A 112,034-nucleotide genomic window follows, 5' to 3' on the forward strand; every position below is an offset into this window, starting at 1 on the left:
GGCGCGGACGGAAGGATTCTCGATTTTGGTTGCGGAAGCGGACAGTTCACAAGAGTCCTTGGTGAAATGGTTGGTGGTGCGTCGGAAGTCATTGGTGCCGACATGCACGCCGAACCTCCGGTCGAGCTGGGTGAAAGGTCATATCTCGGTCCTTCGGAACTCAACTCCTGCAGGGAAAGCTTTGACATCGTCATGGCATTGCACGTCTTGGAACATGATGATGATGCCGCTGGATTGCTCACGACCATATCCGGGTACGCGCGCCAAGGCGGCAAGGTCGTGATCGAGGTTCCGAACATCGATTGTGTGTGGGCTACGGCGTTCGGAAAGTTTTGGGATGCTTGGTACCTGCCGTACCACAGGCACCATTTTACCCGGGGCTCACTAGTTAGATTGATGCAGCGCAACGGCCTTAAAGTTGAGTCCGTGCATGGGGTGACCGTTCCGACAATGGGGAGATCATTCGCCAACATTTTCGGAGGAACTAACAATCTGTTCTGGCTGCTGCTGGGTATCTTGGCGCACCCATTGCAAGTCCTAGGGGAAGTCCTGGCACGCAATCCGACAGCAATTAGGGTGATTGCCACCAAGGCATAACCAGCAAACACCGGCTCGCCGTTTAAGGAAATCGGAATGGCGAGGATTGCAGCGATCTTGATCGCACGTCCTAATCGCCAGATCAGGGCGTCGATTCAGAAGCCGCTCGATACGCGACCGTCACCGCCGCCGCAGATAGAGCCGTGGCAGGATGGCCCAGTGCGCAGCTGCAAAATTCCAGGCAAATAGAGCGACAGTGGCGATCGGTGTCGCAATCGCAACACTAAGACCCAGGCCGGAACAGAGGACGATCATCATGGCCACCGAGACTGGATAGGCCGTGGCCACGCCTCCTACGAAACGCGTGAATGCCTTCAGGCGAAGAGGCTCGGCAAAGGTGAAGCGGCTGTGCAGTGCGTATCCGATAGGCGTCACAGCCAAGAATGAAATCACGGTGCCAAGCAGGTAATGCACCCCCACTTGATCGACAGCAATCATGATGGCGTTGTGCGCAATGGCGCACACCAACCCCACCAGCGTGTATCGCCACCCTCGTTCCAAAAGTGGTCTTTCACGCTTCTCCCCCACCTGCTCACCGGAATCCATAGCAGGCCTGGGCATTGGCTCAAAAAGCTCCTGTCAGTTTCGCGCGAAGTCGGCTCGCGGTGCGCTCACGCAACCGCGAGTCGCGTAAATAGCGCCTCATTCCGATCGGCCCGAGCGACAGCACAACACCGGTCGCGCGAACCAAGGCCCTCAAGTTGCCGCCCGACGCAGCAGCCAGCAACACATTGACGCTGATCGACGCACGGGCGGCAGGCTCTACCCGAAGGCGACTGCTCGCCGGAAGTCGGTGCAAATGGCGTTCCAGGACAATCTGCATTTGTGACCGGAACTCGCTCGCGTCGCGGGATCCGGTAACAGTCAGCGAGCTGCCGTGAACCCGAAAAGCCGTCGTGATCTCGTCGTGATAGGTCACCGGTCCCGTACTGGCGAGCTTCGCCCATATGTCCCAATCCGCCGTATACCAGAGTCCCTCATCCAAGCCCCCGCACGCCAGCCATGCGCTTCGTCGGAATACCGGCGCGGGCACCGAGACAAAATTTTGCACGAGCAGCCGTTCTAGCAGGAATTCAGCTCCGAGCACCTGGTCAGCCGGCAAAGGACAGTTCCACCGCCCCATTCGCCGGCCGTAGCGGTCGACGATAGCGGTCGGGGCCAAATGAAGCACGGCTTCGGATGCGTCTGCAAGCCAGCGGCGAGCAGCCTCAACGCGCCCGGGCAGCCACAGGTCGTCTTGGTGAAGCATGCAGACGTGATCAGCGGCCGCTAGCTCGACGCCCAGGTTGGTCTTCGTCTGCCACGGCCCGAGATCCCTTCGCTGAACCAGCCGAAGTGGCAATCGGTGGACAAATTGCTCAACAATGGCAGCGGTGGTGCTCGTCGGGCTGCTGTCGATAACGATTATCTCCAGGCCGTCGGTCGGCTCAGCAGCCAGCGAGTCAAGTGTCGCGCCAATCCATACCGCTCCTTCGTGGACCGGCATGACGACGCTCAGAAATGGCTTTTCGATCACGCAGCTACCTGCTCGAGTTTCCGCTCGGAAGGCAGTCGGATGATTGGAACGCATGCCTGTCATCCAAATTATCAAGCAGCAGCTTGAGCACGAAACCGGACAACACCATGGACATGCCTGCCACGCAGGCGGTGGTGATCACAAAGGTCAGGTGCACCGACTGCTCCATTGGCCCACCAACAAAAATCCAACGTAGCGCCAGCAATACGTCCGCGACAAAGCCAGCCACGGCAAGCACGCCACCTGAGAAGAGCAGCCATTCCAACGGGCGACCGCGCATCAGCCTGGGCACAAGTCTACCTCCGTGGACTGGTTGGTAGATAGCGATCGCCACCTTGGCCAGCATCCCGAACAGGATCGCTGAAAGGCCAATCAGAGTCGCCATGGCGGAGAGCGCGACGAAGTGAATTCCGAAATACCACCCACCGATGCGAACAGGCCCAGCAGCAAGGATTGCAAGGCCAACAATGCCAGGCACCAGCAAGGTCACGCCCGGTATGAGATACATGGTATCGGGCGCATGGGCTACGATCAGCCGCAGGTGTCGCCAACCGTCGCGGAATGAGCGCAGATGAGGTGGGCGGTCACGCTTGTCCCGATGGAGTTTGATCGGCACTTCGCGGATCACCAGGCCTGCGCGATGCGCGTTGATGACCATCTCCGAGGCGAATTCCATGCCGGGCGAGCGCGCGCCTATCCTGCGGAACGCATCGCGGGTGAAACCCCGCATGCCGCAATGGAAATCGTGTACCGAAGAGTGGTGAAGCCAGCGGGCAATCATTGAAAGCACCGGATTGCCGAGATATCGGTGCAGCGGAGGCATGGCGCCAGGCTCGATACCGCCCGCAAAGCGATTGCCCATGACCAGGTCGGCACCATCCTCCAACGCGTCGATGAAGTGGCCGAGTTCGCTCCAGTCGTAGGAATCGTCTGCATCTGCCATGATCAGGTACTTGCCTCGCGCAGATTCAGCCGCCGCACTGATCGCCGCGCCGTATCCTTTGACCCGCTGGTGCACGACACGCGCGCCGAGGGCCTCGGCAATCTCAACCGATCGATCGCTTGACCCGTTGTCCCCAACCACCACCTCACCCGTGATGCCACGCTTGGCGAAGACATCAAGGGCCTTGCGAATGCAGATGCCGAGCGTGCGCTCTTCGTTCAGGCAAGGGATAATCGCCGATACAACAGGAGCCCCCGCTTCATCGGCGCGCGGACTGCCCAGATCGGTCTGGACCGCCGCAAAATCTGACTTTTCAGCCATCGTGCCACCCGCTGCAACCCAGGCGTCAGCTATACCGACAACCTCGGACATGCACCCCACGCATTCTTGCTACCCCACCTGCGATATAACAAGAACAAGTTAATGATATACAAGAGCTTTGCACTGTCGATCCAGTTGGGTGCTATCTGGTATTCTTGGTGAGGTTTCAGCTCTCATAGCGGGCTGTCGCTGAACAGCCTAGCGGAACAGATACTTTGACACCTCCGGGTTGCCGCGACGCCACATCACGTTGTCCAGGAAGTAATGATGCACGTTGATGAATATCAGCACGATGAAGAAGAAAAGCGATGACCCAAGCACCTGCTTATCGTACGGGATCAAAGCCGTCAGCACGAACGGGATCAGCCAGAAACCGAGATATCCAAGTGCGGCACCACCGACGATGAATCCCAAGACCCGCAGCCTGTAGAGCGGGCCAAGAAAGGCCAGGAGCTTCAGCGGCGGATCTCCGACGGCGCCGGGATCGTCGCGCTCGACATTGGTCTGATACCGCCAGACCACCGCCAGGTACTGGAGCGAGTGGAGCGCGGGCACCACAAGCAGCCAGAGCGGGTTTATCCTCGCAATCAGAATCCAAAGGTAAAGCGATGCGACGTAGGCCACGACGCCGTTATACGGCAGGTTGCCGCCGTTTAATCGCCAGCGATTGACCAGCATCAGAACCGTGGCCGCCGTGGAAGCAATGGCCGTCAGCACGGCTATGTTGGTGATCCACGACGGGGCCGCAAACGTGTAATATTCCAGGCCATAATATTTCCCCTGGGTGACGGCCGTATTCGTCTGAAGCCATGCCAGGATCCACACGGCATAGCTGTTGACCAGCAGCACCTTCTTGTCTCGATCGTCGAAGAATTTGCGCTTCAGGACGGCATCCACCATCAGCATGCCATAGCCTTGCTTGACGTAATGCCAACCGACAAAAAAGAACATCGCATTGGTTGCATATCCCAGCAGGCGTGCGTTCGCCGCCGCCGCGCCATACGCAAAGAACGCGCCCATGATGACGGGAACGACGATGCCGGCGAAAATGTAGCGAAGCTGGAGGCCCCTGTCGTATCCGTCCCCGCTCACCTTGCGGCCAAAGTTGCGGTAGAAAAGCTGGTATGAGTGGGCGAAGTGGGGATAGTTTATCAGGTAGGCTACAAAGACCATCGTTGCGGCCACAGCGCCTTCGTACTCGAGCGGCACCAAAAACAGAAACGGCAGGATCAGAAATGCGCTGCCACCGAGCATGAGGAAGTCGGCAACCGGGCCGAAGAGATATTTTTGAGGTGCCGCCGCTCTGGGAGCTACAGTTTCCGCCGAAAGGTGAAGTGCCATGTGCGAGCCCTCCCTTGGGAAGGCTGAGTTTAGTCATCGACCTGTGTGGCGACAAGGTTGGGGCTGCCGAGTGTTCCCGACGGAGCGGCCAATCGATCACAGGCAAAGCAGATTACAGATTAGCCCGCCCCACGGTTGTCGAGGCCGACGAGCACGGGTGCATTCGTGCGCCGCAACACGCGCGGGCGAGGTCCCCTCGCTGGCTTTACGCGGTCCGAAACCGTTCGATGGAACCTGCGCCTGACGTTGCAATCAAACGCGCAGCGGCTAATGCGGCCAGGACTATGAAAACCGCTGTGATGTTAAGGAAGATCGTCGACGCAAGAACGATCCCGCTGTGGTCATAGCAACTTGCGAATTCCATGGCGCTTTACCCCTTCAAACGCACCTAATCCCGATCCAGTGGCCCCACACCGTCTGGCTCAGCATGATCTTGATTTAGGGGAAATACAAGTGATTGCTAATGTAGAGAGGGGGTCTGTAGCCGTTCCGCGTCTGCCAGAAAGCGCTCCAAATTGCCTGTGAGATCAGCTTTGGGTCTTTGTGTCCGGCGACCTCCGTTTGAGAAATCGCCCGGGGGGCTTCAGGTACCCGGACCGGCAATGCCGTCAAAGACATCGTGAACTTGCGCAGCCAGCATGTCCGTGGCGGGCTGACGCCGCTCCTTGCAGGCCGAACCCGTGCAGCCGCTGCGCGGCCTCCGGTGACTGAGCTTAACCGCTATTCGGTCTCCGGTGGAACTTCTTTCTTGATCGTCTGAGTATCCGCGGTCGTTGCTGTGTCGGCGGGCGTGACACTCGCAGTCTTCGTCTGTTTGTCGACCGATGCCAGTACCTTCGAATGCCCGGGGCACTCTGCGGATGCGGCGGATATGGAGAGGCCGAGTGCGGCGGCTATTGCCAGCAACGTTTTCATCGTCTTTCCCCTTTCGTTCCAACGTAACGTAACCTGCCTGGCGCTGAGGACATAATCACTTTTGCTCCCGCGCGCTTGCGAGAGAAGCGCGCCAATCGCCAGGACGATCAGGATAGCCAGGCCGGCGACTGCTTTCATCGCCTTGCCTTTCGCCAGCCGGCCGCATCGTCATGCTGCAGAACCATCGCTCGCCGTCCTTCAACAGGTTAATCAGGATGCGTTGTCGGGAGTCGTCGCTGATGTTGCAGTCCACGAGCGCGGGATAGATCTGAAAGGCTAGGAAGCCAACAATCACCGCGATGCCGGCAATAATCTTTGCCCAGTAAAACAAACCACCGGAACGATAGCTCTTGCCATGCCTTCGGCGGTTGTACCGATTGTCTTGAGAACGGCGGACTTTGCCCACGGTATTCGCAGCCATTCTCTCAGCTACTTCTCGGGCAGGCCTATCGTGTTTGGGGATGTAAACCGGAACTTTCGCGGTAGCGCGCATCGGATTGAGCTCGTCGCGATTCCTGGCGCGAAAATCCGCCAGTGCTTTTTCTGTGTCGTTTTTTGACTTGCCGGCAATGATTTCAAATGGCGGTTCGGGCGCCGTAAGGATAGCGCCGCTGTCAGATATTATCAGAAAGAGCTCGGACTGATCTTCTAGTCGAAACAGAAAGCAATAACCGTCAGGTTCCTTGAGTTCCATACTCGGGTGTGTGAACCTTGCGTGAAAGTAAATCGGTTTTGGCTTCGACATGTCTCGAAGCATCTCGGTTCCAACGGTGGCGGCGTACTCTGCGTATCCAATATGCTCCATACTACGCTCCCACTCGAGTGGAATGCATACATGGGCAGTCTTCAGGAACGCCTGTCCACCTTTTTTTGTGGATATGTCGATGTCTTCGAATGGTGTAAGGACCATACCCTCAGACGTCCTAGTTGCTCGCAACCGACCAATCGCGGTTTCAAGGCAATAGCTCTTCACTTTCTTGCCTCGTGGATCGAGTAAAGGTTCAGCTTCCTGAGTTTTCGTGATTAGGGGTCGTTGTGGCAGTGCATTGCAGAAGCTCTGTAAGAATGGTGTCGGATCGACAGGATCGCTGATCTTAAAGATCGTGGAAAGCAGCCACTCATCATCCCTTCGAATCGCTTCCTCTTTGTTGAAGGGGCTCATGTCTGCGTTCTCTCCATGGTTCGTCTGACAAGCAAACAAACCATCGAATGCATAGCGAGTCGAGTTCAGCAAATGGCGAAGTTCCAATCTGATCGACACAAAGATGACCGAGAGCAGATGCCGAGGCTTTCGCTTTTTGGCTCAGCATTTCAGCAACAGCTAACAGGACGGAAACGACGTGCGATATTGAATCAAATTCGATGTTGCGGGGCGTTCCATGCGTAAGCGTGCCGGTGGGGCCCCGGTTGGAGTTCATCGAGCCGCTGCTGCCGACCTTGTTGGAGAAGCCGCCGGAGGGCGACGGGTGGCTGCATGAAGTGAAATTCGACGGCTACCGTTCCCAGATCGTCAGGGATGCCGAGGGCGTGCGGATATTCACCCGTCGCGGTCCCGATTGGACGGCCAAGTATCGCGAAGGAGATCGGCGACAAGGTGCAAATCGGAAGAGATCACGCCTAAGCCGGATGAAGCCTCACGGCTAGCGAAACACGACGTAGGCGCCCATGCAGGCCATCAGCAGGCAGGCGGCCATGCCGACCATGTCGCGCTGCCGGTAGCGCCAGAGATGCGCCTCTGCGCAGTCGATCTTCATACGTCCTAGTCATGACGAAGCCGGACAGGATGAAAAACAGGTCGACAGCGATCGCGGGGTTTGGTGGCAGGGCCGGAAGATGATAGGTGCGCGCCAGATGATGGACGGCGACCGCTATCGCCGCAACCCCGCGCAGAGCGTCCAGTCCGTAGAGCCGTCCCCCCATCCTGCAACTACTACTGAACAATTCGAAAATCAGATTCTGCGATCACGGCATACGCTAACGCGTTTCGTGCGGATCGAGGAGATTATGCCGAAGCCGAAGAGGCGCTAGGAGCCAGCCCTATGCTTCCTTACCACTTTCGCTGAGCCGGCTCTCCTCTGCATCGCAATTAACCTTGACCAAATGAGGCAGTGATCTCGCGTCGGCCTTTACTTGCGTAGTTGCTAAAATAATGAAAGGCTCCTCCCGTTGGGGAATGGGGTGATGGAAGAAAGCCCAGGTAGATTTAGTTGCCTTCTCGAGCCGACTGGTGCTTGGACGGTATGGGATGACGTTGCCGGCGAGCCCGCGACCTTGGGCGGAAAAATACTGATGGGCTGCACACGGGAGCGCGCCGAGTCTGCTCGCGACGTGCTCGTGCGGATTTACAAAAATGGGCTGGACGCTCGACCGACTGGCCGTTCTAGCGCTTGAGTCGACGGCCCGCACCACCTGTGTCACCCCGGCAGCGGGCTGTCGCGCGCAAAGCCTAACGCAGTAGCACGTATAGCCCAAGGCCATCAGAGGTAGGCGCACATGCCGATCATAGTCGCGCTGCATATAGCGCCAGACGGCGCCGGCGAAGCATGCGAACGAAGGACGCGGGGCAAGCCAAGGAGGTCGGCGACAAGGTGCAGATCGAGGAGATCTCACGCCGAAGCCAAGAGGAAAAGCGCTAGACGGGTTCAATACGGTGGATGACACCACCAGAAAGCCTCGGCTTCCTCTTCGGGCGTCATCGAACGGAACTCCCATGAGTCAGTTCCCGCGATGTAGCGTTTCCAAACGGGGGTGCCCGCCGCGTTGACACCTTCGTGCCAGTCGGTAAACCCCATCAGTGGCAACAGCACTTGTCGGATCGATCGAAGCCGCAGTGCTGCTGCCGTGCGCATCGGGAAGCCCCTCCCTCCAGGGTGCTCAAATTCCGGCATATCTGTCAGCGCTCCGCCACCCAATTCTTGCGCAGCTTCACTGTGGACTCATGGCGGCCCGGGACGACAAGCGTTGCTGGCCTCGCCCCAGAGTTTTCGCTTCAGGGAAAAGAGGAGCCCCCGCCTTTCCGCTCGGCAGTCGGCTTCGATCGCCGGCGCACCTGCAGCACTGTGGCGGTCAGGCCATCTTTGCCAAGATCTTGGCCATATCTGCCGTGTCGAACGCCCTCAACGTCTGGGTTCTGATGTTGCCTAGCGATGCGATTGACAGGCCTAGAGCGGTCGCGGCAATCTCGTCTTCGGCTTCTGCAATCGCCACGACGTCATACTGACCAAGCGTCCACAACAGCGTGTGAACCTTGACGCCGCTCTTGCTGGCCATCGCCTTGAAAGCCTCGGCACGCTTCTGCGTGTCCTTGATGCTCTTGATACCTTGATCTGTGAAATTCGACAGCAATACGTAATAAGCCATTGATTCCTCCCAAATAGGGAGCGGGCGGGCACTCACGGCGCGTCCGCCGTCTCCCGAACTACGACAACACGAGAGTGGTCGGCACGGTGGCAACCTTTTGCGGTGCAAGGCCGCACCACCACTGCGGTGGGGCTTGGTTCGTCCCGCGTCAATCAGACTATGCTTATGTTAGCAATCACGCAATTAAGCCAATTGACGTTAATTCACCGGTCCTGTCCCGTTCCATTTGATAAACGGTGCATGGCGTACGAAAAGCGTCGAAAAATCTAGCTAAGTTATTGTTTTTTGGTGAGCGCGATGGGATTCGAACCCATGACCTACTGATTAAAAGACCGTAACAAAGCCACCATTTGCGCTGTTTATAACCGATATGCGCCATTTGTGCGCCATCGAAAGCCGGGCAACCCTCGTTAACCGGTGTCAAATGGCGAAAAGCGCCTTGGCAATTTTGTCCATTGCGGCGGCATGTGTTTCGCTTGGGAAAAGATGTCCGTACCGGTTCATGGTGATTGCGTAGGTTGCATGTCCGGCGAGCGTCTGCACGGCCTTCGGCTGCAGCCCGGCTTCAATCCATGTCGAAACGGCAAAATGGCGCAACGCATGCCAACCGATATTTTTCGCCTTGGCCGCCTCGATTAAGGGATTCCAATGGCGCCGCAAGAAGTTTGTGTGACGCGTGAAGCCGCCCTCTGAATCCGGAAAGATGAAAGCGTCAGCACCGCTGTGCTTGGAGGCCGCTTTCCATTTCAGAAGGTCTGAAACAATCGTCCTGCCGAGCGGCACAGTGCGCTTGCCGCTTTCAGTCTTGGTTGTGTCGAATTGCCCAAACGCGTCAACGCGGCTGTCAACCGTTACAGTTCGCGCCTTCAGATCGATATGCCGCCAACGCAACGCCCACTGCTCAGAAGCTCGCAAGCCGGTCGCCGCGGCAAACTGGATCCTGCGCTTCATATCCGCGTCGGCCTTTTCGAGAATGCCGGAAAGTGCCTTTTTCGACGGGGGTACAACCTTCTCACTCCCCTGCCCGCGCTTGCCGATTACGCGAACGCCCTTAGCCGCATTCGTAGCGACCCAATCTTGGCTGACGGCATACTGCAGCGCACGCGACAGACTGCCGATGACGCGTCGCACAGTCACCAGACCAACTTCCGCATCCCGCAGCTTTTCGACCAGATCGTTGACAGCGCGCGCCGTCAGTTCCGAAAGTTTGGTGTCTCCAAGTTCGGGCTGGGCATGTGTAACCAGTTGGCCTTTTGTATTGCGGAGGTACATCGTGGTCACCTGCTCGCCTTTGCCGTGTCGCTTTTCGAGATGCTTCACATAGGCGTCGATCGCGTCTTTGACGGTCTTGGTTGCCGCCTCGGCGCGGAATACCCCCTTGCTAATCTGGCCTTCGATCTCGATACGCCTCGCGTTCGCCGCGGTCTTCTTGGAGTACTGCTCTTTGTGTCGGTCGCCTTTCTTGTCGGTATATGCAAGAACCCAGGCCTCACGCTTTTCTCCCTTGCCGGTAGTCCATGCGCGCTTGGTGACGGTTGCCATTGTTGACCTCCTGATTCTATGGCGCAAGATCGCTCCCAGCTTCCTGAAATTCCATGCCCCGCTGGTGCGGCCCGCAAGGGATCGGTATGGCGCAACGATGACTGGCCCGACCGGAACGACCGTCAGCGACCACGGTAGAGTTATCTACCCGGTGATCTAGCCGGCCAATGCCAGCCCAATGGCAATTCCCAGCCCGATGGCAAGGCCGCCTGTACACTGCTCCTGTCGTTGGCCTTGAGTCTTGACGCCCAAATATGTCAAAATGTCCTCGGCAGAACGCAACGAGGGGAATCAGCATGGACACAAAGCTTCGCACTCTCATTCTGTGCGCCATCATCACGACGCTCGCAGCCTGTACGTCCTACACGAACCCGACGCCCGAGCAGTCGGCTGAGGCAGCAAAGATCGCCTCGGAGAATCAGTCGACGGCCGACGACGGGGGGATGCAATGAAGTAGGTTGCGGCCCTTGAATAATTCAACCTCAATCATACAGTACAGCCATCACGCGGACGGCGGGGCGCCTGTTCCTACGGGGCTGGAGAGGTCGTCAAACACCGTATCCATGAGCCGTGTTTGTAGGACAGCGGCCAGCGAGAACGCGCGCTGGCGGGTACTAGCGGCCCAGCGGCCTGGCTGGGTGTGGGGGTCGGCCACCGGGCCTATAACCGGCAAACGGACTAGGTTCGCCGGCTGGCGAATTATAGGCCGGTCATGCGTCAATGCAACCTTGGCAAAACGGCGGCCTGCGTACACGTCAATGACATCGTATGAAAAGGCCGGTGCAGCGCCCTAGCCAAGCCCCAACTGCACCGGCCCTGCGAGACTAGCAACCTCGCTCTGGACGCATTTTATAGCAGATTAGCAATCTCTAAAATGAGGCCGAAGGCTTAAGGTCGCTAGGCACAAAGACGTAAGGCGAGCCAGCGCTGCCCCGTAAGGATTGCGCCACGTACAACGGCCCGACGGTTGGGGGGCTGGGGCGCTTGGGCTTGACCGCCGGGCCTAACCGGCAGGCTCGCCGGCTGGCGAGGTTATAGGCCCGTCAATCATCGCGGATACTTGGCAAAACGGCGGTGTTTGGTTCCTCCATCCTCAAATCGGATGAGGCATGTGAGTCGAATTCGGCCAACTCTGGCGACGCCCGTCGCGCTATATCGGCTCATGGGTAAGGGCTGGACGTTCCAATCGCTGATCGACGCGAAGACGACGGTGACGGCGTATTGCCATTACGCGCCCTGCAACAACAGCAAACCGCTGGATTTGGTGAAGCTTCGCGATCGATTCGGACCGGACGCGCCGGCAATGGCCGAAGACCTCGTTCGAAAGCTGAAATGCGGCAGATGTGGCGGCAGGACAGTCGGGCTGATCTATACCCCCGACACCAGCCCGACCGGCTACCGGAAGGCGACGCAATGACCGACAAGCCGGTGACAACCTACATCGTGAGCGTTTTCGAGAAGCCGTCCTGGCGCACGGTGCTGACCACCAGAGACAAGGCCAAGGCGGAAGCGATGGCGAAGGAGATCGGCGACAAGGTTCGGATCGAGGAGATCACGCCGAAGAAGCGCTAAATCTATGCGCTAGCGTTTCCGTCGCTTGTTTCTGATAGGGGCTCTCGGCAGCCATGTACTCTTGTTCCCAAGCCAGTTTGCCGAAATCCGGTTTGTATTTTTTGTCCCGGTAAAGCTGTTCCGAGATCACCTTCCGATTCGCCCCGCTGTTGAGTGCGACCGTGTTGGGATTTCCCTTGGTGCGAAACACGCCGATAGCCATAGAGCCTCCTATGCTTAGCGACAATAGGGGCTCAACTGTAACGAGATAATGACGTTCAAGGTGAGTGACCGCAACACTTAGAGAGGTGGCAGCCTGTCATGTCTTCTTGAGCCTCACCCCGGCGCCACCACCGTTCTCAGGGATGAACTCGACGCCGGACGCCTCGAGCGCGGTGCGGATTGCCGTTAGATTGTTTGCGATTGGCAGGGAGCGGCCGGCCTCAAAGTTCCTCACGGTAGACAGACCGACGCTAGCCGCCTTAGCTAGATCCTCTTGAGATAGTTCAACGAGCGCTCTTGCCGCCCTGCACTGTGCCGGAGTCATGTTTGTCTTTTCCCCAACTATTTTCATCGTCTATAACGATTTTCGTTTGACATGAAAAGGGGTAACGATTAGCGTTGTTGTTAACGTTAACCGTTACGTAATGGGGAGATTCGAAGTGAACCTGGGTAAACACGTCATAGCGCTCGATACCGGACTCCGCGGCCTGGTGGTCGGCACGCTTCAAATTCTTGGTGAGGCGACCCGCCTGCTGGTGCGGTTCATTACGGGCGAGGAGGAATGGTTTTCGGCGGTGGATCTGGAGTTCTTGTAAGTCGCTAACGCCACCGCAACCTCAAGAACCCCGCTTCGGCGGGGTTTTTCGTGTGCTTGGCCCGACCGGGCGGGCCGAAGCCCGCCACCATGTCGTCAGATGAACATGGCCGCAAATGTTGCGACGGCCACAATGAAGCGGGCATCAACCCGTAGGCGGAATCCCTTCCGATAAAGAAAGGTGAATTCCATTTTGGCGATCCTTTCGGAAGGCCGGGCGCGCACCGGCAATAAACCGGAAACGCAGATCGATCTGCAGTGAATTAGGTTTAAGCCGATAACGGTCGGTGCCGGATTGGTGGAAGAGGCTTGGTGCCGAATCGCACTGCGTTCCACTTCGCAAGCAAAATACCATGTCACCACAGCACAATCGCAAATAAGGAGACGATGCGGGTTACCGTGCGCCATTCATGCGCCAACGAATCCCGGCTAATGCTCGGAAAAGCCCGGAAAACTGGGCAATTCCGGTAAACGCCGATGGCGCATGAAATGTTGCCGGATTTAGTGCTAAGTGCTTGATTTTTTTGGTGAGCGCGATGGGATTCGAACCCATGACCTACTGATTAAAAGTCAGTTGCTCTACCGGCTGAGCTACGCGCTCCCGCGGGCGCGAAAGGGCTGCCCTCGAAATTGCGCGGAACATAGGGAGAGTGCACCGGCCGGTCAACCGGAAAAAGCGGGGCATGGAAGGCGGATTTTCCCGGGGCTCGGCATGGTGCCACCGGGCTTCGGGCGCCTAGTAGACCACCGGCCATAGCGGAGCTGGAAGCGGCTGTTTTTCGCCTATGTCTCCAGCGAAGAACACACGCAAAAACAATCGCTTGCAATCCTGGCGGGAACAATTGCCCGGCCTGCCCGTTTCCTTGCCACAAGGGACGTCAACGCCCTCTTTCAAGGAGAAGACCATGAACAGGATCTTATCGGGTCTGCTGGCGACAACCCTGTCCGCTTCGTTCGTTGCGGCCGAGATCGTCCCGGTCAACGCCCAGCCGAGCTATGTGCCGCTGGGACAAGGCCTCTCCTCGGACGTCCAGGCCGTGCAGTACCAGGAGTGGCGGAGACACCGCAACTTCAACCGCAATCGCACCTTTTCCCGCAATGACGGCATGTATTGGAACGGTCATCGCGGCTACCGCGAATACCGTCGCGGCTATCGCCGTCACGGCGACTTCTGGTTCCCGCTGGCTGCCTTCGCGACTGGCGCATTGATCACCGGCGCCATCATCAACAACCAGAACCGGGTCTATCGCGGCGGCGACGCGCATGTGCAGTGGTGCTACGACCGCTACAGATCCTACCGCGCCTGGGACAACACCTTCCAGCCTTATGACGGCCCGCGCCAGCAGTGCTATTCGCCTTACTAGGGGTCCCGGGCGGATCGAACACGGGAGGCTGATGGAAGCCCGTGCCGGTGACGGTGCGGGCTTTCATTTTGCCGGGAGAACTACTGCGTGCTCAAGGTTCTGCGCACTGCGTCGCGCCAGCCGGCAAGCTTGGCCGAGCGGACCGCGGCCCCCATGTCCGGCTTGAAGCGCCGCTCGAGCGCCCAGCTCCTGGCGAATTCCTTAGCCTTTGGCCACACCCCCGCCTTCGAGCCCGCAAGCCAGGCAGCGCCGAGCGCGGTGGTCTCCAGGATGGTCGGGCGGTCGACCGGTGCATCGAGGATGTCGGCCAGCCGCTGCATGGTCCAGTCGGACGCCACCATGCCGCCATCGACCCGAAGCACCGTCTTGGCCGAAGCGCCCTTCCAGTCCTTGCGCATGGCGTCGAGCAGGTCGCGGGTCTGGTAGGCGACGGATTCCAGCGCCGCACGGGCGAATTCGGCCGGGCCGGAGTTGCGGGTCAGGCCGAAGATGGCGCCGCGCGCCTCGGCGTCCCAATGCGGTGCGCCGAGGCCGACGAAGGCCGGCACCAGATAGACGTCCTGAGTGGGATCAGCCTCGGCCGCCAATGTGCCGCTATGCTCGGCCTTGCCGATCACCTTGATGCCGTCGCGCAGCCATTGCACGGCAGCACCGGCAATGAAGATCGAGCCTTCCAGCGCATAGGTGGTCTTGCCGTTCAGCCGGTAGGCGATGGTGGTCAACAGCCGGTTCTTCGAGCGCACCAGGTCGGCGCCGGTGTTGAGCAGCGCGAAGCAGCCGGTGCCGTAGGTGGATTTCATCATGCCGGGCTCGAAACAGGCCTGGCCGATGGTCGCGGCATGCTGGTCGCCGGCCACACCAAGGATTCTTATCTCGGCGCCAAACAGATTTTTCTCTGTGACTCCATAGTCATCGGCGCAATCCTTCACTTCCGGCAGCATGGCGACCGGGATGCGCAGGATGGAAAGCAACTCATCGTCCCAGGCATTCTTCTCGATGTTGTAGACCAGCGTGCGCGAGGCGTTGGTTGCATCGGTGGCATGGACCTTGCCGCCCGTGAGCCGCCAGATCAGGAAACTGTCGATGGTGCCGGCGAGCAAGTCGCCCTTCTCGGCGCGTTTGCGGGCGCCCTTCACCTTGTCCAGCATCCAGGCGATCTTGGTGCCGGAGAAATAGGGATCGAGCAGCAGGCCGGTCTTGCGGGTGAACTTCTTCTCCAGCCCCTGCTTCTTCAATTTGTGGCATAGCGGCGCGGTGCGCCGGTCCTGCCAGACGATCGCGTTGTGGATCGGCTTGCCGGTCGCCTTGTCCCAGATGACGACGGTCTCGCGCTGGTTGGTGATGCCGATGGCGGCCACCTCCGAAGCTGCGCTGCCGGCATTCTTCAGCGCAGCCTTCACCGTGGCGACGACGCTTCCCCAGATATCCTCCGGGTCGTGCTCGACCCAGCCGGAGGCCGGATAATGCTGGGTGAATTCCTGCTGGCCTGTGCCTGCAACCTTCATCTTGTCGTCGAACAGGATCGCCCTGGTCGAAGTCGTGCCCTGGTCGATGGCCAGCACAAAGCCGCTCATTTCCGCTCCTCCGCTATTCATGCAACAGGGGAGACGGCCAAAAGCCGCCTCCCCCGCAGGTTCCGTGCGGGCGCGTTGGCGCCCGCATCAGGTAGTCTTACTTCTGCCAGCTCTTCACCAGTTCGTCGTAGTTGATGGTGATCGGCTTTTCCTTCTCGTTCTCGATCTTAAGCTGAGGCGCGAGATGGCCGTTCTTGACCGCGTCAGCGTTCCAGTAGGCCAGGTCATGCTCTTCAGCCATCTTCGGGCCGATATCGCCCTGGATGCCTGCCTTTTCCAGGCGTTCCATGACCTTTTCCTGCTCGGCGCAAAGCGAGTCCATCGCCTCCTGCGCGGTCTTGGCACCCGACGAAGCATCGCCGACCGCCTGCCACCAGAGCTGTGCCAGCTTCGGATAGTCCGGCACGTTCGTGCCGGTCGGCGACCACTGGACGCGGGCCGGCGAGCGGTAGAACTCGATCAAGCCGCCGAGCTTCGGAGCGCGTTCCGTGAAGCTCTTGTCCTGGATCGTCGACTCGCGGATGAGCGTCAAGCCGACATGGCTCTTCTTCACGTCGACCGTCTTCGACACGACGAACTGCGCATAGAGCCAGGCGGCCTTGGCGCGATCGTCGGGCGTCGACTTCAGCAAGGTCCAGGAACCCACGTCCTGGTAGCCAAGCTTCATGCCATCCTTCCAGTACACGCCATGCGGCGACGGAGCAAAGCGCCATTTCGGGGTGCCGTCCGCGTTCACGACCGGCAGCCCGTCCTTGACGAAGGAGGCGGTGAAGGCAGTGTAGGTGAACATCTGCTGCGCGACCGTGCCCTGCGACGGGACGGGGCCGGATTCGCCGAACGTCATGCCCTGGGCTTCCGGCGGCGTATAGGCCTTCAACCAATCCAGGTACTTCTGGATCGAATACACGGCAGCCGGGCCGTTGGTGTCGCCGCCGCGCGCGACGCACGAGCCGACAGGCTGCGACTTCTCGTTGACTTTGATGCCCCATTCGTCGACCGGAAGACCGTTGGGCAGGCCCTTGTCGCCGTTACCGGCCATCGACAGCCATGCGTCGGTGAACCGCCAGCCGAGCGACGGGTCCTTCTTGCCGTAGTCCATGTGGCCATAGACCTTCTTGCCGTCGATCTCGCGGCCGGTGAAGAATTCGGCGATGTCCTCATAGGCCGACCAGTTGACGGGAACGCCAAGGTCGTAGCCGTACTTGGCCTTGAAATCGGCCTTGTTCTTCTCGTCGTTGAACCAGTCGTAGCGGAACCAGTAGAGGTTCGCGAACTGCTGGTCGGGCAGCTGGTAGAGGTCGCCGTCCGGAGCGGTCGTGAACTTGGTGCCGATGAAGTCGGCGAGGTCGAGGTTGGGGTTGGTGACATCCTTGCCCTCATTCGCCATCCACTTGGTCAGGCTGCGCGCCTGCTGGTAGCGCCAGTGGGTGCCGATCAGGTCGGAGTCGTTGACATAGGCGTCATAGATGTTCTCGCCCGACTGCATCTGGGTCTGCAGCTTTTCAATGACATCACCCTCGCCGATCTCATCATGTGTGATCTTGATGCCGGTGATGGCCGTGAAGGCCGGGGCCAGTACCTTCGCTTCGTAGTCGTGAGTTGCAATCGGTTCGGAGACCACCTTGATGTCCATGCCGACGAAAGGCTTCGCGGCATCGATGAACCATTGCATCTCGGCTTCCTGGGCGCCGCGATCGAGCGTCGACAAGTCCTTGATTTCGGTATCGAGGAAGGTTTTGGCTTCATCCATTCCGGCGAACGCCTGGCCTGCTCCCCAGAGCAGGACAAGCGCAGTCGTTGATGTTAAAAATTGCCTTCGCATTTCGTTTCCTCCACTTTTCAGGTTTCAAGTGCGATCTGGAGCGGCCGTCGGCACGCGGTCGCTCCAACAGTTTCCCCCTCTATACGTAGCGGAACACGCCGACGGCGTAGACTACGGAGAGAGCGAGAGCCCACCACAGGTTGGGTCCGACAAGACCCAGCCAAGCGAGATGGATAAAGGCGCTGCCAAGCAGCGAAACAAAGAGGCGGTCGCCGCGCGTCGTCTCGAAGCGCAGGACGCCGACCCGGGGATTGCCGCCCGGCGAGGCGTATTCCCAGACCGCCATGCCGCAGAGCAGCACCAGGATCGTGATGAAAAACAGCGCCGTTGGCAGCGTCCATGCCATCCAGGTGAGGTTCATGGTCATACCCTCCCCAGGGCAAAGCCCTTGGCGATGTAGTTGCGGACGAACCAGATCACGAGCGCGCCTGGAAGGATGGTGAGCACGCCGGCGGCGGCGAGCACGCCCCAGTCGAGGCCCGAGGCCGAGACCGTGCGCGTCATGATCGCCGCGATCGGCTTGGCGGCGGTCGTGGTCAAGGTACGCGCGATCAGCAGCTCGACCCATGAGAACATGAAGCAGAAGAAGCAGGCCACGCCGATGCCGCTCGCGATCAGCGGCATGAATATCTTCAGGAAGAAGCGCGGGAAGGAATAGCCATCGATATAGGCCGTCTCGTCGATCTCCTTCGGCACGCCGGACATGAAACCTTCGAGGATCCACACCGCCAGCGGCACGTTGAACAGGCAGTGCGCCAGCGCCACCGCGATGTGCGTGTCGATCAGGCCGAAGGCCGAATAGAGCTGGAAGAACGGCAGCGCGAACACCGCCGGCGGCGCCATGCGGTTGGTCAGGAGCCAGAAGAAGAGGTGCTTGTCGCCGAGGAACCGGTAGCGCGAGAAGGCGTAGGCGGCAGGCAGCGCCACCGAAACCGAGATCACCATGTTCATGACGACATAGATGATCGAATTGATGTAGCCCTTGTACCAGGACGGGTCGGTGAAGATCACCATGTAGTTGGCGATCGTCGGGTTCTTCGGCCACAGCGAAAAGGCGCCCAGGATCTCCTGATTGGTCTTGAAGCTCATGTTGACCAGCCAGTAAATCGGCAGCATCAGAACGATGATGTAGATCGTCGGCACCAGCCACCAGAACCGGGATTCTTCGCCGCGCCGCCGCATCAGCCGCGCGATCTGGTCCTGCGACAGGGTGCTGGCGAGCCCGTCCGAAACCGTCGTCTCACTCACTCGGTCTTGCCTCGTCGTTCTTTCGTTGGCGCCGCTCATCTCAGCCCTCCGCATCGACGGTGGTCATGACGGTGTAGAACACCCATGACAGCAGCAGGACGATCAGGAAGTAGATGATCGACATGGCGGCTGCCGGCCCGAGGTCGAACTGGCCGACGGCAATCTTGACCAGGTCAATCGACATGAATGTCGTCGAATTGCCGGGACCACCGCCGGTGACGACGAAGGGCTCGGTGTAGATCATGAAACTGTCCATGAAGCGCAGCAGAACGGCGATCAGAAGCACGCGGTTCATCTTCGGCAGCTGGATGTAGCGGAAGATCGCCCAGCGCGACGCGCCATCGATCTTGGCGGCTTGATAATAGGCATCCGGTATGGAGACGAGGCCGGCGTAGCAGAGCAGAACGACAAGGCTCGTCCAGTGCCATACGTCCATCAGGATGACCGTCACCCAGGCGTCGGTCGGGTCGTTGACATAGTTGTAGTCGATGCCGAGCGCCGACAGCGTGTAGCCAAGCAGGCCGATGTCGATGCGGCCGAACACCTGCCAGATCGTGCCGACGACGTTCCACGGGATGAGCAGCGGCAGCGCCATCAGCACCAGGCAGACCGGCACGCCCCAGTCTTTCTTGGGCATGTTGAGAGCGATGAAGATGCCGAGCGGAATCTCGATGACGAGGATGATCGCGGAGAAGATCAGGTTGCGGACCATAGACAGCCAGAAACGATCCGACCCCAGGATTTCGGTGTACCAGTCCGAGCCATTCCAGAAGAAGACGTTGTTTCCAAACGTGTCCTGTACCGAATAGTTGACCACCGTCATCAGGGGGATCACCGCCGAGAACGCCACCAGCAGAAGCACCGGCAGCACCATGAACCAGGCCTTGTTGTTCCAGGTCTTTTCCATCTATGCCCCCATCTCGACGCGCCAGGAATCGGCATAGATGTTGATGCCGACCGGGTCGAACCGCACTTTCGGATCGGCAGGAACAGTCTCGTCCTCGCCGATGACCGCGGCGATCTCGCGGCCTTCGAGATTTGCCCGCACCACCTTGTGGCGGCCGACATCCTCGACCTTGCTGATCTTGACGGCCATGCCATCGCGGCCGAGCCTGACATATTCGGGACGGATGCCGAGCTCGATGGCGCCCGCGCCCGCCTTGGGCACGCCGGGCAGTTCGATGCGCTGGCTGCCGATCGTCGCCGTCTTGCCCTCGATGGCCACCGGCATGACGTTCATGCCGGGCGAGCCGATAAAATAACCGACGAAGGTGTGGCGCGGCCGCTCGAACAGCTCGGCCGGCGTGCCGATCTGGACGATCTCGCCGTCATACATGACCACGACCCTGTCGGCGAAGGTCAGCGCCTCGGTCTGGTCGTGGGTGACATAGACCATGGTGTAGCCGAAGCGGCGGTGGAGCTGCTTCAACTGCGAGCGCAGCACCCACTTCATATGCGGGTCGATGACGGTCAGCGGTTCGTCGAACAGGATGGCGTTGACATCCGAGCGCACCAGCCCGCGGCCGAGCGAGATCTTCTGCTTCTGGTCGGCGGTCAGCCCGCGCGCCTTCTTCTTCGCCAGTTCCGCAAGGTCGATCATGTCGAGCGTCTCGCGCACCTTGCGATCGACGTCGGCCTCCGGCACGCCGCGGTTGCGCAGCGGGAAGGCCAGATTGTCGTAGACGGTCATGGTGTCGTAGATGACCGGGAACTGGAACACCTGGGCGATGTTGCGCTCCTGCGTCGACAGCCGGGTCACGTCCTTGCCGTTGAACAGCAGCTGGCCGTGCGAGGGGTGCAGCAGCCCAGAGATGATGTTGAGCAGCGTGGTCTTGCCGCAGCCCGACGGACCGAGCAGCGCATAAGCACCGCCATCCTCGAAAGTGTGGTGCACTTCCTTCAGGGCGAAATCGGCATCCTTCTGCGGGTTCGGCAGATAGGAGTGCCTGATATGGTTGACGTCGATGCGCGCCATCGCTTGCCTCCCTATGCCGCCAGCTTCGGCGCGGCCACGGCGCGGCCGTGCTCGTCGAAGACCATGATGTGGCGCGGATCGATGAACACCTCGACCTCTGCGTCGGGTTCGAAATCGCGGATGCCGTGGGTCAGCATGACCCAGCGCGCGTCGGCGAAATCGAGATGGATGAAGCTCTCCGAGCCGGTGATCTCGGTAATGGTGACCTTTGCCCGCACCGGCACGGCGGCGGCGTTTGGCCGCTCGAGCGACAGGTGGTGCGGCTGGAAGCCGATCGTATAGTTGGCATCGGCAATGCCGGCGAGATCGGCCGGCACCGGCAATTTGACGCCACCCTCGAGCAGGAAATCCGGACCCTTCTTGGCCAGCACGATGGTGTTGAGCGGCGGGTCGGCAAAGGTCTTTGCCGTCACCAGGTCGACCGGCTTGCGGAACACGTCGATGGTCGGCCCGAACTGGGTAATGCGGCCCTGCGAAAGCGTCGCCGTGTTGCCGCCGAGCAGCAGCGCTTCATGCGGCTCGGTCGTGGCGTAGACGAAGATGGTGCCGGCGGCGGCGAAGATCTTCGGCAGCTCGGCGCGCAATTCCTCGCGCAGCTTGTAGTCGAGATTGGCGAGCGGCTCGTCGAGCAGCACCAGACTGGCGTTCTTGACGATGGCGCGGGCAAGAGCCGTGCGCTGCTGCTGGCCGCCGGACAGGCTGAGCGGCGTGCGGTCGAGATAGGGCGTCAGCTTCAGGAGCGCCGCGGCATTGCGCACTTCCTTGTCGATCTTTGCCTGGTCGGTGCCGGCCACGCGCAGCGGCGAGGCGATGTTCTCGTAGACGGTCATCGCCGGGTAGTTGATGAACTGCTGGTAGACCATGGCGACGTTGCGCTTCTGCACCGGCATTCCGGTGACGTCCTTGCCGTCGAACCAGACCGAGCCGGAGGTCGGCACGTCAAGCCCGGCCATCAGCCGCATTAGGCTGGTCTTGCCCGACAGCGTCGGCCCGAGCAGGACGTTGAGCGAGCCATGCTGAAGCGTCAGCGACACGTCACGGATATGCTCCGCGGCGCCGACCGTCTTGGTGACGTTTCTCAGTTCCAGCATGATGCCTCCTCCCAGGCTTTCTGCATCAGCCAGCCATCCTTATTCTGCCGCCGCGACATGGCGCCGGCTTATTCCGCGCATGAATTCGTCCAGTGCGCCCGCCTGCTCGCGGCTCAACTGCAGGCCGCGCTTGGTCCGGCGCCACAATACATCTTCCGCCGTCATCGCCCACTCGTTTTGAACGAGATAGCGCACCTCGGCCTCGTAGAGATCAGCGCCGAAATTCCGGCCGAGATCGGCATTCGACCTGGCGAGCCCCAGCAGCGTGCGAGCGCGGGTGCCGTAAAGGCGGGTCAGGCGGCGGGCCAGGCGCGCATCGAGAAACGGATAGGCGGTCTTCAGCTTCGCCACTTCGACGTCGAAACCGGTGGCCGGGAAATCGCCGCCGGGCAAAGGAGCGTTGGCGGTCCACGGCTTGCCGCGCTTGCCGAGGAAAGCTTCGATCTTTTCCAGCATCGATTCCGACAGCCGGCGATAGGTGGTGATCTTGCCGCCGAAGGCGTTGACGATCGGGGCCGCGCCCTCGCCGCCGTCGGCCTTGAGCACATAGTCGCGGGTCGCTTCCTGTGCCTTCGAGGCGCCATCGTCATAGAGCGGGCGCACGGCGGAATAGGTCCAGACGATGTCCGAACGCTTGACGCCTTGAGCGAAATATTCGCTTGCCGCCGCGCACAGATAGTCGATCTCGGTGTCGCTGATCTTCACCTCGTGCGGATCGCCCGGATAGTCCCGGTCGGTGGTGCCGATCAGCGTGAACTCTTCCTCATAAGGGATCGCGAAAATGATGCGGCCATCCTTGTTCTGGAAGAAATAGGCGCGCGGATCGTCGAACTTCTTGTTGATGACGATGTGGCTGCCCTGCACCAGGCGGACATTGTGCACGTCGTTCAGGCCGACCGTCGCCGACAGCACCTGGTCGACCCAAGGGCCGGCGGCATTCACCAGAAGCCGCGCCTTGACCTCTTCGGCCTGCCCGGTGTGGACGTCTTCCAATCTTATCGCCCAGAGATCACCCTCGCGGCGCGCGCTGACCACCTTCGTTCGGGTTCGGATGGTTGCGCCGCGGTCGGCGGCGTCGCGCGCGTTGAGCGCCACCAGCCTGGCATCGTTGACCCAGCCGTCGGAATACTCGAAAGCCTTGCGAAACAGCGGTTTCAGCGGCTTGCCGGCCGGGTCCTTCGCCATGTCCAGCGTCTTCGTCGCCGGCAGCAATTTGCGCCCGCCAATATGGTCGTAGAGGAACAGGCCGAGCCGGATCAGCCAGGCCGGACGCAGGCCCTTGGCGTAAGGCAGCACGAAGCGCATCGGCCAGATGATGTGCGGCGCGTTCTTCCAGAGCACCTCACGCTCCATCAGCGCTTCGCGCACCAGGCGGAATTCATAGAATTCGAGATAGCGCAGGCCGCCATGGATCAGCTTGGTCGACCCGGACGACGTTCCGCTCGCCAGATCGTTCATCTCGGCCAGAAAAACCGAAAAGCCACGCCCAGCGGCGTCGCGGGCGATGCCGCAGCCATTGATGCCGCCGCCGATGACGAAAATGTCATGGATCGGAGATGCGTCCAAGAAGTCCTCCAGCGATTTCGCATTGCAGCATTTTTGGTCTTTTGCGAAACCGTTGCGGGATTATTTCGAAATAGGAACGAATGTCAAACGAAATATCACGGACATGTGAGAGGGCTGTGATGCGACCCCAAAAACCGCCTAGCCGAGCGCCGTCTCGATCAACTGAACCTCCGCCTCCTGGCAGATATTGCGTACCGAAGGGATGTCGCAACGGTCGGTGATGAAGGTGTTGACCTGCGACAGATGACCGATGCGAACGGGTGCGGTGCGTTCGAACTTGGTCTGGTCGGAAACCAGGATGACGTGCCTGGCATTGGCGATGATGGCTTGCGCTACTTTCACTTCGCGAAAGTCGAAATCGAGCAGCGCGCCGTCATGGTCGATGGCCGAAGCGCCGATGACCGCGTAGTCGACCTTGAACTGGCGGATGAAATCGACCGCCGCCTCGCCGACCACGCCGCCGTCGGAGCCGCGAACGACACCGCCGGCAATCACCACCTCGATCGAAGGGTACACGCGCATCCTGTTGGCAACATTAATGTTATTGGTGATGACCATAAGGCCGTTATGGTCCAGAAGCGCCTTGCTGACCGACTCCGTCGTGGTGCCGATGTTGATGAACAGCGACGCATTGTCGGGGATCAGCCTGGCTGCCGCACGGCCAATCGCCTCCTTCTCGTCAGCGGCGATCTTGCGCCGCGCCTCATACTCCATGTTCTCGATGCCGGACGGAAAAAGCGCGCCGCCATGGATGCGCGAAAGCAGCCGCTGGTCGCAGAGATCGTTGAGGTCCTTGCGGATGGTCTGCGGCGTCACGTTGAAATACGTTGCCAGATCGTCGACCAGGACGCGGCCCTGATCCTTGGCCATCTGGATGATTTCGGCGTGGCGCGGCGACAGATACATCAGAAAGCCTCCCGTTTTCGTTTTTCTTGTCTATACCTGAAAACGAAAGCGATGAAAAGGCATAAGCCGGCTAATGAAAATCATCCGATTGCGAAGACAAACCCGCGCGGCTGCCGGGGTCGTTTCAAGCAAGCCCGCGTGCGATTTCCGTCACGACATCGAATGCCGCATCGACATCGGCCGCCGTCGCCTCGAACTGGCCGGCCTGGAAGCGGATCGCGACGCGTCCATCAACGCGTGTCTGGGTGAGATAGATGCGGCCATCATCGTTGATGGCGTTGACCAGGCGAAGGTTGTGCTCGTCGGGATCGGCGCCCGCCCCGGCCCGATGCCGGAACGAAAACAGCGACAGCATCGGTTCGGTGACGATCTCGAAACCCGCCTCTTTTGCCAGCCTTGCGGCGAGGCCTTCGCTCCAAGTGACATGGTTGCGGATCATGGCGCGCAGGCCTTCCAGGCCATGGGCGCGCAACAGGAACCAGAGTTTCAGGGCACGGAACCGGCGGCCGAGCGGCACCGACCATTCGGAATAGTTGATGATGCCGTCATGGCCGTGGGTCTTCAGATAATCCGGCTTGATGGCCAGCGTGCGAACGAGGTCTTCCGGCTGCCGGATGAACTGGATCGAGCAATCGAACTGCGCGCCCAGCCATTTGTGCGGATTGAAGACAACGGAATCGGCCTGTTCGACGCCGGTCCAGAAATGCCGGTACTCCGGGCAGATCATCGCCGATCCGGCCCAGGCGGCATCGACATGCAGATAGAGCCCATGCTGTTTGGCTACCGCGGCGACAGCGGCAATGTCGTCGGAGCCGCCGGTGCTGGTGCCGCCGACGCAAGCGATGATGCCCGCCGGCAGCATGCCGGCCTCACGGTCAGAGATGATCGCCGCTTCAAGTGCTGCCGTATCCATGGCGCGAAAACGGCCGGCAACCGGGATGCGGACGAGATTTTCCTCGCCGATGCCGGCGACCCAGATCGCGCGGTCGATCGAGGTATGCACCTGGTCGGAGGAATAGACGCGCACCCTCGCCTGCCCTGCCAGCCCTTTTTTGTTGCCCTGCCAGTCGAGCGCGCGCTCGCGCATGGTCAGCACGGCCGCCAGCGTTGCCGATGAGGCCGAGTCCTGGATGACGCCGGAGAACCCGTCGGGCAGGCCGAGCGCCTGGCGCATCCAGTCGACGGTGCGCGTCTCGAGTTCGGTCGCTGCCGGCGACGTCTGCCACAGCATGCATTGCGCGGCCATCGCCGAGACCAGATATTCGGCAACCACCGAGACAGGGGCCGCATTGGCCGGGAAATAGGCAAAGAAGCGCGGATGCTGCCAATGCGTCATACCGGGCACGATCTTCTGTTCGAAATCGGCAAAGATCCGGTCCATCAATTCGGCCGCCTCAGGCGGCGAGGCTTCGATGCTGCGGAAGATTGCTCCTGGCGAAAGCGCCGGCCGAACCGGCCTTTCCCGCAACGTGTCGCGATAGTCCGCACCCCAGTCGGCGGCGCGCCTCGACCATGCGCGAAACTCGTCGTTGTTCATCGCATCCTCCCGAAACGCATGGTGGCCGGCTCCCAGCCAGCATCTTCTGCCATTGTGATTAACACGTTAAATATAATGCAGCAACAGCCGCGAAACCGAAAACGCCCTACCCGGGAAAGTCAGGCAGGCTGGCAAAGGCAGCCTTCAGCGCACTCGACCAGCCATCCGAGATGGTCCGGTAATATTGATCGTCCTGGCCGATCCGCTTCTTCAGGCTGATCTTGAAGGCGTCCTTCTCGTAGAACAGCAGGTCGAGCGGCAGGCCGACCGACAGGTTCGACTTCAGCGTCGAATCGAACGACACCAGCAGCAGCTTCACCGTCTCGGCCAGGCTCATCGTCTTTTCATAGGCGCGGATGATGATCGGCTTGCCGTATTTGGTCTCGCCGATCTGGAAGAACGGCGTGTCGTCGGTCGATTCGATGAAATTGCCTTCTGGATAGATCATGAACAGGCGTGGTGCGCTGCCCCTGATCTGTCCGCCGAGGATGAAGGAGGCATTGAAATAGGAATCCGCCTTCTCGCCCGCCGGCGACGAATGGGCGATGACTTCCTTGACCGTGTCGCCGACCAACCGCACCGTCTGGTACATGGAAGGCGTCTCAAGCAGGGTTGCGTGGCGGTCGGCGACCGCCTTGGTGCGCTCGTCGAGCAGGCTGACGACGGCCTGCGTCGTCGCCAGGTTGCCGGCCGACATCAGCACGATGACGCGCTCGCCCGGCTCCTCCCAGACATGCATCTTCTTGAAAGTCGAGATCGAATCCATGCCGGCATTGGTGCGCGTGTCCGACATGAACACGAGTCCGCGATCGATCTTCAAGCCGACGCAATAGGTCATCGATTCTCTTTTAGCAGCGATTCCGCTGGAATTACTGCTCTACCGTGACGGTGACCGCAAGCTGTTCTTGCGCTTGTCCCAGCCTGATCCCCGAAACCGGCGAGGCGTCGCGATAATCTCGGCCGGTTGCCACTCTCACATAGCGCTCGTCGGGTGAAATACCGTTGGCGGCATCGAAGGCGACCCAGCCCAGCCCCGAAACATGCGCTTCGGCCCAAGCATGGCTCGCCGCCTGCTCGACCGTCGCGTCCATCATCAGATAGCCGCTGATATAGCGGGCCGGAAAACCCATCGCACGCGCGGCAGCGGTGAAGATATGGCTGTGGTCCTGGCAGACACCGGTCTTGAGCGCCAGCGCCTCCTCGGCCGGCGTCATCACATTGGTGGCGCCGGGCTTGTAGGCGACGCGCTCGCCGATGACGGCCATCAACCGGTGCAGCCGCTCGATGTCGGTGCCCTTGCCCACCGAGGCGGCAAGTTCGCGAATGCCTTCGCCAACAGCAGTCAACGTCGTTTCCTGGCCAAACAGCCAGAGCGGCGCAAAACCCTGATGCGGCCCCGAAACGCCCGTGGTGTCGCGCGTCACCACTTCGCCCGATGCTTCGATGGCGATGGTATGCTGCTCGCCCTCGACGCTCAGCAGCCGCGTGTCATTGCCGAAATGGTCGGTGAAGCGCACTTCCTCGCGCGCGCCTTCGATCTTCAGTTCCCAGGACAGCACGGTCTGCGTGTGCCCGCTGAGCGGAAGCAACCGCAGGCGCTGCAGCAGATACTGAACCGGCGCATCGTAGCGGTATTCGGTTCGGTGGGTGATCTTGAGCCGCATGGGCGTCATTTTCCATTTGCGAGCATGATCTTGCGGGATCGTACTCAGTAGAATTTGTAGTCCTGCGCGATCTCGTCGCCGAGCCGGGTGTTGTCGCGAATGAAATTGGCAAGGAACTCGTGCAGGCCGGTGTCGAATATGTCCTTGATCGAGCCCGCCCTCAGCATGGCCTGCGTCTTGTCGGCGGTCGCATGGCAGGCATGGCGTTCGCCATAGTCGTCGCCGAGGAATTTCAGATGTTCGGCGAGGAAGCGGTAGCAGAAAGTCAGCGAGCGCGGCATGCGGACATTGAGGATCAGATAGTCGGCGATGTTGGTCGGCTTGTAGTCGGCTTCGTAGACCCAGCGATAGGAGCGGTGCGCCGAGACCGAACGCAGGATCGATTCCCATTGATAGTTGTCTAGCGTGGAACCGACCCAGGAGATCGAGGGCAACAGCACGTAATATTTCACGTCGAGAATGCGCGCCGTGTTGTCGGCGCGTTCGACATAGGTGCCGAGTTGCGAGAAATCGAAGATCTCGTTGCGCAGCATGGTGCCGTAGAAAGAGCCGCGGATCAGCGCCGTCTCGCGCTTGATGGCATCGAGCACGTTCGGCAGATCGCGTTCGTCGATGGGTCTCGCCAGCATCCGCTTCAGCGACATCCAGGCTTCATTGATGCTTTCCCAGGTTTCGCGCGTCAGCGCCGTGCGCACCATGCGGGCATTGTTGCGGGCCGTCTCGATCGCCGACATCGTGCTCGACGGGTTCGACGTGTCGCGCAAAAGGAAATCGGCGACATTGGCTGCCGTGTAGTCCTGGTATTTCTGCGTGAAGGTAACGTCGGAGCCGGCACTGAGCAGCACCGAATTCCACTCTTCCGAGGCGTTCTGCGTTCGCGTCAGCGCCATGCGCAGGCCGGCATCGACCAGGCGGGCCATGTTTTCCGCCCGCTCGATGTAGCGGTTCATCCAGTAGAGCCCGTTGGCGGTGCGGCCGAGAAGCATGGGAAGCGGCCCTTCGGGCTAGTGAGCAGTGAATGGTGAGTGGTGAATAGTGAATGTTTGCATCTCGATCGAATCCGGCATTGCCCTGTCCCCTCTACTACTCACTACTGACTACTCCCCTGCTCAGTCGTCCAGCACCCAAGTATCCTTCGTCCCGCCGCCTTGCGAGGAATTGACGACCAGCGAACCTTCCTTCAGCGCCACGCGGGTCAAGCCGCCAGGCACGATCTGGATGCGGTCGGAAACCAGCACATAGGGCCTGAGGTCGACATGGCGCGGCGACAGGCCCTTTTCGGTCAGGATCGGGCAGGTCGACAGCGCCAGCGTTGGCTGGGCGATGTAGTTCGAAGGCTTTGTCTGGAGTTTCTTGGCGAAATCCTGGCATTCCTTCTTGGTCGCCGCTGGCCCGACCAGCATGCCGTAGCCGCCGGAGCCATGCACTTCCTTGATCACCAGTTCGTGGATGTGCTCGAGCACATATTTCAAACTGTCCGGCTCGGAACAGCGCCAGGTCGGGATGTTGCCGAGGATCGCCTTGCGGCCGGTATAGAATTCGACGATCTCTGGCATGTAGGAATAGATCGCCTTGTCGTCGGCTATGCCGGTTCCCGGCGCATTGGCGATGGTGATGTTGCCGGCGCGGTAGACGTCCATGATTCCCGGCACGCCAAGGGCCGAGTCCGGACGGAAGGTCAGCGGGTCGAGGAAAGAATCGTCCACCCTGCGGTAGAGCACGTCGATCTGCTTGTAGCCCTCGGTCGTGCGCATGGCGACATGGCCGTCGATGACGCGCAGATCCTGCCCCTCGACAAGCTGCACGCCCATCTGGTCGGCCAGGAAGGCGTGTTCGAAATAGGCTGAATTGAAGCTGCCCGGCGTCAGCACGGCGATGGTCGGCGTGCCCTTGGTGCTCTGCGGCCTGACCGCCGCCAGCGACTGGCGCAGCAGCTGCGGATAGTTCTCCACCGGCCGCACCTTGATTTGCTGGAACAGCTCCGGGAAGAGCTGCATCATCGTCTCGCGGTTCTCCAGCATATAGGAGACGCCGGACGGCGTGCGGGCATTGTCCTCCAGCACGTAGAATTCGTTCTCTGAGATGCGCACGATGTCGACGCCGATAATGTGGGTGTAGACGCCGGCCGGCGGCCTGACCCCGATCATTTCCGGCAGGAAGGCCTCGTTCTTGGCGACCAGTTCCCTGGGAACGCGGCCGGCACGCAGGATTTCCTGGCGGTGGTAGATGTCGTCGAGGAAGGCGTTGAGCGCCTGGACGCGCTGCTCGATGCCTTGCGTTAGCCGGCGCCACTCATTGCCCGAGATGATGCGGGGAACGATGTCGAAGGGGATCAGACGCTCGGAGGCTTCCTGTTCGCCGTAGACGGCGAAGGTGATACCGGTCTTGCGGAAGACGCGCTCGGCGTCCTGCATTTTCTCGGTAAGCCTGGCCGGGTCTTGCTCCTTCAGCCAGCGGTCGTAAGCCGAATACGGTTTTCTCAATCCGGAAACTTCCGGAAGCATTTCGTCGAACGCTGCCAATCGCATACTCCCCTGTGACGCCATTTCACTGGCGTCGCCGGAGAAAATCAAGCGCAATCGGTGATTTGGGGCATGGCGGCGGTCAGTATGTCACAACTGCCTAAGATTGAGGCAGCGCCGACAGGGTCGGGTCAGGCTCTGCCTCGCGCCCGGGCAAGCCTCGATTCGGTCAGAAGGCCCGGAAGGTGACGACAGTGAACGTCTCCTTGATGCCGGGCAGAATCTGCACCTTCTCGTTGACGAAGTGGCCGATGTCTTCTTCGTCCTCGACATAGAATTTGGCGAGCAGGTCGTAATTTCCGGCGGTCGAGTAGATTTCCGAGGCGATCTCGGCGTCGGCGAGCGCGCTGGCAACATCATAGGCCTTGCCCAGGTCGCACTTTATCTGCACGAAAAACGCCTTCATTGCCCGGTCCTGCCTAGTCTCTGCGCGAATAAGCGGCCCTTGTGGCAGACTGCCGCCCGGCTTTCAAGCATTTGGGCGCTCAGGTAGCCGCCGCTGCGGGTATCGTCGCGATTGTTCCGCCCGTGTTGAAACCGCGAAGCACCGCAATGCGTATGGTATAGTGTCGACCTCGAACAGCGATTTCCCTGGGGACACCGGAGGCAGGCCATGCGCCGCACCTTACTGGCATTCGCAGTCGTTCCGTTCATTCTCGCGTCTTCGGCGTTTGCCGGCGATGCCGAAATCAAGGCAGCGCAGACGGTCATCGACAGTCAGTTGAAAGCCTTCATCGCCAATGACGGCGCCACCGCCTACAGCTACGCGGCGCCGAATGTGAAACGCATCTTCCCGACCGTCGACACCTTCATGAACATGGTCACCAACGGCTACGCGCCGGTGCGCCAGCCGCAGAACTATTCATTCGGCAAGGTGCAGCAGACCGGTCCGACCTCGATCGTCCAGCAGGTGCTGATCGTCGGGCCGGACGGCAAGGACTACGAGGCTGTCTATACGCTGGAGCAGCAGCCGGACGGCAGCTTCCAGATCACCGGCTGCAGCCTGCGCGCGTCGACCTCGGTCAGCACCTGAGGCAAAGTCGATATCAGTACCGGGCCCTGCCGCCAGACATGTCAAACACGGCCCCGGTGTTGAAGCTGCTGGCATCCGAACACAGCCAGAGTACCAACGCCGCAACCTCATCGACGGACCCAAGCCGTTTCAGCGGACTGGCGCCGATCATGTCGCTGACGACCTTGTTTCCAAGACGCCTGATAAGATCGGTATCGATTGGGCCGGGCGCGACGCAATTGACGCGGATGTCGGTATCGCAAACCTCTCGCGACAGGGCTTTGGTGAAAGCAATGACGCCCGCGCTCGCCGCGGAATAGGCTGCAAGGCTCGGCAATCCTTCCTTGCCCGCGAGAGACCCCATGTTGACGATGCGGCCGCTGCCAGTCTTTCGCATGACCGGCAAAACCTGGTGCGTGACCTCAAACACGCCGATGAGATTCACACCGATGATGCGCTGCCAATCGACCGGGTCGAAGGCCTCGAAGTCGCGGTACGGGCCAAGATAGCCCGCATTGTTGACCAGAATGTCGATCCGGCCGGCCTTGGCGACAACCTCTGTCAGGGCGTTCTTTATGTCGCTCGCCTTGGTTACGTCGACCGTCTGGCTGTGGGTTCCGTCGGCCGGCACGACATCGGCATCCCATATCCAGACGTCAGCGCCCGACCGCGCCAATTGTTGGGCGACGGTCCTGCCGATGCCTCTTGCGCCGCCAGTTACGATGGCGGTCTTGCCGCCAAAGTCATATGTCACGGTCATGACACGTCCCTCAGCGGGACTCTGCGCGCCGGCAACCGGCCCGTCAATCACACGATTCTGGTAAGGCGCCGCTCAGAGGGCGGGGACATCACCTCGCGCCCAGCCTTCGGAAATCTCCGCCACCCGCGCTTCGAAGGCTTGAGCCTCGATTGCGGTTCGAATGTCCTGCATCAGCTTCTGGTAATAGGAAAGGTTGTTCCAGGTCAGCAGCATCGCGCCCAGCGCCTCCTGCGAGCGCACCAGATGGTGCAGATAGGCGCGCGAATAGTCGCGCGCTGCCGGGCAGTCGCTCTCCTCGTCCAATGGGCGCGGATCGCCGGCATGGCGGGCGTTGCGCAGATTGACCTTGCCGCGCCTGGTATAGGCGAGGCCGTGGCGGCCGGCCCGGGTCGGCATCACGCAATCGAACATGTCGATGCCGCGCGCCACCGACTTGATGATGTCGTCCGGGGTGCCGACGCCCATCAGATAGCGCGGTTTGTCTTCAGGCAATTCGGCGCAAGTGATGTCGAGCATATCGAGCATCACCGCTTGCGGCTCGCCCACAGCCAGGCCGCCGACGGCATAGCCCTTCAGCTCCATCGCCTTCAGCGCTTGTGCCGAGCGCACCCTGAGCGACGGCACGTCGCCGCCCTGGACGATGCCGAACATCGCCTTGCCCGGCTGGTCGCCGAACGCCGTGTTGCAGCGCTCGGCCCAGCGCAGCGACAGTTCCATCGCGCGCTCGATTTCCTTCTCCTTGGCCGGCAGCGCCGTGCATTCGTCGAGCTGCATCTGGATGTCGGAATCAAGCAGCCCCTGGATCTCGATCGAACGCTCGGGCGACATCTCATAGGCGGCGCCGTCGATATGCGAGCGGAAGGTGACGCCTTTTTCGGTCAGCTTCCTGAGCTTCGACAGCGACATCACCTGGAAACCGCCGCTGTCGGTCAGGATCGGATGCGGCCAGCGGGCAAATTCATGCAGGCCGCCGAGCCGCGCCACGCGCTCGGCGCCGGGCCTAAGCATCAGATGGTATGTGTTGCCCAGGATGATATCGGCGCCGAGGTTGCGCACCTGATCCATATACATGGTCTTGACGGTGCCGCCGGTGCCAACCGGCATGAAGGCGGGCGTGCGGATTTCGCCGCGCGGCATGTCGATAACGCCACGCCGCGCCTTGCCGTCCGTTGCCAGCACCTTGAAGGAGAAAGCCTCAGCCATTGAATTCCTTGTCGTGCACCGGCGCGCCCGGAGCCTGTTTGTCCAGCGACTGCCGGTAGCGGATGCAGCCGCGCATGAATTTTGGCCAGGGCGGCACGGCGATCGCCGGCTCGGTTTTCTCCGGTAAGAGCGACCACAAGTCGGGATGATGCCAGCACAGATCATGGCCGGTGGCATCGCGATGGGTGCGAATGCCGGCACGCAGCTTCTTTACTTCGGCGATCAGGGCGTCGCGGTCCAGGCTAACGAGGTCATCGTCCATCGCTCGTCTCCGCTCGGTAAAGCAGGCTTGCATCTCCGTAGGAGTAGAATCTGTAGCTGTTGTCGATGGCATGCGCATAGGCCGCGCGCATCGTATCGAGGCCGCAGAAGGCCGAAACCAGCATGAACAGTGTCGAGCGCGGCAGATGGAAATTGGTCATCAGCATGTCGGCCGTCCCGAAGCGGTAGCCGGGCGTGATGAAGATGTCGGTCGGCCCCGACCATGCGGCGAGCGTGCCGTCCTCGCGCGCAGCACTCTCCAGCAGGCGCAGCGAGGTCGTGCCGACAGCGATGATGCGTCCGCCCCTCGCCTTCGCAGCGTTCAGCGCCTCTGCGGTCTCCAGGCTGACCGAGCCGGTCTCGGCATGCATCTTGTGGTCGGCGGTGTCGTCTGCCTTGACCGGCAGGAAGGTGCCGGCGCCAACATGCAAGGTGACGAAACGGCGCTCGATGCCTTTGGCGTCGAGTGCTGCAAACAGCTCCGGCGTGAAATGCAGGCCGGCGGTGGGTGCGGCGACCGCGCCCTCCTCTTTGGCGTAGATGGTCTGGTAGTCGCTGCGGTCGCGCTCGTCATCGTCGCGCTTGGAGGCGATGTAGGGCGGCAGCGGGATATGGCCGACGGCGTGCAGTGCCTCGTCGAGGAATGCGCCGGAGAGATCGAAGCCGAGCAAGACCTCGCCGGCCTCGCCCTTCTCGATCACCGTGGCGTCGAGCTGGCCGAGGAAGCAGGAGTTGCCGTCATGGCCGAAATGGATGCAGTCGCCAGCAGCGATGCGTTTGCCCGGCCGCACGAAGGCCTGCCAGCGGTCCGGCGCCACGCGCATATGCAGCGTGGCCTCGACCTGCGCCTGCGCATCGCCGCGCCGCCTGATGCCTTTCAGCTGCGCCGGAATGACCTTGGTGTCGTTGAAGACCAACACGTCGCCGGCTTCGAGAAACGATGGCAGGTCGCGCACCGTCCGGTCGTCGAGCCCCTGGCCGGGCTTGACCACCAGCATGCGCGCGCTGTCGCGCGGTTCGGCCGGACGCAGCGCGATGCGCTCCTCCGGCAAGTCAAAATCGAAGAGATCGACGCGCATCAGTAGAGCCGGATAAGCAGCGCTCCGGCCAGCAGCAGAACCGCACCGGCGACACGGCCGAGCGAAATCTCGCGCACGGCGACGCCAAGGAAGCCGGCGCGGTCGATGAGCATGCCGGCCAGCAACTGCCCGGCAACCAGGAACGCCATCAGGGCGGCGGCGCCGATGCGTGGCGTCAGGATGGTCGAAAGCGTGACATAGAAGCCGCCGAGCATGCCGCCGGCGACGAACAGCCAGGGCGCCGGCGCCTTCCAGTCGAGCGAGATGCCCTGCAGCTTCACCACCGCGACGGCGATGATGCCGAGCACGATGGCGCCCGACAGGAACGAGAACGCAGCCGCGGCGACCGGGAGACCCAAGCCGCGCGCCAGCTGCGAATTGATGGGCGCCTGTACGGCGATGAAGGCGCCGGACAGTATGCCTAGCAGGGACCAGACAGCGCCCATCATCGTCGTTTCGCCTTACTTGACGTCGGCCGCGACCTTCAGCGACACGATCTTGTCGGGATCCTGCACCGGCTCGCCGCGCTTGATCTTGTCGACATTGTCCATGCCTTCGATGACCTGGCCCCAGACCGTGTATTGGCGATTGAGGAAGGCGGCATCGTCGAAGCAGATGAAGAACTGCGAGTTGGCCGAATTCGGGTTCTGCGCCCGGGCCATCGAGCAGGTGCCGCGGGCATGGTTGGCGTTGGAGAACTCGGCCTTCAAATCGGGCTTGTCTGAGCCGCCCATGCCGGCGCGCGACGGCGCAAAAGTCGGCTTCGAGGAATTGCCGAACTTGACGTCGCCGGTCTGCGCCATGAAGCCGTCGATGACGCGGTGGAAGACCACGCCGTCATAGGCGCCTTCGCGTGTCAGTTCCTTGATGCGGGCGACGTGTCCGGGCGCCAGATCGGGCAAAAGTTCGATGACGACCTGGCCTTTGGTCGTTTCCATGATGAGCGCGTTCTCGCGGTCCTTGATCTCAGCCATGTCAGGTATCCTTTTGAAAAAACAGATTATTTGTCTGCGGCGATGCGCACTTTGATCATCCGATCGGGGTCGGTGACCGTGCCGTTGTCGGCCTCGTCGCCCTTCTTGATGTGGTCGACCAGTTCCATGCCGCTGACGACATTGCCGACGATGGTGTATTGGCCATCGAGCGGCGGCGCCGGCGCGAACATGATGAAGAACTGCGAGTTGGCCGAGTTCGGATCCTGCGAGCGGGCCATGCCGACCACGCCGCGCTTGTAGTGTTCGCTCTGCGAGAACTCGGCCGGCAAGTCAGGAAGATCGGAGCCGCCAGTGCCGACAGCCTGGGAGTTAAAGCCCTTCTTCATGTTGCCGAACTTGACGTCGCCGGTCTGCGCCATGAAGCCGTCGATGACACGGTGGAAGGCGACATTGTCATAGGCACCTTCGCGCACCAGCTTCTTGATCTGCGCGACATGTTTGGGTGCCAGATCGGGCCGCAGCGCGACGGTGACGTCGCCGTCCTTCAGCGTGATGATCATGGTGTTTTCTGCATCGGCGGCAAAGGCCGAAACGGATGCGGTCACGAGACCGGCAAGCACAACGAGGAACGAGGCGAGCTTTTTCAGCTGCATGGTCTTCTCCGAGAAACCTATTTTGCGAATTTGGCGGTGAGCGCACCGGCAACCGCCGCCGGCACGAAGGGGCGGATGTCTCCTCCCATCGAAGCTATCTGACGGACAAGTGTGGCGGTAATGGTTCTGACCGAGGGGCTGGCGGGCAGAAAAACCGTCTGCAGTCCCGGCGCCATGGTCTCGTTCATGCCAGCCATCTGCATCTCATAGTCGAGATCGGTGCCGTCGCGCAGGCCGCGGATCATGATCGAGGCGCCCTCTCTCCTGGCCGCATCGATCACCAGCCCGTCGAAGGCGACGACCCTGATGCGGGCGCCGTTACTGCCGAATTCCGCCTTTGTTGCGGTCTCGATCAGCTTCACCCGTTCCTCGAAGGAAAACAGCGGCTTCTTGCCGGGATGTATGCCGATCGCCGCATAGACGATGTCGGCGACGGCCAGCGAGGCCTTCAGCACGTCGAGATGGCCGTTGGTCAGCGGGTCGAAGGAGCCGGCATAGAGGGCGATGCGTTCGGTCATGGCTGGTGCTTCTAGCGGGCGCGCGGGCGGAAGGCAAATCCGATCGAGATCATGTCCGTGAACCTTTTCGCAGACATGAACGACAGATGAATGCGTTGATCACGAAGGCTTCACGCAGCGTTCACTAGGTTGCCACTTCAGATGATGAAACCAAATCCCCATCTAACCGTTATTAGGCGCAGGAGAACACGCACATGCTGATCTACATGCTAGCCACCGCAATGACCGTCGCCATGCTGATCGCCACTGTATTCGGGCTGCATCAGGAAGCTGGGCGCGTTCGCGCCAGGGTCACCACGAAGCGCTTCGAAGGTTTTGGCCCCCGCAAGCCGCACCGCCACTACTGAATTCACCGGCATCTTGCCTGATAGTATCGACTGCGCCGGCCCATCGGGCCGGCGTCGCTGTTTCCAGGCCTATTCGGCGTTGTCCGCACCGGCGTCGCCGCCTGCGGTATCCGCCTCGCCCTCGACGATCTCTTCCTCGTCCGACTGCGGTTCCGAGATCCGCTCGACAGACACCACTTTCTCGTCTTCGGCGGTGTTGAATATGGTCACGCCTTTGGTGGCGCGGCTGGCGAAACGGATGCCCTCGACCGGCACGCGAATGACCGTGCCGCCGTCCGAGACCAGCATGATCTGATCGTCATTGCCGACCGGGAAAGTCGCAACCAGCCGGCCGATCTCGGCCACTTTCGAGACGTCGGTGGCCCGGATGCCCTTGCCGCCGCGCCCGGTCAGGCGGAAATCGTAGGACGATGAGCGCTTGCCGTAGCCATATTCGGTCACCGTCAGCACGTACTGCTCATGCGTCTTCAGGAATTCGTAGCGTTCGTCGGAAAGTTCCGTCTCTTCGCCGATCTCCTCATTGGTCAGCGCGATCTCTTCCTCTTCACCAGCGGCAATGCCTGCGGCGAGCCGCCGTTCGGCCGCCGCTCGCTTGAGATAGGCGGCGCGCTCGGCCGGCGGAGCATCGACATTCTCGATGACCGCCATGGAAATCACCCTGTCGGCATCGGCCATGGCGATACCGCGCACGCCGACCGAGTTGCGGCTCTGGAAGACGCGCACGTCGCCGACCGAAAAGCGGATGCACTGGCCGGAGCTTGCGGTCAAAAGCACGTCGTCATTGTCGGTGCAGGTCTCGACGCCGAGGATCTCGTCGCCTTCCTCCTCCAGCTTCATGGCGATCTTGCCGTTGCGGTTGACCTGGACGAAGTCGGACAGCTTGTTGCGGCGCACGGTGCCGCGAGTGGTGGCGAACATCACGTCGAGCTCGCCCCAGCTGGTCTCGTCCTCCGGCAGCGGCATGATCGTGGTGATGCGCTCGCCCTGCTCCAGCGGCAGCATGTTGATCAGCGCCTTGCCGCGCGACTGCGGGTTGCCGATCGGCAGGCGCCACACCTTTTCCTTGTAGACGATGCCGCGTGAGGAGAAGAACAGCACCGGCGTGTGCGTGTTGGCGACGAACAGCCGGGTGACGAAATCCTCTTCCTTGGTCGACATGCCGGAGCGGCCCTTGCCGCCGCGGCGCTGCGCCCGGTAGAGCGACAGCGGCACGCGCTTGATGTAGCCGGAATGGCTGACCGTGACGACCATGTCCTCGCGCTGGATGAGGTCTTCGTCTTCCATATCCGCCCCGCCCTCGGAGAGCTCGGTGCGGCGCGGCGTGCCGAACTCGTCGCGCACGGCGGCAAGCTCGTCCTTGACGATCTGTTGGACACGGACGCGAGACGACAGGATGTCGAGATAGTCGATGATTTCGGCGCCGATCGTGTTCAATTCGTCGGCGATCTCGTCGCGGCCGAGCGCGGTCAGGCGCTGCAGACGCAGCTCGAGGATGGCGCGCGCCTGCTCCTCGGACAGATTGTAGGTGCCGTCCTCGTTGATGCGGTGGCGCGGATCGTCGATCAGAAGGATCAGCGATTCGACGTCGCCGGACGGCCAGCGCCGCTTCATCAACTGTTCGCGCGCGGTCTGCGGGTCCGGCGCGCTGCGGATCAGCTTTATGACTTCGTCGATGTTGGCGACGGCGATGGCCAGACCGACCAGCACATGGGCGCGATCGCGCGCCTTGCGCAGCAGGAATTTGGTGCGCCGGGTGATCACCTCCTCGCGGAAAGCCACAAAGGCCTTCAGCATGTCGGTCAGCGTCAGCAGTTCCGGCTTGCCGCCATTCAGCGCCACCATGTTGGCGCCGAAAGAGGTCTGCAGCGGTGTGAAGCGATAGAGCTGGTTGAGGATGACGTCGGCGACGGCGTCGCGCTTCAACTCGATGACGACGCGGTAGCCCTGCCGGTCGCTCTCGTCGCGAATGTCGGAAATGCCCTCGATACGCTTGTCGCGGACCAGTTCGGCCATCTTCTCGATCATCGACGACTTGTTCACCTGGTAGGGAACCTCGGTGATGATGATCGACTCACGGTCGTTGCCGCGCTGTTCGATGTTGACCTTGCCGCGCATGACGATCGAGCCGCGGCCGGTCGAATAGGCGCTGTAGATGCCGGAACGGCCGAGCACGATGCCGCCGGTCGGGAAATCCGGCCCGGGGATGATCTCCATCAGCGCCGGCAGGTCGATCGCCGGATTGTCGATGAGGGCGATGGCGCCGTTGCAGACTTCGCCGAGATTGTGCGGCGGGATGTTGGTGGCCATGCCGACGGCGATGCCGCCGGAGCCGTTGACCAAAAGGTTGGGGAATCGCGCCGGCAGCACCTTCGGCTCGCTGCCCGACGCGTCGTAAGTGTCCTGGAAATCGACGGTTTCCTTGTCGATATCCTCGAGCAATTCATGCGCGACCTTGGTCAGGCGCGACTCGGTGTAGCGCATCGCCGCCGGCGGATCGCCGTCGATCGAGCCGAAATTACCCTGCCCGTCGATCAGCGGCACGCGCAGCGACCAGTCCTGCGCCATGCGCACCAGGGCGTCATAGATCGAGGCGTCACCATGCGGATGGTATTTACCCATCACGTCGGCGACCGGGCGGGCCGATTTCACATATTTGCGGTTCCAGTGGTAGCCGCTCTCATGCGAAGCATAGAGGATGCGGCGATGCACGGGCTTCAGGCCGTCGCGCACGTCGGGCAGCGCACGGCTGACGATCACGCTCATGGCGTAATCGAGATAGGAGCGCTGCATCTCCTCGATGATGGATATCGGCTCGATGCCGGTCGGGCCGCCGTCGGCGCCGCGCGGTGTCTTCTGGTCGGTCAAATCAGGTCACAATCCAGTCAGGAATCACTGGCTGCTTATATAGGAAGAGCGGCCGAAACTCCAATGTCGGCGACGGCTTTTCCAAAGACAATTTCGGCGGCAATTTCAAAAGGATACCGTCAATTGCGACGATATGGCCAAGGCGCTTTTCGCCGCCGCCGGGCAAAGCGGGTGAACGCTAGGCGATCTGCCGACGGGCGCGATAGGCGCCGGGCGCCTGCCCCATTTCACGCCGGAAGCGGCGGTTGAAGGTCGACAGGTCGTTGAAGCCGGCCTCGAAGGCGATCGTCGAGATCGCCTCGTCCGACGTGCGCAGCCGCACCGCGGCCCGGTGCAGCCTGGTTTTCAGCAGGAACTGGTAAGGCGTCATTCCGGCGACATGCCGGAAGGTGCGCAGGAAATGGTAGGGACTGGTCGCCGTGCAGTTGGCAAGTTCTGCGAGCGAGATTGGCCGATCGGCATCGAGCTCGATCCGCCGCACCGCTTCTGCGACGCGTTTCTGGTCGCGGCGGCTCGGCGCGCGGCCAACATGCGCGGCGTCGGCGGCAACGGCCACCACCGCTCCGGCAATGCGCAGACCGAGTTCCTCCAACGCATCGCCGTCGGCCGTCTCGCGCGCGGCCTCCGCCTCCGCCAGCAGCGGCGCCAGCGCCGGCAAGGGCGGCAAGCGAGGCACCCCAAAGCCCAGCCGCCTTGCTCCAGGCACCTCAGCGACGATGCCTTCCATATAGGCCGGGGTAAAATGGAAGGAGAGGCAGCGGTCGCCGGCGCCATGCTCGTGGCCGCATTCATAGCAGGCGCCGGGATTGCCGAGCAGGATGGCGCCTGGCGCCAGCATCGCCGTGCCCTGGCGCGTGCGGTAGCGGAAGGTGCCTTGAGTCACAGCGGCAACACAAAAGGTCCGGTGCTCTTCCTCGAACGAGCTGTCGCCGGCGCCGGCCGTGCACACCACGTCCGCCACGTGCCAGCCCTGCCCCGATGCAAGGTTTTGCTCGCTCGTCGTCATGGCCGAAAGATAGCAATTTTTCCCAAGCGCAGAACCCTGCCATGCCCCTATTGGTCGCGGTCTCCTGACAAACGAGGCAGCAACCATGACCGATCCCTTTACCGAAGCCCTGCATAGCGACGGACCCTACCCCGACCTGGCCGAAAAGCTGGACCTTTACGGCCGCTTCGTCGGCGCCTGGACTTTCGATGCCACACGCCACCTCGAAGACGGCACGGTTCTTACCGGGCGCGGCGAGGTGCATTTCGGCTGGGTCCTGGAAGGCAAGGCAATCCAGGACGTATGGATCCTGCCCGCGCGCGATGCCGATCCCTTGCCGTCGCTCGGCACGTGGACGTTCTATGGCACGACATTGCGCGTCTACGATCCCGGCGTCGATGCCTGGCACATTTTCTGGAGCGATCCGCGCAACCAGTATTTCAGCCGCCAGCTCGGCCGTGCCGAAGGCGACACGATCGTCCAGCAAGGTGTCGACGCCCGCGGCTCCTCCGTACGCTGGAGCTTTTTCCGGATCACCGAAAACTCGTTCCGATGGCTGGGCGAGTGTTCGCATGACGGCAGCGAGGACTGGCGCCTCGAGGTCGAGTTCCTGGCGCGCCGCGTTACTCCAGCCTGATCAACCAACCATTTGCAAACATGGAGGAAACTATGCTTGACCACGTCTCGATCGGCGTCCGCGACGCCAATGCCGCGAAACATTTTTATGACGCCGCGCTGAAACCGCTCGGCTACACATGCCTCAGCCAGTCACCCGGCTCGCTTGGCTATGGCGGGAAGACAGTGGCGCTATGGGTGAACGAAGCGCCGCGGCCGGTGAAGGCGGACGCGAAGTCCGGCTTGCATTTCTGCTTCGCCGCGCCGACGCGCGCCAGTGTCGATGCGTTCCACGCGGCAGCGCTCAGCGAAGGCGGCCGCGACAATGGCGCGCCCGGCCTGCGCGCCGACTATGGCGAAAACTACTATGCTGCCTTCGTCATCGACCCGGATGGCTACCGCATCGAAGCCTATTGCAGCGCTGCCGGCTAGCCGGCTCAAATCCTCCTCCCGCGCTGTTTCCAGCGCCCCTGCTTTGCTCTACCAATTGAGGGGTACGGGCCTTGCCCGGCGGGAGGGGTGAAAGATGCCGAGCTTCGACAGCCTATTCAACGCCTTCGTCACCATCCTGGTGACCATCGATCCGCCCGGGCTGGCGCCGCTGTTTCTCGCCGTGACACGCGGCATGAACCGCGAGGAGCGCCAGCAGGTTTCGGTGCGCGCTTCGACCATCGGCTTCCTGGTGATGGCGCTGTTCGCGGTTGCCGGCGCATCGATCCTGTCGGTGTTCGGCATCACGCTGCCGGCCTTCCGCGTCGCTGGCGGTCTTCTGCTCTTCTTCATCGCCTTCGAAATGGTGTTCGAGCGGCGGCAGGACCGCAAGGAAAAGATCGGCGACGTCGCCATCACCAAGGACATGATCCACAACATCGCGGCCTTTCCGCTGGCGATCCCGCTGATCGCCGGCCCCGGCGCGATTTCGGCGACGGTGCTGCTTTCCGGCTCGTTTCAGGGTTTTGGCGCGCAGGCGGCACTGGTCGGCATCATTTTCCTCTGCCTCGCCATCACCTATCTGGTGTTCGTGCTGGCCGAGCGCATCGACCGGATCCTCGGCCAGACCGGCCGCTCGATCCTGACCCGGCTGCTCGGCGTCATCCTGGCGGCCCTGGCCGTGCAGTTCGTGGCGGACGGCATCAAGGCGCTGATGGCGGGGTAACCCAAACCCCGGCGCGGCCGATCCAGTTCAACAGCCGAAGCCGAGGGCGCATCGGAAATGCCCCGCTACAACCCTCCATTTGTAACGGGTCCGGCGTGCTGAGAGAGTACGACTGCTTCGGTCCGGTTCGTCGCATGCAGTTTGCGCATGATGTGCGATATGTGCGACTTGACCGTATTCTGCGACAGATTCAGTTCGCTGGCGATGACCTTGTTCGACAGGCCACGTAGCAGGGATGCCATAACCTGTCGCTCGCGTTCCGTGAATATGGCGCAGGCCGTGTTGGCGATGGCAGGCGCCATTCCAATTATGGTCGCGGCCGGTTGCAGGGCGACGATGTTGTCAGGTGAGACCGGCGTCCAGTCGGAGCAGTCCATGATCACCGATCGTGGAAAATAGACCCCGCCTGCCATCACAAGCCGAAACGCCGCGAGCGCGATCTCGACGGAGGCGGAAGCTGCAATGTAGCCTCTTACGCCATATCTGCTGAGTTCGGAGATCATCGCATCGGTTATCGTCAACTCGTCGATCTCCGTGAGGAGCACGAGATATCCCTCGCGCAGAGATCGACGAAGGTAGGCGAGGTTCTCCAGCACTCGCTCGTCCGTGACGATCAAGCTCCCTGTGTTGAGAGCGACGAGTCTGATGTCTTTGCCGATGATGGAATCCCAGTGGTGCGCGGTCTCGATTTCCAGGACGGCGAACTCCTGGAACTCGGCGCTAAGAATCCGGGCCAGGCAACTTCGCCATAGCGGATGGTGGTCGATAACGACAATGGAAGGGCGGTCATGCGCTAAGCCGTTCTGTTCGGCCGAAAACGAGAGAGTCAATTGCTTCCCCGTCATTGCCGCCCCAAGGGCATCTAATCGTGTTAGTCCGCGCTAATCTACCGATAGTTCGGGATATGGTTAAGAAAGAGCGCATTTGATTCAAATTCGTTTGAATCGCGGGGCAGTGGTCACCGACCCTCGGACCCCGAACTGGTCGCGACGAGCTCGATGAACGTCGGGTGGGCTAGATCAACACAAGATCGGCCTGCACGATGGTTTGCTGCTCGACGGTCGCCGCTTGGATGGCGTCCAGATCCAAGTCGATCTCCCCATTCCAATCCTCGATGTCCACAATAGCATCTTGATCGGCGTCGATCGTCTGCGTGACCAGGACATCCACATCGACGACATAGCGTTCTTCCAGCTCGTCCTCGATGTCGACGTCTATGTCCACGTCTTGATCCATCTCGATGCTTTGGTTCACGTCGACCGTGCCGCCAGAAGCTCCGTCGGTGATGCGCACGTCGATAGCCGTGTCTTGTTCAATCTCGATCGTGCCGCGCAGGAAAATATCCACATAGAGCACACCGTCGACGTCAAACATGTCGACGTCGATCTGGAGATCCTGATCGATGCGCATGTCCTGGTCAAGCAGAACGACGAAATGTCCGTCGCCATCGATTGTGACCGAAAGGTCCGCGTCCTGATCCATCATCAGGTCTTGGTCTATCAGCAGACGCGTGACCACGGCGCCCGCATAGCCGTTGACGATGATGCTGGCGTCCTGCTCAACCAGCGCGACTTGCGTGACGTCGATGCTGTCGACGTCGCCGAATTCGGAAGCCACGCCATCGGTGTCGTGCGGCCGGCAGGCGTCATCGCTTTCAAACTCGGGCCGCTCATCCTGCCCTTCCTCTTCGGGGTGGGCAGATTCGCTGGCCACGTCCCGAAGGGCGATCGCGGGGGGCTTTGGCGGAGCGAAGCTCTCGGCCACCATAATTGGCATAAAATGGGGCCACTCGACGCCTCCCCCAGGTGCCTGCGCGCCATGGGAGACGGTGGACGACGCCGGCGCCTTTATCGGCATCGGTGAGACTTCCCAATCGGTGTCCTGCTCGACAGGCGGCAACTCGACTGCCGGTTGGGTCGCCGATATCGCGGCTGGGGGCGGCAACGCGGGAGCGTGGGCGAAGCTGCCAGCAAACGCCATCTCCGGTCCGAAGATTTCATCCGGATCAGATACGATGGCGGGCGGGAGATGCCGAGTGCCCGGGTCGACGCGATACATCGTCAATCCTCCCGAAAGGCACGATCGAAGGCGTCGAGAACCGGGCGCAGTGTGTAATGGGCTACCGTGAATTGTCCTGTCTTGATCAGCACTTCGACAGGCATTCCCGGCATGATATCGACCTCCGGCAATGCGCGCAGGGAAGCCTCGCTGATCCGGACACGGGCGGTATAGTAGGGCCGTCTCGTTTCACTATCGATCAAACGGTCTGCAGAGACATAGGTGAGGACGCCCTCCACGGGCGGCACGCGGCGATGCTTGTAGGACAGCAGCCGGACGCGGGCTGGGAGACCTGGACGAACCAGGTCGATATCTTCCGGCTTGACCTGGACCAGCACGATGAGGCGGTCATCACTCGGCACGAGGTCTATCAACGGCTCGCCGGGGGCTATGACCCCTCCGGTCGTATGGATGCGCAGATCGGTGATGGTGCCAGCCTCCGGCGCGCGAACCATCGTTCGGGCGAGCACGTCCCTTGCCGCCTGAATGCGTTCAATAAACTGCAGGATCTGGGCCTGGGTATCGCGCAGGTTCTGCGCGACCTCGCTCTGATGGTCGCTCTCGAGCTTGAAGATCATCGCCTGCGATTCTCCGACCGCCTGCTCCGCACGTGATATCTGGGACGTTGCCTCGCCGATCCGTCCATCGATCTCCGCCTGTTCACGTTCCAGCTGCCGCAAACGCGAGCGGGTCAGAAGACGCTTGGCGACCAGGGGGGCGACGTCGGCAATCTCTCCCTTGATAATCGTCGCACGCGACGTGGCCGCATTGGCCTGAAAACGCAGCCCGGCGATTTCCTGCTCGGTCTGGGCTATGCGCCGCTGGATCATGTCGATCCGCGATGAATTGAGCCTGCGGCGGGTGTCGAAAATCCGGGTCTGCCCGGCGACAATTCCCGCCGCGGCAGGATACTGCCGGGCCGCCGCCACTATGTCCTGCGGAAACTGGATGCGCTCCCGGTCGTCGCGCTCCGCCACCAGGCGTGCCTCCAGCGCCTGCGCGTCCCAGAGCTGCATCTGGAGCATCTGGACGGTGGCGCGAGCCTTGGTGTCGTCAAGGCCGATGAGGGGTTGGCCGGCGACCACCTCATCGCCGTCCTTCACCAGAATGCGTCCGACTATGCCGCCCTCCAGATGCTGGATGGTCTTGCGGCTCGACTCGGCTTCGACGGCACCCGCCGCGATTGCAGCACTTTCCAACGGGGCATAGGCCGCCCAGACGCTGAAGCCGATTATGAACACGCCGACGACCGCAAAGGCGCTCGCGAAAAGCAGACGCAGGCGATGGAACGGTGTCGCCGGCAGCGTCGGGATAGAAGCAAGCACCTTCGTGACGGTGCGGTTCCAACCGATCGTGGCGCGCTCCTCCCTGAACCCTTTGCTGAAGCGCGTCCTTTCGCCGTGCCGGGCATTGGCTCTTCCAAGGAATCCTCGGAGCCTGGTCGTCACCACGCCGAATGTCGTCCAGCCTGCGCGCAACCGGTCACCGACCGGTATGATTGAAGGAATATTCGCGGTAGTCCCATCCAAGGCGGTTCTTGCTGATGACACCCTTCGTTTGATGGACTGCCTCGTCGCTTCCGACCATCGAAAGAAGGCGGCGCCGAAGCCGGCCACGAAAACGCCGACGACCTCAAAGGCCTTTGCGCCGAATTTGCGCGCACGGCGCATCGTCCCCGACCACTGCGAGAGGATGGCCGCAAGATAGAGCGCGACTATGTGCTTTGAGTGTTTCACAACACGCCGGATCGCTCCCCTGGAACGGGCCTCTTCTCTGCCTTGTGCCTTGCAGGTTCCGGGACGCCCTCACGGCCCAGTTGCCTGACACTACTGCGGGCAGTGATGATCTGTTGCCCGGTCGCAACGGTGGCGCGCACGGTCTTGATCTTGCCGGCGACTTCCCGACGGTTCCCGAAGGCGTTCATCATGCCATTGTCGAGCACCAGAACCTTGTCGGACATGTTCAGGACGCGAAGGCGTTGGGCGATGATGATGATCGTCGATCCCCGTCGGCGCATCTCCTGGATCGCCTGCCGCAAGGCCTCTTCGCCTTCGAAATCGAGGCTGGCGTTCGGCTCGTCCAGCACGATGACGCGGGGATGTCCGAAGAATGCCCTGGCAAGGCCAAGCCTCTGCCGTTGCCCGCCGGACAGCCTCATGCCGCCTTCGCCGATATCGGTCTCATAGCCCAGCGGAAGCCGCATGATCGTGTCGTGAAACCCCACCATGGCGGCGGCTGCGATCACCTCATCGGCCGACGCATCCTGCAGGCGGGCTATGTTTTCCCGAACAGTGCCGCCGAAGATTTCTATGTCCTGCGGAAGGTATCCGAAGTGTCGGTGACCGCCGGCGGCCAGCCAGATCCCCATGTCCGCGCTGTCAAGGCGCACATGCCCCGCAGTTGGAGCGATCGTGCCGGAGATAAGGCGTCCAAGGGTCGACTTTCCCGCTCCGGACGGACCAATCACTCCCAGGATCTCCCCCGGGTTGACCACAAAGCTCAGCCGGCGCAACGCCGCCGTGTTCGCGCCTGGCGGCAGGAAGGTTACCTGTTCAACGGACAACTGCCCATTGGGGCGTGGCAGTTCCATGGCTTTTCGAGGCTGTGGCGCCGCCGCCATGATCTTCCTGAGACGGACGTAGCCCAGGCGCACGCTCGAAACCGCCTTCCAGGTGCCGATGGCGGCCTCAACCGGCGCCAGGGACCGCCCGAGCAGGATCGACGTCGCAAAGATCGCCGCCGGGCTGACATCCTGCAGGATCACTAGCCAAGCGGCACAGGCCATGACGATGACTTGAGCGAGTAGCCGCACGAAGCGAGCAAGGGACTGGATGACGTTGGCGCGTGCGGCGGCCGAGAGCTGAGCCTCTTTCGCCTGTGACTGATCGTCGTTCAGCAGGCGGGCCACCCCTGGCAGCATTCCCATGGCGCTGATGACCTCGACATTGCGCAGGAGCGCCTCGAACCGGTGCTGGCTCTCTGCCCAGGCGGCACTGGAGCGGGCGAATGGCTTGCGAGTCGCTACTTCGTTGAGCATCGCCAGCCCGAACAGGACAACTGACGCGACAAGGCCGATCAGGCCGAGAAGTGGATGCAATATGATCATTGCCAGAATGAAGATGGGCGTCCAGGGCAGATCGAACAGAGAAGTGCAGGCGCTGCCGCCGAAGAAGGAGCGCAGGCCACCGATATCACGCCAGGCCTGCGCCGCCGCGGCCGGATCGCTACGCAACGCCGACTGGACAGCCGCGACAAGAACGGAGGTCTGAAGCCGGTCGTCGAGCCAGACGCCGATCCGGGCGAGTATCGCGCGACGCAGGGCTTCGAGTGTTGCGTGCACCGCCAGCGCCACGATCACGATCACGGTCAGCATTACCAGCGTGTCGAGACTGTGGCTCGACAGGACATGATCATAGACATGCAGGAGATAGAGAGGGACTGTCAGAGCGAGCAGGTTGACGAAGAAGCTGAGCACGAAGACCAGGAGCAGCGAGACCCTGCAATGATGGAATGCGCGCTCGACTTCGGTCGTTGCAAAGGCCTTGGGGAAACTCATGGCTGACATGTCTCCGCGGCGGCGTCAGAGTAGCGGCCTGGCGCCGGCAGGAAGGGCAAGCCCGCGAGGCCGCACTCACCGCCGTGCGCTCGCTACAGGCCGCCCCGGGGAAGCGCCCAGACAAGATCTGGGCGCCCCTTTTCGAACAAGACTTATCAGGCGAAGTCGAAGTCGAAGTTCACGTCTATGTCGGCGTCCTGTTCAGCGTATTGATCCTGGGTGACATCAACGTCGACGTCCTGCTTCTGGTCGACATCCACGTCATTGTCGTTGTCTTGGTCGACCTTGATGTCGGTGTCGTTGTCGTTGTCGGCGTCTCCGTCGGCGTCAGCGTCGGCGTCTGCATCGCTTTTGTCGTCGGCGTCGGCGCGGGCCTTGGCGTCGTTGTCGGTGTCTGCGTCCTGGTCGGTCTTGTTGTCGATGTCAGCATAATTTTCGTTGTCGATATCGACGTCGGAGTCCTGGTCGGTATCGACGTCTACGTCCTGATCCTGGTCCTGATCGAGCTTCTGATCGATGTCGGCATCGACGTCGATGTTGAATTGGGTCGGATCAAATTTGCCGTAAGCTTTCTTAGACAAGGGTTCACCCTCCCTGTTCGAGGACAGCCGCCCTGGCGAGCGCTTGCTTGCGGAGCGGACCGACGGTTACGATCCAAGCGGATCCTGAGACAGCCCGCCGATGCAGCAAGCATCTCTGTTTCACGCTGTGGAAAATAGTTACCAATGAGCATTCGGCCCAAACGGCAATTGCCAATGCAAGTTGGCTCGTCCTTATGGATGATGCACGACCCGAACAGGTGGACCACTCCGGGTAACCCAAAGTCGAAGCGCTGCCGCCGCGCGAGCCGAAGCACGAAAAAGCCGGGGCGAACCCCGGCTTGCTCCCCCCAGAGCGGTTCAGCTATTGATGGCAGCCGACCCGCTCTAAGTCTTTGTTCTTACGCAATTCCGGACAGAAAACCGCTACGCACTTTTCCTGCTCAGGCCATGAAAGTTCAGGCGTCGATGTCGCTCAAGTCGACGATGATCCCGACATCTCCATCGACGGCGGCTTTCTCGTAAAGGTCGACATCGATGGAGGCCGCGTCATCGTTCTCTGCGACATCGACGGCGCCCAGCAAAGCGGTCTTGATGAGGGCGGCGATGTCTACATCGACCTCGGCATCGAGGTCATCGCGGACTTCCACATCGACATCGAGGTTTCCGTCAGTCTCGGTCTCCTGATTAATCTCGGCATCGAGGCTGTCTTCGTCGTCATCGTCGACGTCGACATCGAGATCGCTCTCGATTTCGACATCGTCTTCCACCTCGGCGTCGATTTCGACGATGATAATCCCGTCGTCTTCGCTGACTTCGACATCGACTTCTATCCTCTGATCGACCTCGGGCCTCTGATCGGCCGCGACTTCGATGTCCCGGCCTCCGGAAACGCCCGTTTCGCTCGCGATCTCCGCGTCCTGATCTATCTCGCCGTCCTGGTCGACCTCCGCGTCGAGTTTCACGGTGGGAGGCTGCGAACCGATGATCGACACCCCCATACCGACGTCGTCGCCAGTCTCCGAGTCCTGGTTCACGCCGATGTCGAGGTCACCAGGATCCGCGACACCATGTTCGGAGATGTCGTGCTCGTCGTGGTCGAGTGCGGCGACTTCGGCGGCCCCGTTCTCTTTCGAGTGGTCACCCACCGTGGCGTCGTTCTTGGCCTTCTCATCAGGCTCCATCGTGCGCCTCCATGGTTCATGTCGACGTCAGCGACCCAGCATCCCATCTTCCAAAACGCAGTGATAGACGCCAAGTCGGGTGATGCCGCGATGCAGGAAGCAACGAAGGAATCCCTGGAGCACTAGCCCGCAGGCACTGAGACCAACGCTGCTTCTTGGCGGTATCACTCGTTGAGACTAATCCGTACGGGCAATTCCGGATGTTCGACGAGTCGAGAGTCCCCCGACGCGGTTTCAACTCACGCGGCAAACCGCCAGCGCTACTTCGCCGAGGTATCGACAACCTCGAAATCGTGGGTGACAGCCGCGGTCTTGGCCATCATCGCAGTCGCCGAGCAATATTTTTCGATCGACAGATCAATCGCCCGCTTCACCTTGTCGTGTGACAGCGCGCGGCCCTTGACGATGAAATGCATGTGGATGCGGGTGAAGACCCGGGGCTCGGTCTCGGCCCGGTCAGCGTCGAGCTCGACGACGCAGTCCTCGACCGCCTCGCGGCCCTTTTCGAGGATATGGACCACGTCATAGGCCGAGCAGCCACCGGTGCCGATCAGCACCAGTTCCATCGGGCTCGGACCCGGCGTCCTGCCTTCAGGGCCGAAAGCGGTGCCCAGCACGACCTTATGACCGCTGCCGGACTCGCCGACAAAGGTACGTTCCTCGACCCATTTCACGCGTGCTTTCACTGGATTCTTCCCTACAAGTGCATCGCGCTGATTACCGGCCGAACACGACCGCGTGCATGATGCGGCCCGGCATCAGCGTGAACACGCCGGCGCCGATCAGAGCGAAAACATAGGTCGCAATCATGACGCGGCGATGCCTTTCGACGCGATGGGCGTGCGCGTGCCAGACCGCCAACGGTACCGTGACCAGCACCAGGATCGACAGCAGATGGATCGGGCTGAAGCGGCCGAAGACGCGGATCTGCTGGATCCAGAAACTCGAGATGGCGATGACCAGCATCAGCGCGGCCCAGACATAGCCCATCGCACGGTGGCGCAGCGTGCCTTTCGGCAGCGCCAACTGCGCTCCGCCTACAGCCAGCGCGGCAAAGGCCGCGAACGCATGCCATGGAATGGGAGGGGGCGCGGATAGAAGCGGTCCGAGCGACATCTCGCCCTCTCCTCAAATGCTGACGGGATCTCGATCGTCAGAACGGGATTTCGTCGTCCAGCTCGCGCGACGAACCACCGCCGCCACCGCCCTTGGCGCCACCGCCGCCGCGGCTAAAACCTTCGTTCGGGCCAGACTGGCCGAAATCGGAACCGCGGCTGCTGTTGCCACCGCCGGCATAGTTGCCGACCTGGCCGCCGCCCTCGCCGCGCGCGTCGAGCATCTGCAATTCACCGCGGAATTTCTGCAGCACGATTTCGGTCGTATAGCGGTCATTGCCGGTCTGGTCCTGCCATTTGCGCGTCTGCAACTGGCCCTCGACATAGACCTTCATGCCCTTCTTCAGATACTGCTCGGCGACCTTGGCGATCTGGTCGTTGAAGATGACGACGTTGTGCCACTCGGTCTTTTCCTTGCGCTCGCCGGAATTCTTGTCGCGCCAGCTTTCCGACGTGGCGATGCGGATGTTGACGACCGGCTCACCCGAGTTCAGGCGGCGGATTTCAGGGTCCGCCCCGAGATTGCCCACCAGAATGACCTTGTTGATGCTACCCGCCATCATACTTCTCCGCGCTCATCCGAAACAATTTTTTGCCGACCGCACCTTACAGGCTACGGACAATCCCCGCCTGCTGTGGCTGCCTTTTCCCACAAGGTTTTTGTTCTTTTTTTGTTCTATTCTTGTCACTCCCGGCTGTCAAGGAATGTCAGCAAGAGGTAGGGTGCCCGTTTGAAATTGCGAATATGTCGGGATCGAAAGGCGGCGGCTGCGAATGAGAGTCATCGCACACATGGATCATCCGCGAGAGCCGTGGCGGGCAGGCGTGGAAACCCGGATGCAGGTTTCCGCCGGCAACGGTGCCAGCCAGCTCTGCCTATTTGAACAATGGGTTCAGCCGGGTGTCGGGGCTCCGACACATTGGCACTCGGTCGAGGAGGTGCTTACCGTCATCAGCGGAACCGCCGAAATGTGGATCGACGACGACCGCATGACGCTGACGGCGGGACAGTCGCTTCTCGTGCCCGCGAAGAGGAAGCACGGTTTTCGAAACGTCGGCACCGAGACGCTTCACATCCATGCCGTGCTGGCATCACCGATCTTCGAGGCAATTTTTGACGGATCTGCCGAGCCGGTGAGACGCTGGCTTCCGGCGGCGCCTTAAAACAGCACTTGCCAAATCGATAAGTATCCACTTATGCTTTGACCATGATCGAAGCAGAGATTTTTCGCGCCCTTGCCGACCCGACGCGCCGCGCCGTCTACGAGCGGCTTGCCGCCAGCGAGATGACGGTGTCGGAGCTGCGCACCGGCCTGACGGTATCGCAGCCGGCGGTCTCGCAGCATCTGGCGGTGCTGCGCGGCGCCGGCCTGGTCACCGAGCGGCGGGCCGGCCGCAACGCTTACTACCGTGCCGATCCGCAAGGGCTCGACCCGCTGCTCGGCTGGATCGAGCGCTACCGTGCGTTCTGGCCGGAGCGCATCGAAAGGCTGAAGGCTGTCTTGAAGGACATGGACCAATGACACTGAAAGAACATGCTAAAAGTGTTGCGGACTCGCTCGAATTCGAATGCGAATTGCCGGAGCCGCCGGAGAAAGTGTGGCGCGCGCTGACCGAGCCGAAGCTGCTCGCGGCCTGGATGATGCCAAACGACATCAAGCCCGAGATCGGCCGCCGCTTTGCCTTTGCCGGGCCGGACGCGCCGATCGACTGCGAAATCCTCGATGCCGAGCCCGGACGGCTGCTGCGCTATTCCTGGCGCGAGCGGCCGGAGCCGGACGATGCCAGCCAAGCGCTCGACAGCATCGTCACGTTTACCCTCGACCGTACGGCTTCGGGCGGCACGCATCTGCGTATTGTCCATGACGGGTTCGCCCGGGCAGCAACGCCTGTGGTCGCCATGGCAGGCGCCGGCTGCCGGCTTTCGCTCGACGCGCGCAGGTCGATGCTACCTAGCGCCGCGAATGTGCATCGCCTGCTGCGCGCGGCCTGACCAACGAGATCGGAGAAAGACAATGAGCGGCCTTGCCAATCTGGTGCCGATGGTGATCGAGCAATCGAGCCGTGGCGAACGCGCCTTCGACATATTTTCGCGGCTGCTGCGCGAGCGCATCGTCTTCATCAACGGAGAGATCAATGACGGCGTGTCGGCGCTGGTCTGCGCCCAGCTTCTGTCGCTGGAATCCGACAATCCCGAGAAGGAGATCTCGCTCTACATCAACTCGCCAGGCGGCGTGGTGACCAGCGGCTTCGCCATCTACGACACGATGCAGTACATCTCCTGCCCGGTATCGACCGTCTGCATGGGCTTTGCCGCCTCGATGGCGTCTTTCCTGCTGATGGCCGGCACACCAGGGCGGCGCATCGCGCTGCCCAACACCAGCATCGTGCTGCACCAGCCGCTGGGCGGCTTCCAGGGCCAGGCTTCCGACATCCAGCGCCATGCCGAGGGCATATTGCGCACCAAGCGGCGCATGACCGAGCTTTACGCGCATCATTGCGGGCGTACTTACGAAGAAGTCGAACGCACGCTGGACCGCGATTATTTCATGACCGCCGAGGAGGCGAAGGCCTGGGGTCTCGTCGACCATGTGTTCGACACCCGCAAGAAGGCGGCTTGAGGAGGCTGCTCACGCTCGGCAATTTGATTGCTGCCGGTCTGGCACCGCCTGCGGCGCGACCCTATAGTTCGGCAATGAGTGACATCCGCTTGTCCAGACTTTTCTGCACCGTCACTGCCGCCCTCGCGAGCGCCAGCATGCTGGCTGGAGCTGCCTTTGCCGATGACAGTTCGACCCAGAAAGGCGCCCTGCCGGGCGTGACCAGCGACTATCGCATCGCCAAGCCGGCTCCTCAGCCCGAGCCCGACGACGCGCTGCCTGCCAGCGGCAACGGCCAGTTCAAGATCGGCGACACCGATGTCAGGATTTCCGGCAGCATCACCGTCGATATCGGCGCCGGCGCGATCAGGCCATCCGGCCGGTAGCTTTCGGGTCTTGCCGCCATCTCCTCAAACGAACGGCCCCGCCGCTGCTTCCGCAAACGGACGGGGCCTTTTATGGATCTTAAATCCAATGTGTCGGTAGTGTTATACCGACTTTGATTTCGGATGCTTCGCGGCATTCAGCCGACGATCCGACCAGTGGTCTCTGATTGTCAGGGGGATCGGCAGGTCACGGTTTGTCGGGTCGGGCGCTCACGCCCACCCTGGCACTTATGCCCGCCGCGGCTCCAGGCATATCTGGAGCCTCAAGGGACTGTCCGGTGGCGTCATGCTCCGCTCCTCTGTCCGTTGCGACGATGTCGTCCGAAGCGCAAATCGCAAAAGCCTGCGGCGTCTCGCAAGCCGCCTGAGGCGGCGAGGCCATCGAAAGACGGCCGGCTCCGTTGACCGCTGGACACTGCGCCCCTGAGTCGGCAGCGTCAACCTTTGAATAGCCGGTTACGGAAAATGTGATCGACGGGGTTACGTCCAGGTCAGGGCAGTGTGTCGGAACCTGCTCAACGGAGTGCCCGCCTTTCCGGTTCTTCACAGCACTTTGTCAGGAGCGTGTTCGGCCTTTGTTCTTTCCGCTTGCCCCCTCGCGCGAAAGACGGTTAAACGCTTCTGTCGAGATTTGTGGCGTCTCTCGACGTGGCGGCAAAAATACCTACATAGGGGATGGCCGGGAAAACCCGCCGATCCCACGAATTCCAGACCTGAGGCGGCGACCGGCAATGGCCGACCATAAATACCTTTCCATTCGCGGGGCGCGCGAACACAATCTGAAGAATGTCGATCTCGACCTGCCGCGTGACAGCCTGATCGTCATGACCGGCCTGTCTGGGTCCGGCAAGTCGTCGCTCGCCTTCGACACCATCTATGCCGAGGGCCAGCGCCGCTATGTCGAGAGCCTGTCGGCCTACGCGCGGCAATTCCTCGAAATGATGCAGAAGCCCGACGTCGACCAGATCGACGGTCTGTCGCCTGCCATCTCCATCGAGCAGAAGACCACCTCAAAGAACCCGCGCTCGACGGTCGGTACCGTCACCGAAATCTACGACTACATGCGGCTTCTGTTCGCGCGCGTCGGCATTCCCTACTCGCCGGCCACCGGCCTGCCGATCGAGAGCCAGACAGTGTCGCAGATGGTCGACCGCGTGCTGGCCGTCGAGGAAGGCACGCGCCTGTTTATCCTGGCGCCGATCGTGCGCGGCAGGAAAGGCGAGTACCGCAAGGAACTGCTGGAACTGCAGAAGAAGGGCTTTCAGCGCGTCAAGGTCGACGGCGTCTTCTACGAGATCGCCGACGTGCCGGCTCTGGACAAGAAGTACAAGCATGACATCGACGTCGTCGTCGACCGCATCGTGGTGCGCGGCGACCTTGCCACCCGGCTTGCCGATTCCATCGAAACGGCGCTGAAACTTGCCGAAGGCCTGGCCGTGGCCGAATTCGCCGACAGGCCGCTCGACGCCAGCCAGACCGGCGAGGATTCGGTCAACAAGTCGAAGAACGAGACGCATGAGCGCATCCTGTTCTCGGAAAAGTTCGCCTGCCCGGTGTCCGGCTTCACCATTCCGGAGATCGAGCCCAGGCTGTTCTCGTTCAACAATCCGTTCGGCGCCTGTCCGACCTGCGACGGTCTCGGCAGCCAGCGCGCCATCGACGGCAATCTGGTCGTGCCGGACGAGAACGTCTCGCTGCGCGACGGCGCGGTCAGCCCGTGGGCGAAATCGACCTCGCCCTATTACGCACAGACGCTGGAGGCGCTGGGCAAGGCCTATGGCTTCAAGCTCGGCGACAAGTTCAAGGACCTGGCCGCGGAAGCCCAGGAAGCCATCCTGCACGGCACGGGCGAGCGCGAGATCACCTTCCAGTATGATGACGGCCTGCGCTCCTACAAGACGACCAAGACTTTCGAAGGCGTCATCCCCAATCTCGAGCGGCGCTGGAAGGAAACCGAATCCGCCTGGATGCGCGAGGAGATCGAGCGCTTCATGTCGGCGACGCCCTGCCCCGTCTGCAAAGGCTACCGGCTGAAGCCGGAGGCGCTGGCGGTGAAGATCGCGGGAAAGCATATCGGCGAGGTGACCGAGCAGTCGATCCGCAAGGCAGACCAGTGGTTCACCGACCTGCCCGCGCAGCTCAACGACAAGCAGAACGAGATCGCCGTGCGGGTGCTGAAGGAGATCCGCGAGCGGCTGCGCTTCCTCAACGATGTCGGGCTCGACTATCTGACGCTGTCGCGCAATTCCGGCACGCTGTCGGGCGGCGAGAGCCAGCGCATCCGCCTGGCGTCGCAGATCGGCTCCGGCCTCACCGGCGTGCTCTATGTGCTGGACGAGCCGTCGATCGGCCTGCACCAGCGCGACAATGCCCGCCTGCTCGACACGCTGAAGCATCTGCGCGACATCGGCAACACCGTGATCGTCGTCGAGCACGACGAGGACGCAATCCTGCATGCCGACTATGTCGTCGACATCGGCCCGGCCGCCGGCATCCATGGCGGCGAGATCATCGCCCAGGGAACACCGCAGCAGATCATGGCGACGCCGGCCTCGATAACCGGCAAATATCTGTCGGGCGAGCTCGAAGTGGCGACGCCGGCGGTGCGGCGCGAAGCCAAGAAGAACCGGCGGTTGAAGATCGTCGGCGCGCGCGGCAACAATCTGAAGAACGTGACGGCCGAAATCCCGCTCGGCACCTTCACCGCCGTTACCGGCGTATCAGGTGGCGGCAAGTCGACCTTCCTGATCGAGACGCTGTTCAAGGCGGCGTCGCGCCGCATCATGGGCTCGCGCGAGCATCCGGCCGAGCACGACCGCATCGAGGGCCTCGAATTCCTCGACAAGGTCATCGATATCGACCAGTCGCCGATCGGCCGCACGCCGCGCTCCAACCCGGCCACCTATACCGGCGCCTTCACGCCGATCCGCGACTGGTTCGCCGGCCTGCCGGAGGCCAAGGCGCGCGGCTACCAGCCGGGCCGCTTCTCGTTCAACGTCAAGGGCGGCCGCTGCGAGGCCTGCCAGGGCGACGGCGTCATCAAGATCGAGATGCATTTCCTGCCCGATGTTTACGTCACCTGCGACGTCTGCCACGGCAAGCGCTACAACCGCGAGACGCTCGATGTCCTGTTCAAGGGCAAGTCGATCGCCGACGTTTTGGACATGACGGTCGAGGAAGGCGTCGACTTCTTCGCCGCCGTGCCGGGCGTGCGCGACAAGCTGGAGACGCTGAAGCAGGTCGGCCTCGGCTATATCCATATCGGCCAACAGGCGACGACGCTGTCGGGTGGCGAGGCGCAACGCATCAAGCTCGCCAAGGAATTGTCGCGCAAGGCGACCGGCAAGACGCTCTACATCCTCGACGAGCCGACCACCGGCCTGCATTTCCACGACGTCGCCAAGCTGTTGGAAGTGCTGCACGAACTGGTCGACCAGGGCAACACTGTGGTGGTCATCGAGCACAATCTCGAGGTGATAAAAACCGCCGACTGGGTGCTCGACCTCGGCCCCGAGGGCGGCGACGGCGGCGGCGAGCTGGTCGCCTCAGGAACGCCCGAAGCGGTCGTGCGCGAGAAGCGCAGCTATACTGGCCAGTTCCTTAAGGAGCTGCTCGAGCGGCGTCCGGGGAAGAGGGCTCAGGCGGCGGAGTGAGCGGACAGCGCGGTGTCTGGAGAGTTTTTGAATGACCATCAGACAAGCGCTTGCCGGTGACCAGCAAACTGTCGTCTCGCTGACTGAAGCCGCCTATGCACCCTACACCGCCTTGTTGGGTGCGCCGCCGATCCCGGTCACCGAGGACTATGCACCGCGGATCGAACGCGGCGAGGTCTGGCTGCTGGAGAGCGGCTCCGATCTGGCCGGGCTGATCGTTATCGAGCGGCATCCCGATCATGCGATGATCTTCAGCGTCGCGGTCGCGCCGGCCTTCCAGAGCAAGAAACTCGGCATCAGGCTGCTCGATTTCGCCGACGAGCAGACGCGGCTGTGGGGCTTGCCGGAGGTGCGGCTCTATACCAATTCGCGCATGGAGCGGAACATTGCGCTCTACGCGGCCTATGGTTTCCGGGAAACGGGTCGACGGCCCAATCCCTACCGGCCAGGATGGACAGTTGTCGACATGGCCAAGCCCGTCGATGGCGCCGTATCGGCCTGATTTTCAAGCATGGGGAGGACGACGATGAGCAGCCAGGGAAAAATCCGCGCCGGCATAGGCGGCTGGACCTTTGAGCCGTGGGACACGTCCTTCTATCCGGACAAGCTTTCCAACGCGAAGCAACTGCAATACGCCAGCCGTCAGGTGCCGAGCATCGAGGTCAACGGCACCTATTATTCCAGCTTCAAGGAACCGACCTTCGTCAAATGGGCCAGCGAGGCGCCTGATGGCTTCGTTTATTCGCTGAAGGGCAACCGCTTCGTCACCAACCGGCGCGTGCTCGGCGAGGCCGGTGAATCAATGATGCGCTTCCTCGGTTCCGGGGTGGCGGCGCTCGGTAACAAGCTCGGGCCGATCCTGTGGCAGTTCGCGCCGACCAAGAAATTCGATCCGGACGATTTCGAAGCCTTTCTCAAGCTGTTGCCGGAAAAGCAGGATGGCGTCGGGTTGCGCCATGCGGTCGAAGTGCGGCACGACAGTTTTGTCGTGCCGGAGTTCGCAGCGCTGGCGCGCAAATACAAGGTGGCGATCGTCTATGCCGACCATGCCAAATATCCAGCGATTGCCGACATCACCGGCGATTTCATCTATGCGCGACTGCAGACCGGCAGCGACGACAATCCCGACTGCTACACGCCGAAGGGGCTCGACGAATGGGCCGCTCGCGCCAAGACCTGGGCGGAAGGCAAGGCGCCTGCCGATCTGCCGCGCGCCGACCCTTCGACCGAGGCGCCGGTCAAGCCGCGCGACGTGTTCGCCTACTTCATCACCGAGGGCAAGGTGCGCGCGCCCTTCGGCGCCATGGCGCTGATGAAGCGAGTGACGGAATAAGGCGGTGAGCCTTCACCGCATCCAGCAGCCCCAGTCGGAACCCGCAGGGCATCTAGATCGTTTGCATTGCGGGCAACCGGGCGGTCGCCCGCGGACGCGATTAGAGGCGAGGAAGATGGCTGTCATCCTCATTGGAGCGTTGTTGACTGTCGCTGGCGTTGTGTACATGGCGGGTGCAGTCCTCAGGCGGGGGCGGCTTAGCGGTCCGGCGCCTGCAGCCTCGGATCGGTCGATGCCACATCTCGCAACCCCGGGCCCAACGCTTGAGCCAGGCCGGCGCGGGCTCGGTTTCCTCGGCCTTTCACAGAATTGGCCGGGACTGCTGATGATGGGGGTTGGCCTCATTCTGCTTTTGTCGGTTGCCGTCCTCTAACCAGGCGGAATCTCGACATCTTCGCCGATATCGTAACCTTATCGATACCTCCTTGCTGCATGAATCCAATCGGGCGCTGAGCTGCACCAGCGCGGGCAAGGACGAGGCATGGCGCTCGACTACAACTCACTGCTGCTCGCCGTCGGCTTTTCCGCCGCCTGCCTGAGCCTGACGTTGTTCGGCATCTGGCTGACCGCGCGCTCGGAAAAATTCCTGCTGACCTGGGCGGTCAGCGTGCTGCTGGTTGTCGGCGACGTCTTTGCGTACAAGGCCTATATCGACAAGCCCGGACCAATGCTCGGCCTCGCCACGCTCACTCTGCTGCTGCTCGGCTTCTCGACCATGCTGGGTGCGGCCTACCAGTTCACGACAGGCCGCTCACCGCTGCCGCGCATTGCGCTCGGCGCCGGCATCTCGCTGGCCGTGGCCCTGCCGCCGATGGCGCTCGGTTATGACGGGCTGGGCTTCATGCTGGAAAATTCCTTTGCCGCGCTTCTGCTGTTTGCCACCGCTCTCGAATACTGGAAGGGGCGCAGCGAATCCCCCGTCCCGATTATCGGCGTCGCCGCGCTCTATTCGATCACCGCCGTATCCTTCCTGCTGTGCGCAACGGTTTTGGCGCGGGACGGCAAGCTTGTGCTCGGCCATGCGCCGAGCAACTGGGCCGAGGATCTCAGCCTCGTCATCGTCATCGCCTGCATGACGGGCATCGGCGCGCTGTCGCTGGCGCTCAACCAGGGGCGCCTGGCACAGCATCATCGCCGTAATGCGCTGACCGATCCGCTGACCGGCCTGCTCAACCGCCGCGCCTTGTTCGACCTGCATGGCGATGCGCCGGTCGGTGCCTTCACGGCCGTGGTGGTCTTCGACCTCGACGGCTTCAAGGCCATCAACGACGAGTTCGGCCATGCCACTGGTGATGCGGTGCTGAAGGTGTTCGCCGAGGAGCTCACCGGCAATCTGCTGCCGAACGATGCCGCCGCGCGCATGGGCGGCGAGGAATTCGCGCTGGTTATGAAGCGCACCTTGCCCGAGAAGGTGGAATTCGCCGCCGAACGCATCCGTGCGTCCTTCGCCGCACGGCGGATCGAGACCGAGACGCGCCCGCTGTCATGCACGGTCAGCGCCGGCTATGCTTTCGGGAACAAGGACGGCATGAGTTTCGACAAGGTGCTCAGCGCCGCCGACAAGGCGCTCTATGCCGCCAAGCACGGCGGCCGAAACCGTGTCTTTGCTTCAACATTCCGGCGCGCGAGCTAGCTGTTCGCCAGCCGTCACGCCGCCATGACGATCTCGTTGTAGGCGTCGAGGTCGACGTAGAAGACCTTGGTGATCTCGCCGATCAGTTCGTCGAGATCGTAGCCCTGCGACCTCAGGATGTTGATGGCGGTGATGATGTCGACGCGCTCGGTGAGCCGCCGTTTCTGGTAGTCCTCGACAAAACGCTCCATTGGCCGTTCCCCTAGCCAGATTGCCCAAACGCGTTGAACAACTCAGATCGCAGGAGGAGGATAGGAGGCCATGCTTGCGTGGAACTTGCCGCCGAGCCCGCGCCGTCCCTTTGATCTGACCCGAAACAGACTGGTACGGAAAGTGGCCGACTCACCAAGGCCAAGCAAAGAGTAGCATGCAGTTCTTGGCGCGCCAGAGTTGCAGACAGCATGATCGGAGAAAGACTGAAGCCACCTTAGAAGAAAGGCCGACGAGCGGTCTACACCGTCAGAAACTTCCTGACATCCGCGCGGTCGAGATCTTCCGCCGGGCCAGTATGGACGATCTGGCCGCGGTCCATGATGTTGACCTCGTCGGCGAGTTCGCGGCAGAAGTCGAGATATTGTTCGACCAGGAGCACGGCGATGCCGGCCTGGTCGCGCAGATAGCGGATGGCGCGGCCGATATCCTTGATGATCGACGGCTGGATGCCTTCCGTCGGCTCGTCGAGGACCAAGAGCTTCGGCCGCATCACCAGTGCCCTGCCGATGGCGAGCTGCTGCTGCTGGCCGCCCGACAGATCGCCGCCGCGGCGCGACAGCATCTGCTTCAGCACCGGAAACAGCTCGAAGACGTGGCCCGGAATGTTGCGCTCGGCACGCTTCAGCGGCGCAAAGCCCGATTCGAGGTTTTCCTTGACTGTCAGCAGCGGAAAAATCTCCCTGCCCTGCGGCACGAATGCGATGCCCGACCGGGCGCGGTCATACGCCGCGCTCCGGTCGAGCGCCTTCCCCTCGAAGGCAACACTTCCGCTCGTCAGCCGGTGGTGGCCGACGATCGATCTCATCAAACTGGTCTTGCCGACGCCGTTGCGGCCGAGCACGCAAGTGATCTTGCCGGCCCCGGCCCTGAGCGAGACGCCGCGCAGCGCCTGGGCGGCGCCGTAATGCAACGTGGCGTTGGAGACTTCGAGCATGGTCAGTGCCTTGTCCAACGCTTGAAGAAGGACAGGTCGAAACGATGGAACGAAACCCGCCAGACCATGATCATCTCCCAAGATAGACTTCGACGACCCGCTCGTCGGCAGAGACGAAATCGAGCGAGCCTTCGGACAGCACCGAACCCTCGTGCAGGCAGGTGACCTTGACACCAAGCTCGCGGACGAAATGCATGTCATGCTCGACGACGACGACCGAATGGTCGCGGGCGATGTCCTTCAGCAGGCGCGCGGTCTCTTCGGTCTCGGCGTCGGTCATGCCGGCGACCGGCTCATCGACCAGAAGCAGTTTTGGATCCTGCGCCAGCAGCATGCCGATCTCCAGCCACTGCTTCTGCCCATGGCTGAGATTGGCGGCCAGTTCGTTGCGCTTGTCGCCGAGCCGGATGATGCCGAGGATGTCGTCGATCCGCCTTGCCTCGGCCGACGAGCGGCGGTGGAACAACGCCGGGAAGATCGAGCGCGGGCCCTTCAGCGCCAGCATCAGATTCTCTTCGATGGTGTGACTTTCGAAGACGGTCGGCTTCTGGAATTTCCGGCCGATGCCCATCATGGCGATCTCGGCCTCGTCGTGCTTGGTGAGATCGACCTGGCCGTCGAAGAAGACCTCGCCCTCGTCGGGCCGCGTCTTGCCGGTGACGATGTCCATCATCGTGGTTTTGCCGGCGCCATTGGGACCGATGATCGCCCGCATCTCGCCCTTGTCGAGCACCAACGAAAGATTGTTGATGGCGCGAAAACCGTCGAAGGAGACCGAGACGCCGTCGAGATAGAGGATGGTGTTCGACTTCGACATCGTTCACTCCGCCGGCTGTGGTTCGGGGCCGGACGCGGACCAGTCGCCTGGTCTTGTCGCTGCGCTGCGAACGACCTTTGGCGGCGGCGCGTCGTCGGGATCGCTGCCGGCTTCCTCGGCAGTCGAGGCCGCCCGCATTGCCCTGGCGTTGCCGCGCCAGCTGTCCCACATGCCGATGATGCCCTTGGGCAGGAACAGCGTGACGGCGACGAACAATCCGCCGAGCGCGAACAGCCAGAACTCCGGCAGCGCGCCGGTGAACCAGGATTTTCCGGCATTGACGAGCAGCGCGCCGATGATCGGCCCGACGATGGTGCCGCGTCCGCCGACCGCGGCCCAGACCACGACTTCGATCGAATTGGACGGCTCGAACTCACCGGGATTGATGATGCCGACCTGCGGCACATAGAGCGCGCCGGCAATGCCGGCCATGATCGCCGACACGGTGAAGGCGAACAGTTTGACGTTCTCGGCCCGCCAGCCAAGGAAGCGCGTGCGGCCTTCGGCATCGCGCACCGCCATCAGCAGCTTGCCGTATTTGGAGCCGACGATCGCCCAGGTGACGAAGACGCCAAGCGCAAGGGTTACGGCACTGGCCGCAAACAGCGCCGAGCGGGTCGCGTCGGCCTGCACGTTGAAGCCCAGAATGTCCTTGAAATCGGTCAGGCCGTTATTGCCACCAAAGCCCATGTCGTTGCGGAAGAAGGCAAGCAGCAGTGCGTAGGTCATGGCCTGGGTGATGATCGACAGATAGACGCCGGTGACGCGGCTGCGGAAGGCGAACCAGCCGAAGACGAAGGCGAGCAGGCCCGGCACCGCCAACACCATGATCGCCGCGAACCAGAAATGGTCGAAGCCGTACCAGAACCACGGCAGTTCCTTGTAGTTGAGGAACACCATGAAATCGGGCAACAAAGGATTGCCGTAGACGCCGCGCGAGCCGATCTGGCGCATCAGATACATGCCCATCGCATAGCCGCCGAGCGCGAAGAAGGCGCCGTGGCCGAGCGAGAGGATGCCGCAATAGCCCCAGACAAGGTCGAGCGCCAAAGCGAGCAGCGCGTAGCAGAGATACTTGCCGGTGAGCGCAACGATGTAGGACGGGACATAGAAGGCGCTCGCCGGCGACGCCGTGAGATTGAGCAGCGGCACGACAATGGCGGCCGCTAGCAGGATCAGAATCGTGATGGCGATGCGGCGGTCTGCACCCGCGGCGAAGAAGCGTCCGGTGATCATGCTTCCACCGCCCTGCCCTTCAGCGCGAACAGGCCGCGCGGGCGTTTCTGGATGAACAGGATGATGAGGACGAGAACGACGATCTTGCCGAGCACCGCGCCGGCATAGGGTTCGAGGAACTTGTTCACGATGCCGAGCGAAAAGGCGCCGACCAGCGTGCCCCAGAGGTTGCCGACGCCACCGAAGACGACGACCATGAAACTGTCGATGATGTAGCCGCGGCCGAGATTGGGCGAGACATTGTCGATCTGGCTGAGCGCCACACCTGCGATGCCGGCAATGCCGGAGCCGAGCGCAAAGGTCAGTGCGTCGACCCAGGGGGTCCTGATGCCCATGGAGGCGGCCATGCGGCGGTTGGCGGTGACGGCCCGCATCTGCAGGCCCCACGGCGTGCGCTTCATGACATAGAGCAGCACGGCGAAGACGCCGAGCGCGAAGACCAGGATCCAGAGCCGGTTCCAGGTCACGGCCAGTTGGCCTATGTCGACGGAGCCGGACATCCAGGACGGGTTGCCGACCTCCTGGTTGGTCGGTCCGAAGATACTGCGCACCGCCTGCTGCAGGATCAGCGAGACGCCCCAGGTTGCCAAGAGGGTTTCAAGCGGCCGGCCGTAGAGAAAACGGATGACGCCGCGCTCGATGATGAGCCCGACCAAGGCGGCGACGAGGAAAGCCAGTGGCAGGGCGATGACCAGCGACCAGTCGAACAGGCCGGGAAAGGAGGTGCGGATCACCTGCTGGACGACAAAGGTGGTGTAGGCGCCGAGCATGACCATCTCGCCATGCGCCATGTTGATGACGCCCATGACGCCGAAGGTGATGGCGAGGCCGATCGCCGCGAGCAGCAGCACCGAGCCCAGCGAGATGCCGTACCAGATGTTCTGGCCGGCATCCCAGAGCGCCAGCGACGCATTGATGGCGCCGATCGCGGCCGTCGCCGCGTCCTTGACCGCGCCCTGCGAATTGGCTTCCACCGAGGTGAGCAGCGAGAGTGCGTCGCGATCGCCGCGCGCGCCGATCAGGGCGACAGCGGCGAGCTTGTCGGCCTCGGGCTTGTCGGAAACGAGAACCGACGCCGCGCGGGCCTGCTCGAACAGCGCTTTGACGTTCGCGTCGGTTTCGGCGGCGATAGCCGCGTCGAGCGGCCCGATGTTGGCGGCATCGGGGGTCTTGAACATGGTGTCGGCGGCGGCGATGCGGACAGTCGGATCCTTGGCGCGCAGCGTCAGCGTGCCCAGCGCATCGCGGATGACGCGGCGCAGCGTGTTATTGACTTTGATCTTGGTGAGGTCGGCCTTGGCGGCCTCGGCCGATTTCTCGCCGCTCAGCGGGTCGAGAAGAGCGACGCTGTCGCCGCTTTCATTGCCGACGAAGACCGCGGAATCGGACTTGCGGATGTAGAGATTGCCCTCGGCCAGTGCCGCGAGCGGACGTTCGACCAGGGGGTCGCCAGTGGCGGCAAGTTCACGCACCACTGCCTCGGTGGCCGAAAAGCCGGTACCCGCCGCGAATTTGGCGATGATGGCGCGCAGATCGGCTTCGGCTGCGTTCGACGGCAACAGACTTGCCATCAGGAACAACAGCGTGAGGCCGAGAGCGCGCAACAGGATCATCCGTTCAGATACTCTTCTGTGATCTGGAATTGCGCGTCCGGGCGGACTGGAGGAGGAGCTCGCCCGGACGCTTCGCGGCCTGGGTCGCGGAAGAATCCGCGACCGGTCAGACCCGGGAGGATCAGTTGGTCCCCTTGCCGCCGCACTTGCCGGTGGCAACATTGAAGTTGCCGCATGACAAAGGCGCGCGCCAATCGGAGATCAGGTCCTTGGAGTCAGGCAGGTAGTCGGACCATTCGTCGCCCATCACGAGACCGGGGGTCTGCGACACCGTCTCGAACTGGCCGTCGGCCTGGATTTCGCCGATCAGCACCGGCTTGGTGATGTGATGGTTCGGCATCATCGTCGAATAGCCACCGGTCAGGTTCGGAACGGAGACGCCGATCATGGCGTCGATGACCTTGTCCGGATCGGTTGTGCCAGCCTTCTCGACCGCCTTCACCCACATGTTGAAGCCGATATAGTGAGCTTCCATCGGGTCGTTGGTGGTGCGCTTGTCGTTCTTGATGAACTTGTGCCAGTCGGCGATGAACTTCTCGTTCTCCGGCGTGTCGACGCTTTCAAAGTAGTTCCAGGCGGCGAGATGGCCGACCAGCGGCGCGGTGTCGAGACCGGCAAGCTCTTCCTCGCCGACCGAGAAGGCCATGACCGGGATGTCCTCGGCCTTGATGCCCTGGTTGCCGAGTTCCTTGTAGAACGGCACATTGGCGTCGCCATTGACGGTCGAGACGACGGCGGTCTTCTTGCCGGCCGAACCGAACTTCTTGATCGCCGAGACCTCGGTCTGCCAGTCGGAGAAGCCGAACGGCGTGTAGTTGACCATGATGTCTTCCGCCGCGACGCCCTTCGCCTTCAGATAGGCTTCGAGGATCTTGTTGGTGGTGCGCGGATAGACATAGTCGGTGCCTTCGAGCACCCAGCGCTTCACCGAACCGCCGTCCTCGCTCATCAGGTAGTCGACGGCCGGGATCGCCTGCTGGTTGGGTGCGGCACCCGTGTAGAACACGTTGCGCTCGCTTTCCTCGCCCTCATACTGGACGGGGTAGAACAGGATGTTGTCGAGCTCTGAGAAGACCGGCAGCACCGATTTGCGCGACACAGAGGTCCAGCAGCCGAACACGGCGGCGACCTTGTCCTTGGAGATCAGCTCGCGCGCCTTTTCAGCGAACAGCGGCCAGTTGGACGCCGGATCGACGACGACCGCCTCGAGTTTCTTGCCGAGCAGACCGCCCTTGGCATTCTGCTCCTCGATCAGCATCAGCATGGCATCCTTCAGCGTCGTCTCCGAAATCGCCATGGTCCCCGACAGCGAATGCAGGATACCGACCTTGATCGTGTCGTCCGCCGCCCTCGCGGGAGCCGACGCCAACAGGCCGGCAGCAACCACGCTTGCCGAAAACATTTTTGTTATTTTTGAGAAATTTCCCCTCATATTCCACACTCCCGAGCTGGTTGATTGCACCGCAACAAAGCTATGCAACCACCGTGCCAAACTGTGAAACGAGGTCGGTCACGCCGCGATATCCCAGCCTTATCAGCCGGTTACTATATTAGACGCCAAGCATGAATGGTGCCGACTGAAAACCCGAATGAGGAGAAATTGCGCACACCTGCCTAGATTCTGCCCAAATTTGGCCAATGCCTAAATTTTGAGCCTGCGACATCACGACGACATGCGTCAACGGTTGCGGCGCGGCATGGAAATGGGGCAAGGTCGGCCTTCAACGAGCGACGTCATGGCATCCAGGCTTTCCTGCATTTTCAGCATCTTGCTTCTGTCTGCCGGCACGGGCAGCGCGCGTGCCGACTTCACCGACGGCAAGCTGCCCGACGGAACCTACCATTGTGAGGTCTACCTGCTCGGCCTGTTCCTCAACCTCGGCGACATCACCATCAAGGGCAACATCTATACCGGCCCGGTGACGTTCGGGACCGCGCCGCAAGCCTACAATTACCAGATGGACGCCAACGGCGTGATCAGCTGGCTGGGGCCGCTTGGCGGCTACACCACCGGTGGCAACTCGATCTCGCTGACGCAAGCTACGCTCGACGGACAGACCAGCCCCTCCTTCGACATCATCATGAAGCAGCCCGACGGCGCCTTTACCGCTTCGACCTGTACGAAGAGCTGAGCGGCGGCGCCTAGGCGCTGGTCTGCCGCACCGTCGCGGCGAAAGTTTCCTCTCATGTCATCGGGATGTTGCCGAAACGGACTAGGCAGCGGTGCGCCGTCACCATCCACCCAGAGAGGCAGACACCATGGCCAACGCACCGTCTTCATCCTCCCCCGTCATTCGCGACGTCATCGCCGCGCGCGTCTCGCGCCGCGAAATGCTGAAGGGCAGCCTTGCCTCCGGGGCGCTGATCGCCGGCGGCAGCTTCGTCGGTTCGCTGTTTGCCGGGGAAACCCATGCCGCGGCAGCGCTGTCGACACTCGGCTTTCCCGAGCTGAAGCGCGTCTACGACAAGACCCATGCGGCCGCCGAAGGCTATGAGACGACGATCGTCGCGCGCTGGGGAGATGCGCTTGCCGCCGGCTTGCCGGAGTTCGACGGCACCAAGGTCTCAGCCGACGAGCAGGAAAAGCGTTTTGGTTACAATTGCGATTACATCGCCTTCATGCCGCTGCCGAAAGGCTCGGTGAATTCCGACCACGGCCTGCTCTGCGTCAACAACGAATACATCTCGCCCAATGTGATGTTCCCCGGCATGACCGAGGACGATGCCGGCAAGGCGATGACCAAGGAACAGGTCGACCTCGGCATGGCCGCGATGGGCCATTCGATCGTCGAAGTGATCCTGAAGGACGGCAAGTGGGGAACCGTCGAGGACAGCCCGCTCAACCGCCGCATCACGGTGACCACCGAGATGACCGTCTCCGGGCCCGTCGCCGGCCATGCGCTGATGAAGACCTCGGCCGACGCGACCGGCGCCAAGGTGTTCGGCACCAGCTACAATTGCAGCGGCGGCGTCACGCCCTGGGGCACGGTGCTGACCTGCGAGGAAGGCGTTGCCGACCTGTTTGGCGGTGATCCGAAGGCGGCACCAATTGCCGACATCCTCGACCGCTACGGTTTCGACGGCTCCGACATCTATGGCCGTGGCCGCTTCCACGACCGCTTCAACCTCGACAAGGAACCGAACGAGGCCAATCGTTTCGACTGGGTGGTCGAGATCGACCCTTATGATCCGCAGTCGAAGCCGGTGAAGCGCACCGCTCTTGGCCGCATGTCGCATGAGGCTTCCACGGTCGTGCGCAACAAGGACGGCCGCGTCGTCGTCTACATGGGCGACGACGACTATTTCGAATACATGTACCGCTTCGTCTCCAGCAAAGCCTACGACCCGGCGAACCCCGCTTCCGGCAACAATTTGCTCGACGACGGCGTGCTTTCGGTGGCGCGTTTCGACGCCGACGGCACGATGAGCTGGCTGCCGCTGGTGCACGGCCAGGGCAAGCTGACCGCCGAAAACGGTTTTGCCGACCAGGCCGAGGTGCTGCTCAAGACGAGGCTAGCCGCCGATGCGCTGGGTGCCACGCCGATGGACCGGCCCGAGGACATCGAGACCAATCCGGTGACCGGCCGCGTCTATGCGGTGATGACCAAGAACAAGAAGCGCGACCAGTCGAAGGTCAACCCGGCCAATACGCGGCCGGAAAACCTCTGGGGCCACATCGTCGAGCTGATCCCGCCCGACGGCCGTGGCGCGGACGCCAACCATACTGCGGAAAAATATGCCTGGGATCTGTTCGTGCTGTGCGGCAATCCGAAGGACGCAGCGATCGGAGCCACCTTCCATCCTGACACCTCGGACAATGGCTGGTTCGTCTGCCCCGACAACATCACCTTCGATCCGGCCGGCCGGCTGTGGGTGGCGACGGACGGCGCCAATGATTTCGATCTGCCGGACGGCGTCTACGGTGTCGACACCGAAGGGGTGGCGCGCGGCCTGCCAAAACTGCTGTTCACCTGCCCGCATGGCGCGGAGGCGACCGGCCCCTGTTTCACGCCGGATGGCACGACGCTGTTCCTGTCGATCCAGCATCCGGCCGAGGATGCCGAGACGCTGGACAAGGCACAGACGCTCTGGCCCGATTTCAAGGACGGCCAGCCGCCACGCCCCTCGGTTGTCGCCATCCGCCGCAAGGATACGCAGCCGGTCGGCGCATAGAAAAAGGCGCGGAACATGCCAGATATGTTCCGCGCCAGCAGGCAATCGGGAGGAGTGCCTAAATGCTCTTTTCCGACATCTGGTTGGCGATGTAGTCAGCCTGGCGGATCGCCAGCGAGACGATTGTCAGCGTCGGGTTTTCTGCCCCGCCGGTGGTGAACTGGCTGCCGTCGGACACGAACAGGTTCTTGATGTCGTGCGTCTGGCCATGCTTGTTGACGACGCCTTCGGCCGCTTTCTCGCTCATCCGGTTGGTGCCGAGATTGTGGGTCGACGGATAGGGCGGCGTCGGGAAGGTCCGGGTGGCGCCGACCGCCGCATAGAGCGCCTGGCCTTGTTTGTAGGCGTGATCGCGCATTGCGGTGTCGTTGGCATGGTCGTCGAAATGGACGTCGGCGATCGGCAAGCCATGCTCGTCCTTCTCGTCGGCATGCAACGTGATGCGGTTTTCCGCACGCGGCATGTCCTCGCCGACGATCCACAGACCCGCCATGTGGTCGTAGTGGTCGAGCGCGGTGGTGAAGGAGCGGCCCCAGCCACCAGGGTTGAGGAAAGCAGCCATGAACGGCAGGCCGAGCGCGAGCGTCTCCATTTCATAGCCACCGACGAAGCCGCGTGACGGATCATGGCGCGCCTCGTCGCGGATGATGCCGGCCATGGTTGTGCCGCGATACATGTGCACCGGCTTGTCGAAGATGGCGTAGACCGAACCGGTGGTGTGGCGCATGTAGTTCTTGCCCACCTGCCCCGACGAATTGGCGAGCCCATGCGGGAATTTGCTCGATTCCGAATTGAGCAGCAGGCGCGGGCTTTCGATTGAATTTCCGGCGACGGCGACGATGCGGGCCTTCTGCTCCTGCAGCTTGCCGTCCTTGTCGGCATAGACGACGCCCGTCACCTTGCCGCTGGCGTCATGGTTGATCTTGACCGCCATGGCATTCGGCCGGACCTCGAGATGGCCGGTCGCCTCGCCCTTGGGGATCTCCGTGTAGAGCGTCGACCATTTGGCGCCCCATTTGCAGCCCTGGAAGCAGAAGCCGGTCTGCTGGCAGGAATTGCGGTCATCGCGCTCAACCGAATTGATGGCCATGTTGCCGGTGTGGCATTCCTTGTAGCCGAGCTTGTCGGCGCCGGCCTTCAGGACCTTGAAGTTGTTGTTGCCCGGCAGCCTCGGCCAGTCATTGGTGCCGGTGACGCCCATCTTGGCTTCGGCCTTGGCGTAATAGGGGTCCATCTCGGCGAGCGTGATCGGCCAATCGAGCAGGCTGGCGCCTTCCACCTTGCCGTAGGTCGAGAGCGCCTTGAACTCGTGCTCCTGGAAGCGCAGCGAGGCGCCTGCCCAGTGCGTGGTCGAACCGCCGACGGATTTGACGATCCAGGCCGGCAGGTTGGGGAAATCCTTCGCCACCCGCCAGTCGCCCGAGGTCGTGCGCTTGTCCGTCCAGGCAAGCTGGGCGAAGGAGTCCCACTCGTCGTTGACGAAAGCATCAGATTCGTGACGGGCGCCCGCCTCCAGGATGACGACATCGACGCCCTTCTGGGCTAGTTCGTTGCCGAGCGTGCCGCCGCCGGCGCCCGAACCGATGATGACGACGACGCCGTCGTTGTTGAGATCAAATGGTGCTGCCATGGTTTCCTCCCATGATGTCTGTCTGATGCGGTTGGAGACGAACGAGGCTCAGAGCCACTCGATGTCGTCGAAACCGCGCGCGATGTAGCCGCCCTTGGAATAGGATTCGCCCTCGTAGCCGAAGATCGGCCAGACCTCCTTCTGGTTGTAGAGGCTGACGACGAGGCCGCCGCGCACGGCCTGGAAGAACGGTGAGGCCTCGATGTCCTTCAGCAGCGCAACACGCTGCTCCTCCCAGCCAAGCCCGCGGTAGCCGCCGCTGCCGGCCTTCTTGTCGAGATCGGCAATGCCGTTTTCGATGAGATCCTTATGGGCCGGGTCCTTGCCGGCCTGCTCGTCATGCGCCTTGACGGCGATGGCGTAATATTTGTCGGGCACCTGGTCGTGCGGGTAGATGTCGCGCGCCATCTGGATCAGCGTCGCCATCGTTTCGGGCTTCAGTGCCGATGTCTCGAGGCCCCAGGCATGTTGCGGACTGATGACGGCGCGGCCCGAAATGACGAGCAATGCGCCGGCGCCGCCGCGTTTCAGAAGCTCGCGCCGCGACAGTCCAGGCTTCCTTTCATAGATCGTGACCATAGTTTCCTCCCTGCTGGCTGTTCGCACCCCAAAAGGTGCCGTTGCTGGCGCCGCGCTGGTTGGCGCGGCCGATATCCCCTATTGGAAGCGCCCTTCGCGCTGCAGGACCTCGATCTTGTAGCCGTCGGGATCCTCGATGAAGAAGAAGCGCGCGAGCAATGCGCCATCGCGGCTGAACTCGACGATCTTCTTCGGGTTCAAGCCAAGCGCGCCGAGCCGGTCATGCTCGCTGTCCAGGTCGGCGACTGAAACCGCCAAATGGCCGTAGCCGTCACCCAGCGCATAAGGCTCCTGCCGGCCCTTGTTGACGGTCAATTCGACTTCAAAGGGTATGTCGGCATTGCTGAGATAGATGAGCGTGAAGGTTTCGAAATCGAGCCGGTCGGCAACGTCCAGCCCAAAGGCGCTCCGGTAAAAATCGACGGACCGGGTCTCGTCGAGAACCCGGATCATGGTGTGGATCGCCTTCGCCAAATCAGTCTCCGTTGCTGCGTGCCTGGAGCGATTATGGGCGGCGATGTGAAAAGGTGGTGGCAGCCGGTTACCACGCAAAACTCCCGCAAGCCCGATGCCATTCCTGCCAAAGACGAAAGTCCGATTGCTGTTTTCTGTTTTCCGATTGAAGATAAGCGACTGCTCAAAGGTGCCGATCTCTGCCGGTCGCGCCCAAAACCAACAAAATGGGAGGTAAGCATGTGCAGGGTTTTTGCCGGGCAGGACCCGGAAGGCTACCGCCAGATCAACCGGTCGATTCGCATCGACGGGCACTCGACCAGCATCCAACTCGAGGCAACGTTCTGGGCATTGCTCGACGAGATCGCCGACAGCCAAGGTTTGACGACACCGAAATTCATCTCGAAGCTCTATGACGAGGCGATCGAGATCAATGGCCAGATCCCCAACTTCGCGTCGATGCTGCGCACCACCTGCGCGCTTTATCTGCGCGGCCATCGGCCGGGTGTGGAAGAACAGATGACGCCGAAGCGGCAAGCCGCCTGACGCGGAGCCCGGCAGCCTCATCCGACGATGTGGCGGCCGTGCGCAAGGAATTGGCGCCGTAAAGCCCGCCGGTTCTGTTTGTTTTGACGCAATTCCGGACGGAAAACCGTTTCTTTTCCTGGAATTGCTCTAGCTGTCTGCGGCGACTTCGAGCGCCAGCCGCGTCATGTCGGTGAAAAGCGCCTGGCGTTCGGAATAGTCGGTCTGCTCGCCGGTGGTGATATGGTCGACCACATTCAGCAGCGACAGGGCACGCGCACCGAAATGGGCTGAGATGCGGTAGAGGGCGATGGTTTCCATATCGACCGCCACTGCCCCAAGCGCCTGCGCGTCGGCAAAGCGGGCGCGCCCGTCGGGGTGATAGAATATGTCGCTGCAGACCGTCAGCCCCGCGCTCCACACGATGCCGAGGTCCGCAGCCCTCTGCAACGCCAGCGCATGGAGCGCCGGATCGGGACCCGCCGGTTCGTACAGCCCGAAGACCTGGCCGCTGCGTTCACTCTCGGCACGGACGGCGCTGGAAATGACGACGCTGCGCAGCGCTACCTTCTCGCTCAGGCCACCGCAGGTCCCGGTGCGGATGAGCGTTTTGACACCATGGAAGTCCAACAGCTCGTGGGCGTAGATCAGGAAGGACGAGGCGCCGATGCCGGTCGACTGGATGCTGACGGGCTTGCCCCGAAACAACCCGGTGAAGCCAAGCGCGCCCCTGCGGCGGTTGACGCAGCGCGGCGCTTCCAGAAAAGTCTCAGCCATCCACTCGGCGCGCTGCGGGTCACCCGGCAACAGCACCGTTTCGGCATAATCGCCCTTGCCAGCCTCATTGTGCGGCGTCACGGCATCTACCCCAAATCCCCGCCGCGTTTTTCACCGCAATCATGGCAGGCTGGCGTCGATGCGCAAGCGGCGATTGCGAAGCTCCAGTGGCCGGACCTCACTGGTTATGAACGGACGGCTCGTTCTCCGGCGCCGCCACCTGTAAACGGCATGGCGCGGGCGTCTGTGTGATCGTTCACATTCGGGCGGACAGGCGACTATTTGTTTTTACGCAATTCCGGACGGAAACCCGCTACGCACTTTTCCTGGAATTGCTCTAGGATTCCAGCACGTCCTTGACGATCGTGGCCAACTGCTTGAGCGAGAACGGCTTCGGCAGGAAGCCGAAATGCGCGTCGGCCGGCAGGTTTTTGGCGAACGCGTCCTCGGCATAGCCGGAGACGAAGACGAATTTGATGTCCGGCTGGCGCTTGCGCAACTCGCCAAGCAGCGTCGGTCCGTCCATTTCCGGCATCACCACGTCGGAGACGACGATGTCGACCTTGCCGCCGAGCGCCTCGAACACCTCCAGCGCCTCGACGCCCGAAGAGGCCTCGTGGACGGTGTAGCCGCGTGACGTCAGCGCCCGCATGCCGCCCATGCGCACGGCATCCTCGTCCTCAACCAGCAGCACGGTGGCCGACCCCGACAGATCCTTGGCCGGGTCGACCGCCTTGACAGGGGCCGCCGGCGCTTCGCCGGGCTCGCTTGCCGCCCTGACCTCGGCGATGTGGCGCGGCAGGAAGATGCGGAACACCGACCCCTTGCCGACTTCGGAATCGCAGAAGATGAAGCCGCCCGTCTGCTTGATGATGCCGTAGACCATCGACAGGCCGAGGCCGGTGCCCTTGCCGACCTCCTTGGTGGTGAAGAAGGGTTCGAATATCTTCTTCAGCACATCGGGCGCGATGCCGCTGCCGGTGTCCTCGACCTCGACCACCACATAGTCGGCCGGGGTGAGCTCGCGATAGGAGAAGGTCTTGCATTCCTCCGCCGTGACGTTGCGGGTACGCACCGTGAGGTCGCCGCCGGCCGGCATCGCATCGCGTGCGTTGACGGCGAGGTTCACCACCACCTGCTCGAATTGGCCGATATCGACCTTGACCGGCCACAGGTCGCGACCATGGTCGACCTTCAGCTTGATGTCGTTGCCGACCAGGCGGGCGAGCAGCATCCTGAGGTCGGCAAGCACGTCGGTCAGGTTGAGCACTTCCGGCCGCAAGGTCTGCTTGCGCGAGAAGGCCAGAAGCTGGCGCACCAGCGACGCTGCCCGGTTGGCGTTCTGCTTGATGTTCATAATGTCGGGGAAGGACGGATCGGACGGCCGGTGGTTGGTCAACAAAAGGTCGGATGCCATGATGATGGCGGTCAGCACATTGTTGAAATCGTGAGCGATGCCGCCGGCAAGCTGGCCGACCGCCTGCATCTTCTGGCTCTGCGCCATCTGGCCCTCGAGCGCCTTCTGCTCGGTGGTCTCGACGGCATAGACGATGGCCGATTCCTCGGCCCCCTCGCCGCCGGTGCCGTCGGCGACCGCATTGACGTAGAAGCGGATGTGGCGATTGTCATTGCCGGGCAGCAGTGTGTCGATCGGCTCGATGTCGGCCTGCCGTTGCCGCGCCTTTTCGAAGGCCTCGGCAAAGGCCGGCCGGTCGCGCTCATGGATGACCGTGTCGAGCCGCACGCGGCGGTCGACCGCGTCGCGGTCGACGACCGAGGAAAACAGCGACAGGAACGGCGCATTGGTGCGCAGGATGCGTCCGCTGGCATCGACGCCGGCGATCGCCATCGGCGTCGAATTGAAGAAGCGGGTGAAGCGGACCTCCGAGGCGCGAAGATCGGCGGAAGCATCCTCGCCCTGCGTGCGGTTCAGCACGATGGTGCGGGTCGGACTGCCAATGCCCTCGCAACTCGCCGAGACACGGTGCATGAAGCGCACGGGCAGCGCCTCGCCAGTCATCGTCGTCAGGTCGAGATCGATGACGGCGTTGCGGGTCGTGCCCGGATCGGCCTTGACCGAGCGGACCAGCGCCATGCCGTCGCCGGCGACGATCTCCGGCAAAGTGACGGCGCCGGGCGTGAAGCTGGCAAGGTCGATGCCCAGCCACTCCGCGAGCGTGGCGTTGATATAGGTGACGCGGCCTTCCTGGTCGGCCGAAAAGAAGCCGGCCGGCGCGTGGTCGAGGTGGTCGATGGCCTTTTGCAGGTCGAGGAAGAAGCGCTCCTGCTCGGCCCGCTCCTGCGAGATGTCGGCAAGCTGCCAGGCGAGCATGGGCAAACGCTGGCCGGGAACGGCGAAGGTGCGGGCGCGGGCGCGGTACCAGCGCGCGCCGGGCTCGGCGCCGGGCTTGATTGACTGCGCAAGCCTGAACTCACCGTCGCCCGGCTGGCCGTCGCGCAGGCCCGATGCCAGCCGGTAGATGGTCATCGAAGCCTCGGGAACGTCGGAAAGCAGCCCTTCGACCGTCTTGAGGTCGGTTGCCGAGCCGGCGCCCGTCATATCGGCATAGGCGCGGTTGGCGTAGACGACACGGCCTTTGGTGTCGGTGACCAGAAGGCCCTGCGACATCGAATCGACGAAGGCTTTCGACAGTTCGTCGCTGGTCGAGCGCGGCGCGACCTGAACGAAACCGATTGCCGTGGCGAATAGGAAGCCGACGCCGATCATCGCCAGCACGCCCAGCATTCCAAGCAGGAAGGGATCGCCAAGGCGCTCGCGGAAAAGCCCGAAGATCATCGCGGCGCCGGTCAGGACGGCAATGAAGATGATGAGCCGGGTGACAGCGCCCGGACGCGTGTTCTGATCGACGATAGGTACCGGATAGAAATCGCCGCGCGTTTCCTTGGCCATGTGCCCCCTGCTCGTGAATCCGGTCTACCGGCGCTGCCCGGTTGAATCACATTCTCCTATTCCGGAAAAGGCCCCGGCCGCAAATGTCAGATAAAAATGGCGCCGTTCGGCTGCTGCTGTTTCAAGCTGTTCACGAAGCGTGAAAGGTAACTTGCGGTGGCCTGCCGCGACAGTCTAGTGTCGCGTCACTTCAAAAGCCGATTTGGGGGCACCGATGCTGCAGTGGCTGGATGGCGTGGCGGGTCCTGGATATGTCGCAGCAATCCTGTGGACATTTGCCGCGCTGATTCTGCTGGTCGTCGTTCTGCTCATCGTCAAGCTTGTCCGCAGCCTGACGTTCGGGACGTTCGTCGCCGGCGGCAGGAACCGCAAGACGCGGCTCGCCGTCATGGATGCCACCGCCGTCGACAGCCACCGCCGGCTGGTGCTGGTTCGCCGCGACGACATCGAGCACCTGCTGCTGATCGGCGGCCCAACCGACGTCGTCGTCGAACGCGACATCAGGCTGGCGGCACCGCGCCGCCCGGCGCTGACCGGAGATGGCGGCCAGCAGCAGGCCCAGGCGCCGCGGCCGCGCGCGGTCCAGCCCGCCCCGGCACCGGCAAAGCAGGCGGCGCCACCGCAGCCGGTTGCCGCCGCTCCGGCCCCTGCCCGACCCCGCCCTGTCACGCCGGCGCCGGCACCGAAACCGGCCGTGCCCAACTATCAGGCGAGCAATGTCACGCCGCTACCGGCCTATGGATCGACCATCAGCACCGCCAGGCATACGCCAGCGCCGGCAAAGCACGAATCCATCGACGACACGCTGATGCAGGAACTCGAGGTCTCGCTGGACAAATCGCACCCCAGGCCTGCGAGCAAAACGGCGGCCAATGCGCCACCGCAATCGCTCGACGACGAGATGACCAAGCTTCTCGGCGAACTGGCCAACCACAAGCGCTAGAGCTGAAGCGCTCAACCCTTTGTTTTTGAGCAATTCCGGACGGAAACCCGCTGCACACTTTTCCTGGAATTGCTCTGGGTTTTTGCGCACTTTTCCCGGCACTGCTCCGGACCAGCCAGACACATTAATGGCCGGGAAACCCGGCCATTAATGTGAAATTGCCTGGCTTTGCACGCGTCAGTCGTCGCGGTAAACCTTCTCGCGGCGCTCGTGACGCTCCTGCGCTTCGATCGACAAGGTCGCGATCGGGCGCGCATCGAGCCGCTTCAGCGCGATGGGCTCGCCGGTTTCCTCGCAATAGCCGTAGGTGCCTTCGTCGAGGCGCTGCAGCGCCGAGTTCGATCTTCGAAATGAGCTTGCGCTGGCGATCGCGGGCACGAAGCTCGATAGCGCGGTCGGTTTCCGACGAGGCGCGGTCGGCGAGATCGGGATGGTTGGCGTTTTCCTGCTGCAGAATTTCGAGAGTTTCGCGCGCTTCGCGCAGAATGTCGTTCTTCCAGGTGACGAGCTTTAGGCGGAAGTAGGATTTCTGCCGTTCGTTCATGAACGGCTCGTCTTCGGAGGGTACGTAATCGGCGGTAACGATGTCGTTCATTCAACTCACCCAACAACCCCAATTTTGGCGCCTATATATTCGCGGACCGAAGCCTGCACAAGCGCAATCGGCGATAGAGTCACGCAAAAGTTAGCAGTTGATCGTGGAACCCTTCTGCTTCAAGGGCGCGAGCGAATTCTGACATGATTTGTTGTGCTTGAGTGGTGCCGGCCATTGTGCAGCGGACCGTTCTGATGGCTAATCGGGCCGGTGTCTTGTGGCGTGAGGGAGCCGTGAGCAGACTTTACCTGTTGAGGCATGCCAAGGCCGGATGGGCGCTGCCGGGCGTCCGTGACTTCGATCGACCGCTCGATGCATCGGGCATGGCCGACGCCGAGTTGATGGGCGAGGCCATGCGGGTGCGCAACTATGTTCCCGACATCACCCTTTGCTCCAACGCCAGGCGGGCGCGCCAGACGCTGGAAGGCCTGGCCGGGCAGACCGACACCGGCCGGGTGCTGTTTTTCGACACTTTATACAGCGAGGACGCCGCCGGTTACCTCACCCTCATCCGCGACAATGGCGGGCCCGGCTCGCTGCTGGTCATCGGCCACAATCCGATGACGGAGGACCTGGCCATGGCGGTCTCTGGTGACGGCGAGGAAGCTGCCCGTGGCATGATGAACCACGGTTTTCCCACATCTGGTCTTGCGGTCGTGCGCTTCGCCGGCGCCCTTGCCAGTGCTGCGCAAGGCAATGGCTATCTTGAAGCCTTTCTCACGCCTGCCGACCTCTGAACCATTTCAAACCACAATTCCAAAGCCTATATCGGAGCCTGACAAGCGCCCGAGAGACCCCATTTTGGCATCATCGCTGACCACATTCTCCGACGAAGCCAAGATTGCGCTCGACACACTTTCAGGGCGGGCCGCCGGACTCTTTTCCCCGTCGCTGCGGCTGGGCGTGACCGGTCTTTCCCGCGCCGGCAAGACGGTGTTCATCTCGGCCCTTGTCCACAATCTGATCCATGGCGGGCGTCTGCCGCTGTTCGAGGCGCAGAAATCGGGGCGCATTGCCCGGGCTTTCCTCGAGGAACAGCCCGATGATGCGGTCCCCCGCTTCCAGTACGAGGATCATATCGCCGCCCTGGTCAATGATCGCGTCTGGCCCGAATCGACGCGCGCCATCTCGGAACTCAGGCTGACAATCGAATACGAATCGGCTTCCGGCTGGAATCGCATGTTTTCGGCCGGCAAACTGTCGATCGATATCGTCGACTACCCCGGTGAATGGCTGCTCGACCTGCCCTTGCTCGGCAAATCCTTCACCGATTTTTCCCGTGAGGCGGTCGAGATGGCGGCGCTGCCGGGGCGCGCCGACCTTTCTCAAGCCTGGCGGGCGCTTGCCGCCACGATCGATCCGAACGCCGACGCCGACGAAATGACAGCGCGCCGCCTCGCCGAGAGCTTTGCCGCCTATCTCAAGGCATGCAAGCTCGACGAACGGGCGCTTTCAACCTTGCCGCCGGGCCGCTTCCTGATGCCGGGCGACCTCGAGGGCTCGCCCGCGCTGACCTTCTCGCCCTTGCCGACGCCGAGCGACCGGCGGCCGCGTTCCGGGTCGCTGCAGGCGATGATGGAACGGCGCTACGAGGCCTACAAGACGCATGTCGTCAAACCGTTCTTCCGTGAGCACGTCACCCGCCTCGACCGTCAGATCGTGCTGATCGATGCCATGCAGGCACTGAATGCCGGCCCCGGCGCCATGGCCGACCTGGAACGCGCCGTCACCGAAATCCTCTCCTGCTTCCGGCCCGGCCGTGGCAATTTCCTCACCGACCTGTTCTCGCGGCGCATCGACCGCATCCTGGTGGCTGCGACCAAGGCGGATCATTTGCATCACGAAAGCCACGACCGGCTGCAGGCGATCGTGCGCCGGCTGGCCGACCGGGCGGTGGCGCGGGCGAATTTCACCGGCGCCGATGTCGACGTGGTCGCCATGGCGGCCGTACGCGCGACCCGCGAAGGCACGGTCAAACAGGGCTGGGAAACCCTGCCCGTCATCATCGGCACACCGCTCAAGGGCGAAGGGATCAATGGCGACACATTCGACGGTAAAGGCGAAACTGCCATATTTCCTGGTGACTTACCCGAGAAAGCTGATGAAGTGTTCGATGTTTCTCGGTCGCAGCAGGCAGACAGCGACGGGCCGGCGATCCGTTTCGTTCGCTTTCGTCCGCCAAAGCTCGAGCGCACGGCCGAAGGCGTTACGCTCTCGCTGCCGCATATCAGGCTCGACCGCGCCTTGCAGTTCCTGATCGGAGACCAACTGGCATGACAGCGCCTCGCAGACCCGCGGCATTCCGCATCGAGCCGGAGACCGAGCCCAAGCAGGAGGCGCGCGAAACGCGCCGCGCCCATGCCGAGCCGCCGCAGACACGCAAGCCGCGCGCCGCTGCGGCCGGCGTCGCGGTCGTCGTGCCGGCCGAGATCGATGTTTTCGACGAACCCGACATCGTCGCCGCCGAACCGCCGCCGGCTACCGCGCCGCGCAAGCGTTCGCTGCTTGGCAGGCTGTTCTTCGGCGCAATGGGTGTTCTGGTTTCGCTGGCCGTCGGCCTGTGGACCGACCAGCTCATACGCGACCTGTTCGAGCGCGCCGAATGGCTGGGCTGGCTGGCGGCCGGAATGGCTGCCATCGCGGTGCTGGCGCTGGTGGTCATCCTGGTGCGCGAATTCCTGGCGATTGCCCGCCTCGCCGAGGTCGAAAAATTGCAGAAGCGGTCTCTGGATGCCGTGGCGCGCGACGATCCGAAGGCCGCCAGGGCCGTCGTCGACGAGCTTTCGGCCTTTGTCGCGGCAAAACCCGAAACCGCGGCCGGCAGGCGCTCGCTGGCCGAACTGCGCGGCGAGATCATCGACGGCGGCAATCTGGTGCGGCTGGCCGAGACCGAAATCCTCGGGCCGCTGGACATCAGCGCCAAGGTGATGATCCTCGAAGCGGCCAAGCGCGTGTCGCTGGTGACGGCGGTCAGCCCGCGGGCCATCGTCGACGTCGCCTATGTCGTATTCGAGGCCGGGCGGCTCATTCGCCGCCTGTCGGAACTTTACGGCGGCCGGCCGGGCACGCTGGGCTTCTTCCGGCTGGCGCGCAGCGTTCTTGCCCATCTCGCGGTCACCGGTTCGATAGCGGTCGGCGACAGTTTCGTGCAGCAGATCATCGGCCATGGCCTCGCCGCACGCCTATCGGCGAAGCTCGGCGAAGGCGTCGTCAACGGCATGATGACGGCACGCATCGGCATAGCCGCGATGGAGACGGCGCGGCCCCTGCCCTTCATCGCCACCAGGCGGCCGGGACTGGGCGATTTCCTCTCCGCGCTGACATCGTTCGCGACAAAGAAAGAAAGTGAAACATCGGCCCCCGGCAAGTGAAGAAGCGCCCCACAGTCACCAAGCATTAACCAATCTTGTTCATGGTCGGAGGTGTTCCAAGAACAGCTTCCTTGTTGCCGGGTGTGGTCGATGAAAAGCGTAATTCTATCCAGCGTCCTGCCTGTCGCGGTCACGGTTGCAGCCCCTCTCGGCCTCGCTGAAAAGGCGTTTGGCGCGGAACCCGACAAGCAATTCTTTCAATCGGTGGAAGGCAAGTGGGTCGGCCCCGGCGAAATCGTCGCCGGCAAGTACAAGGGCACGAAGTTCACCTGCAATTTCAACGGCTCGACGCCCGACGGCAAGACCGGCATGACGCTCGACGGCGGATGCCGGGTCGGCATGTTCACCCAGAAAATGTCGGCGTCGGTCGAACGCAAGGGCCGCGACGGCTACAAGGGCAATTTCATGGGCGGCGCCGCGGGATCAGGCCTCGACATTATCGGCGGCAATGTCGTCGACGCCCACAAGGTCGTCTTCACCATCAACCGCAAACAGCTGCGCGGTGTCATGCAGGCCCGCATTCCCGACGACAACTCGATGACGGTGACCGTCGCGGTGCGTGTCGACGAGCAGCTGGTGCCGGTCATCGGCATGAGCCTGAAGCGGGTCGACGCCGTCGAAGTCGGCTCCATCACGCCGAACTGAGACCCAGCAGCGGGCAATAAAAAAGGCGACGGCCCACCAGGGCCACCGCCTTCTTCAATCCCCGAACGGTCAATTAGCCCTTGATGGTGGCCGTCAGCTCATCATAAGCCTTGCAGGCCTCGTCCAGCGTCGTGGCGCCCTGATACTTGGTCGTCACCGCCTGCACCTTGGCCGTCAGATCGGCCGCCTTGGACGGATCCTTGGTGATGGCCTCCTGCAACGCGGTCGTCATGTCCTGCGCCTTCTTGGTCGCCATTTCGGCGGTGCACTCAGGTGCCTTCGAGCAGGCCGAACCGGCAAGCGCCGCAACACCCACGGCAACGAGCAAAAACTTCTTCATGTCAGTCATCTCCTCAAAAAAGGGCGGCGACTTGATCGTCGCCCCCCTCCAATGGCCGAAGCCGAGCGTCCCTTAACCGCTGATTGTGGCGACACGCAACGCGAGTACCGCATAAACTTGTGTAACGCGGCTGCAACAGTGCCCAGGCCGCAACGCCGATTCGCTCTGTTCGATCCCGGCCGAAGTCCCTATCCTTGGTCTCGATTCCGCAGCATATGCGAGGAACCTCCAGGAAACGGACGAGCAGGCATGGCGGCGGAAGCATCGGGCAGCGAACTCATTCAGGTGGTGGCGCTGCTTGCCGCCGGCGTGGTGGCCGTTCCGATCTTCAAACGGGCTGGGCTGGGCTCGATTCTCGGCTATCTCGCGGCCGGGGTGGTGATCGGGCCGTTCGGACTTCGCATCTTTTCCGAATCGGAAGCCATTCTTCATGTCGCCGAACTCGGCGTCGTCATGTTCCTGTTCATCATCGGGCTGGAGATGCAGCCGTCACGGCTTTGGGGCCTGCGCCGCGAGATCTTCGGCCTCGGCGCCCTGCAGGTCGGCGTCTGCGCCTTGTTGCTGACCAGTGTCGGCCTGGCCGGCGGCTTTCCGATCGCGGTATCGTTCGTCGCCGGCGCCGGTTTCGTGCTGACCTCGACGGCGATCGTCATGCAATTGCTGGAAGAGCGCGGCGAGATCGCCACGCCCAAGGGCCAGCGCATCGTATCGATCCTGCTGCTGGAAGATCTGGCGATCGTGCCGCTCTTGGCGTTGATCGCCTTCCTGGCGCCGGGCGGCGCCGATATGAGCCTGTCGCAACGGCTGACGGAAATCGGCATCGGCCTTGGCGCGATCGTCGGGCTGGTGGTGGCGGGTCGCTACCTGCTCAATCCGTTCTTCCGCATCCTGGCGGATGCCCGCGCCCGCGAGGTGATGACGGCGGCCGCGCTGCTGGTCGTCCTGGGGTCGGCTCTGGCCATGCAGCTCTCCGGACTGTCGATGGCGATGGGCGCATTCCTGGCCGGCGTGCTGCTGTCCGAATCGACCTTCCGCCACCAGCTGGAGGCCGACATCGAACCGTTCCGCGGCATCCTGCTCGGCCTGTTCTTCCTCGCCGTCGGCATGTCGCTCGATCTGCATGTCGTGGCAGCGAACTGGCGCATCGTCGCCATCTATGTCGTCGCCTACATGGTGATGAAGGCGCTTGGCATCTACCTGGTCGCCCGCATGCTCAAGACAGGTCATCGCGAAGCGCTGGAACGCGCCGTGTTCATGGCGCAAGGCGGCGAATTCGCCTTTGTGCTCTATTCGGCCGCCGCGGCGGTCGGCATCATCGACAGCCAGGCAAATGCGACGCTGACCGCGATCGTCATCATCTCCATGGTGCTGACGCCGTTAGCCATCATCGCGTTGCGCTATCTCACGCCGCGCGACGAGCAGTCGCTCGATGGAGTCGACGTCGCCGCGGACCTTTCCGGCAGCGTTCTGATCATCGGCTTTGGCCGCTTCGGCCAGATCGCCAGCCAGCCGCTTTTGTTGCGCGGGATCGACGTGTCGATCATCGACAATGAGGTCGAGATGATCCAGGCGGCGGCCGATTTCGGCTTCAAGGTCTACTATGGCGACGGCACGCGGCTGGACATATTGCGTGCGGCGGGCGCCGGCCGGGCGCGCGCGGTGCTGATCTGCGTCGACAAGCCCGATGCCGCCGTGCGCATTGCCCAGTTGATCAAGGCCGAATTTCCCCTGCTGACGGTGCTGGCGCGCGCCTTCGACCGCGGCACCGCCTTGCAGCTCATTCGCGCCGGCGTCGACTTCCAGCTGCGTGAAACCTTCGAATCGGCGCTTGTCTTCGGCGGCTCCGCTCTGGAGGCGCTGGGTATCGACCCGGACGACGTCGCCGAGGTGATCGAGGATGTCCGCCGCCGTGACACCGCCCGCTTCGAAACGCAATTGGCCGAAGGTGTTCGTGCCGGCGCGCGCTTCCTCAAGGGCAATATCGGCACGCCGATTCCGGCGCCACTGACGCCGCCGCGGCGTGCCGGCCAGGCACTCAACGAAGAGACAGCCGGCGTGCTGCACAAATCCGAGCCTGCTGAGGAGTAAGCAATGACCGAACCGGACAAGCGGGCTGTCTCAGTCGCCAAATTCTGGCGCGATGCCGGCGAAGATGCGTGGTTCGAGAAGAACGACGCCTTCGATGCCGACTTCCGCGCCCGGTTTCTCGACCTGCACTACGCCGCCGCGCGGCGTGAATGCGATGCCTGGTCGGAGCATGCCGAGGGGTCGCTGGCACTGATGATCCTGCTCGACCAGTTTCCGCGCAATTGCTTTCGCGGCACCGGCCATATGTATGCGACCGACGAGTTGGCCAGGCATTTCGCCGGCAAGGCCATCGCCGCTGGCCACGACCTCTTGCTCGAGGAGGACCTGCGGGTCTTCCTCTATCTGCCCTATGAGCATTCGGAGTTGCTCGCCGACCAGGAAAGGGCGGTTGAGCTTACCCAAGCCAACGCGCCGGACGATCTGAAATATGCGCTGGAGCACCGCGACATCATCCAGCGCTTCGGCCGCTTTCCGCACCGCAACAAAATGCTTGGCCGCGCGACGACGCCGGAGGAAAAGGCGTTTCTCGATGGCGGCGGGTTTTCAGGCTGATCTCGGGCGACGTCAGGCCAGCCACCAGTCCCGGCCCGACGGCAATTTCTCTATTCCTGCGGTGTCGACGCTGCTCAGCCGCTCCGACACGCTCTTGCCGCCAATGGCAAGCTCCGGCGCGATCTCGGCCAATGGCGCCAGCACGAAGGCGCGCTCCAGCATGCGCGGATGCGGCACTTCCAGGCCGGTTTCGTGGATGATGCGGTCGCCGAACACCAGGATGTCGATGTCGATCAGGCGCGGGCCCCAGCGTTCCTCGCGCACCCGCTTCAGCCGGCGTTCGGCATCGAGGCAAAGGTCGAGCAACGAACGCGGCGCGAGCGTCGTGGCGATCGCGGCAGCGGCATTGAGAAAATCCGGCTGGTCGAGCTTGCCCCAGGGGGGTGTGCGATAGAGCGAGGAGACCGCAACGACACGGGTCTTGTCGTCGCCGTCCAGAATGCGCAGCGCGGCCGCCATCGACTTGCCCGGATCGCCGAGATTGCCGCCGAGGCTGAGATAGACGGTATTATTCTGGCCAGACAACGGTCACCTCGACATGATCGAGCACGCCGGGCACCGGGGCGTTTGGCTTGCGCACGGTGATCTCGGCCTTCTTGATCTGCGGAAACCGCGCAGTCAGCGCCCGTGCCACCTCCAGCGCCAGCGCCTCGATCAGAAAGCGCCGCTGCCCGGTGATGATCTTTTCGATGACCGCAAAGGCGACGCCGTAATTGACGGTATCGTCGATGGAATCGTCGACGAGCGCGCGGCCGGGCTCAACGGTCAAAGCCGCATCGACATAAAAGCGCTGGCCAAGCGTCTCCTCCTCGTCCAGCACGCCATGGCGGGCAAAGAAGGCGCAGTTCTTCATGCGGATAATGTACATGGCTCAGCTTCCCGGAATTTCGCGCGCCAGCATAGCATCGGTGACAGCCAGAGCGTCCACGTTGATTGCGACATCGTGGACGCGAAACAAGTGCGCGCCTTTGAGCCTCAAAATAACGCTGGTGGCCGCCGTGCCCGCAGCCCTGTCCATCGCGTCGCGCCCGGTGACGTTGCCGATGAAACGCTTTCGCGACGTGCCGGCCATCAGCGGGTAGCCTAGTGCCGCCAGCTCCGAAAACCGCGCCATCAGATCGAGGTTTTCCTCGGCCGTTTCCTTGGCGAAGCCGAAGCCGGCGTCGAGCACGATCTGGGCGTCGGCAACGCCGCTGGCATGCGCGATCTCCAGCGATTTCCTGAGAAAGAAGAACTGGTCCTCGATCACGTCGGGCAGTTTTTGCCTGTCGCGCCCGGTGTGCATGATGACCAGTCCGGCCCCGGTCTCGGCGGCAACGCGGGCGATGCGCGCCTCGCGCTGCAGGCCCCAGACATCGTTGACGATGTGCGCGCCGGCGGCGACGGCCAGCCGGGCGGTGTCCTCGCGATAGGTATCGACCGAAATCAGCGCTTCGCCGAGACCAGCAAGCGCCTCGATGACCGGCAGCACGCGGGCCTGCTCTTCCTCTTTTGTCACGGGAGACGCCCCGGGCCGGGTCGATTCTCCGCCGACGTCGATGACTTTGGCCCCCTCCTCGACCATGCGGCGCGCCTGGGCCACTGCTTGCTCGCGGGAGGCGAACAGGCCGCCATCGGAAAAACTGTCCGGCGTGACGTTGAGGATGCCAACGACCACGGCCTTGCCGCCAAGATCGAGATGACGTCCGTGCGCCAGCTGCCACCGCCTTGTCGTCATCGCCAATCAACCATCTTTGATCCGCCGGAAATCAAATCCGTTGCGCCGGGGACGGCCGTAACGCAAGGTGGCTAAAGAGGCAACCTGATGAAACAGTACCTGCTCTGCGCCCTGATGCTCGCCTTGACCGCCCTGCCGGCGGGCGCGGCCAATCTGGTCAAGACCTACACCTACTTCGCAATTGGCGGCCGCACGCTCGACGATATCGAAAAGCAGCTGTCGAAGAACGGGCCGCAGGTGAAAAGCACCGGGTCGAGGCATCCGGGCGCCACGCAAATGGCGTTCACCACCCGCGTCAGCTATGCGGAAAAGCCGGGCTCCTGCCGCATCGCCGACGCCATCGTGACCGTTAAGGTCAAGGTGATCCTTCCGGAATGGCGCCGTTCGCGCAAGGCAGGCCCGGATGTGCGGCTGTTCTGGGACACGCTGTTCGCCGACATCAAACGCCACGAGGAGCGCCATGTCGAGATCGCCAAGAACCATGGCAAGCAGCTCGAGGACGCGCTGAAGGCGAGCTATCCGCAAAAGACCTGCGCGGCGGCAAAGGCGAAGGCGGCTGCGATCACGGCGGCTGAACTCGCCGAGCACGACCAGGACCAGTTGCGGTTCGACCGCGTCGAGAGCGTCAATTTCGAAAGCCGCATCCTGCGGCTCTTGCGCTACCGGATCCAGAGCATCGAGAATGGTCGGCTGCCGCCGGCCTGATTTTCGCCCGGTGAGGAGCGTAAACGACACAAGCCAATTTCGCCGAAGCATAGTGCCAGGCTGGAAAAACTTTCGAGCCCCTGTCGAAATCGGCCTATACGGAATGTCAGGTTCGCAAGCGCGGAACCCTCGAAGCACGAGATAACCAATCGACGCGGCAGACGCACCGGACCGGCTAGGCCGGCCGCCCATGGCAGCGCGCCGCAAGCCCATGAAAGACCAGGAATATGGACCAGGCTGTCGACAGACCGACGATGGGAGCGGCATTGCCGCTGACTGAAACCGAAAAGAACGCCATCATCGGCGGCGTTCTGCTGTCGATGCTATTGGCGGCCCTTGACCAGACTATCGTCGCGCCGGCCCTGCCGACCATTGCGCACGCGCTCGGCCATGCCGAGTATCTGCCATGGATCGTCACGGCCTACCTCCTGACCGCGACCGCCATGGCGCCGCTCTACGGCAAGATCTCCGACGTCTACGGGCGTCGCCCGACCATCTATGCTGCGATCCTCATCTTCCTCGTCGGATCGCTGGTCAGCGCCATGGCTCCCAACATGCTGGTGCTGGTGGTCGGCCGGGCGATCCAGGGCGCCGGCGGCGGCGGCCTGTTCGCCCTGACGCAAACGGTCATCGGCGACCTCGTGCCGCCGCGCGAGCGAGCCCGCTATGCCGCCTGGATCTCCGGGACTTGGGCGGTCGCCAGCATTGCCGGGCCGCTGCTCGGCGGCACCTTCGCCGAGCACCTGCACTGGTCGTTGATCTTCTGGATCAACATCCCGCTTGGCCTCCTGGCGATGGCGATCATCAACAGGCCGCTGAAGAAGCTGCCGATTGCCGCCAAGCGCCATCGCATCGATGCGCTCGGCGCGCTGCTGCTCGTCGTAGCGACGGCATTGCTGCTGCTGGCGCTGAACTGGGGCGGCAGCGCCTATCCTTGGCTATCGCGCGAAATCCTCGGGCTTGTCGCTTGCTCGGCGGCTTTCTGGGGCGCTTTCGCGCTGCGCCTGCTGCGAGCGGCCGAACCGCTGATCTCGCTCGAAGTGCTCGCCAATCCGATCGTTCGGGCCGGCACGCTGTCCATGTTCCTGCTGCAAGCCGCCAATATCGGCCTGGCCGTCTACCTGCCCGTCTACCTGCAATCGATCGTCGGCCTCTCGGTCAGCCAGTCGGGCACCGCCATGCTCGGGTTGCTGCTCGGCACCGTCGCCGGCGCAACGTTCAGCGGGCGCATGATCCCGCGCTTTGTCCACTACAAGCGGATCGCCATGGTCGGCGTGACCTTCGCCATCCTGTGCCTGGGATTGCTCAGCCTCGTCGCCGGACATGCGTCCCTGCTGGTGGTCGAGCTGCTGACGACGGCAATCGGGCTTGGCACGGGCACGACGTTCCCTGTCGCCACCGTCTCGGTGCAGAACGCGGTCGACCGCATGCATCTCGGCGTCGCCACCGGGGTGCTGACCTTCCTGCGTTCGCTGGGCAGCGCGCTCGGCGTCGCCATGCTTGGCGCCGTCGCTCTCGGATATGGGTTGCCGCTTGCCGAGGAAGGCTCGCTGACCGCTGGCCAGGTCACGTCGGTGATGCCGTTCGTGATGATCTTCCTGGTCGCGGCTGTCACGCTGGTGCTGGCGCTGGCCGCACTCGCGCTGATGCCGGAAAAGCCGCTGCGCGGCCGCGACGAAGCCGCGGCGCCGGTACTCGCCGAATAGGGCCTCAGCAACCCTCAGTCGTGAACGCCGAGCTTCTTCTGCAGGCTGGTCGACGAAGTGGTGTACTGGAACACGATGCGTTCGCCAGGGCTGACGATGCGCTTGGCCGCCTGTGCCATGAGCGCCACTTCGTGAAAACCCGACAGGATCAGCTTCAGCTTGCCGGGGTACCAGTTGATGTCGCCGATGGCGAAGATGCCGGGTACCGAGGTCTGGAATTTTTCGGTGTCGACCGGGATCAGGTTCTCGTGCAGGTTGAGCCCCCATTCGGCGATCGGTCCGAGCTTCATGGTCAGGCCGAAGAAGGGCAGCATGCGCGTGCATGGCACCTCGACGTCGCCCTCGGGGCCCTTGATGATCGCGGATGCAAGCTGGCCGTCGGCGCCGGTCAGGCCGGTGACCTGGCCGACCTGGAAGTCGAGTTCCTTCATCTCGTGCATGGCGTACATCTTGTTGACGCTGTCGGGTGCCGCACGGAATTCCGGGCGCCGGTGGACGAGCGTCACGCTCTTTGCCACCGGCTGAAGGTTCAGCGTCCAGTCGAGTGCGGAATCGCCGCCGCCGACGATGACGAGATCATGGCCGCGGAAATCCTCCATTCGGCGCACCGAATAGAAGACGCTCTTGCCTTCATAGGCTTCGATGCCCGGAATCGGCGGTCGCTTGGGTTGGAACGAGCCACCGCCAGCAGCGATCACCACCACCTTGGCCTCGAACACCTCGTTCTCGTCGGTGGTGACGCGGAAGGTGCCGTCCTCAAGCTTTTCGAGGCTGGAGACCATGCGGTTGTAGGTGAAGTCCGGCTTGAACGGGTGGATCTGCTCGAGCAGCTTGTCGACCAGGCCCTGCGCCGTGATCAACGGCCAGCCGGGAATGTCGTAGATCGGCTTTTCCGGATAGAGCTCGGCGCATTGGCCGCCGGGGCGGTCGAGGATGTCGATCAGATGGCACTTCATGTCGAAGAGGCCGAGCTCGAACACGGCGAACAGGCCGACCGGCCCTGCCCCGACAATGAGTGCGTCTGTCTTGATCGTGTCGGTCATGCGTTGCGCCTTGTGCCAAACTGGCGCGACACTGCATGAGCATTGACCCGCTGCCAAGCGGCGGCGGGAAAAATCCTGATATCAGCCCTGGCGGGCAGGCACGCGCACCACCAGGCCGTCAAGGGCGTCGCGCACCTTGATCTGGCAGGACAGCCGCGAATTGGGCTGGACCTCGTAGGCGAAGTCCAGCATGTCCTCCTCCATCGCCTCCGGCTCGCCGACCTCAGCCGTCCAGGCCTCGTCGACATAGACATGGCAGGTCGCGCAGGCACAGGCGCCCCCACATTCGGCCTCGATGCCCGGCACGGCGTTGCGGATCGCGTTTTCCATGACGGTCGAGCCGTTTTCGGCGTCCACGTCGAATTGTGTGCCGTCATGGGCAATGAAGGTCAGCTTGGTCATTTGTCACCTGAAGGGAGTTCCAGCCGAGATAATCACTTGGCCGGACAAGTCAACTGCGGCGCGAAAGCGCCGCTCCGTGACGTTTTTCTGGAAAACCAGCCTACCGATTGATGGCGGCGATGAAATCGCGCACTTCCTCGATCAGGGCGCCAAGCCGCCCGAGGGTTTTGACGTCCTCCGGCTGCCCCTCGATAGCCGCGGCGCAATCGGCGATGGCGAAGGCCCCCACCCCGCGCGCCGAGCCTTTCAGGCTGTGCGCCAGAAGCAGCCTTTCCTTGACGTCGGCTTCGAGGATCCTGTCGCGCACGGAAAGCGCCTGCTGCACGAACAGCGCCAGCACCTCCTGTTCGAGCCCGCGATCGCCCATCGTCTGGCGCGCGAGATGCGCGAGATCCACAGGTCGAGACCGGGCCGTTCCCGACACATCACCGCCGGGCATGGAGAAGGCAATGCCGCTTTCGCCGCGCATGAGAATTGCAGCTCCTTGAGGTTTGACTGGCCGGGAAATCTAGGCCATTCGCGTAGCTAACGGGTTAATGATTGGCCCGGAAAAATGTTGCGATGGAGGCGGCGAAATCACGTCTGCGTTAACCCTATATTTAAAGTTTTACGTATCGTCGCGAATGCAGGTTTTCTTTACCCCTGTGTGTCATTACGATACGAGGGTCCATTTTCAGCCTCCTGCACGGGATAAGAGAAGCCAGAATCAGGCCAAAATCATAAGTCCCTCGGCAGCTAGTACAGGGTAGCGAAGGCATGGCGAAGAAACCAACGACGACACGCAGTCTCGACAGCGACGTAGCCAGGGAACTCGAAAAAGCGCTCGACCTGGATTTGAGCGGAGATGGCGACGGCGGCCTCGATATGGCGGCGTCGATGGAAGATCTGGAAGCGCAGATTTCGCAGGCGGCGGACGAACTGGCGCGCGAAGGGCGCAGCCAGAAAGCCGAGCCGGCGGTCAACCAAGGCCAGACCGCCAATCTGAACCAGAGCGCAAATCTGAGCCAGAACGGGAATCAGGGTCAGAACGGAACGACGTCGGCCACGACCAAGCCGGCCGAGTTGCGCCCGGTCGAAAACCGCAACGGCACGCAGCCGGCGGGCTTCACACCCGCCAATGACGACCGCCAGAAAGACTACCGGACGCTTCTGCACGGCCTCAACCGGCGCGCATCGAGCACGATCTACTGGGTGGTGGCGTTCATTTCGCTGGCCTGGATCGCCGGTGCCGGTGGCCTCGCGAACCTTTTGTTTGGCTCGAGTATCTGGAAGATCCGCACTTTCGACCAGTTCTTCGCTCGCCCCGAGCTGATCGGTCTGGCGGTCGCGGCGATCATTCCGATCATCCTGTTCTGGGCCTTCGCGGCCATGGTGCGCCGCGCCCAGGAAATGCGCATTGCCGCGCAGTCCATGACGGAAGTGGCGTTCCGCCTCGCCGAGCCGGAAAACCTCGCCCAGGATCGCGTCATGATGATCGGCCAGGCCGTTCGCCGTGAAGTGGCGGCGATGGGCGAAGGCATCGAACGCACGCTTGCGCGCGCCGTCGAGCTCGAAACGCTGGTCCACAGCGAAGTCAACCAGATCGAGCGCTCCTATTCGGAGAATGAAGCCCGTATCCGCTCGCTGGTCGACGGGCTTGGCAGCGAGCGCGAGGCGGTCGTCACCCACGCCGAGCGCGTGCGCGCCTCGATTGCCGGCGCGCATGAGACGCTCAGGGACGAAATCGGCTCGGCCAGCGACATCATCCGCGACAGCATCCTCAATGCCTCGACCAAGCTGTCGATGACGATCACCAATTCCGGCGACACGCTGATCGACAGGATCAACGAAAGCTCGATGTCGATCTTCGATTCGGTCGAAGGCCGTCTCGATACGATCACCGACAAGCTGTCCACCTCGGGCGAGGCCTTCGCTTCGCTGCTCGATACCCGTATCGCCAAGCTGACGGACACGACCGACGGTCTTACCCGCTCGCTGACCGACCTGCTCGACGACCGCACCACCGGCATGGTGTCGCTGCTCGGCGGTGCCGCGCGCACGCTGAACTCCGAGTTCGAAGCCAGCCTCGACGGCATCGAGCGCACCCTGGCCGAACGCGGCCAGGCACTGATCAGCGAGTTCCAGACCCGCGCCGAGGCACTGGACACCGGCACGCAGAAGCTCAACGCAGCACTCGAGGCCCGCGCCCGCCAGATCAACGAGACGCTGGTCGAGCGCGCGCGCGAAATCGCCCATACGTTCGCCGAGAGCAAGGACGCGCTGTCGTCGATGATCGACCAGGGCAAGACCCAGATCGGCGCCGACATGGCCGACATCATCTCGTCCACCTCGTCGATGCTCGAAGCCCGCGCCGGCGATTTCGCCGGCCGCATGGAAGCGGCCCGGCATGTGGTCTCGCGCTCCTTCGATAGCGATATCCAGCGGCTTGCCGATGCCCGCGTCGGCATCGAGGAAGCCGTCGAGAACCACAGCCGCAAGCTTGCCGAGAGCCGCGACCGTATGGCCGAGGCCATGCAGGCGGACCTCGCAAGGTTCGCGGAAGACCGCGCCGGCATCGACGACGCCGTTACCAACCAGGTGCAGAAGCTGGCGGAAGGCCGCAGTCTCATTTCGCGCGCGCTGGAAGAGGACCTGCGCAAGGTCAACGAATCGCGCGCTGCCATCGACGCCTCGCTGGGCAGCCATCTCGAACAGCTCGAGGAAGGCCGCAACCGGCTTACCCAAGCTTTGAACGAAGACTCCAGCAAACTCGTTCAAGCTCGTACGATCATTGATGAAATGGTTGCCGGGCACGTTGGGAAACTTGCCGAAGGCCGTAGCATTCTTTCGCGTGCCCTGGACGCCGACCTCGGCAAGTTGGCCGATAGCCGCGCCACCATCGACGGCCTGGTCGCCGGCCAGGTCGAGAAGATCGCCGAGGGCCGTTCGGTCCTGGCAAAGGCCCTTGAGACCGACATTATCGGCATCAAGGGCCTGATCGAGACCCATTCCGCGAAACTCGCCGAGGACAGGAACGAACTCAGCCGTTCGCTGGAGGGCGATCTGTCGGGCATCAGGAACCTGATCGAGGGTCATTCCGTCAGGCTCGCCGACGACCGCAGCCTGCTGTCGCAGACGCTCGAGGCCGACCTTGCCAAGCTGGCGGAAGGCCGCTCGTCAATCGACGGGCTGGTCGCCGGCCAGGTCGAGAAGTTGGCCGAAGGCCGCGACATCCTCAAGCGCGCCCTGGAAGCCGATATCAACACGATCAAGGGCGCCATAGCGGGTCATTCCGAGCAGGTGGCGGACGAGCGCAGCCAGCTTTCGAAGGCCCTGGAAGCCGATCTGCAGAATGTGAACAGCCTGATCGCCGATCACACGAACAGGCTTGTCCAGGATCGCTCGACGCTTTCGAAAGCCATCGAGGACGACCTGCAGAATATGAACAGCCTGATCGCCGATCATACGAACCGGCTTGTCCAGGATCGCTCGACGCTGTCGAGAGCCGTCGAGGACGATCTGCGGAGCGTGAGCGGCATCATGGACGACCACGCGAACAGGCTGTTCCAGGATCGCTCGACCCTGTCAAAAGCGCTCGAGGACGATCTCGCCAAGCTGGCGGAAAGCCGCTCCTCGATCGACGGGCTGGTCGCCGGCCAGGTCGAGAAGCTGGCCGAGGGCCGCGATATCCTCAAGCGCGCGCTGGAGGCCGATCTCAACACGATCAGGAGCGCCATTACCGACCAGTCGCAGAGGCTGACCGAAAACCGTTCGGAGTTCGCACGGGTGCTGGAAGCCGATCTGGAGAATGTCAACGGCCTCCTCCAGAGCCACTCCGACAGGCTGACGCAGGATCGCTCGACGCTGTCCAAGGCGCTGGAAGACGATCTCGCCAAGCTGGCGGAAAGCCGCTCCTCGATCGACGGGCTGGTCGCCGGCCAGGTCGAGAAGCTGGCCGAAGGCCGTGATATCCTCAGGCGCGCGCTCGAGGCGGATCTGCAGAAGATCGCGACCAGCCGCAGCGATGTCGACGACATCATCGCCGGGCATGTCGGCAAGCTGGCCGAAGGCCGCGACATGCTGGCCCGCGCGCTGGAAGACGATCTCGCCAAGCTCGCCGACACGCGCAAGGACGTTGACCGCTCCCTGTCCGGCCACATTGACCAGATCGCCGCCAAAAGCACGGACATCTCCGCGGCAATCGCCGCCGATGTCGAAAAGATCGAGCAGGCGTTCAGCCGCCAGACCGGCATCATCGAGGAGCGCGCCGGAACCATGGAGCGCGCGCTGTCGACCGGCGTCGACAGTGTTCGCAGCGTGCTGGAAAAGAGCGCCGTCTTCGTCGCCGGCCAGTTGCGCGAGAAGGTCATGGAGGTCACCAGCGCCCTGCACGAGCAGGCCGGGCTCGCCTTCAGCGACGCCGACCGCAAAATCGCCGAGCGCGCCGAGCAGACCTCGGCCGCCCTGCTCGCCAGGGCCGAGGACATCGCGCACGCCTTTGAGGAGGCGGATCGTCGCCTGCATGCGCGTGCGGAAGATACCACCAGTGCGCTGCTTGCGCGTACCGAGGACACCACCAGCGCGCTGCTTGCCCGGCACGACGAGACCTCGAATTCGCTGCTGGCTCGCGCCGAGGCGACAGCCGAACAACTGGCCGCTCGTGCCAGCGAGATCGCCGGCACCTTCGACGCGGCGGACCAGAAGCTCGTTGCCCGCGCTGTCGAAACGGCGCAGTCGCTGGCGGCTCGCGCCGGCGACATCCTGCGCAACTTCGAAGGTGCCGACCAGCGGCTGAGCATGCGCATCGGCGAATCGGCCGAAGCGCTGGCGGCGCGCGCCACGGACCTCGGCCGCATCTTCGATGCCGCCGACCAGCACCTGCTATCGCGCATCGCCGAAGGTTCGGAAGCGCTGTCGTCGCGTGCATCCGAGATCGCCCGCATCTTCGACGATGCGGACCAGCGCCTGGTGTCGCGCATCGCCGACAGCAGCACCGCGATCGGCGGACACGCCGAGACCATTGTCGGCGCCTTTGCCAGCACCGAGCAGCGCGTTGCCGACCGGGCACGCCAGACCGGTCAGGACCTGGCCGTCCATGCCCGCGAGATCGAGCAGGCGCTGACGGGCGCCGACGAGCGCCTGGCTTCGAGCGCTGCGGCGGTAGCCGCCCGTGTCGAGGAACAGGTCGCCGGCGTCGAGAACCGCCTCGCCTACACGGCTGAAACGATGGGCCAGAAGCTCAACGAGCAGATTTCGGGTGCCGAGGCGCAGCTCATCTCGCGCGCCAACGTGATCGCCGAAACCTTCACCGCGGTCGGCCAGCATATCGGCCAGAGCACCAACGACGCAGCCAAGACCATCGGTGCCAACACCCGCGAGCTCAACACAATGCTCGCGGCGCGCTCGGCCGAAATGTCGAGGATCCTCGACGAGACGGCGCGGCCGCTGGTCGAACGCTTTGCCCAGGGCGGCTCGGAACTGCAAAAGAGCATGGAAGAGGTCACCGAGCGGGCGACCGAGAAGCTGCGCAGCGAAAACGCGGCCCTCGTCAACGCGCTCGCCAGCCGCACGGCCGAGACCTTGTCGGCGGTCGAAGGCGCGCGTTCGACGCTCGCCGAAAGCGTCGCCGACCTCATCGGCCGCATGAGCACTTCCAGCGCGCAGCTCGGTCAGCTGATCGACCAGGCGGCGCTCAATCTCGGCCAGGTCGACGAACGCCTGACCGGCAGCACGCAGAGCTTCGCGGCGACGACGGAAAAGGCCGCGCAGACCTTCGCCAGTTCGGCACGCCTGGTCAATTCGAACACGACGCGGCTCACCGAACTGTCGTCCGCCACCTTGCGCGAGGTCGCCTCGATCGCCACCAAGTTCGACGAGCACAGCAGGTTGCTGTCTTCCGCTTCGGACTTGCTGAGCTCGGCCCAGAGCAACCTGGAGCACACGCTGGAGCGGCAGTCGTCGCTGGAAGACCTCGCCGTCGGCCTGGTCAAGAAGTCGGAAGAGCTCGAGAAGGTGATGCGTTCGTTCGAGAACCTGGTCGGCCAGACGATGCAGAATGCCGAGGGCCGGACGATGGAATCTGCGGAAAAGATCCGCACCGCCATCGCCGACGTCGTCGATTCGGCAACCAAGCGCTTCGCCGATGCCACCGAGGAGATGCGGCGTACGGCCGGCTCGATCAAGAGCGAGCTCGACCTGACCCGCGCCGAACTCAAGAAGGGCGTCATCGAGATGCCGGAAGAGGCCAAGGAATCGACCTCGGCCATCCGCCGCGCCGTCTCCGAGCAGATCAACGCGCTCAAGGAACTGTCTGACATCGTTGCGAAATCGGGCCGCGGTGGCAGCGACAGCGCGGAGCAGCGCAATTTGCGGCCCGCACCGCAGGCGCCCGTTGCGCGTGCGCCTGAGCCGCAGCGCCGTCCGCCGGCGCCGCAGCCGGAGCCTCAGGCGCCGTTGGGCGGCGCAACGCTGCGCGGCACGCTCGATCTCGAGCGCCCCGCCGAGGCGGCTCCGCGCCGCGATCCCAATGGCCGCACGCAACAGGGCGGCTGGGTGCGCGACCTGCTCACCGGCGCATCGCGTGAGGAGGATACGGGGCCCGCCGTGCCTGCGGACGCTCCGCGTTCCGCTCCGGCGCAGCGCTCGCCGCTTCACGTCATGGAGTCGCTGAACTCGCTGTCGGTCGACATCGCGCGGGCCATCGACCACGAGGCGTCGATCGAGCTGTGGAACCGCTACCGGCGCGGCGAGCGTGACGTGTTCACGCGGCGCCTCTACACGCTGAAGGGCCAGCAGACCTTCGACGAGATCCGCCGCAAATATCAGACGGAGGCAGAGTTCCGCGCCGCTGTCGACCGCTACTGCGACGATTTCGAGAAGCTGCTCAAGGACGTGTCCCGCAATGACCGCGACAACATCATGGCGCAGACCTATCTGACGTCGGACACCGGCAAGGTCTACACCATGCTGGCGCACGCCAGCGGCCGCCTGCACTGAGCGGGCGATAGGAAACTGAAAAGGGCGGGACCACGGTTCCGCCCTTTCTGCTTTCTGGTCGATGCCTTAGATTGTCCTAGGTCGATTTGATCGGGATTCTCACGCACCGACCTGAGCGCGGAGTTTGATAGCGATGCAGACAATTCGCGGTGATCTGCTTCAACTAGCGCTCGACGACAGGTTCGATGTCATTGTGCATGGATGCAATTGCCAATGCCAAATGGGCAAAGGGATTGCGCTTTCCATAAAGCAGCGTTTTCCCGAAGCGTACGTCGCAGATTGCGCAACCTTAAAGGGCGACCCTGCCAAGCTGGGCAACATATCAGTTGCGGAGATCAAACGAGAGAACCGCATGTTCCATGTCGTCAATGGCTACACCCAGCTCCATTGGCAGGGAAAGGGCGTGAAAGCCGACTACGAGGCGATACGAAACGTCATGAAGGCCGTCAAATCCAAGTACACCAGCAAAAGGATCGGCTACCCAAAAATTGGCGCAGGTCTGGCTGGAGGTGATTGGGAAACCATAGCCTCGATCATCGAAGATGAACTCGCGGACGAAGATCATACACTTGTCGAATATGCAGGATGAGGCCGCCTAGGACCTCCGGCATGCTCGCCTCAAGGCAGTCTTGGCCTGATCAGATCACCGAATCGGTCCAGCGCACGATGTCCTTCGCCGCCTGGCCGAAGGCGCTGTCCAGCGCGCCGACATAGGCCGGGTTGCCGCTGCCGGAGACCGGCGCGCTCGCGGTGAAGGTCTTGGAGGCGCGCACCTCGCCGTTGCGGTCATTCAATATGCGCACGAACAGGTCGACCTCGGCATGCTCGCCGCCGTCGACCCGGACTTCGAAGGAGCGGACCTCGACGATCACCTGATAGTCGATCGCCAGGCCCTCACCCGGCTTGCCGACGCCGGCGAAGCTGCCGGAGCGCTGGAAGGTCTCGGCAAGCCTTGCCTGCACGATCAGCGGCAGCCGGTCGGCCCATTGCGCGCCCTTGAGGTACTGTATCGAGCGGTCGGACGGCTTGATGACGATGTTCTGGCTGTCCAGCGCCTTGAGCGCGGAGGGCTGGGCGATCAGGATCTGGCGTCGGCTGTGGCCATGCGCGTCGATCGACGGCGCCGAAAGCTCGAACGTATCGAGCGGCGCAGGCTTGCCGCCCAGCGCCGCGCAGCCGGCAAGCGTCAGCGCAAGCAGTGCCGCAGCCGATGTCAATCCGCCCGTTCTCACCCACACCGACTTCACGCGCGATCCCCGTTGTCCCCGGATCGTAAGATCAACCCGCAATTGCGGTCCATGTTCTTGCGGTGGACGGACGCCGAAGTCAACGCCGCACCCTCCCGTCATATTGCCGGACCTCGCCCTCGCCGCCCGACAGGATCCGCTGCGGATTGCGGCTGAGATCGGTCACGGCCTCCTCGATGCGGTTGATCGAGCGGCGGCTGTCCTGGACCAGCGCCTCGACATCCTGCAGACCCTGGCCCGAGAAGCGAGCGAGATTGTCGGTGATCGTGCCGAGGCGGGCATTCAGCGTGTCGGCGACCTGCTTGAACGACTTCAGCGTGTCCCTGGCATCGGCCATCATGCCGTCGGCCTGTCCTGAGCCGAGCAAGGTGTCGACCTTGGCCAGGATGCCGTCGACGCGCACCGAGGCATCGTTGAGCCGTTGCGCCAGCTGTTTGGCGTCCTTGATCGTCTGGTCGATGTCGTCGGCCCGGTTGGCGAATTTGTCGGTAACCTTGGCGATGTCGGCGGCGGCCTTGTCGGCGTTTTCACTGGCCTTCTGGATATTGGCGAGCGCCGTGCGGACCTCGGCCGGATCGATGCCATCGAGGACGCCATTGACCTTGTCCAGCGTGCCTTGCGTCTTCTGGGCGAAGTCGTTGATCGACCCGACCGCCGTGTCGACATTCTTGATCACACCGTCGAACTGCTTCGAGGTTTCCTTCAGATTGCCTGTGACGGTGTCGACATTGGCGACGATGCTCTTGATCTGGTCCTTGTCTACGGCGTTGAGCAGACCTTCCGCGGCCTTCAGCGTGCCGTCGAGCTTGCCCGACACGCCCTTCAGCTCATCCGACAGCGAACTGACGCTGGCGAGGAACTTGTCGATGCCATCGGAATTCTTGGCCAGCGCATCGGAGAATGTCTGGGCGTTCTTGACGGTCTGTGTCAGCGGACCGCGAACGTCTTGGGTGAAACCTTCGAGATTCGAAAGCACCTTGTCGGCGCGGGAGAAGATGTCCTGCGCGGTCTGCAGCAGGTTGGTCACGGCGGATGGATTGGCGATGATCTCGGCAACCTTGCCTTCCTTTTCGGCCTGGTCGAGCAGCTTGACCTCCTTGGGGTCGGCACCCTTGAGCTCGATATTGGCCTGGCCGGTGAGGCCGGCAAGCCCAATATCGGCCTGTGTCGACTTGGTGAGCGGCGTCATGCGGTCGATTTCGGTGTCGGCGATGGCGACGGTCGGGTTGTCGACATCGATATAGACGCGCTTGACGTCACCCACCTTGACGCCGTTGAACAGCACGAAGCTGCCGCGCCCCAAGCCGGACGCCGAGCCCGGAATGCGCACGCGCAGCACCGCCGTCTCGCCCCTGTCGCCGATCGCGGCTGTCCAATAGACGAACGCGAAGGCCGCCAGGATCGCGGCCAGCGTGAAGATGCCGACAATGACGTAGTTGGCTCTGGTTTCCATCGCCCCACTTATGGCTATGCGCGCGCCGCAAGATCAAGTTGGCGCGCGCGTTTTCCGCGGAAATAGGATTTTACCCACGGCTCCTCGCTCTTCAGCATGTCGTCGATCGTGCCTTCGACCAGCACCTTCTTCTTGCCGAGCACGGCAACGTGGTCGCAAGCGGTGAACAGCGTGTCGAGGTCGTGGGTGACCATGTAGACCGTCAGGTCCATCGTGTCGCGCAGCTTGACCACCAGTTCGTCGAATTCGGCCGCGCTGATCGGGTCAAGACCGGATGTCGGCTCGTCGAGGAAGACGATGTCCGGGTCGAGCGCCAGCGCGCGCGCCAGTGCCGCGCGCTTGATCATGCCGCCGGAAAGCTCGGAGGGGAATTTCTGCGCCGCGTCAGGCGGCAAGCCGACCAGCTCGATCTTGAGCATGGCCAGCTCGTCCATCAGCTTCTTGGGCAGGTCGAGATACTCGCGCATCGGCACCTGTACGTTCTCCTGCACCGTCAGCGCCGAAAACAGCGCGCCGTGCTGGAAAAGAACGCCGAGGCGCATGTCGATGCGCAGGCGCTCGATGTCGCTTGCCTTGTCGACGTTGACGCCGAACAGCTTGATCGTCCCCGATTGCTTGCGCAGCAAGCCAAGGATGGTGCGCAAAAGCACCGATTTGCCGGCGCCCGAAGCGCCGACAAAGCCCAGGATTTCGCCGCGTTTGATGTCGAGCGAAAGTTTGTCGAGGATCAGCTTGTCATCAATGGCAACGGTGACGTCGCGCACCGAAAGGACGATCTCGCTCTCGTCCTGCTCCTCCGTCTTGGCCCCGTTGCCATTCGCCATCGCCATGTCAGAACTCGATCGCTGCGTAGAACATGGCGAAAAGGCCGTCGAGGATGATGACCACGAAGATCGACTTCACCACCGAAGCGGTCACGTGCTGGCCAAGCGATTCGGCGCTGCCGCCGACCTTCATCCCTTCGACGGAGGCGATGGTGCCGATGATCATGGCCATGAACGGCGCCTTGATCAGCCCAGCAAAGATCGTGCTGAGATCGATGGCGACACGCAGACGGTCGATAAAGGCGGCCGGAGGAATGTCGGAATAGAGCCAGGCGGCGACCATGCCGCCGCCAAGCGCGGCGAAATTGGCGATGATGGTCAGGCAAGGCAGGGCGATCACCAGGGCGACCAGGCGCGGAAAGACCAGCACGCCGATCGGGTTCAGGCCGATGACCTTCAGCGCATCGACTTCCTCGCGCATCTTCATCGAGCCGATCTCGGCGGTGATCGCGCTGCCGGAGCGGCCGGCGATCATGATCGCGGTCATCAGCACGCCGAGCTCGCGCAGGATCAGCACGCCGACGAGGTCGACAACGAAGATGTCGGCGCCGAAATAGCTGAGCTGGTAGGCGCCCTGCTGGGCGACGATTGCGCCGACGATGGCCGACATCAGCACCACGACCGGGATGGCGCCGACGCCCATGCGGTCGATCTGGTTGAAGATCGCGGCCGGGTTGACGGCATGGCCGCGGCCGAGCTTCATCTGCGCGCCGCGGATGGTGGCGCCAAGGATGTTCATCGAGGCAAGGAAGTCGTCGCGCATCTCATAGACGCGCCGGCCAACCGCCTCGAGCGCACGGATGATGATGTTGGGCGGCCCGGACGGTCCCGATTCGGGCTCGCGCCGGACGGCATCGCCGACGGCGCCGAGCAGGATCGAAGCGATCTCGCTCTGCCCCTGCAATTTGACTTCGACACCCTTCTTCTCGAAGGCGCTGACCAGGCGGTCGATCAGCCAGGCGCCAGCGGTGTCCATCTTCTCGATATGCGAAAGATCGAGCGCCAAGGTCTTGAAACCGTTGCGCTTCTCGATCCGACGCATCTCCGCGTCGACCAATGCTACGGTGCGTGTCGTCCAGGTTCCGGAAAAGGCGCAGCCGAGAACGCCGCCCTCCTCGCCGACGGCGATGCGCGGCTGGCCATTTGGCTCCTTGGCGGCGGTGCCGCTTGCGTCGCGTTTGCCGATGGTCAACATGGCGTCCTGTTTAGCCTGCCGGAACCGGCCTGTCATTTGCCGGCATGTCGTTGTCGCATAGCCTGAGAAGAAAAATATGGCGCGTGTCATTTCGGTCGAATCCGAGCGTTTTCCCATCGCCGGCGCCTTCACCATTTCACGCGGCTCGAAGACGGAAGCCGAAGTCATCACCGTAACGATCGGCGACAATGGCCATATCGGGCGCGGCGAATGCGTTCCGTACAAGCGCTATGGCGAGACCATGGAGTGCGTGCGAGCCGCAATCGAAGCGCTGAGCGACAAGATCGCCGGCGGCATCAGCCGGATCGCGCTGCTCGATGCCATGCCCGCCGGGGCCGCCCGCAACGCCATCGACTGCGCTCTGTGGGACTTGGAAGCAAAGGCAAGCGGCAAGCCGGTTGCGGCCAGCATTTGTAGGACTCCGTTGCAAGCGCTCGAGACAGCCTACACCCTGTCGCTTGGCGAGCCGGAGGCGATGGCAGCGCAGGCTCGTGCCAATTCCGCGCGGCCGCTGCTCAAGGTCAAGATCGGCGGCGACAACGACATCGCCCGTATTCGTGCCGTGACGGAGGCGGCGCCGGACAGCCGCATCATCCTTGATGCCAATGAGGGCTGGACCGATGAGAACATCGTCGAAAACCTCGCCTTTGCCGCCGAGCAGGGCATCGCGCTGATCGAACAGCCGCTTCCTGCGGGCCGCGACGGCATTTTACGGCATATCGCGCATCCGGTACCGATATGCGCCGACGAGAGCGTGCACGAGGCGAAGAACCTCGAAGCGCTTGTCGGCCTCTACGACGCCGTCAACATCAAGCTCGACAAGTCGGGCGGCCTGACGGCCGCTCTTGTGCTGCGCGACCGTGCCCGCGAGCTCGGTTTCGGTATCATGGTCGGCTGCATGGTTGGCACGTCGCTGGCGATGGCACCGGCCGTCTTGCTGGCCCAAGGCGCCGATTTCGTCGATCTCGACGGTCCGCTGTTGCTGGCCCGCGACCGCGAGCCCGGCCTCGTCTACGAGGGGTCGCTGGTCTCACCCCCCGACAGGGCGCTGTGGGGCTGAGCGCGCGGCAAGCCCAATCAGAATCAGGCCCACAATCGCAATCGGGATCATCGCCAGAAAACCGTCGACGCCGTAGCGGTCGTAGAGCGGGCCCGACGCCAGCGTGACCACAGCCATGAAGAAGCCGTTGAAGAAATAGGCGATGCCTTGCGCCGCACCGGTGCGCTCTTCGGAGACGGTTTCGCCGATCATCTTCTGCAGGCCGATCAGCACCATCGCCACCGACACTGAATGCAAGGTCTGGACGCCAAAGAAGCCGGCAACGCCAAGGCCAAGCGGCCAGATCAGTGGAAAGGCGATCCAGCGCACGATCGAGCCGATGCCGGCGATCACCATGACCTGGACGACGGAAACGGAGGCGAAAATGCGGTTGAAAAACAAAAACATGTAGACCTCGGCGACCACGCCCCAGGCCCACAGCAGCCCGACGACGGAATCGCTGATGCCAATCGACTTCCAGTAGATCGACACAAAGCCGTAGAGAAAGGCATGGCTGGCGGTGATGATGCCGACGCCGAAGGTAAAATACAGGAAGTAGGCATTGAGCAGCTTTGGCGCCGAATGTTGGATGTCGGTGGCCGAAAGCGGCGAAGCGCGACGCGGACGGCCGAGGCGCGGCGCCAGCAACCCGGCCAAAAGGGCGGCGGCAAGGGCGACGAAGATGATCGCCGGCACGGCCTTGGGGCCTGTCCAGGCCAGGATGAAGCCGCCGGCGATATTGGCGCAGAGATAGGAGATCGAGCCCCATTTGCGCATGGCAGTGTAGTTGGAGCCGAACCGGCGCACGCCCGAAAGCGCCAGCGAATCGGCGATCGGCGAATGCGGCGTCCAGACGATGGTCAGCGCCAGCGATACCGCGAGCACCATGGCGTAGGTGGGGTTAAGGAAATAGCCCGCGGAAATGACCATAGTCGCGGCGACGAGCACGACATAGACATTGGCCCGGTCCTTCGCCCGGTCGGCCAAGGCGGTCAGCAACGGCGTCGTCACCACGCGCAGGAACATCGGCGCGGCCAAAATGACCGCGATCTGTTCGGCATGGAAACCCTCGGCCTGCAGCCATAGCGGGAAATAGGGCAGATGCGTGCCGAGCGACGCGAACAGCGTGAAGAAGATAAGGCTTATGCGCAGTTCGAAATGGCGCGGCTTGACGAGTTGTTCGGGTGAAAGCGGCGGCAGGGACATGAATCGATCCAATTGCGCCGCGTTCTACCAGACGACCAGCAGCGCGATCGACCATTAACATGGAGAAAAACCGGGCGAAACCGGTTGGACTAATCGATTAATCCCAGAGCAGGAACGTACCTCAGGCCGCTTCGACCACCCGGTCCTCGATGAGCATCGGGATGAAAGGTTCGTCCGGAGCCTCAGGCAACACCTTCGCCCAGTGCAGGATTTCCATCCGGCCGTCGAAATGCTCGACCACCGCCGTGCAGCTTTCCACCCAGTCGCCGGTGTTGATGTACTGGACGTCCTCGTAGTTCTCGATCGCGGCATGGTGGATGTGGCCGCAGATCACGCCGTCGACATGCGAGCGGCGTGCTTCCTCGGTCAGCATGGTCTGGAACGAGCCGATGAAGTTCACCGCCTTCTTGACGTTGACCTTGGCCCATGACGAAAACGACCAGTAAGGCAGGCCAAGCAACTGGCGAAGCCGCGTTACCACCCTGTTGACGAGCATGGCTGCGTCATACGCGTAGTCGCCAAGATAGGCGAGCCAGCGCGCATTGTGGACGACGGTGTCGAACTGGTCGCCATGGATGACCAGCAGGCGCCTGCCATCGGCGGTCTCGTGGATGGCACGGTCGGCGACGACGATGCCGCCGAAATGCACGCCCTGGAACTGGCGGGCGAACTCGTCGTGATTGCCGGCAATGTAGGTGATGTTGGCGCCCTTGCGCGCCTTGCGCAGCAATTTCTGCACGACGTCGTTGTGACTCTGCGGCCAGTGCCAGCTGCGCCTCAGGCGCCAGCCATCGACGATATCACCAACGAGATAGATGATATCGGCGTCGTGATGGCGCAGGAAATCGATCAGGAAGTCGGCCTTGGCCGCCTTCGAGCCGAGATGGACGTCGGAGATGAACATGCTGCGGAAAGTGCGGGGCTCTGGGCCAGACATCAGATTGTCACCGTTGCTTTCGCGCAGGCTATGCCCCGATTCATGCAACAACCGTATGACGGTTGCGATTGGTCCAGCCGAAGAGCTAGCGTGCCGTGCTTGATCAGAGGAGAAAATCACCATGGATCTCGGCATTCGCGGCAAGAAGGCGATCGTCTGTGCATCGAGCAAAGGGCTTGGGCGCGGCTGCGCCATGGCGCTGGCCGAGGCCGGCTGCGATCTGGTGGTCAACGGCCGCAATGCCGAACTGCTGGCCAGGACCGCCCAGGACATCCGTGACCGCTACGGCGTCAAGGTGACCGAGATCCTCGGCGACGTCTCGAAGCCCGAGGTGCAAAAGGCGATGCTTGCGGCCTGCCCCGATCCCGACATCCTCGTCAACAACAATGGTGGACCGCCGCTGCGCGATTTCCGCACGCTCGACCGCGAAAAGATCCTTGAAGGCGTCACCCAGAACATGGTGACGCCGATCGAGCTGATCCAGGCGGTGATCGACGGCATGGCGGCGCGCGGCTTCGGCCGCATCGTCAACATCACCTCGCTGTCAGTCTATGTGCCGATCCCCGGCCTCGATCTGTCGTCCGGCGCGCGCGCCGGACTGACCTCGTTCCTGGCCGGCGTGGCTCGCACGGTGATCGACCGCAACGTGACCATCAACAGCATGCTGCCCGGCAAGCTCGACACCGACCGGCTGCGCGGCCCGCATGAAGCCGGCACGCCGGAAGACCCGGCAGCGGCAGCCGCGCGCAAGACCCGCATCAGCGCCGACGTGCCCGCCAAGCAACTCGGCACGCCAGAGGAGTTCGGCCAGATCTGCGCCTTCCTGTGCTCCGTCCATGCCGGCTATCTCACCGGGCAGAACATACCGGTCGACGGCGGCCTCTACGTCAGCGCATTCTGACGGCGAGGCTCGACACTTTCGCACGATATCGACACAAAGATTCGCAGGATATCGACACAAAGAATTGAAATAACTCCATCTTTTCGACCTTGACCCTTTCCGCTGCGCTTGCGTCATTTGGCGTCGCGAAAAACCAATGCCGCATGCTAAAAGGCAGCGAGGCAGCAGCGCAGGGAGGGCCGGCATGGAAGGCGAGAACAAGAAGACGACCCGGTCGGACCTCGACGAGGCCGCGCTCTACTTCCACAAGCATCCGACCCCCGGAAAGCTCGAAATCCAGGCGACCAAGCCGCTCGGCAACCAGCGCGACCTGGCGCTCGCCTATTCGCCTGGCGTCGCCGCCCCTTGCCTCGAAATCCGCGACAATCCGGCGACCGCCGCTGACTATACGGCGCGCGCCAATCTGGTTGGCGTCGTTTCCAACGGCTCGGCGGTGCTCGGCCTCGGCAATATCGGCCCGCTCGCCTCCAAGCCGGTCATGGAAGGCAAGGCGGTGCTGTTCAAGAAATTCGCCGGCATCGACGTGTTCGACATCGAGATCGACGCGCCCGGGATCGAGCGCATGGTCGAGACGGTCTCGGCGCTGGAGCCGACCTTCGGCGGCATCAACCTCGAGGACATCAAGGCGCCGGAATGTTTTGAGGTCGAGGAACAGCTGAAGGCCCGCATGGGCATACCGGTATTCCATGACGACCAGCACGGCACGGCGATCATCGTCGCCGCCGCGGTGCTCAACGGGCTGGAATTTGCCGGCAAGACCATTTCCGACATCAAGATCGTCACCTCGGGCGCCGGTGCCGCCGCCCTTGCATGCCTCAACCTTCTGGTTTCGCTCGGCGCCAAGGTGGAGAACATCTGGGTCACCGACCGTTTCGGCGTCGCCTACAAGGGGCGCACGGACGAGATGGACCGCTGGAAAGATCCTTACGTGAAGGATACGGCAGCGCGAACGCTGGCCGATGTGATCCCGGGCGCCGATGTCTTCCTCGGCCTGTCGGCCGCCGGCGTGCTGAAGCCGGAACTGCTGCAGCACATGGCGTCGAAGCCGCTGATCCTGGCGCTGGCCAACCCCAATCCGGAGATCATGCCGGAGGCCGCACGGGCGGCGCGACCGGACGCGATGATCTGCACCGGTCGTTCCGATTTTCCAAATCAAGTCAACAACGTACTGTGTTTTCCTTACATCTTCCGTGGCGCGCTGGACTGCGGCGCCAGCGCCATCAACGAGGAGATGAAGATGGCGGCGGTGCGGGCGATCGCGGCACTCGCCCGCGAGGAACCGTCCGACGTCGCCGCGCGCGCCTACTCCGGCGAGACGCCGATCTTCGGGCCCGATTTCCTGATCCCCTCGCCCTTCGACCCCAGGCTGATCCTGCGCATTGCGCCAGCCGTCGCCAAGGCAGCCTGCGACACCGGCGTGGCGACCAGGCCGATCACCGACTTCGCCGCCTACATCGACAAGCTCAACCGCTTTGTCTTCCGCTCCGGCCTGGTGATGAAGCCGGTGTTCTCGTCCGCCAAGGCCTCAAGCGCCAAGCGCGTCATCTATGCCGAGGGCGAGGACGAGCGCGTGCTGCGCGCCGCCCAGGTGGTGCTCGAGGAAGGCATTGCCGAACCGATCCTGATCGGACGCCCGCATGTCATCGAGGTCAGGCTGAAGCGCTATGGGCTCCGCATCAAGCCAGGCGTCGATTTCGGCCTGATCAACCCCGAGGACGATCCGCGCTATCGCCACTATGTCGACCTTTTGATCGAGCTCGCCGGTCGGCGCGGCGTGACGACGGAGGCAGCTCGCACCATGGTGCGCACCGACAACACGGTGATCGCGGCGCTCGCGCTGAAGCGCGGCGATGCCGATGCCATGGTCTGCGGTCTCGAAGGCCGTTTCGAGCGGCATCTGCGCAATGTGACGCTGATCATCGGGCCCCGCGCGGGCATCAAGGACCGCGATCTCTCGACGCTTTCCATGCTGATTTCGCAGCGCGGCATCATCTTCCTCACCGACACACATGTCTCCGTCGACCCGACGGCGGAAGAGATCGCCGAGATGACGGTGCTGGCGGCGGAGGAAATCCAGCGCTTCGGCATCGAGCCCAAGGCAGCACTGCTGTCGCATTCGGATTTCGGCTCGCGCGATTCGCCGAGCGCGCTGAAGATGCGCCAGGCGGCGGCGATCCTGGCGCGCATCGCGCCGGAGCTCCAGTGCGACGGCGAAATGCATGCCGAACTCGGCACTTTCGGAGAATCTGCGCCAGCGCGTCTATCCGCATTCGCGGCTCAAGGGCGAAGCCAATCTGCTGGTGTTTCCGAACCTCGATTCGGCCAACATCACGCTGACGGCGCTGCGCGCCATGATGGATGCGCTGCATGTCGGGCCGATCCTGCTCGGCACGGACAAGCCGGCGCACATATTGACGCCTTCGGTAACCTCGCGCGGCGTCGTCAACATGACCGCGCTCGCCGTGGTCGAGGCGGCGCACAAGGCGCAGGCCGTCGTCAATCTGGGCTAAGGCCGCATTTCGCGGTAAGCTGCCGTCACGTTTGGTTGCAGATTCGATTGCGTTTGGTAGCAGACTAAGGCGCGGTTAACCGCGGACGCGTTAGTTTCGTGGCGAACAGGCAAGCGGAGTTTTTGGGGCACATGGCGGGCGCAGGGTTGAGGCTGACGCACCTTGCCGCGCTGCTTGGCGCGCTGGCAGCGTCGGCGGTTACCGTCACGTCGCCGCAAGCGGCCTCGCGCGCCTGCCGCCAGCTCGAAGCACAGCTTGCGGCCATATCGAATGGTGGCGGCGGCAAGCCGGGCCTGATCCGCAAATATGATGACGCCATCACCCGCCAGCGCCAGCAACTGGCCAAGGCGCGCCGACAGGCGAGCAATGCCGGCTGCGGCTTCTCGCTGTTTTCCCGCAACGTCAGCGAATGCGCCGCACTCAACGCCACCATCGATCGCATGAATGCCAATCTCGACGCCTTGCAGTCAAAGCGCGAGCGGCTTGCCGGCGGCGGAACGCGACGCGACCGCAGCCGCATCCTGGCGGCGCTCGACGCCAATGGCTGTCGTGAGGACAAGATGGCGCCACGCCGCGCCCCGGTCCAGGAAGCGGCCCGCGAAAGCGGCAACGGAAACCTGTTCGACCAGCTTTTCGGCGGCAGCGGCCATCTCGACGCGCTCGAGCAGCCCGACTATCCGGACGAAGAGCGTGCGATAAGCCGGGTGATCAACCAGCCCGACGGCATGGACCTGCCTCGGCTGAGCGGCGAGTTCCGCACCATGTGCGTGCGCACCTGCGACGGCTATTTCTTCCCGATGTCGAATGCCGCCTCGCTCGGCGACTTCGAGCGCGACCAGAAGAACTGTGAGTCGAGTTGCCCGGGCACCGAGATGCAGGTTTTCTACACGCGCGGCATGGACGACGATTCAGGAGCGATGACATCGTCGGCGACTGGCAGGCGCTATAGCGAATTGCCGACGGCCTATCTCTATAAGTCCAACATATCGCGGCAGCCGGCCTGCGGCTGCAACGCGCAGGCCGGAAATTTCGACATCATCGCCGGCAATCCGCCGAGCCCAGAACAGTCCGCTCCCGATGCGGCGACCACGCCATTCGTTCCGATGCCGGGCGCCAAGCCGGATCCGGGCGCCGATCCCGAGACCCTCGCCAATGCCGAAGGCGGGCTCGACCGCGACACCATCAAGCGTATGGCCGAAAAGCCCGCCACATCGCCGGTGTCGGCACTGCCGCCGGATCAGCGCAAGGTCAGGGTCGTCGGGCCAACGTTCCTTCCCGACCCAGCAGGGGCAATAGATCTGCAAGCTCCGGCCCGGAAGGCTGTCCAGTAAGGGCGAGCCTGAGCGGCATGAACAGCGCCTTGCCCTTGCGGCCCGTCGCTTCCCTGATCTTTCCGGTCCAGTCCTTCCAGACGCTGCCGTTCCACGGCTCTTCCGGCAACAGGTCGAACGCCTCACGAAGGAAGTCGCGGTCCTCGCCGGAAAGCTCCGGCGGCTCCTGCGGCCCGTCGCCGAGGATGCGCCACCATTGAACCGCATCGGCCAGCCTGTCGAGATTGCCGCGCACGGCCAGCCAGAACGGCTCGGCCTTGTCGCCGGAAATGCCGAGCACGATCAGCCGGTCGCGCGCCTCGGAGAACGGCATATGGTGTATCAGCGCCCGATTGAGCACGAAAAGCTCGTCCGGATCGAACTTGGCTGCTGATTTCGAGGTTGCGGCTGGATCGAAATGCCCTGCAAGCTCGGTCAGGTCAGGCATGGTGGCGACATTTTCGGAGGTGCCGACCAGCACGGCCAGCGAGGCGACGGCCATCGGCTCGACGCCGTCCTCGCGCAGGCTTTCGATCGACAGGGCGCCGGTGCGCTTCGACAGCCCCTCGCCCGACGCCGTGGTCAGGAGATTGTGGTGGCCGAAAACCGGCGGCACGGCCTCCAGCGCCCGGAACAGGGCGATCTGCACGCCGGTGTTGGTGACATGGTCGTCGCCGCGGATGACGTGGGTGACGCCCATCTCGATGTCGTCGACCACGGAAGGCAACGTATAGAGATAGGTGCCGTCCTCGCGCATCAGCACCGGATCGGACAGCGACGCAAGATCAACGGTTTCCTCGCCGCGCACCAGATCGTTCCAGTGGATTTCGGTGCGCTCGGGCTGCAGCGGATCGCTGGTGAAATTCGGCAGGAGGAAGCGCCAGTGCGGCTTGCGGCCGTCCGACTGGTATTCGGCCAACTGTTCCGGCGTCAGCGTCAGCGCCTCCCGGCCATAGACCGGCGGCAGGCCGCGCGTGCGGCGCACCTTGCGGCGGAGATCGAGCTCTTCCGGCGTTTCGTAGCAGGCATAAAGCACACGCGCCGCCTTCAGCCTCTCTACCGCCGCATCGTAGATTTCGACGCGCCGCGACTGGTACTCGGTGACATCGGGGAAAATCCCCAGCCAGTGCAGGTCGTAAAGGATGGAGTCGGCGAACTCCTGCGTCGAGCGGGAGATATCGGTGTCGTCGAAGCGCTGGATGAAGCGGCCCTTGTTGTTCAAGGCGAACAGCCAGTTGAACAGCGCGGTGCGCGCGTTGCCGATATGGATGCGGCCGGTCGGCGATGGGGCAAAACGGACGGTAACTGTCATGAGCGGGGCGTAGCGGATGCTTTTCCGGTTGACAAGACGCGCCCCCGCGCGACGGGCAGACATAGAACATAGATTGCTAAATGAAAAGGCGTCGGCACCGCAGCCTCGCGCGCGGCTGCCGAAGCGAGGCACCATGATCGCAAAGGCCGGGCACACCGGGGTTTCAGCGGCGCATATCTGTCCCCGTTATCCACATGTGTGACACACAAGATATTGGGGTCATAAAAGCTACGCAAACGAATCCTTGACGGCGCAAAACGAGTCGCCTTTTATAGGCCATGCGCTCCTGTTGAGAGCGCGACCGGAATGTTCTGAGCCCGGTCTTTTTTCCCGGAATTTGTGCGTTTTGCCCGCATTTCCGCCCGTTACGAGGCCGGCGGAAGCGTTGGGGTTGATGGGGCCAGGGGTGGCGAAAAGGGAGAATTGTCGGACTGGAAAAAATACTCTGTTAACACTATATTTAGTGTTTGCAGGCAGGTTCGACGCTAGATAATGTGAAATTCCTCGATCGGGGGAATCGAGCAAAAAGTTTCAGATTT

Annotated in this window: 109 protein-coding genes, 1 tRNA gene and 3 pseudogenes (1 of these 113 running past the window's edge); 39 read left to right on the top strand and 74 right to left on the bottom strand. The window is 62.5% G+C overall.

Going from position 1 to position 112,034, the window contains the following annotated elements; genetic code table 11:
- Window positions 1-597, top strand: partial view of a class I SAM-dependent methyltransferase gene (locus AC1RUK_RS11945; protein ID WP_481840245.1) — the 3' portion only. It extends 141 nt beyond the left edge of the window; only the last 597 of its 738 coding nucleotides appear in the window; its start codon lies beyond the left edge, outside the window; the stop codon is at window positions 595-597.
- Between the two features lie 120 nt (window positions 598-717).
- Here the strand turns inward: AC1RUK_RS11945 and AC1RUK_RS11950 are convergent, their stop codons facing one another.
- The 6 genes from AC1RUK_RS11950 to AC1RUK_RS11975 all read right to left on the bottom strand — a co-directional run bounded on the left by AC1RUK_RS11950 (window position 718) and on the right by AC1RUK_RS11975 (window position 6,795).
- On the bottom strand, window positions 718-1,143 hold the full coding sequence (locus AC1RUK_RS11950) for a GtrA family protein (protein ID WP_481835470.1): 426 nt from the start codon (window positions 1,141-1,143) through the stop codon (window positions 718-720).
- Window positions 1,144-1,162: 19 nt separating this feature from the next.
- On the bottom strand, window positions 1,163-2,113 hold the full coding sequence (locus AC1RUK_RS11955; protein WP_481835469.1) for a glycosyltransferase family 2 protein: 951 nt from the start codon (window positions 2,111-2,113) through the stop codon (window positions 1,163-1,165).
- A 4-nt stretch (window positions 2,114-2,117) separates the two neighbouring features.
- Window positions 2,118-3,428 (bottom strand): glycosyltransferase family 2 protein, encoded by a 1,311-nt coding sequence (locus AC1RUK_RS11960; protein ID WP_481835468.1) that lies wholly within the window; start codon window positions 3,426-3,428, stop codon window positions 2,118-2,120.
- 147 nt (window positions 3,429-3,575) lie between these two features.
- Complete coding sequence (locus AC1RUK_RS11965; RefSeq protein ID WP_481835467.1) at window positions 3,576-4,718, bottom strand: hypothetical protein; 1,143 nt, start codon at window positions 4,716-4,718, stop codon at window positions 3,576-3,578.
- Window positions 4,719-5,438: 720 nt separating this feature from the next.
- A complete protein-coding gene (locus AC1RUK_RS11970; RefSeq protein ID WP_481835466.1) occupies window positions 5,439-5,633 on the bottom strand; it encodes a hypothetical protein in 195 nt (64 codons plus the stop codon).
- A gap of 55 nt (window positions 5,634-5,688) precedes the next feature.
- The gene (locus AC1RUK_RS11975) at window positions 5,689-6,795 is read right to left on the bottom strand and encodes a hypothetical protein (RefSeq protein ID WP_481835465.1); all 1,107 of its coding nucleotides are present in this window, start codon (window positions 6,793-6,795) and stop codon (window positions 5,689-5,691) included.
- Between the two features lie 245 nt (window positions 6,796-7,040).
- Between AC1RUK_RS11975 and AC1RUK_RS11980 the strand changes: the two genes are divergently transcribed.
- On the top strand, window positions 7,041-7,277 hold the full coding sequence (locus AC1RUK_RS11980) for an ATP-dependent DNA ligase (RefSeq protein WP_481839621.1): 237 nt from the start codon (window positions 7,041-7,043) through the stop codon (window positions 7,275-7,277).
- A gap of 159 nt (window positions 7,278-7,436) precedes the next feature.
- On the opposite strand, the pseudogene AC1RUK_RS11985 reads toward AC1RUK_RS11980, so the two are convergent.
- From AC1RUK_RS11985 to AC1RUK_RS12000, 4 genes and pseudogenes are all read right to left on the bottom strand, one after another.
- A pseudogene (locus AC1RUK_RS11985) lies at window positions 7,437-7,553 on the bottom strand (hypothetical protein); the annotation flags it as partial.
- A 722-nt stretch (window positions 7,554-8,275) separates the two neighbouring features.
- Window positions 8,276-8,482 (bottom strand): hypothetical protein, encoded by a 207-nt coding sequence (locus AC1RUK_RS11990; RefSeq protein WP_481835464.1) that lies wholly within the window; start codon window positions 8,480-8,482, stop codon window positions 8,276-8,278.
- A 217-nt stretch (window positions 8,483-8,699) separates the two neighbouring features.
- Window positions 8,700-8,993 (bottom strand): GYD domain-containing protein, encoded by a 294-nt coding sequence (locus tag AC1RUK_RS11995; protein WP_436174865.1) that lies wholly within the window; start codon window positions 8,991-8,993, stop codon window positions 8,700-8,702.
- A 420-nt stretch (window positions 8,994-9,413) separates the two neighbouring features.
- Window positions 9,414-10,535, bottom strand: coding sequence for a tyrosine-type recombinase/integrase (locus tag AC1RUK_RS12000; RefSeq protein ID WP_481835463.1), 1,122 nt, complete (start codon window positions 10,533-10,535; stop codon window positions 9,414-9,416).
- Window positions 10,536-10,831: 296 nt separating this feature from the next.
- Here AC1RUK_RS12000 and AC1RUK_RS12005 point away from each other — a divergent pair, with 296 nt between their 5' ends.
- From AC1RUK_RS12005 to AC1RUK_RS12015, 3 genes are all read left to right on the top strand, one after another.
- A complete protein-coding gene (locus AC1RUK_RS12005) occupies window positions 10,832-10,987 on the top strand; it encodes a hypothetical protein (protein WP_436175997.1) in 156 nt (51 codons plus the stop codon).
- Window positions 10,988-11,646: 659 nt separating this feature from the next.
- Window positions 11,647-11,952, top strand: coding sequence for a hypothetical protein (locus tag AC1RUK_RS12010; RefSeq protein WP_481835462.1), 306 nt, complete (start codon window positions 11,647-11,649; stop codon window positions 11,950-11,952).
- Window positions 11,949-12,107 carry a hypothetical protein gene (locus AC1RUK_RS12015; RefSeq protein WP_481835461.1) on the top strand — a complete coding sequence of 53 codons (159 nt, stop codon included), beginning with the start codon at window positions 11,949-11,951 and terminating at the stop codon, window positions 12,105-12,107. The genes AC1RUK_RS12010 and AC1RUK_RS12015 overlap by 4 nt, the downstream gene beginning before the upstream one ends.
- On the opposite strand, the gene AC1RUK_RS12020 is transcribed toward AC1RUK_RS12015, so the two are convergent.
- A complete protein-coding gene (locus tag AC1RUK_RS12020) occupies window positions 12,088-12,309 on the bottom strand; it encodes a hypothetical protein (protein ID WP_481835460.1) in 222 nt (73 codons plus the stop codon). The genes AC1RUK_RS12015 and AC1RUK_RS12020 overlap by 20 nt on opposite strands.
- Before the next feature lie 96 nt (window positions 12,310-12,405).
- On the bottom strand, window positions 12,406-12,660 hold the full coding sequence (locus AC1RUK_RS12025) for a helix-turn-helix domain-containing protein (protein WP_481840246.1): 255 nt from the start codon (window positions 12,658-12,660) through the stop codon (window positions 12,406-12,408).
- 88 nt (window positions 12,661-12,748) lie between these two features.
- Here AC1RUK_RS12025 and AC1RUK_RS12030 point away from each other — a divergent pair, with 88 nt between their 5' ends.
- Window positions 12,749-12,904, top strand: a complete 156-nt coding sequence (locus AC1RUK_RS12030; protein WP_481835458.1) for a hypothetical protein — start codon at window positions 12,749-12,751, stop codon at window positions 12,902-12,904.
- A 95-nt stretch (window positions 12,905-12,999) separates the two neighbouring features.
- Here AC1RUK_RS12030 and AC1RUK_RS12035 read toward each other — a convergent pair whose 3' ends face one another.
- A complete protein-coding gene (locus AC1RUK_RS12035; protein WP_481835457.1) occupies window positions 13,000-13,311 on the bottom strand; it encodes a hypothetical protein in 312 nt (103 codons plus the stop codon).
- Window positions 13,312-13,428: 117 nt separating this feature from the next.
- Window positions 13,429-13,504 (bottom strand) — tRNA-Lys (locus AC1RUK_RS12040).
- Between the two features lie 304 nt (window positions 13,505-13,808).
- On the opposite strand from AC1RUK_RS12040, the gene AC1RUK_RS12045 reads away from it, so the two are divergent.
- A complete protein-coding gene (locus tag AC1RUK_RS12045; RefSeq protein ID WP_481835456.1) occupies window positions 13,809-14,267 on the top strand; it encodes a BA14K family protein in 459 nt (152 codons plus the stop codon).
- Window positions 14,268-14,347: 80 nt separating this feature from the next.
- On the opposite strand, the gene glpK is transcribed toward AC1RUK_RS12045, so the two are convergent.
- The 15 genes from glpK to AC1RUK_RS12120 form a co-directional block, all read right to left on the bottom strand.
- The gene (gene glpK, locus AC1RUK_RS12050; protein ID WP_481835455.1) at window positions 14,348-15,841 is read right to left on the bottom strand and encodes a glycerol kinase GlpK; all 1,494 of its coding nucleotides are present in this window, start codon (window positions 15,839-15,841) and stop codon (window positions 14,348-14,350) included.
- A gap of 97 nt (window positions 15,842-15,938) precedes the next feature.
- Window positions 15,939-17,663 carry an ABC transporter substrate-binding protein gene (locus AC1RUK_RS12055; protein WP_481835454.1) on the bottom strand — a complete coding sequence of 575 codons (1,725 nt, stop codon included), beginning with the start codon at window positions 17,661-17,663 and terminating at the stop codon, window positions 15,939-15,941.
- A gap of 79 nt (window positions 17,664-17,742) precedes the next feature.
- Entirely contained in the window at window positions 17,743-18,024 is a 282-nt protein-coding gene (locus AC1RUK_RS12060; RefSeq protein ID WP_481835453.1) for a DUF2160 domain-containing protein, read from the bottom strand.
- A 2-nt stretch (window positions 18,025-18,026) separates the two neighbouring features.
- The gene (locus AC1RUK_RS12065; protein ID WP_081482130.1) at window positions 18,027-18,950 is read right to left on the bottom strand and encodes a carbohydrate ABC transporter permease; all 924 of its coding nucleotides are present in this window, start codon (window positions 18,948-18,950) and stop codon (window positions 18,027-18,029) included.
- A 1-nt stretch (window position 18,951) separates the two neighbouring features.
- On the bottom strand, window positions 18,952-19,818 hold the full coding sequence (locus AC1RUK_RS12070) for a carbohydrate ABC transporter permease (protein WP_481835452.1): 867 nt from the start codon (window positions 19,816-19,818) through the stop codon (window positions 18,952-18,954).
- Window positions 19,819-20,886: an ABC transporter ATP-binding protein gene (locus AC1RUK_RS12075; RefSeq protein ID WP_481835451.1), complete on the bottom strand. Its 1,068-nt coding sequence runs from the start codon at window positions 20,884-20,886 to the stop codon at window positions 19,819-19,821.
- Between the two features lie 11 nt (window positions 20,887-20,897).
- Entirely contained in the window at window positions 20,898-21,977 is a 1,080-nt protein-coding gene (locus AC1RUK_RS12080; RefSeq protein WP_481835450.1) for an ABC transporter ATP-binding protein, read from the bottom strand.
- A 39-nt stretch (window positions 21,978-22,016) separates the two neighbouring features.
- A complete protein-coding gene (glpD, locus tag AC1RUK_RS12085; protein WP_192178836.1) occupies window positions 22,017-23,543 on the bottom strand; it encodes a glycerol-3-phosphate dehydrogenase in 1,527 nt (508 codons plus the stop codon).
- Between the two features lie 138 nt (window positions 23,544-23,681).
- Entirely contained in the window at window positions 23,682-24,449 is a 768-nt protein-coding gene (locus AC1RUK_RS12090) for a DeoR/GlpR family DNA-binding transcription regulator (protein WP_481835449.1), read from the bottom strand.
- Window positions 24,450-24,573: 124 nt separating this feature from the next.
- Window positions 24,574-25,986: a pyridoxal phosphate-dependent decarboxylase family protein gene (locus AC1RUK_RS12095; protein ID WP_481840247.1), complete on the bottom strand. Its 1,413-nt coding sequence runs from the start codon at window positions 25,984-25,986 to the stop codon at window positions 24,574-24,576.
- Between the two features lie 106 nt (window positions 25,987-26,092).
- The gene (locus tag AC1RUK_RS12100) at window positions 26,093-26,824 is read right to left on the bottom strand and encodes a proteasome-type protease (RefSeq protein ID WP_006202076.1); all 732 of its coding nucleotides are present in this window, start codon (window positions 26,822-26,824) and stop codon (window positions 26,093-26,095) included.
- 31 nt (window positions 26,825-26,855) lie between these two features.
- On the bottom strand, window positions 26,856-27,650 hold the full coding sequence (locus AC1RUK_RS12105; protein WP_481835447.1) for a transglutaminase family protein: 795 nt from the start codon (window positions 27,648-27,650) through the stop codon (window positions 26,856-26,858).
- Between the two features lie 44 nt (window positions 27,651-27,694).
- Complete coding sequence (locus tag AC1RUK_RS12110) at window positions 27,695-28,636, bottom strand: alpha-E domain-containing protein (protein WP_481835446.1); 942 nt, start codon at window positions 28,634-28,636, stop codon at window positions 27,695-27,697.
- Window positions 28,637-28,759: 123 nt separating this feature from the next.
- On the bottom strand, window positions 28,760-30,172 hold the full coding sequence (locus AC1RUK_RS12115; RefSeq protein WP_481835445.1) for a circularly permuted type 2 ATP-grasp protein: 1,413 nt from the start codon (window positions 30,170-30,172) through the stop codon (window positions 28,760-28,762).
- A gap of 169 nt (window positions 30,173-30,341) precedes the next feature.
- Complete coding sequence (locus tag AC1RUK_RS12120; RefSeq protein ID WP_481835444.1) at window positions 30,342-30,578, bottom strand: Lrp/AsnC ligand binding domain-containing protein; 237 nt, start codon at window positions 30,576-30,578, stop codon at window positions 30,342-30,344.
- Window positions 30,579-30,785: 207 nt separating this feature from the next.
- Between AC1RUK_RS12120 and AC1RUK_RS12125 the strand changes: the two genes are divergently transcribed.
- Entirely contained in the window at window positions 30,786-31,205 is a 420-nt protein-coding gene (locus AC1RUK_RS12125) for a DUF4864 domain-containing protein (RefSeq protein ID WP_436174843.1), read from the top strand.
- A 13-nt stretch (window positions 31,206-31,218) separates the two neighbouring features.
- Here the strand turns inward: AC1RUK_RS12125 and AC1RUK_RS12130 are convergent, their stop codons facing one another.
- The 8 genes from AC1RUK_RS12130 to coaD form a co-directional block, all read right to left on the bottom strand.
- Entirely contained in the window at window positions 31,219-31,944 is a 726-nt protein-coding gene (locus tag AC1RUK_RS12130; RefSeq protein WP_481835443.1) for an SDR family NAD(P)-dependent oxidoreductase, read from the bottom strand.
- A gap of 72 nt (window positions 31,945-32,016) precedes the next feature.
- The gene (tgt, locus tag AC1RUK_RS12135) at window positions 32,017-33,147 is read right to left on the bottom strand and encodes a tRNA guanosine(34) transglycosylase Tgt (RefSeq protein WP_481835442.1); all 1,131 of its coding nucleotides are present in this window, start codon (window positions 33,145-33,147) and stop codon (window positions 32,017-32,019) included.
- A complete protein-coding gene (locus AC1RUK_RS12140; protein WP_481835441.1) occupies window positions 33,140-33,409 on the bottom strand; it encodes a hypothetical protein in 270 nt (89 codons plus the stop codon). The genes tgt and AC1RUK_RS12140 overlap by 8 nt, the downstream gene beginning before the upstream one ends.
- Entirely contained in the window at window positions 33,399-34,487 is a 1,089-nt protein-coding gene (gene queA / locus AC1RUK_RS12145) for a tRNA preQ1(34) S-adenosylmethionine ribosyltransferase-isomerase QueA (RefSeq protein ID WP_481835440.1), read from the bottom strand. Before queA ends, AC1RUK_RS12140 begins: the two co-directional genes overlap by 11 nt.
- Window positions 34,487-34,936, bottom strand: coding sequence for a DMT family transporter (locus tag AC1RUK_RS12150; protein WP_404276922.1), 450 nt, complete (start codon window positions 34,934-34,936; stop codon window positions 34,487-34,489). Before AC1RUK_RS12150 ends, queA begins: the two co-directional genes overlap by 1 nt.
- A gap of 12 nt (window positions 34,937-34,948) precedes the next feature.
- The gene (locus AC1RUK_RS12155; protein WP_481835439.1) at window positions 34,949-35,461 is read right to left on the bottom strand and encodes a peptidylprolyl isomerase; all 513 of its coding nucleotides are present in this window, start codon (window positions 35,459-35,461) and stop codon (window positions 34,949-34,951) included.
- A 26-nt stretch (window positions 35,462-35,487) separates the two neighbouring features.
- Entirely contained in the window at window positions 35,488-35,982 is a 495-nt protein-coding gene (locus AC1RUK_RS12160) for a peptidylprolyl isomerase (RefSeq protein ID WP_481839524.1), read from the bottom strand.
- Between the two features lie 110 nt (window positions 35,983-36,092).
- Window positions 36,093-36,593: a pantetheine-phosphate adenylyltransferase gene (gene coaD / locus AC1RUK_RS12165; RefSeq protein ID WP_481835438.1), complete on the bottom strand. Its 501-nt coding sequence runs from the start codon at window positions 36,591-36,593 to the stop codon at window positions 36,093-36,095.
- Window positions 36,594-36,787: 194 nt separating this feature from the next.
- Here coaD and AC1RUK_RS12170 point away from each other — a divergent pair, with 194 nt between their 5' ends.
- Window positions 36,788-36,940, top strand: a complete 153-nt coding sequence (locus tag AC1RUK_RS12170; RefSeq protein WP_481835437.1) for a hypothetical protein — start codon at window positions 36,788-36,790, stop codon at window positions 36,938-36,940.
- A 69-nt stretch (window positions 36,941-37,009) separates the two neighbouring features.
- Here AC1RUK_RS12170 and gyrA read toward each other — a convergent pair whose 3' ends face one another.
- Window positions 37,010-39,805, bottom strand: a complete 2,796-nt coding sequence (gyrA, locus tag AC1RUK_RS12175; protein ID WP_481835436.1) for a DNA gyrase subunit A — start codon at window positions 39,803-39,805, stop codon at window positions 37,010-37,012.
- A gap of 178 nt (window positions 39,806-39,983) precedes the next feature.
- A complete protein-coding gene (locus AC1RUK_RS12180; protein WP_481835435.1) occupies window positions 39,984-40,811 on the bottom strand; it encodes a helix-turn-helix transcriptional regulator in 828 nt (275 codons plus the stop codon).
- Between the two features lie 85 nt (window positions 40,812-40,896).
- Between AC1RUK_RS12180 and AC1RUK_RS12185 the strand changes: the two genes are divergently transcribed.
- The 3 genes from AC1RUK_RS12185 to AC1RUK_RS12195 all read left to right on the top strand — a co-directional run bounded on the left by AC1RUK_RS12185 (window position 40,897) and on the right by AC1RUK_RS12195 (window position 42,561).
- The gene (locus tag AC1RUK_RS12185) at window positions 40,897-41,427 is read left to right on the top strand and encodes a hypothetical protein (protein WP_436174833.1); all 531 of its coding nucleotides are present in this window, start codon (window positions 40,897-40,899) and stop codon (window positions 41,425-41,427) included.
- A gap of 32 nt (window positions 41,428-41,459) precedes the next feature.
- Window positions 41,460-41,837 carry a VOC family protein gene (locus tag AC1RUK_RS12190; protein ID WP_481835434.1) on the top strand — a complete coding sequence of 126 codons (378 nt, stop codon included), beginning with the start codon at window positions 41,460-41,462 and terminating at the stop codon, window positions 41,835-41,837.
- Window positions 41,838-41,931: 94 nt separating this feature from the next.
- Window positions 41,932-42,561 (top strand): MarC family protein, encoded by a 630-nt coding sequence (locus tag AC1RUK_RS12195; protein WP_481835433.1) that lies wholly within the window; start codon window positions 41,932-41,934, stop codon window positions 42,559-42,561.
- A gap of 65 nt (window positions 42,562-42,626) precedes the next feature.
- Here the strand turns inward: AC1RUK_RS12195 and AC1RUK_RS12200 are convergent, their stop codons facing one another.
- From AC1RUK_RS12200 to ssb, 9 genes are all read right to left on the bottom strand, one after another.
- On the bottom strand, window positions 42,627-43,406 hold the full coding sequence (locus AC1RUK_RS12200) for a response regulator transcription factor (RefSeq protein WP_481840248.1): 780 nt from the start codon (window positions 43,404-43,406) through the stop codon (window positions 42,627-42,629).
- A 169-nt stretch (window positions 43,407-43,575) separates the two neighbouring features.
- Entirely contained in the window at window positions 43,576-44,619 is a 1,044-nt protein-coding gene (locus tag AC1RUK_RS12205; protein ID WP_481840249.1) for a hypothetical protein, read from the bottom strand.
- A gap of 2 nt (window positions 44,620-44,621) precedes the next feature.
- Window positions 44,622-46,289: an HlyD family type I secretion periplasmic adaptor subunit gene (locus AC1RUK_RS12210; RefSeq protein ID WP_481835430.1), complete on the bottom strand. Its 1,668-nt coding sequence runs from the start codon at window positions 46,287-46,289 to the stop codon at window positions 44,622-44,624.
- Window positions 46,290-46,351: 62 nt separating this feature from the next.
- Window positions 46,352-48,184: a type I secretion system permease/ATPase gene (locus AC1RUK_RS12215; protein WP_481840250.1), complete on the bottom strand. Its 1,833-nt coding sequence runs from the start codon at window positions 48,182-48,184 to the stop codon at window positions 46,352-46,354.
- Window positions 48,185-48,330: 146 nt separating this feature from the next.
- Complete coding sequence (locus AC1RUK_RS12220) at window positions 48,331-48,756, bottom strand: hypothetical protein (protein WP_481835428.1); 426 nt, start codon at window positions 48,754-48,756, stop codon at window positions 48,331-48,333.
- 416 nt (window positions 48,757-49,172) lie between these two features.
- Window positions 49,173-49,898 carry a hypothetical protein gene (locus AC1RUK_RS12225; protein WP_481835427.1) on the bottom strand — a complete coding sequence of 242 codons (726 nt, stop codon included), beginning with the start codon at window positions 49,896-49,898 and terminating at the stop codon, window positions 49,173-49,175.
- A gap of 260 nt (window positions 49,899-50,158) precedes the next feature.
- Complete coding sequence (locus tag AC1RUK_RS12230; RefSeq protein ID WP_481835426.1) at window positions 50,159-50,584, bottom strand: OsmC family protein; 426 nt, start codon at window positions 50,582-50,584, stop codon at window positions 50,159-50,161.
- A 31-nt stretch (window positions 50,585-50,615) separates the two neighbouring features.
- Window positions 50,616-51,014 (bottom strand): DUF2306 domain-containing protein, encoded by a 399-nt coding sequence (locus AC1RUK_RS12235; RefSeq protein ID WP_481835425.1) that lies wholly within the window; start codon window positions 51,012-51,014, stop codon window positions 50,616-50,618.
- 37 nt (window positions 51,015-51,051) lie between these two features.
- Window positions 51,052-51,573 carry a single-stranded DNA-binding protein gene (ssb, locus tag AC1RUK_RS12240; RefSeq protein ID WP_192178862.1) on the bottom strand — a complete coding sequence of 174 codons (522 nt, stop codon included), beginning with the start codon at window positions 51,571-51,573 and terminating at the stop codon, window positions 51,052-51,054.
- Window positions 51,574-51,787: 214 nt separating this feature from the next.
- On the opposite strand from ssb, the gene AC1RUK_RS12245 reads away from it, so the two are divergent.
- The 9 genes from AC1RUK_RS12245 (at window position 51,788) to AC1RUK_RS12285 (ending at window position 60,618) form a co-directional block, all read left to right on the top strand.
- Window positions 51,788-52,177 carry a cupin domain-containing protein gene (locus AC1RUK_RS12245; RefSeq protein ID WP_481840251.1) on the top strand — a complete coding sequence of 130 codons (390 nt, stop codon included), beginning with the start codon at window positions 51,788-51,790 and terminating at the stop codon, window positions 52,175-52,177.
- A 44-nt stretch (window positions 52,178-52,221) separates the two neighbouring features.
- Entirely contained in the window at window positions 52,222-52,536 is a 315-nt protein-coding gene (locus tag AC1RUK_RS12250; RefSeq protein WP_481835423.1) for an ArsR/SmtB family transcription factor, read from the top strand.
- Window positions 52,533-53,006, top strand: a complete 474-nt coding sequence (locus AC1RUK_RS12255; RefSeq protein ID WP_481835422.1) for an SRPBCC family protein — start codon at window positions 52,533-52,535, stop codon at window positions 53,004-53,006. The genes AC1RUK_RS12250 and AC1RUK_RS12255 overlap by 4 nt, the downstream gene beginning before the upstream one ends.
- 22 nt (window positions 53,007-53,028) lie before the next feature.
- Window positions 53,029-53,634: an ATP-dependent Clp protease proteolytic subunit gene (locus AC1RUK_RS12260; protein ID WP_006202045.1), complete on the top strand. Its 606-nt coding sequence runs from the start codon at window positions 53,029-53,031 to the stop codon at window positions 53,632-53,634.
- Between the two features lie 74 nt (window positions 53,635-53,708).
- Window positions 53,709-53,999 carry a hypothetical protein gene (locus AC1RUK_RS12265; RefSeq protein WP_481839523.1) on the top strand — a complete coding sequence of 97 codons (291 nt, stop codon included), beginning with the start codon at window positions 53,709-53,711 and terminating at the stop codon, window positions 53,997-53,999.
- Window positions 54,000-54,730: 731 nt separating this feature from the next.
- Window positions 54,731-57,652, top strand: a complete 2,922-nt coding sequence (uvrA, locus tag AC1RUK_RS12270) for an excinuclease ABC subunit UvrA (RefSeq protein WP_481835421.1) — start codon at window positions 54,731-54,733, stop codon at window positions 57,650-57,652.
- Between the two features lie 31 nt (window positions 57,653-57,683).
- The gene (locus AC1RUK_RS12275) at window positions 57,684-58,154 is read left to right on the top strand and encodes a GNAT family N-acetyltransferase (protein ID WP_481835420.1); all 471 of its coding nucleotides are present in this window, start codon (window positions 57,684-57,686) and stop codon (window positions 58,152-58,154) included.
- Window positions 58,155-58,178: 24 nt separating this feature from the next.
- A complete protein-coding gene (locus tag AC1RUK_RS12280) occupies window positions 58,179-58,985 on the top strand; it encodes a DUF72 domain-containing protein (RefSeq protein WP_481835419.1) in 807 nt (268 codons plus the stop codon).
- A 481-nt stretch (window positions 58,986-59,466) separates the two neighbouring features.
- Complete coding sequence (locus AC1RUK_RS12285; protein ID WP_481835418.1) at window positions 59,467-60,618, top strand: GGDEF domain-containing protein; 1,152 nt, start codon at window positions 59,467-59,469, stop codon at window positions 60,616-60,618.
- A gap of 14 nt (window positions 60,619-60,632) precedes the next feature.
- Here the strand turns inward: AC1RUK_RS12285 and AC1RUK_RS12290 are convergent, their stop codons facing one another.
- From AC1RUK_RS12290 to urtA, 6 genes are all read right to left on the bottom strand, one after another.
- Entirely contained in the window at window positions 60,633-60,809 is a 177-nt protein-coding gene (locus AC1RUK_RS12290) for a hypothetical protein (protein ID WP_436174813.1), read from the bottom strand.
- Window positions 60,810-61,069: 260 nt separating this feature from the next.
- Window positions 61,070-61,765 carry an urea ABC transporter ATP-binding subunit UrtE gene (gene urtE / locus AC1RUK_RS12295; protein ID WP_481835417.1) on the bottom strand — a complete coding sequence of 232 codons (696 nt, stop codon included), beginning with the start codon at window positions 61,763-61,765 and terminating at the stop codon, window positions 61,070-61,072.
- Window positions 61,766-61,835: 70 nt separating this feature from the next.
- Window positions 61,836-62,582: an urea ABC transporter ATP-binding protein UrtD gene (urtD, locus tag AC1RUK_RS12300; protein ID WP_481835416.1), complete on the bottom strand. Its 747-nt coding sequence runs from the start codon at window positions 62,580-62,582 to the stop codon at window positions 61,836-61,838.
- A 3-nt stretch (window positions 62,583-62,585) separates the two neighbouring features.
- Window positions 62,586-63,818, bottom strand: coding sequence for an urea ABC transporter permease subunit UrtC (gene urtC / locus AC1RUK_RS12305; RefSeq protein ID WP_481835415.1), 1,233 nt, complete (start codon window positions 63,816-63,818; stop codon window positions 62,586-62,588).
- Window positions 63,815-65,431 carry an urea ABC transporter permease subunit UrtB gene (urtB, locus tag AC1RUK_RS12310; protein ID WP_481835414.1) on the bottom strand — a complete coding sequence of 539 codons (1,617 nt, stop codon included), beginning with the start codon at window positions 65,429-65,431 and terminating at the stop codon, window positions 63,815-63,817. Before urtB ends, urtC begins: the two co-directional genes overlap by 4 nt.
- A gap of 121 nt (window positions 65,432-65,552) precedes the next feature.
- Window positions 65,553-66,863, bottom strand: a complete 1,311-nt coding sequence (gene urtA / locus AC1RUK_RS12315) for an urea ABC transporter substrate-binding protein (RefSeq protein ID WP_481835413.1) — start codon at window positions 66,861-66,863, stop codon at window positions 65,553-65,555.
- A 304-nt stretch (window positions 66,864-67,167) separates the two neighbouring features.
- Between urtA and AC1RUK_RS12320 the strand changes: the two genes are divergently transcribed.
- A complete protein-coding gene (locus tag AC1RUK_RS12320) occupies window positions 67,168-67,563 on the top strand; it encodes a hypothetical protein (protein ID WP_481835412.1) in 396 nt (131 codons plus the stop codon).
- Between the two features lie 127 nt (window positions 67,564-67,690).
- The gene (locus AC1RUK_RS12325; RefSeq protein WP_481835411.1) at window positions 67,691-69,604 is read left to right on the top strand and encodes a PhoX family protein; all 1,914 of its coding nucleotides are present in this window, start codon (window positions 67,691-67,693) and stop codon (window positions 69,602-69,604) included.
- A 58-nt stretch (window positions 69,605-69,662) separates the two neighbouring features.
- Here AC1RUK_RS12325 and AC1RUK_RS12330 read toward each other — a convergent pair whose 3' ends face one another.
- The 3 genes from AC1RUK_RS12330 to AC1RUK_RS12340 all read right to left on the bottom strand — a co-directional run bounded on the left by AC1RUK_RS12330 (window position 69,663) and on the right by AC1RUK_RS12340 (window position 72,287).
- Window positions 69,663-71,234 (bottom strand): GMC family oxidoreductase, encoded by a 1,572-nt coding sequence (locus AC1RUK_RS12330; protein ID WP_481835410.1) that lies wholly within the window; start codon window positions 71,232-71,234, stop codon window positions 69,663-69,665.
- Between the two features lie 48 nt (window positions 71,235-71,282).
- Window positions 71,283-71,813 (bottom strand): gluconate 2-dehydrogenase subunit 3 family protein, encoded by a 531-nt coding sequence (locus AC1RUK_RS12335; RefSeq protein ID WP_481835409.1) that lies wholly within the window; start codon window positions 71,811-71,813, stop codon window positions 71,283-71,285.
- 78 nt (window positions 71,814-71,891) lie between these two features.
- The gene (locus AC1RUK_RS12340) at window positions 71,892-72,287 is read right to left on the bottom strand and encodes a VOC family protein (RefSeq protein WP_481835408.1); all 396 of its coding nucleotides are present in this window, start codon (window positions 72,285-72,287) and stop codon (window positions 71,892-71,894) included.
- A gap of 219 nt (window positions 72,288-72,506) precedes the next feature.
- On the opposite strand from AC1RUK_RS12340, the gene AC1RUK_RS12345 reads away from it, so the two are divergent.
- Window positions 72,507-72,812 (top strand): ribbon-helix-helix domain-containing protein, encoded by a 306-nt coding sequence (locus AC1RUK_RS12345; protein ID WP_481839522.1) that lies wholly within the window; start codon window positions 72,507-72,509, stop codon window positions 72,810-72,812.
- Between the two features lie 129 nt (window positions 72,813-72,941).
- On the opposite strand, the gene AC1RUK_RS12350 is transcribed toward AC1RUK_RS12345, so the two are convergent.
- Window positions 72,942-73,649, bottom strand: a complete 708-nt coding sequence (locus AC1RUK_RS12350; RefSeq protein WP_436174803.1) for a purine-nucleoside phosphorylase — start codon at window positions 73,647-73,649, stop codon at window positions 72,942-72,944.
- 256 nt (window positions 73,650-73,905) lie between these two features.
- Window positions 73,906-76,479, bottom strand: a complete 2,574-nt coding sequence (gene cckA, locus AC1RUK_RS12355) for a cell cycle histidine kinase CckA (protein ID WP_481840252.1) — start codon at window positions 76,477-76,479, stop codon at window positions 73,906-73,908.
- A gap of 214 nt (window positions 76,480-76,693) precedes the next feature.
- Here cckA and AC1RUK_RS12360 point away from each other — a divergent pair, with 214 nt between their 5' ends.
- Window positions 76,694-77,422: a hypothetical protein gene (locus AC1RUK_RS12360; RefSeq protein ID WP_481835406.1), complete on the top strand. Its 729-nt coding sequence runs from the start codon at window positions 76,694-76,696 to the stop codon at window positions 77,420-77,422.
- Between the two features lie 177 nt (window positions 77,423-77,599).
- Here the strand turns inward: AC1RUK_RS12360 and dksA are convergent.
- Window positions 77,600-78,017, bottom strand: a pseudogene (gene dksA / locus AC1RUK_RS12365) (RNA polymerase-binding protein DksA).
- A 233-nt stretch (window positions 78,018-78,250) separates the two neighbouring features.
- Between dksA and AC1RUK_RS12370 the strand changes: the two are divergent.
- The 4 genes from AC1RUK_RS12370 (at window position 78,251) to AC1RUK_RS12385 (ending at window position 82,033) form a co-directional block, all read left to right on the top strand.
- The gene (locus AC1RUK_RS12370) at window positions 78,251-78,754 is read left to right on the top strand and encodes a SixA phosphatase family protein (protein ID WP_481835405.1); all 504 of its coding nucleotides are present in this window, start codon (window positions 78,251-78,253) and stop codon (window positions 78,752-78,754) included.
- A 64-nt stretch (window positions 78,755-78,818) separates the two neighbouring features.
- A complete protein-coding gene (locus tag AC1RUK_RS12375) occupies window positions 78,819-80,294 on the top strand; it encodes a YcjX family GTP-binding protein (RefSeq protein ID WP_481835404.1) in 1,476 nt (491 codons plus the stop codon).
- Window positions 80,291-81,388, top strand: coding sequence for a YcjF family protein (locus AC1RUK_RS12380; RefSeq protein ID WP_481835403.1), 1,098 nt, complete (start codon window positions 80,291-80,293; stop codon window positions 81,386-81,388). Before AC1RUK_RS12375 ends, AC1RUK_RS12380 begins: the two co-directional genes overlap by 4 nt.
- Window positions 81,389-81,478: 90 nt before the next feature.
- Window positions 81,479-82,033: a hypothetical protein gene (locus AC1RUK_RS12385; RefSeq protein WP_481835402.1), complete on the top strand. Its 555-nt coding sequence runs from the start codon at window positions 81,479-81,481 to the stop codon at window positions 82,031-82,033.
- A gap of 73 nt (window positions 82,034-82,106) precedes the next feature.
- Here AC1RUK_RS12385 and AC1RUK_RS12390 read toward each other — a convergent pair whose 3' ends face one another.
- Window positions 82,107-82,373 carry a hypothetical protein gene (locus AC1RUK_RS12390; RefSeq protein ID WP_006206106.1) on the bottom strand — a complete coding sequence of 89 codons (267 nt, stop codon included), beginning with the start codon at window positions 82,371-82,373 and terminating at the stop codon, window positions 82,107-82,109.
- Between the two features lie 249 nt (window positions 82,374-82,622).
- On the opposite strand from AC1RUK_RS12390, the gene AC1RUK_RS12395 reads away from it, so the two are divergent.
- Entirely contained in the window at window positions 82,623-84,461 is a 1,839-nt protein-coding gene (locus tag AC1RUK_RS12395; protein ID WP_481835401.1) for a monovalent cation:proton antiporter-2 (CPA2) family protein, read from the top strand.
- 3 nt (window positions 84,462-84,464) lie between these two features.
- The gene (locus AC1RUK_RS12400; RefSeq protein ID WP_481835400.1) at window positions 84,465-85,013 is read left to right on the top strand and encodes a DUF924 family protein; all 549 of its coding nucleotides are present in this window, start codon (window positions 84,465-84,467) and stop codon (window positions 85,011-85,013) included.
- A 12-nt stretch (window positions 85,014-85,025) separates the two neighbouring features.
- Here AC1RUK_RS12400 and folK read toward each other — a convergent pair whose 3' ends face one another.
- Genes folK through folP form a run of 3 tightly spaced genes read right to left on the bottom strand, consistent with a single transcriptional unit; the run spans window position 85,026 to window position 86,730 of the window.
- Entirely contained in the window at window positions 85,026-85,538 is a 513-nt protein-coding gene (gene folK / locus AC1RUK_RS12405; protein ID WP_481835399.1) for a 2-amino-4-hydroxy-6-hydroxymethyldihydropteridine diphosphokinase, read from the bottom strand.
- Window positions 85,522-85,881: a dihydroneopterin aldolase gene (gene folB / locus AC1RUK_RS12410; RefSeq protein ID WP_436174793.1), complete on the bottom strand. Its 360-nt coding sequence runs from the start codon at window positions 85,879-85,881 to the stop codon at window positions 85,522-85,524. The genes folK and folB overlap by 17 nt, the downstream gene beginning before the upstream one ends.
- Before the next feature lie 3 nt (window positions 85,882-85,884).
- Window positions 85,885-86,730 (bottom strand): dihydropteroate synthase, encoded by an 846-nt coding sequence (gene folP, locus AC1RUK_RS12415; RefSeq protein ID WP_481835398.1) that lies wholly within the window; start codon window positions 86,728-86,730, stop codon window positions 85,885-85,887.
- 87 nt (window positions 86,731-86,817) lie between these two features.
- On the opposite strand from folP, the gene AC1RUK_RS12420 reads away from it, so the two are divergent.
- Together AC1RUK_RS12420 and AC1RUK_RS12425 are read left to right on the top strand one after the other, a co-directional pair.
- Entirely contained in the window at window positions 86,818-87,435 is a 618-nt protein-coding gene (locus tag AC1RUK_RS12420) for a DUF922 domain-containing Zn-dependent protease (protein ID WP_481835397.1), read from the top strand.
- Between the two features lie 227 nt (window positions 87,436-87,662).
- Window positions 87,663-89,141 (top strand): MDR family MFS transporter, encoded by a 1,479-nt coding sequence (locus AC1RUK_RS12425; protein WP_481835396.1) that lies wholly within the window; start codon window positions 87,663-87,665, stop codon window positions 89,139-89,141.
- Between the two features lie 14 nt (window positions 89,142-89,155).
- On the opposite strand, the gene AC1RUK_RS12430 is transcribed toward AC1RUK_RS12425, so the two are convergent.
- The 3 genes from AC1RUK_RS12430 to AC1RUK_RS12440 all read right to left on the bottom strand — a co-directional run bounded on the left by AC1RUK_RS12430 (window position 89,156) and on the right by AC1RUK_RS12440 (window position 91,055).
- Entirely contained in the window at window positions 89,156-90,184 is a 1,029-nt protein-coding gene (locus AC1RUK_RS12430; RefSeq protein WP_436174789.1) for an NAD(P)/FAD-dependent oxidoreductase, read from the bottom strand.
- A gap of 81 nt (window positions 90,185-90,265) precedes the next feature.
- Window positions 90,266-90,586, bottom strand: coding sequence for a 2Fe-2S iron-sulfur cluster-binding protein (locus tag AC1RUK_RS12435; protein ID WP_006206096.1), 321 nt, complete (start codon window positions 90,584-90,586; stop codon window positions 90,266-90,268).
- 100 nt (window positions 90,587-90,686) lie between these two features.
- Window positions 90,687-91,055: an Hpt domain-containing protein gene (locus AC1RUK_RS12440; RefSeq protein WP_481835394.1), complete on the bottom strand. Its 369-nt coding sequence runs from the start codon at window positions 91,053-91,055 to the stop codon at window positions 90,687-90,689.
- A gap of 287 nt (window positions 91,056-91,342) precedes the next feature.
- On the opposite strand from AC1RUK_RS12440, the gene AC1RUK_RS12445 reads away from it, so the two are divergent.
- Both AC1RUK_RS12445 and AC1RUK_RS12450 read left to right on the top strand, forming a co-directional pair.
- Entirely contained in the window at window positions 91,343-97,561 is a 6,219-nt protein-coding gene (locus AC1RUK_RS12445; protein ID WP_481840253.1) for an apolipoprotein A-IV repeat region-like domain-containing protein, read from the top strand.
- 133 nt (window positions 97,562-97,694) lie between these two features.
- Complete coding sequence (locus AC1RUK_RS12450) at window positions 97,695-98,150, top strand: macro domain-containing protein (RefSeq protein WP_481835392.1); 456 nt, start codon at window positions 97,695-97,697, stop codon at window positions 98,148-98,150.
- Between the two features lie 49 nt (window positions 98,151-98,199).
- Here AC1RUK_RS12450 and AC1RUK_RS12455 read toward each other — a convergent pair whose 3' ends face one another.
- Genes AC1RUK_RS12455 through AC1RUK_RS12470 form a run of 4 tightly spaced genes read right to left on the bottom strand, consistent with a single transcriptional unit; the run spans window position 98,200 to window position 102,280 of the window.
- Complete coding sequence (locus tag AC1RUK_RS12455) at window positions 98,200-98,850, bottom strand: ABC-type transport auxiliary lipoprotein family protein (protein WP_481835391.1); 651 nt, start codon at window positions 98,848-98,850, stop codon at window positions 98,200-98,202.
- A gap of 37 nt (window positions 98,851-98,887) precedes the next feature.
- Window positions 98,888-100,261 carry an MlaD family protein gene (locus AC1RUK_RS12460; RefSeq protein ID WP_481835390.1) on the bottom strand — a complete coding sequence of 458 codons (1,374 nt, stop codon included), beginning with the start codon at window positions 100,259-100,261 and terminating at the stop codon, window positions 98,888-98,890.
- A gap of 14 nt (window positions 100,262-100,275) precedes the next feature.
- Window positions 100,276-101,085: an ABC transporter ATP-binding protein gene (locus AC1RUK_RS12465; RefSeq protein ID WP_481839521.1), complete on the bottom strand. Its 810-nt coding sequence runs from the start codon at window positions 101,083-101,085 to the stop codon at window positions 100,276-100,278.
- A gap of 7 nt (window positions 101,086-101,092) precedes the next feature.
- Window positions 101,093-102,280: an ABC transporter permease gene (locus tag AC1RUK_RS12470; RefSeq protein ID WP_481835389.1), complete on the bottom strand. Its 1,188-nt coding sequence runs from the start codon at window positions 102,278-102,280 to the stop codon at window positions 101,093-101,095.
- A 76-nt stretch (window positions 102,281-102,356) separates the two neighbouring features.
- Here AC1RUK_RS12470 and dgcA point away from each other — a divergent pair, with 76 nt between their 5' ends.
- The gene (gene dgcA, locus AC1RUK_RS12475; RefSeq protein WP_481835388.1) at window positions 102,357-103,340 is read left to right on the top strand and encodes an N-acetyl-D-Glu racemase DgcA; all 984 of its coding nucleotides are present in this window, start codon (window positions 102,357-102,359) and stop codon (window positions 103,338-103,340) included.
- On the opposite strand, the gene AC1RUK_RS12480 is transcribed toward dgcA, so the two are convergent.
- Together AC1RUK_RS12480 and AC1RUK_RS12485 are read right to left on the bottom strand one after the other, a co-directional pair.
- Window positions 103,311-104,525 (bottom strand): MFS transporter, encoded by a 1,215-nt coding sequence (locus AC1RUK_RS12480; RefSeq protein ID WP_481840254.1) that lies wholly within the window; start codon window positions 104,523-104,525, stop codon window positions 103,311-103,313. The two genes, dgcA and AC1RUK_RS12480, sit on opposite strands and share 30 nt — an antisense overlap.
- A 121-nt stretch (window positions 104,526-104,646) precedes the next feature.
- Entirely contained in the window at window positions 104,647-105,462 is an 816-nt protein-coding gene (locus AC1RUK_RS12485; RefSeq protein WP_081482303.1) for a UDP-2,3-diacylglucosamine diphosphatase, read from the bottom strand.
- A 121-nt stretch (window positions 105,463-105,583) separates the two neighbouring features.
- On the opposite strand from AC1RUK_RS12485, the gene AC1RUK_RS12490 reads away from it, so the two are divergent.
- From AC1RUK_RS12490 to AC1RUK_RS12500, 3 genes and pseudogenes are all read left to right on the top strand, one after another.
- Window positions 105,584-106,363, top strand: coding sequence for an SDR family oxidoreductase (locus AC1RUK_RS12490; RefSeq protein ID WP_481840255.1), 780 nt, complete (start codon window positions 105,584-105,586; stop codon window positions 106,361-106,363).
- Window positions 106,364-106,547: 184 nt separating this feature from the next.
- Window positions 106,548-108,873: pseudogene (locus AC1RUK_RS12495) on the top strand (NADP-dependent malic enzyme).
- 131 nt (window positions 108,874-109,004) lie between these two features.
- The gene (locus AC1RUK_RS12500; protein ID WP_481835384.1) at window positions 109,005-110,204 is read left to right on the top strand and encodes a DUF2865 domain-containing protein; all 1,200 of its coding nucleotides are present in this window, start codon (window positions 109,005-109,007) and stop codon (window positions 110,202-110,204) included.
- Here the strand turns inward: AC1RUK_RS12500 and AC1RUK_RS12505 are convergent.
- Window positions 110,122-111,495, bottom strand: a complete 1,374-nt coding sequence (locus AC1RUK_RS12505) for a glutamate--tRNA ligase (RefSeq protein ID WP_481835383.1) — start codon at window positions 111,493-111,495, stop codon at window positions 110,122-110,124. The two genes, AC1RUK_RS12500 and AC1RUK_RS12505, sit on opposite strands and share 83 nt — an antisense overlap.
- Between the last annotated feature and the right edge of the window lie 539 nt (window positions 111,496-112,034).

It is taken from the genome of Mesorhizobium monacense (genome assembly GCF_056781675.1).

Excerpts from the sequence above, each read along its gene's own strand:
- AC1RUK_RS12090 (WP_481835449.1), bottom strand. The coding sequence starts at position 24,449 with ATGTATCTGTCGCCGCGCCACGCCGAAATCATCCAGATGGCCAAGGAT.
- AC1RUK_RS12470 (WP_481835389.1), bottom strand. The coding sequence starts at position 102,280 with ATGTTGACCATCGGCAAACGCGACGCAAGCGGCACCGCCGCCAAGGAG.
- AC1RUK_RS12005 (WP_436175997.1), top strand. The coding sequence starts at position 10,832 with ATGGACACAAAGCTTCGCACTCTCATTCTGTGCGCCATCATCACGACG.
- AC1RUK_RS12190 (WP_481835434.1), top strand. The coding sequence starts at position 41,460 with ATGCTTGACCACGTCTCGATCGGCGTCCGCGACGCCAATGCCGCGAAA.
- coaD (WP_481835438.1), bottom strand. The coding sequence starts at position 36,593 with ATGACCGAACGCATCGCCCTCTATGCCGGCTCCTTCGACCCGCTGACC.
- AC1RUK_RS12260 (WP_006202045.1), top strand. The coding sequence starts at position 53,029 with ATGAGCGGCCTTGCCAATCTGGTGCCGATGGTGATCGAGCAATCGAGC.
- AC1RUK_RS12060 (WP_481835453.1), bottom strand. The coding sequence starts at position 18,024 with ATGAACCTCACCTGGATGGCATGGACGCTGCCAACGGCGCTGTTTTTC.
- AC1RUK_RS12325 (WP_481835411.1), top strand. The coding sequence starts at position 67,691 with ATGGCCAACGCACCGTCTTCATCCTCCCCCGTCATTCGCGACGTCATC.
- AC1RUK_RS12485 (WP_081482303.1), bottom strand. The coding sequence starts at position 105,462 with ATGTCTGGCCCAGAGCCCCGCACTTTCCGCAGCATGTTCATCTCCGAC.
- AC1RUK_RS12275 (WP_481835420.1), top strand. The coding sequence starts at position 57,684 with ATGACCATCAGACAAGCGCTTGCCGGTGACCAGCAAACTGTCGTCTCG.
- AC1RUK_RS12070 (WP_481835452.1), bottom strand. The coding sequence starts at position 19,818 with ATGGAAAAGACCTGGAACAACAAGGCCTGGTTCATGGTGCTGCCGGTG.
- AC1RUK_RS12390 (WP_006206106.1), bottom strand. The coding sequence starts at position 82,373 with ATGAAGAAGTTTTTGCTCGTTGCCGTGGGTGTTGCGGCGCTTGCCGGT.
- AC1RUK_RS12255 (WP_481835422.1), top strand. The coding sequence starts at position 52,533 with ATGACACTGAAAGAACATGCTAAAAGTGTTGCGGACTCGCTCGAATTC.
- uvrA (WP_481835421.1), top strand. The coding sequence starts at position 54,731 with ATGGCCGACCATAAATACCTTTCCATTCGCGGGGCGCGCGAACACAAT.
- AC1RUK_RS12460 (WP_481835390.1), bottom strand. The coding sequence starts at position 100,261 with ATGGAAACCAGAGCCAACTACGTCATTGTCGGCATCTTCACGCTGGCC.
- ssb (WP_192178862.1), bottom strand. The coding sequence starts at position 51,573 with ATGGCGGGTAGCATCAACAAGGTCATTCTGGTGGGCAATCTCGGGGCG.
- urtA (WP_481835413.1), bottom strand. The coding sequence starts at position 66,863 with ATGAGGGGAAATTTCTCAAAAATAACAAAAATGTTTTCGGCAAGCGTG.
- AC1RUK_RS12265 (WP_481839523.1), top strand. The coding sequence starts at position 53,709 with ATGAGTGACATCCGCTTGTCCAGACTTTTCTGCACCGTCACTGCCGCC.
- AC1RUK_RS12395 (WP_481835401.1), top strand. The coding sequence starts at position 82,623 with ATGGCGGCGGAAGCATCGGGCAGCGAACTCATTCAGGTGGTGGCGCTG.
- AC1RUK_RS12400 (WP_481835400.1), top strand. The coding sequence starts at position 84,465 with ATGACCGAACCGGACAAGCGGGCTGTCTCAGTCGCCAAATTCTGGCGC.
- AC1RUK_RS12445 (WP_481840253.1), top strand. The coding sequence starts at position 91,343 with ATGGCGAAGAAACCAACGACGACACGCAGTCTCGACAGCGACGTAGCC.
- AC1RUK_RS12430 (WP_436174789.1), bottom strand. The coding sequence starts at position 90,184 with ATGACCGACACGATCAAGACAGACGCACTCATTGTCGGGGCAGGGCCG.
- AC1RUK_RS12245 (WP_481840251.1), top strand. The coding sequence starts at position 51,788 with ATGAGAGTCATCGCACACATGGATCATCCGCGAGAGCCGTGGCGGGCA.
- folB (WP_436174793.1), bottom strand. The coding sequence starts at position 85,881 with ATGTACATTATCCGCATGAAGAACTGCGCCTTCTTTGCCCGCCATGGC.
- AC1RUK_RS12235 (WP_481835425.1), bottom strand. The coding sequence starts at position 51,014 with ATGTCGCTCGGACCGCTTCTATCCGCGCCCCCTCCCATTCCATGGCAT.
- AC1RUK_RS12055 (WP_481835454.1), bottom strand. The coding sequence starts at position 17,663 with ATGCGAAGGCAATTTTTAACATCAACGACTGCGCTTGTCCTGCTCTGG.
- AC1RUK_RS12075 (WP_481835451.1), bottom strand. The coding sequence starts at position 20,886 with ATGGCGCGCATCGACGTCAACCATATCAGGCACTCCTATCTGCCGAAC.
- AC1RUK_RS12380 (WP_481835403.1), top strand. The coding sequence starts at position 80,291 with ATGACAGCGCCTCGCAGACCCGCGGCATTCCGCATCGAGCCGGAGACC.
- AC1RUK_RS12110 (WP_481835446.1), bottom strand. The coding sequence starts at position 28,636 with ATGCTTCTCGGCCGCACCGCCAACGGGCTCTACTGGATGAACCGCTAC.
- folP (WP_481835398.1), bottom strand. The coding sequence starts at position 86,730 with ATGACGACAAGGCGGTGGCAGCTGGCGCACGGACGTCATCTCGATCTT.
- AC1RUK_RS12185 (WP_436174833.1), top strand. The coding sequence starts at position 40,897 with ATGACCGATCCCTTTACCGAAGCCCTGCATAGCGACGGACCCTACCCC.
- AC1RUK_RS12385 (WP_481835402.1), top strand. The coding sequence starts at position 81,479 with ATGAAAAGCGTAATTCTATCCAGCGTCCTGCCTGTCGCGGTCACGGTT.
- AC1RUK_RS12100 (WP_006202076.1), bottom strand. The coding sequence starts at position 26,824 with ATGACCTATTGCGTCGGCTTGAAGATCGATCGCGGACTCGTGTTCATG.
- AC1RUK_RS12180 (WP_481835435.1), bottom strand. The coding sequence starts at position 40,811 with ATGACGACGAGCGAGCAAAACCTTGCATCGGGGCAGGGCTGGCACGTG.
- AC1RUK_RS12200 (WP_481840248.1), bottom strand. The coding sequence starts at position 43,406 with ATGACGGGGAAGCAATTGACTCTCTCGTTTTCGGCCGAACAGAACGGC.
- AC1RUK_RS12215 (WP_481840250.1), bottom strand. The coding sequence starts at position 48,184 with ATGTCAGCCATGAGTTTCCCCAAGGCCTTTGCAACGACCGAAGTCGAG.
- AC1RUK_RS12285 (WP_481835418.1), top strand. The coding sequence starts at position 59,467 with ATGGCGCTCGACTACAACTCACTGCTGCTCGCCGTCGGCTTTTCCGCC.
- AC1RUK_RS12420 (WP_481835397.1), top strand. The coding sequence starts at position 86,818 with ATGAAACAGTACCTGCTCTGCGCCCTGATGCTCGCCTTGACCGCCCTG.
- AC1RUK_RS12130 (WP_481835443.1), bottom strand. The coding sequence starts at position 31,944 with ATGACCGTGACATATGACTTTGGCGGCAAGACCGCCATCGTAACTGGC.
- AC1RUK_RS12250 (WP_481835423.1), top strand. The coding sequence starts at position 52,222 with ATGATCGAAGCAGAGATTTTTCGCGCCCTTGCCGACCCGACGCGCCGC.
- urtE (WP_481835417.1), bottom strand. The coding sequence starts at position 61,765 with ATGCTCGAAGTCTCCAACGCCACGTTGCATTACGGCGCCGCCCAGGCG.
- AC1RUK_RS12225 (WP_481835427.1), bottom strand. The coding sequence starts at position 49,898 with ATGGAGCCTGATGAGAAGGCCAAGAACGACGCCACGGTGGGTGACCAC.
- AC1RUK_RS12320 (WP_481835412.1), top strand. The coding sequence starts at position 67,168 with ATGGCATCCAGGCTTTCCTGCATTTTCAGCATCTTGCTTCTGTCTGCC.
- AC1RUK_RS12360 (WP_481835406.1), top strand. The coding sequence starts at position 76,694 with ATGCTGCAGTGGCTGGATGGCGTGGCGGGTCCTGGATATGTCGCAGCA.
- AC1RUK_RS12065 (WP_081482130.1), bottom strand. The coding sequence starts at position 18,950 with ATGAGCGGCGCCAACGAAAGAACGACGAGGCAAGACCGAGTGAGTGAG.
- AC1RUK_RS12450 (WP_481835392.1), top strand. The coding sequence starts at position 97,695 with ATGCAGACAATTCGCGGTGATCTGCTTCAACTAGCGCTCGACGACAGG.
- AC1RUK_RS12120 (WP_481835444.1), bottom strand. The coding sequence starts at position 30,578 with ATGAAGGCGTTTTTCGTGCAGATAAAGTGCGACCTGGGCAAGGCCTAT.
- AC1RUK_RS12435 (WP_006206096.1), bottom strand. The coding sequence starts at position 90,586 with ATGACCAAGCTGACCTTCATTGCCCATGACGGCACACAATTCGACGTG.
- AC1RUK_RS12465 (WP_481839521.1), bottom strand. The coding sequence starts at position 101,085 with ATGGCGAATGGCAACGGGGCCAAGACGGAGGAGCAGGACGAGAGCGAG.
- AC1RUK_RS12345 (WP_481839522.1), top strand. The coding sequence starts at position 72,507 with ATGTGCAGGGTTTTTGCCGGGCAGGACCCGGAAGGCTACCGCCAGATC.
- urtC (WP_481835415.1), bottom strand. The coding sequence starts at position 63,818 with ATGATCACCGGACGCTTCTTCGCCGCGGGTGCAGACCGCCGCATCGCC.
- AC1RUK_RS12035 (WP_481835457.1), bottom strand. The coding sequence starts at position 13,311 with ATGGCGCACGGTAACCCGCATCGTCTCCTTATTTGCGATTGTGCTGTG.
- AC1RUK_RS12160 (WP_481839524.1), bottom strand. The coding sequence starts at position 35,982 with ATGATCATCACGCTGAAGGACGGCGACGTCACCGTCGCGCTGCGGCCC.
- AC1RUK_RS12500 (WP_481835384.1), top strand. The coding sequence starts at position 109,005 with ATGGCGGGCGCAGGGTTGAGGCTGACGCACCTTGCCGCGCTGCTTGGC.
- AC1RUK_RS12330 (WP_481835410.1), bottom strand. The coding sequence starts at position 71,234 with ATGGCAGCACCATTTGATCTCAACAACGACGGCGTCGTCGTCATCATC.
- AC1RUK_RS11975 (WP_481835465.1), bottom strand. The coding sequence starts at position 6,795 with ATGAGCCCCTTCAACAAAGAGGAAGCGATTCGAAGGGATGATGAGTGG.
- AC1RUK_RS11990 (WP_481835464.1), bottom strand. The coding sequence starts at position 8,482 with ATGCGCACGGCAGCAGCACTGCGGCTTCGATCGATCCGACAAGTGCTG.
- AC1RUK_RS12280 (WP_481835419.1), top strand. The coding sequence starts at position 58,179 with ATGAGCAGCCAGGGAAAAATCCGCGCCGGCATAGGCGGCTGGACCTTT.
- AC1RUK_RS12020 (WP_481835460.1), bottom strand. The coding sequence starts at position 12,309 with ATGGCTATCGGCGTGTTTCGCACCAAGGGAAATCCCAACACGGTCGCA.
- AC1RUK_RS12290 (WP_436174813.1), bottom strand. The coding sequence starts at position 60,809 with ATGGAGCGTTTTGTCGAGGACTACCAGAAACGGCGGCTCACCGAGCGC.
- AC1RUK_RS12490 (WP_481840255.1), top strand. The coding sequence starts at position 105,584 with ATGGATCTCGGCATTCGCGGCAAGAAGGCGATCGTCTGTGCATCGAGC.
- AC1RUK_RS12170 (WP_481835437.1), top strand. The coding sequence starts at position 36,788 with ATGCTGATCTACATGCTAGCCACCGCAATGACCGTCGCCATGCTGATC.
- tgt (WP_481835442.1), bottom strand. The coding sequence starts at position 33,147 with ATGGCTGAGGCTTTCTCCTTCAAGGTGCTGGCAACGGACGGCAAGGCG.
- AC1RUK_RS12015 (WP_481835461.1), top strand. The coding sequence starts at position 11,949 with ATGACCGACAAGCCGGTGACAACCTACATCGTGAGCGTTTTCGAGAAG.
- AC1RUK_RS12155 (WP_481835439.1), bottom strand. The coding sequence starts at position 35,461 with ATGGCTGAGATCAAGGACCGCGAGAACGCGCTCATCATGGAAACGACC.
- AC1RUK_RS12150 (WP_404276922.1), bottom strand. The coding sequence starts at position 34,936 with ATGATGGGCGCTGTCTGGTCCCTGCTAGGCATACTGTCCGGCGCCTTC.
- AC1RUK_RS12480 (WP_481840254.1), bottom strand. The coding sequence starts at position 104,525 with ATGTCCCTGCCGCCGCTTTCACCCGAACAACTCGTCAAGCCGCGCCAT.
- AC1RUK_RS12105 (WP_481835447.1), bottom strand. The coding sequence starts at position 27,650 with ATGCGGCTCAAGATCACCCACCGAACCGAATACCGCTACGATGCGCCG.
- AC1RUK_RS11995 (WP_436174865.1), bottom strand. The coding sequence starts at position 8,993 with ATGGCTTATTACGTATTGCTGTCGAATTTCACAGATCAAGGTATCAAG.
- AC1RUK_RS12195 (WP_481835433.1), top strand. The coding sequence starts at position 41,932 with ATGCCGAGCTTCGACAGCCTATTCAACGCCTTCGTCACCATCCTGGTG.
- AC1RUK_RS12425 (WP_481835396.1), top strand. The coding sequence starts at position 87,663 with ATGGACCAGGCTGTCGACAGACCGACGATGGGAGCGGCATTGCCGCTG.
- AC1RUK_RS11965 (WP_481835467.1), bottom strand. The coding sequence starts at position 4,718 with ATGGCACTTCACCTTTCGGCGGAAACTGTAGCTCCCAGAGCGGCGGCA.
- queA (WP_481835440.1), bottom strand. The coding sequence starts at position 34,487 with ATGCGCGTCGATCTCTTCGATTTTGACTTGCCGGAGGAGCGCATCGCG.
- AC1RUK_RS12045 (WP_481835456.1), top strand. The coding sequence starts at position 13,809 with ATGAACAGGATCTTATCGGGTCTGCTGGCGACAACCCTGTCCGCTTCG.
- AC1RUK_RS12335 (WP_481835409.1), bottom strand. The coding sequence starts at position 71,813 with ATGGTCACGATCTATGAAAGGAAGCCTGGACTGTCGCGGCGCGAGCTT.
- urtB (WP_481835414.1), bottom strand. The coding sequence starts at position 65,431 with ATGATCCTGTTGCGCGCTCTCGGCCTCACGCTGTTGTTCCTGATGGCA.
- AC1RUK_RS12125 (WP_436174843.1), top strand. The coding sequence starts at position 30,786 with ATGCGCCGCACCTTACTGGCATTCGCAGTCGTTCCGTTCATTCTCGCG.
- AC1RUK_RS11950 (WP_481835470.1), bottom strand. The coding sequence starts at position 1,143 with ATGGATTCCGGTGAGCAGGTGGGGGAGAAGCGTGAAAGACCACTTTTG.
- AC1RUK_RS12000 (WP_481835463.1), bottom strand. The coding sequence starts at position 10,535 with ATGGCAACCGTCACCAAGCGCGCATGGACTACCGGCAAGGGAGAAAAG.
- cckA (WP_481840252.1), bottom strand. The coding sequence starts at position 76,479 with ATGGCCAAGGAAACGCGCGGCGATTTCTATCCGGTACCTATCGTCGAT.
- AC1RUK_RS11960 (WP_481835468.1), bottom strand. The coding sequence starts at position 3,428 with ATGTCCGAGGTTGTCGGTATAGCTGACGCCTGGGTTGCAGCGGGTGGC.
- AC1RUK_RS12095 (WP_481840247.1), bottom strand. The coding sequence starts at position 25,986 with ATGAACAACGACGAGTTTCGCGCATGGTCGAGGCGCGCCGCCGACTGG.
- AC1RUK_RS12505 (WP_481835383.1), bottom strand. The coding sequence starts at position 111,495 with ATGACAGTTACCGTCCGTTTTGCCCCATCGCCGACCGGCCGCATCCAT.
- AC1RUK_RS12025 (WP_481840246.1), bottom strand. The coding sequence starts at position 12,660 with ATGAAAATAGTTGGGGAAAAGACAAACATGACTCCGGCACAGTGCAGG.
- urtD (WP_481835416.1), bottom strand. The coding sequence starts at position 62,582 with ATGTCGAAGTCGAACACCATCCTCTATCTCGACGGCGTCTCGGTCTCC.
- AC1RUK_RS12205 (WP_481840249.1), bottom strand. The coding sequence starts at position 44,619 with ATGTATCGCGTCGACCCGGGCACTCGGCATCTCCCGCCCGCCATCGTA.
- dgcA (WP_481835388.1), top strand. The coding sequence starts at position 102,357 with ATGGCGCGTGTCATTTCGGTCGAATCCGAGCGTTTTCCCATCGCCGGC.
- AC1RUK_RS11970 (WP_481835466.1), bottom strand. The coding sequence starts at position 5,633 with ATGAAAACGTTGCTGGCAATAGCCGCCGCACTCGGCCTCTCCATATCC.
- AC1RUK_RS12210 (WP_481835430.1), bottom strand. The coding sequence starts at position 46,289 with ATGCGCCGTGCGCGCAAATTCGGCGCAAAGGCCTTTGAGGTCGTCGGC.
- AC1RUK_RS12140 (WP_481835441.1), bottom strand. The coding sequence starts at position 33,409 with ATGGACGATGACCTCGTTAGCCTGGACCGCGACGCCCTGATCGCCGAA.
- AC1RUK_RS12080 (WP_481835450.1), bottom strand. The coding sequence starts at position 21,977 with ATGCTGGAACTGAGAAACGTCACCAAGACGGTCGGCGCCGCGGAGCAT.
- glpK (WP_481835455.1), bottom strand. The coding sequence starts at position 15,841 with ATGAGCGGCTTTGTGCTGGCCATCGACCAGGGCACGACTTCGACCAGG.
- AC1RUK_RS12440 (WP_481835394.1), bottom strand. The coding sequence starts at position 91,055 with ATGCGCGGCGAAAGCGGCATTGCCTTCTCCATGCCCGGCGGTGATGTG.